Raw genomic sequence first — 112,081 nt, forward strand, 5'->3', positions numbered from 1 at the left:
GGTGCGCCTGATCGCGATCAACAATCCCAACAATCCCACGGGCGCGCTGATGGACCGCGCGATGCTGGAGGAGATTGCCGCCATTGCGCGTGCCCACGACGCCTGGGTGCTGTGCGACGAGGTCTATCGCGGCACCGACCAGGATGGCCCAGGCATGACGGTCTCGATGGCCGACGTCTACGAGAAGGGCATCAGCACGGCCGGCATGTCCAAGGCCTTCTCGCTGGCGGGCCTGCGCCTGGGTTGGGTTGTGGCCCCGCGTGAGGCGATCAACGCCGTGATGCACCATCGCGACTACAACACCATCTCGGTCGGTATGATCGACGACTATTTCGCCGCGATGGCGTTGGAGAGCCGCGACAAGGTCCTGGCCCGCAGCCAGGCCATCACGCACGGCAACCTCGCCATGCTGGCCGAGTGGGTCGAGCGTGAGCCGTTGATCTCGTGGGTGCGCCCGAGGTCCGGCACCACGGCGCTGCTGAAATATGGGCTCGACATGCCGTCCCGCGATTTCTGCGTCGCGCTGCTCAGGGAGACCGGCGTCCTGTTCACGCCCGGATCGGCAATGGAAATGGAGGGCCATGTTCGCATCGGCTACGCCAATGCTCCTGCCATCCTGAAGGCGGGACTAGGCCGCGTATCCGAGTTCCTGGCCCGGAGGGCTTGAGACTCGCCTGGCTTCGCTGACGCAAGCGCCCGCGCACGGACGGTCGTTTTGCCGTAGCAGGCCTAGTCTACCGTTCGTTTGGATGGCGGAGCGGTGCCAGCAAGCTCATGTCTCCATCTGGCGGAATATTAAACCAAACGGTTGACAGTCCCCGCAGGTTCGCGCATGTTCAACCACATGGTTGAACGAAATGCCCCGGCGCTCGACGCCGTCTTTCACGCACTGAGCGACACGACCCGGCGGGCGATGTTGCGACGGCTCACCGCCGGCGAGGCGACGGTCGGCGATCTGGCCGAGCCCTTTCCGATGTCGCTCGCGGCGGCTTCCAAGCACATTCGCGTGCTGGAAGACGCCGGCCTGATCCGTCGCACCGTGCAGGGGCGCAGCCATATCTGCCGTCTGGAGGCCGCCCCCATGCATGCGGGGCAGGAATGGATCAGCCATTTCCAGCGCTTCTGGACCGAACGCCTGGACGCCCTCGAGGCGATCCTCAACGCCGAAGACCAGCACAAGGGAGATCACGATGGGAAGGCATGAAACGCCGGCCGACGCCTATGCGCAGCCGATCGCCGCTGATGCGATCCGGATCGAGCGCGTCCTGCCGGGCCCTCGCGAGCGCGTCTGGCGTTACCTGACCGAGCCGGATCTGCGCCGCCGCTGGCTGGCGGGAGGGCAATTCGATCTCGCGCAAGGAGGCGCGGTGGAGCTTGAGTTCCACAACAACGCCCTGACCGAGAACGACGAGCCGCCTCCGGCCGAATACGCGGCCCATGGCGGACCCTCGACGTTAACCGGCAAGGTGCTGGCCTGCGAACCGCCCGCGATGCTCGCCTTCACGTGGGGCGAGGAACCTGCCTCCTCGCATGTCCGCTTCGATCTCGCCGAGGAAGGCGACAAGGTTCGCCTCACGGTCACGCATAGCCGCGTCCTGAAGCCCGGTATGGCGACCAGCGTTTCGGCCGGTTGGCACACCCACCTCGACCTGCTCGTCGCCGCGTTGGAAGACCGCAAGCACGAAGGCTTCTGGCGCAGTTTCGCCCGGATCCAGCCCTTCTACGCGGCGCGCGCGGCGCGAAACTGACTGGCTCGCGCCGGCTGCCGGCTAGAGCGCAGCCGGCGTTTTCTGCCTCAACCGCGCCTGGCGCTCCGCCCAGTCCTCCGCGCTCATGGTGGGCAGGTCGAATCCGTCGCGGGTTGTCGCGTAGCCGTGGCCGCCCATGCGCCCGATGGCGTCCAGCGCCAGCGGGTCGACGTGGAGCCGCTGGTTGACGATGTCGCTGCGCAGGTGCGCGTACAACACTTCCCCGAGGATGATTTCGCGCGAGTTGCCGATCGACAGGGTTATGTGGTGCCGGCACTCGAACGAGGCTGGCGACTCGGCGATGGACGGGCAGGCGACTTTGACCCCCGGCCGGGCCGTGAGCCCGGCGAGCGCCAGTTCGTCGTGGCCTGGCTCGAACGGCACGGCAGTGACGTTCATCGCGTCCAGCAGCGCGCCCGATACGATGTTGACCGTAAAGCACTGGGTGTCGCGGATGTTGCGCCCCGTGTCTTTCTGGCGCGCGTCGGGGCGATACTCGACGCCGAGGGCCAGGATGGCGGGGTCCGCCGACAGGCAGTTGAAGAAGCTGAACGGCGCGGCGTTGACGGCGCCGTCGCTATCAACCGTGGTCACCCAGGCGATGGGCCGGGGCACCACGGCGCCGATCAGCAGCTTGTAGCGATCCCGGCCCGAAAGCGCCGCGAAATCGAATTCGGTCGTCGCCATGGATCAGTGCTCGCGAACTTGGTCGGGGTCGCGCACGGAGCGCCAGAAATGCTTCGGCGTCGCCAGGAGATCGCGCAGGCCCAGCCGCTCCACCAGCCGCTCGGTTTCGGCTTGCGCGGCGTCCAGAACGGCGTCCTCGTCCACCAGCGTGGCCTTGCGGTCCCGCAGCACGACCCTGCCGTTCACCAGCACCGTGTGGACGTCGTTGCCGTTGGCGAAATAGGTCAGCCGGAACTCCGGCATGTTGGCCGGGTAGAGATGCGGCCGCCGCAGGTCCACCAGGATCACGTCGGCTTTCTTGCCGACTTCGAGCGAGCCGATCTCGTTCTCGAGGCCGAGAGCCCGCGCGGCGTCGATCGTGCACATCTCCAGCACCTTGCCGGGCGGCAGCCAGCTCGGATCGCCGAATTGCGTCCGGTGGTAGTGCATGCATTGCTGCATGTGCCGGAACATGTCGGCTGAGCGGTCCGGAGCAGTGGCGTCCGAACCGAGGCAGACCAGCACGCCGGCCTCCATCAGCTCCGGCGCCGGACAGCGCCCGAGAATGGACGCGATGGCGCTGGGATTGTGGGCGATGCGCGCGTCCGTTTCCACGCATGCGCGGAAATCGTCCTCCGTCAGGTCGGTCGAGTGGGACAGCAGCGACTCCGGCCCGAGTACGCCCATCTCCTGCGCCATCGCGATGCTGCCGCGGCCATGCCCGTCCTGCGTGAACACCAGCCCGTGCGCCTTGGCGAGCGCGTGGACCTCCTGCGTCTGGCGCACGGCGTCGCGATAATCGTCCGGCGCCATTCCATCACGATGCTCGGTCCGTAGCGTCGGCGTCAGCAGCGCGATGCGGGTGCGGCCTTCGTTTGCGCCGTGACAACGCTCGATCAGGTCCGTGCAGGTCGACATCTGGCGCTCGTACGAGACCGGGAAGTCCTTCCGCCGGTCGCCGTCCCACCGCGCATAGGTGCGCGGATGAGGAGGCCGTGTCGGCCCGATCGCCACGACCGAGCGCCCGCCCACCGCCGCCGCGCCTACGCAATGCGCCTCGCCATAGGAGGGATCGTCGGTGCGCATCACCGAATCGCCGCCGCCGAGCAGCGACACGCCCGCGGTAACGCCGAAGCGCACGCGCTCCAGCGCTGCGAGCTGGGCCTCCGCATGCCAGAAACCCTCGGTCGACCCGACCGTGTAGGCGCCCTCGCAGGCTTTGTACCAGAGGTCCGAGCGGCCTCCGCCCATGGTCTTGATGAGGCCGTGGCCCGCATGCGCGTGGCCGTCGATGAGGCCCGGTAGGATCGCCTTGCCGCGAGCGTCGATCACCGTGTCGGCTTTGTGCGCCGCCATCACCTCCGCGGTGGGACCGACCGCCACGATGCTATCGCCCGTGATCGCCACGGCTCCGTCGTGGATGATCCGGCGTTCGGGATCAACCGGGATCAGGACGCCGCCCGTGATGAGGATATCGGCCATGCGGTCAGGCTCCGTGCGCCGGCGCAGGCGCGCGGGCGATGCTGTCGAGGGAGGGCGCGAGCGACAGGAGCTCGCGCGTGTAGGCGTGTTGGGGTGCGCGGAACAACGTCTCGGCGTCCGCCAGCTCGACGATCTTGCCGGCCTGCATCACCGCGATGCGGTCGCACATCTGGCGCACCACCGCGAGGTCGTGGCTGATGAACAGCATCGACAACCCTGTGAGGTCGCGCAGGTCCTTCAGCAGGTTCAGGATCTGGGCCTGAACGGATACGTCGAGCGAGGAGGTGGGCTCGTCGCACACCATGAACCGGGGTCGCGGTCCCAGCGCACGCGCGATCGCGATGCGCTGGCGCTGTCCGCCCGAGAAGGCGTGGGGGAAGCGCTCGCCGGCGCTCCTGTCCAGCCCGACGGCTTCCAGCAGCACGGCGGCGTCCTCCGCCGCCTCTGCTCGGGTGGCTGCGAGCTTGTAGAACGCGATCGGCTCGGACAGCGCGGTGCTCACCCGCAAGCGCGGGTTCAGCGCGGAGTAAGGGTCCTGGAAAACCATCTGCAGCGCCCGGCCATGCTTGCCGCGCGCGCCGATCTCGCGGCCGGACAGCCGGATGGCGCCGTCCTTGGGCGTCGCCAACCCCGCGATGGCGTTGGCCACCGTGGTTTTGCCGCAGCCGGACTCGCCGACGAGCCCGAAGATCTCGCCCGGCTGCACGGTGAACGACACGCCGTCCACGGCGCGGAACGCCTTCGCGCTCCGGCCCGGAAGCCAGGAGCGGCCGCCATATTCCACCACGAGGTTCTCGACCTCCAGTGCGCCGCCGGCGGCCGCCGTGTCAGCCGTCATCTGCTTGCGCACGATTTCGCGGGCCGCATCGGCGGCCGGCGTCGCTTCCGAGGGCGCTTGCAGGCGGTTCATGCGGACATCGATGCGCGGCACCGCGCCGATCAGCGAGCGCGCATAAGGATGGCGCGGCGCGCCGAGCACCTGCGCGACGGGCCCGCTCTCCACCACGCGGCCCTTGAGCATGATCGTCACCGTGTCGGCGACCTGCGCGACCACGCCCATGTTGTGCGTCACCAGCAGCACGCCGACGCCGCGCTCGTCAGCGAGCGCGCGGATCAGCTTCAGGATCTGCGCCTGCACGGAAACGTCCAGCGCCGTGGTTGGCTCATCGGCGACGATCAGCTGCGGATCGCACGACAACGCCGCCGCGATCACGACGCGTTGGCGCTGTCCGCCGGAGAGCTGGTGCGGATAGCATTTCAGCCGCCGCTCCGGCTCTGGAATGCCCACCGCCCGCATCAGCTCCAGCGCCCGCGCCTGCGCGGCGGCGCGGCTGAGCTTGAGATGGTGCCGCATGGTCTCGCAGAGCTGGCTCTCGATCGTGAATAGCGGATTGAGGCTGGTCATAGGGTCTTGGAAGATCGCCCCGACGTCGAGCCCCGGCGTAATGCCCTCCGTTCGGCCGGTGCGGGTGTCTACCGCCTTGCCGCCGATCGTGATGCCGCCTGCCGTGATCCGGCCCGGCGCCTGCAGCAGCCCCATCAGGGCGTTGCCGACCGTGGTCTTGCCCGCGCCGGACTCGCCCACCAGCGCGTGGATCTCGCCCGGCATGATGGTGAGCGACGCATCCAGCACGGCCGCCATCGGGGGCTCGCCCGGCTGGCCGTACTCGACGGTCAGGTTGCGGATGTCGAGGGCCGGCACGCCGGCCGTGGGACGAGGGCGGGAGCTCATCAGCGGGCCTGCCGCTTCGGGTTGAACCAGTCGCGCAGCCAATCGCCCACGATGTTGACGCCCAGCACCAGCACCACCAGCAACGCCGCCGGGAAGGTCGCGATCCACCAGATGCCCGAGAACACGAACTCGTTTCCGATGCGGATCAGCGTGCCGAGCGACGGGTATGTCGGCGGCATGCCGACGCCCAGGAAAGAGAGGGTGGCCTCTGTCAGCACCGCCGCCGCCAGATTGATGGTCGCGATCACGATCACGGGGCTGAGCACGTTAGGCAGGATGTGGCGCGCCATGATGCGGATGGACGGGAGCCCCATCACGCGGGCGGCGCGGACGTAGTCCTTGGAGGACTCCACCATCGTGGCGGCCCGCACCGTGCGGGCGTACTGCACCCATTCGTGGATCGCGATGGCGCCGATCAAGATCACGGGCGCCCATTGGGCGGTGCCGGCTTCGGGAAACACCGCGCGCGCCACGCCGCTGACCAGCAGGGCGAGCAGGATGGTCGGCAGGCTCAGGATCACGTCGCCGACGCGCATGATTAGCGCATCCACCCAGCCGCCGAGATAGCCGGCCAGGAGGCCGAGGATCACCCCCACGGTGGCGGCGACCAGCACGGCCCCGCCGCCGATCGCGATGGAGACGCGCGCGCCGTACAGCATGGCCGAGAACAGGTCGCGGCCCTGGTTGTCGGTGCCGAGCCAGAAGCGGCTGTCGCCCTCGGCCATGAAGGCCGGCGGCATTTCAGCGTTCAGGAGGTCGAAGGAGCCGACGTCCAGCGGATTGTGCGGCGCGATCCAGGGCGCGAGCGCGGCCGCCAGCCCGATCACGAGAACCACCACAGCCCCGCCGATCACCGAAGCGGGGATGCGCATCCGGCGGCGCTTGCGCGGCGCGGGAGCCGGCGCCTCGGCCAGAACCGGGGCGGCTTCGATGCTGGGAGCGCTCATGCCCGCCTCGTACGCAGGCGAGGATCGATGATCGTGTAGATCAGGTCCACCGCCATGTTGATGACCACGAACAGGAAGCCGACGAACAGCAGGTAGGCGGCCATCACGGGCACGTCCGCGAAGCTCACGGCCTGGATGAACAGCAGCCCCATGCCGGGCCACTGGAACACCGTCTCGGTCACGATCGCGAAGGCGATCAGCGAGCCGATCTGCAGCCCCGTGACGGTGACGACCGGCATCAGGGCGTTGCGCAGCGCAAGGTGGAAATTGATGTAGCGCGCCGGCAGCCCACGCGCCCGGGCGAAGCGGATGTAGTCCGACGACAGCACGTCGATCATCTCGGCCCGCACCAGCCGCATGATCAGCGTGAGCTGGTAAAGCGCCAGGGTGATCGAGGGCAGCACCAGCGACGCCCAGCCGGACTTCGTGAGAAACCCTGTCGTCCAGCCGCCGACCAGCACGACGTCGCCGCGCCCAAAGGACGGCAGCCAGCGCAAGATCACGGCGAACACAAGGATCAGCGCGATCCCGGTCACGAAGGTCGGCATCGAGATGCCGATCAGCGACACCGTTTGGACAAGCCGTGCCGCCTTGCCCTCCGGGTTCAGGGCGCACAGCACGCCAATCGGTACGCCGATCGAAAGGGACAGGATCGTGGCCACGATCACGAGCTCCAGCGTCGCGGGCAGCCGCTCGCCGAGGAGATCTGCGACAGGCCGCTGGTTGCGGAAGCTGACGCCGAGATCGCCGGTCGCCACCCGGCCGACGAACTCGCCATATTGCACCAGAACCGGCCGGTCGAGGCCGAGCGTCTTGCGTAGCTCGGCCTTCTCGGCCGGCGAGGCGTCCTCCCGGCTCATCATCGCGACGGGGTCGCCGACATAGCGGAACATCACGAACGCGATGGCGGTGACGGCGAGCATCACCAGAAGCGCCTGGGCCAGTCTGGAAGCGAGGGCTGCGAGCATGGGGGAACTCCCTCCAAAACCTCCGGCCCCACGCGCGACGGGGCCGTATAGCGCTTTTTGCTCAGTTCACCTTGGCGAACCAGGGGCGGACGTATTCGTCGGCGAATTGCGGCATGTCGACATTGGTCTTCATCGCCCAGGCCAGCGGCTGCAGATGCAGCGGAATGAACAGCGCCTGGTCGCGGGCGATCTTGAAGCTCTCGGCCAGCATGGCGCGGCGCTTGGGCTCGTCGAGCTCCACGGCCGCCTTTTTGGCGAGTTCGTCCATGGCCGGGATCGACATGCCGTTGGCGTTGGCGCCGCCGAACCCGTCCTTGCGGGAGGCGAAAATGGCTGACAGCACGCTGAAACCGTCCATGGGAGGCAGGGTGGCCCAGCCCAGCATCCAGATGTCGGTCTCGCCACGATCCTGCCGCGGGAAGTAGGTGGCCTTGCTCTCGGTCTTCAAATCCACCTGGACGCCGACCCGGGTCCACATGGACGCGATGGCGAGGCACAGCTGCTCGTCCGCAATGTAGCGGTCGTTCGGGCAGGCGAGGCCTGTCTTGAAGCCGTTCGGGTAGCCGGCGTCGGCCAGCAGCTTCTTGGCCGCCGCGGGGTCATAGCCGATCGGCTTGTCGGCCTCGGCCGAATAGCCCGGCACCGGCGGGGCCACCATGGTGGCGATATTGCGCGACTTGCCGCGCATGATGCGCTTTTGCAGCGTATCCATGTCCAGCGACTGCCACAGGGCCTGCCGCACCTTCACGTCCAGCAGCGGGTTCTTGACGCCCGGCTGGCCTTGCAACTCAGGCTTCCAGTTGAAGCCGAGGAAGATCAGCCGCAGCGACGGATCCTCCACCACCTTCACGCCGGCCGTGGACGAGACGCGCGGGATGTCCTGCAGCGGCACGGCCGCGATCATGTCGATCTCGCCCGACAGCAGCGCGGCGACCCGGGTGGCGTCCGACTTGATGGGCCGGAACTCCAGCCGTTTGATGTTGTGCTCGGGCTTGTCCCACCAGCCCTCGTTCGCACTCATCACCGTGCGGGCGTCGGGCTCGTAGCTTTCCAGCTTGAACGGGCCGGTGCCGTTGGCGTGCGTGGACGCGAAGGTGGTGACGCCCGTGGACGTGTTGCCGGGCTTTATGGAGTCGTGCTGGATCATCCACGGCTTGCTCATCACGAAGATGCCGGTGAGATCATTGAGCAGAAGCGGGTAGGGACCGGTCAGCACGAAGTCGACCGTCTGGTCGTCCACCTTCTCGGCCGTCTTCACGGTGGCGAGATTGCCCTTGTTGCGTGAGCCCGGGTCGATCGTACGCATCACGGTGGCGACCACGTCGTCCGCCGTGAAGGGCTGGCCGTCATGGAATTTTACGCCCTGGCGGAGCTTGAACCGCCAGCGATCCGGCGCGACGATCTCCCACGAGGTGGCGAGGCTGGGCTCGATCTGCAACTGACGGTTGCGTCGGACCAGCGTGTCGTAGACCATTGACTGGATATTCTGCGTGAAGCTGTCGAGCTGCGCATTGGGATCAAACGACACGGCGTCGCCGGGCGCGGCCCATTTCAGGGTTTGGGCGTTGGCCGGAGCCGCCGCCAACAGGGACAAGGCCGCTACGGCCGCCAGCACACTCCGCTTCATCGCCATCCCTCGGTTTGCTTTGTTTGAATAGCATACAACCACAACTCGGGATCGCATACAATCTGGTTGCGCGAATTTGCGCCATACGCTGCTGAAAGCTGCAGCATGCCGCTCGCCGCATAGGCGGATGCCGCCGGATCACAGCAAAGACCTCGCTTGCGCTCAAGTGAGATCCGATACTCGTGCTTGATTTTGTATACGATAACAGTCGACACTGAGTGCTTCCGAGAAGCGCGAGGGATAGACGAATGGGGTGGGTCGCGATTGAGAACGGGATCGTGATCCCGATGACGCCCGACCGCCAGACGATCGATGGCGGGCACGTTCTGATCGAGCACGACCGCATCGTCGCCGTTGGTCCAGGGCCCGCTCCCAACCGCCCCGGCCTCCAGCGGCTGGACGCAGCCGGGGGCGTCGTCCTGCCCGGCTTCGTCGATACGCACGCCCATGCGGGCCACGCGCTCACCAAGAGCCTTGGAGCCTCCGCATCGGACTGGATGGGGAACGCGGGCCGCGTCTACGCGGGAGCGACCGACCTCGACTTCTGGCGCGCGGAGGCCCGCCTGTCCGCCCTGGAACGGCTGATGTGTGGAGTCACCACCGCCTGCCTGTTGATGGGCGGCGGGCCCGACGTGATGATGACGGCCTCGCCCGACGCCGCGAACGCCCATCTCGACGGCATCGCATCGGTGGGCGTGGCCGAAGTGCTCGCCGTGGGCCCGAACCGGCCGGACGGCCCCCGCCTGTATGGCGACTGGACCGGCGGAGCGCTGCGCGAAAGGCGGACCGATCCCGGCCGCCAGCTTGAAGTAACCAACGCGCTGCTGCGGTCCGTCCCCGGCGGCGGTTTGCGGCAGCTTGCGGTGTCGTTGCCGGTGTTCACCGCCGTCGACCTCTCCCCGGAGGGCGAGGACGGCGCCGCGGCCCTCTCCCGCGCGGCCCAGCGTGTTGCGCGGGAGCACGGCGTCCTCCTTGTCCAGGATGGCCACCGGGACGGCTCGCTTGCGGCCACGGACGCCCGCGTCGGCCTCGGCGGGCCGGATGCTCTGTTCGCGCACTGCATCGACCTAACGCCAGACGACATTGCAGCGCTGCAGCGCTCTGGCGCCGCAGTGGCGCATAATCCATCTGCGCTCATGTCCGTGTTCGGCCGCTGCCCCGCGCCCGAGCTGATGGCGGCGGGTGTCCGCGTCGGGCTCGGCAGCGACGCCCCGGCGCCGGATCGCTCCTTCGACATGTTCCGCCACATGTTCCAGGCGCATCGCTATCACGCCCGCCATTTCGCGGATGACAGCGTGCTGCCGCCGTGGACCCTGCTCGAAATGGCCACCATCGGGGGCGCCCGCGCGCTGCGGCTGGAGCGCGAGATCGGCTCGCTGGAGCCCGGCAAGCGCGCCGACCTCATGGTGGTGGACTGGCGCAAGCCGCATCTTTGGCCGCCCGCCGCCCCGGTGGAGCGCCTCGCGCGCTTCGCCACGGGCGCCGACGTCGACACCGTGCTGGTCGCCGGTCGCGTCCTGATGCGCGGTCGCCGGGTGCTCAGCGTCGACCCCGATGTCGTGCTGGACGACGCCGCCAGGGCGTACGCGGCCATGCTGCCGCGCGCCGGGCTCGGCCAACCCTACGAGGCGCTCGCCGCCGCAACCCCGCACGGAGGCGCACGCCTGTGACTTCCACCATTTTACGCAACGTCCGCCCGATGGGCGGCCCCGCCGCCGACATCCTGATCCGCGACGGCCGCTTTGCCGAAGGCCCCGCGCCGGCCAACGCCGCTTTGGTGGACGGCGGCGGGTTGCTGATGCTGCCCGGCCTCGTCGAGGCGCACACGCATCTCGACAAGAACCTCATCGGCATGCCGTGGTACCGCAACGAGATCGGCCCGCGACGCATCGACCGCATCGAGGCCGACCGGCGCGAAAAGAAGCGGCTCGGCATCGACCCTCGCCGCCAATCCGAGCGGCAGGCGCGCCAGACGCTGGCGCTCGGCGTCACGGCGATCCGCTCGCACGTGGATGTCGACACCGAGATCGGCGTCGCCAACATCGAGGGCGTGCTGGGAACCCGCGAGGCGCTGGCCGGGCTCGTTGACATCCAGATCGTCGCCTTCCCGCAAAGCGGCATGCTGATCCGCCCCGGCACGCTGGAGCTCATGGAGGAGTCCCTGCGCCTGGGCGCCGACGTGGTCGGCGGCATCGATCCGGCCTCTATCGACCGCGACCCGGTCGCGCATCTGGACGCCATATTCGGGCTGGCGGAAAAGCATGCCAAACCGCTCGACATTCATCTGCACGAACCTGGCGAGCTCGGCGCCTTCACGCTGGAGCTCATCATCGAGCGCACCCGGGCGCTCGGCCTGCAGAGCCGCGTGCTGGTGAGCCACGCCTATTGCCTCGGGATGGAGGCTACGGCCGCTGACGCGCTGATCGCCCAACTGGCGGAGCTGCGCATCGCCGTCATGACCGCCGGCCCGCCCGGCCGCCCCGCGCCCGCCGTGAAGAAGCTGCACGAGGCCGGCGTCGTGATCTGCGGCGGCTCGGACGGGCCGCGCGGAACCTGGGAGCCCTACGGCACGGGCGACATGCTGATGCGCGCCACCATGATCGGCCAGCGCAATGGCTTTGGGCGCGACGAGGATCTGGAATTGGCGCTCGAAACCTGCACGACCCTCGGCGCAAAGGCGATTGGCCTCGACGCCTACGGCCTGAGCGTCGGGTGCCGGGCCGATTGCGTGCTCGTGGACGTCGAGACCGTCGCCGAAGCCGTGGCGGCCCCGCCGGTGCGCAAGCTGGTGATGAGCCACGGCCGCGTCGTGGCGCGCGATGGCGCGCTGGTCGACGAACTGTCGGGCGGTGTCTGACCCGTTTTAGGCCACACTCCCGTCATTGCGAGCGCAGCGAAGCAATCCAGCCTAGAAGCCCGGCCATTAGGCTGGATTGCTTCGCCTTCGGCTCGCAATGACGGCAGGGCAGTTTGGCCGGTCCTTACGGCCAACGGGCCTAAAGCCCTTCCTCGCGCGCGTAGTTGGCCAGGATATCGCGTGGGTCGGCGTCGTTGCGGGCCAAGAGCGCGCGGTCCGTGATGGCGTGGAGGTGGCCGGCCATCAGCGAGGCGGCTTTGGCGGCGTCGCCGGCCAGCAGGGCGGCCAGCACGGCGCGATGCTCCGAGACGCCGCATTCGGAGGAGTGCGGCCGGCCGTAGAGCGCCAGGATCAGCGAGCAGCGCGACACCACCTCGTTGACATAGCGCGCCAGCAGCACGTTGCCGGTCATCTCGGCCAGCATGGTGTGGAATTCGCCCGCCAGTCGGATCGACATGGCGGCGTCACGCCCGCTGGCCTTTTCCTCGGCCGCCACATGCGCCTCGATGGTGTGGCGCTGCTCGGCCGTGAGCCGGCCCGCCAGCGCCTCCATGACGAGCTTTTCCAGCGCGCTCCGCACCGCGAAGATGTCGCGCCCGTCTTCCAGGCTCGGCTGCGCCACGCACGCCCCGCGATTGGGACGCAATTCCACCAGGCCTTCGCCGCTCAACCGCAGCAGAGCCTCCCGCACGAGCGTGCGGCTCACGCCGAGGCGCTCGCCGATGGAATCCTCCGGCAGCTTCGCGCCGGGCTGCAGCGCCTGCTCGATGATGGCGCGCTTCAACGCGCGATACACCGCCGCCGAGCGGGACACCGCCGTGTCCTGGCTCGGCCGGGCGGCCGGCGTTCGTGCTTTGGTGCTGGCGGCCATGCGTGCGGCGTCTCCTCGCCGCCGCTTATCCGACAGCTTCCCGGGCCCGTCTAGCCATGGCGGCGTATGCGGCGCGTCCCCCACCATGCGCCGAGGTTTCACATGGTCAAATACCCGCATGATCCATGCGCGACCCCCTCTCGTCTGTGGCGCAGCTCACAGATCTAGCGCTGAAGCTCGAGCTTTGTTGTTATGCTGAATCCTTGCGGCGGACCGCGCCCCATGGAATGACCGCCGAGACGCCGCTCAGTGCGGCAAAGCCGGTCGGGAGAACGAGCATGGACACGCAGGGCAACGGCAACGGCGGCAAGGTCGCGATCGTGACGGCGGGCGGCAGCGGCATGGGCGCGGCCGCGGCGCGCAAGCTCGCGGCCGATGGCTACAAGCTCGCGGTCCTGTCCTCCTCCGGCAAGGGCGAGGCGCTCGCGGCGGAGCTTGGCGGCGTCGGCGTCACCGGCTCAAACCAGTCCACGGACGATCTCAAGCGGCTGGTCGACCTCACGGTGGAGCGCTGGGGCCGCGTCGACGTGCTGGTCAACAGCGCCGGTCACGGCCCACGCGCGCCGCTGCTGGAGATCAGCGACGATGATTGGCATCGCGGCATGGAGGTCTACTTCCTGAATGTCGTCCGGGCCGCCCGCCTCGTCACGCCCGTGATGGAGCGGCAGGGCGGCGGCGCCATCATCAACATCTCGACCGCGTGGGTGTTCGAGCCGAGCCCCATGTTCCCGACCTCCGCGGTGTTTCGCGCCGGGTTGGCCTCGTTCACCAAGCTCTTCGCCGACCAGTACGCCCCCAAGAACATTCGCATGAACAACGTTCTGCCGGGCTGGATCGACAGCCTCCCGCAGGTCGAGGAGCGCCGGCAGGGCGTGCCGATGGGCCGCTACGGCACCAGCGAGGAGATCGCCGCCACGGTGGCGTTCCTGGCGTCGCCCGGGGCCGCCTACATCACCGGCCAGAGCCTTAAGGTGGACGGCGGCTTGATGCGTTCGGTTTAAAGTCTCAAAGCCGCTCGGCCGCGACCTCGCGCAGCAGCGCCTCCCAGCGCGGGATCAGCGCCGCCGTGGAGTAAGCGGTCTCGACCTTACGGCGCAGAGCTCTTCCGAGGTCCCGTCCCAGGGCGGGATCCTCAATCAGCCGGCGGATCGCCCAGGCGGCGGCCTCCGGATCTTCGTGGGGAACGAAGAGGCCGCTCACGCCGGGCTCGATCTGCTCCAGCACGCCGTTGTCCGGCGTCGCCACTACAGGCAGGCCGGCGACGCCCGCCTCCGCGATCACGTGCGGCATACCTTCGCCGCGCGCCAGCCAGACGAAGATGTCGAGCCCGGTGAGCAGCCGGGGCACGTCCGGCCGGTCGCCCAAGAAATGGAGCCGTTCCTGAAGGCCGAGCGACGCCGCCTCGGCTTTGAGCTCGGCCGCATACTCCGGCATGAACGCGTCCGGCCCGCCGATCACGACGAAACGGGTGCGCGCCTCCCGCCCGGCTACGATCGCGGCGGCGCGCACGAAATCCTCGACCCGTTTCTTGCGGTCGAGCCGCCCGACCCAGCCGATCAGAATGTCATCCTGACCAGCGCCCATCTCGGTCCGGGCGGCCTCGCGCGCGTCGGCCGGAACTTCGTTCAGGTCGACCATGCTGGGAATTTCGAGAGCGTGGCGCTCGCGGCCGGGCATGCGCTGCGCGGCTGCGTCCCGGATTGTGGCGCAGACTCCAACATAGCGGGCCGTGAGGTCCTTGGGGCCGGCAAGCGCTTCCGACACCAGTCCGCCATGCTCGATCAGCGGCGGCGGGCGCTCCATCAGCCGCAGGGCCGGATAGACGTCCTGCACGGCCTGGCAAGCTACCACCACGTCGTAGTCCGCCATCTTGCGCGCCAGATACGCGACGGTGTCGTCGAACGAGAGCGAATAGGGCGTCTCGTCCACGTCCACGCCGAGCGCGCGCAACTGCGCGACGCTCTGGTCCGGCATGCCCTGGCGCCGGAAGCACGCGACGACGTCGAGCCGGAAATGCCGGGGGTCGAGCCCGCGGGCGAGGTGTCTGACCTCCGTCTCCTCGCCGCCCACGACGATCCAGGCGAACACGAACAGGATGCGCAGCGGCGGATCGTCGGCAGGCCCGCTCACGCGCGGCTCGCCCCGTAGTCGAACACCACCTGCAGGAAGTCGGGCCGGTCGCGCAGGAGCGTGTCCAGGAACGCCGGCGCGTCGTCGATCGGCACGACGTGCGACACGAGATGCCGGCGGATGGCGTCGCCTTCCTCGGCGAGAAGCGCCAGCGTTTCGGCGGCCAGCCTTGAGCGGCCCCACGCAAATCCACACCCGCGCGGCACGCGCCCGATCTGCGCGCAGCGGATCGCGAGCCCGTTGTGGTGAAATTCCTCGCCGAGCCGCAGCGCGTCCGCGCCGCCTTGGTAGAAGGCGAGGTCGATCACGGTTCCCTGCGGGCGCAGCGCCTTCAGGGCGATGTGCAGCGCCTGCGCGGAGGCCCGGCACTGGAACACCACGTCCGCCCCGCGCTCGGCCGGTCCGCTGCGCCAGCGGTCCTTGGCCTCGATCCACGCGTCCGGCTCGTCCAGCGTCTCGAAGCCGAGGGCTTCCGCCCGCGCGCGCCGGGTCGGGGAGGGCTCGGCGATCAGCACCGCGGCCGCACCGCAGCGGCGCGCGAGAAGCGCCGTGAGCATGCCGACCACGCCGGCGCCCATCACGAGAACGCGGCGGCCCTCGACGCCGTCTCGCAGGCTGCGAACGTCCGGCCCGACCGCGTCGGCGGCCGCGTGCAGCAGGCCGTTGGCGCAGATCGGGCCCATCTGGGCCACGAACACGCCGAGCAGCGGGTCCAGACCCGCCGGCATCACGGCGTAGAACTCCTCGAAGGCGTCGGCCGAATGGCCTGATTTGTGGCCATACGCCATGGCGACGAGATCGCCCGCCCGCGGCGTGGCGGCCCGGCTTTCGACGACCCGGCCGACCTCCATGTAACCGAGGAATTGGACCGGGTAGGCGGCCGAGGGCTCGCCGTCTACGAAGACGCCGTAGTCCGGCTCCCAGCGCGCGCCGAGATATGGATTGCTGCCCTTCAGAAACGTGAGCTCGGTGCCTGCCGAAAAGCCGCTGAACAAAGTCTCGACGTGGAATCGCCCGTCCGGGACGCCGTGTTCCTCGTAGGTGGAAAAACCGGCCTGGCCGGGCTGCTCGACGCCCAGGGAGCGAATAGTTCTTGTCTCGGCCATTATACGATTCCCGTTGCAGGCGGTCCCTGGCGCGGCGCGACCGGGCGGCGTTCACGCGCGGAGCGGGCCGCCGCGGTGGCGAGCCGGTGCGTTTCCAGCGCCTCCGCGTAGGGAGTGCGGATGCGGTTGGGCCGTCCCGTGACCGCATCGACGAAATCGCGGTCTTCCCGCACAAACGGGTCGCCCTGCGCGCCGCGGACCGGCCGTCCGGCGCCAACGTCCACCATCAACTCGAATTCGGTGAGTTCGAGCGCGAGGCCGTCGCCAAAGAGGTGAAGGCCGATCCGGTGCGGCCAGCGCAGCAGGCAGGTCGACGCAACCGAGCCGACCGCCCCGGAGGCGAAGCGGAGCGCCGCCGTGGACGCTTCATCGACGTCGCAGTCCGGATGGTCCGCGCGCGGCGTTCGGCCGCCCATCGCCACGACCTCCTCGACCGGGCCGACCAGGAGGCGCGCGAGATCAAAGATATGCGTGGTCTGCTCCACCATCTGCCCGCCCGATTGATCTTGGCGGGACCACCAGGCCGGAGGCGGCGTGGAATCCAGCCAATAGCCGCTCACCAGCCGCGCGGGGGTCTTCGCGAGTCGTTCCTGCGCGGCTTCCACGATGTCGAGGTAGCGCCAGTGGTAGCCGACGCCGGTGACGAGGCCGGCCTCCGCAACCCGCGCGGCGATGTCCTCGGCGGTCGCCTCGTCGGCGGATAGAGGCTTTTCGACGAAGAACGGAATGCGCCGGTCGATCAGGTCCCGCTCCGGAGCGCCGTGCGCGAAGGGCGGCAGGCAGACATAGCAGGCGTCCAGCCGCTCGGAGTCCAGCATGGCGCGGTGGTCCGCATAGGCGCGTGCGCCGGTCCGGTTCGCCATCTCCGCGGCCCGCTCGGCGGCGGGATCCGCAAGGCCGACAATCTCGACGTTGTCGAAGCCCTGGAGGTTGGCGACGTGGCGGCCCGCGATGCCGCCGGCGCCGATGAATCCGATGCTTAGCTTCGCCATTCTTACTCCTGGGTGACGGCTTGAGTGGGTAGGGCGGAGGCGGGTGGCCGTTGGGCCGCGAGCGTGGCCCAGTAAAGGGCGAGATGGTCTTCCGCCATTCGGTCCGCGTCGAATCGCTCGGCCCAGTGATCGCGAGCCGCGCGGGCGCGCGTCTCGGCGCCGCGTCGGTCGCCCAGCGCCGCCAGAGCGGCCCGCGCCAGACCCGGCGGATCGTCCGGGGGCACGAGCAGCGCCGTCGCGCGGTCCACGGCGTCGCGGGTCCCCGGGACATCCGTGGCGACGATCGGAAGGCCGGCCGCCATCGCCTCCAGCACCACGAGCGGGTGCCCTTCGAACAGCGACGGGGATACGAGGAGGTCGGCCCCGGCCATCAGGTCCGGCACGTCGTCGCGGCGTCCGAGAAGCAGGATGGCGTCGGACAAGCCCCGTCGGTCGATCTCGCCCCGCAGGTCGTCCACGAGCGGCCCCGCGCCGACCCATAGGAAGCGGGCGTCAGGTCGCTCGGACAAGATCGCGGGCGCGGCGGCGAGCAGGGCCGCATGGCCCTTTTGCGGGGTGAACCGTCCCACGGTGAGCAGCACGGGGCTTTCAGGATCGAGGTCCAGCCGTTGGCGCGTGTCCTCACGCGATCGGCGCGGCCTGGGCGGGGCGACGCCGTTGGGGATGACGTGCAACAGCCGGACAGGGACGCCGGCGTGGCCGAAGCTCTCGCTCGAGCTTTGCGACACGCAGATGAGCCGGTCGATCTGCGGCAGCATCTCGGCATGGCGGGCCTGTTGAATTGGGTCGGTAAGCAGATAGGGCAGGTGCTCGGTCCGCAGCACCACCGGCACGCCGGCCTCGCGGGCCGCGAACGGCGCCGGCAAGCCTTCCCAGCCTATTCCCGCATGACAGTGGAACACCTCGATCCGTTCGGCCCGCAGAAAGCGGACGAGCTCCGGCATCGCCTGCGGCTCGTCCCTCCACCGGAGCGCCAGGACGCGGCAGCCCATGGCGGCGGCGCGGCTCAGGATGGCGTCGCCGCCCGGCGTCTCGCGAGACGCGACACTCACGCGGCAATGGCGCCCGAGCCGTTCCGCCAGCGCGAGCATATGCTCGCCGACGCCGGACGGGTCGGCGCTGTCCGTGAGCAGGCAGACGCGGAGCATCCGATCAGGCGGTTGTACGCCGGCCGGGGAACCACGACGGGCTCCCGTCCGGTCACGCTGCGCGCGCACGGCTTGGTACATGCAACCTCCCGTCCAGGGAGGTGAACGAGGATCCTGCGCCTAAGTTGCGCGGCCGGGCTACTCGGCCCGCAGCCGCTCCTCCAGCGCCGCGCGCAGCCGCCACATCGCGCCGCTTCGGTCGGTCTCGATGTCGCCATGCGTGATGGTGCGGCCGGCCGGAACGGCGTGGCGCAGCACCGCGCCGGGCAACAGGTAGTAGGGGACCGGCGTGGCGTCGGCCGAGGCCGCAGCGGGCTCGATCAGCGGATCGACGTCCGGTAGCACGTGCCGCCAGCCGAGCGCGAAGCCGTGCCCGGCCGGCAGGTCCGCGCGCGCGCGGGCCACAACGTCGAAGCGCTGGACAGGGTTTTCGCCGCCGGTGCCATGGCCGGTGCGCAGCGCCGACAGCAGCGAAAGGCCGACTTCCGCACCCAGGAGGTGCACGGGATTGTGCAGCATCAGGTGCCGTCCCGAGCGGCTCCCGGGAATGCCCTTGGAAGCCAGCAGGCGCCCGGTGGCCGGGTCCGGGGCTTCCACCACCACGAACACGCCGCCCGCGAAGCTGAGCTCGTCGGGCCGGCGCAGGCACGAGAACACGTCCACCACGCCGGGGCGGCCGAGGATGCCGCCGTCGTCCTGCGGGCAGAACACCTGCGGCAGCTCCACGGTGCGGACGACCGGGCCGTGCATCGCGGCGGTGTCGGGCCGCAGCCCGCAATGATTCGCCACGATGGTCATCTCGGTGTGGTCGGGCACGGTCGCAGTCGCGAGGCCGGGGATGATCCGCCTCGCCAGAGCGACGGCGGGATCGGCGGGCGCGAACAGCGCCTCGTACCCGGCCGGGGCGGCCTGCGCGCGGCCCCAGGCGCTCACCGTCCCGGCGCGGGGGTCGAACACGTAGTCGGACTCGGTGGATTTGCCGGCCGCCACGACTGGGAAGCCCAGCGACCGCGCGCGGGCGACGAGTTGGCAAAGGAGGCTCGGCTGGTCGCCCTCCACGAGCGTGTGCACCAGGCCAGCCGCCTTGGCCATGCGGGCGAGCTCGGGCCCGACCACGACCTCGGCCTCCTTGGTGGCCATCGCGACATGGTAGCCGAAGCCGATCGCCTGCTCGGCCACGGCGGCCGCCCCGAACGGGTCGCCGGTGGCCTCCACCACGGCTTCGAGCGGCAGGTCGGACAGGAGCGTGCTGTCATCGAGCAGGACGACTCGGCCCGCCTGCAGGGCGGCCAGCGCTTCCCGGCGCGATCCCGCGACCTGGAACGCGTCCGCCTCGTAGCCGCCGGCCTTCAGCGCCGCTGTGGCGCGCGGGATGTCGCGGTCGCACACCACCGTGAGGGCGAGGTCCGGGATGCGGCGGGACTGCGCGATGAGGGTCGCGCCGAACTCGCCGGCGCCCACCAGCGCAAAGGGGCTGCGCGCGCCGGCGGCGGCCTTTGTATCAGGCATGTGAGGCTCCATCGGGGGGATCAGAGCGCGTCTTTCACGCGCTCCCAGGTGCGTTTCATGTGGCGCGACAGCGCGTTGGCCAGCGCGTCGCCGTCTCGGGATTCCAGGGCGGTCATCATCGCCTCATGGTCTTCCACCGCGCCGGCCCATTTGTCCGGCCCTTCGTTGCCGATATAGCGGATGCGCTTGAGGCGGGCCTGCAGCACGCCATGCACGTCCGCCAGGGCGTCGTTGCGCGAGATCCGCAGCATGGCGGAATGAATGGCCTGGTTGAGCTTGAAATAGGACAGCCGGTCGCGCCTTGCGTAGAGCTCCAGCATCCGGTCGTGCATCGCCCGAATTTCGCGAATGTCGGCCTCGGTGGCGGCTTCGCACGCGAGCCGGCCCGCCAGGGCCTCGAGGGCTCCGAGCACCGTCAGGGCGTCGCGGACGTCCTTGGGCGAGAACTTCCGCACGATGGCTCCACGCCCCGGCGAAAGCTCGATCAGCCCCTCGCTGGCGAGGTACTTCAGCGCTTCCCGGAGCGGCGTGCGCGACACGCCGAGGTCGCGCCCGAGATTGCCCTCGTGCACCCGCGAGCCTGCGGGCAGGACGCCTTCGGTGATCATGTCCCGGATACGGCCCACGATCGCGTCGTGCAGGTTGTGCCGCACGATGGGCCGATGATCGTCCAGCGGCAGTCCCGCCTCGATCTCCAGCGCGTCCTCCATGGCGGCTCCCCCACGATGTGTTCGCGACAGCTTAGCCCCGACAGCCGCGATCTACAACTCGCTGTATGCTGCATACAGCATTCTTGATGTAAGCTCGAACGGGTGCTAGCGTGGTTGCAAGAACGGAGGAACGTCACCCTTGAGCGCATCCGCCACCCAGCGACCCGTCATCGCGTTCGCGATGGGCGACCCCGCCGGCGTCAGCCCCGAGCTGGCCGCCAAGCTCCTCGCGCTCGACGAGATCCGCGCCGAGGCCGACCTCATCGTCTTCGGGGACCGCCGCATCCTCGACGAAGGCGCGCGCGTGGCGGGCGTCAATCCCGCCATCGAGACGATCGCGGAAGCGGATCTCGACGGCGTCAAGCCGGGCCGTTCCGTGTTCGTGGACCTCAAGACCCTCGCGCTCGAGGACGTGACGCCCCAGACCGCCACGCTGGCAGGTGGGCAGTTCGCGACCAACAATTTCCGCAAGGCCCTTCAGCTCGCCGCTTTCGGACGTGCCGACGCGGTGTTCTTCACGCCCTTCAACAAGAAGGCGATGCGCCTCGCCTATGCGGGCTATGACGACGAGATCCGCTTCATCAACGACGTGCTGGGCCGCTCCGGCCCGGCGAGCGAATTCAACGTTCTGGGCGATCTCTGGAACGCCCGCGTCACCTCGCATATCCCGCTCTCGGGCGTCGCCGCCGCCATCACGGCCGAGGCCATCCAGCGCAGCCTGACGCTGACCGACCGCTCGATGCGGGATGCCGGCTTCGCGCGCCCGCGCATCGCGGTCGCCGGTCTCAATCCGCATGCGGGTGACGGCGGCAATTTCGGTCGCGAGGAAATCGACGTGATCGAGCCGGCCGTGCAGGCGGCCGCAGCGCGGGGCATCGCCTGCGAGGGGCCGTTCCCGTCCGACACCGTGTTCCTGCGCGCCAAGGCCGGCGCTTTCGACGCGGTGCTGACCATGTACCATGACCAGGGCCAGATCGCGATGAAGCTCATGGGCTTCGACCGCGGCGTCACCACGCTGGGCGGCTTGCCGTTCCCGGTCTGCACGCCCGCGCACGGCACTGCCTACGACATCGCCGGCCAGGGCGTCGCCAATATCGGCGCCTCCCGCGAGGCGATCCTGCTCGCCGCCCGCATGGGCCGCGAGGCGCGCGTTCGCGCCGCCGCCTGATCCGCGCGCCGGGCGCGAGCCCGGCCGCCACGACGCTGACCGCCGGAACCAACCGTCGGCCGTCCAGACCTCGAAACGCACCCTCAAGGAGGAACATCGCCCATGAAACGCATCACCGCGCTGGCCCTGGCCTTCGCCGCATCCGTGGCGTCCGCGCCGATCGCCCAGGCCGCCTGGCAGCCCAGCAAGCCCGTTGAATTCGTGGTCACGTCCGGCCCGGGCGGCGGCACCGACACCTTCGCGCGCGTCGTCCAGTCGATCATCGCCAAGCACAAGCTGGTTGAGCAGCCGATCGTGGTCACCAACAAGGGCGGCGGCAGCGGCGCCGAGGGCTTCGTCTACGGCAAGGGCGCGGCCGGCGACCCCCACAAGGTGATCTTCGGCACCAACAACGAATACCTGCTGCCGCTCGTCGCCAAGCTGGCCTTCAAGCCCGACGACCTCACGCCCGTGGCCGCCATGGCGATGGACGAGTTCCTGATATGGGTGAACGGGAACGCCGAGTTCAAGGACGCCAAGACCTATCTGGCCGCCGCCAAGAGCAAGCCCGAGGGCTTCAAGATGGGCGGCAGCCAGTCCAAGGACACCGACGAGACGCTCACCAAGCTGATCGAGGGCGCGACCGGGACCAAGTTCATCTACATCCCGTTCAAGGGCGGCGGCGAGGCGGCCGTGCAGCTCGCCGGCGCGCATATCGACTCCAACGTCAACAATCCCAACGAGAACATCGGCCAGTGGAAGGCCGGGCTCGTGAAGCCGCTCTGCGTGTTCAGCCCGCAGCGGCTGCCGGCCGGCCCCAAGGTGGCGGGCGACATGAGCTGGGGCGACATCCCGACCTGCAAGGAGCAGGGCGTCGGCATCGACCAGTTCCAGATGCCCCGCACGGTCTGGCTCGCCCCCAAGGCGCCGGATGACGCCGTGAGCTTCTACGCCGACGTCCTCGCCAAGGTGAAGGACACGCCGGAGTGGAAGGAATACATCGAGCGGACCTCGCAGACGAACCGCTTCCTGAGCGGCGCCGAGCTGAAGACGTTCATCGCATCCGACGAAGAGAAGAACCGCAAGGTCTTCGAGAAGGAAGGCTGGGTGGTGAAGTAACCGCCCGATCCGGCTCCCGGCGACCGCGCCGGGAGCAGCACGTCCCAGCTGAGGGTCCGGCATGAGCTCCACTGACGAAACCGTCCAGCCGCGCGCGCTGCTGAGCCGCCGCGCCGCCGAGACTGTGGCGGCGCTGTTCACCGGCGCGATCGGCGCGACCGTGGTGATCGGCTCGCGCGAATACGGCACGGGCTGGGATAGCTCCGGCCCGCAGCCGGGCGCCTTCCCGTTCTATGTCGGCCTCATCATCGTGGCCGCCAGCCTGGTGAACCTGGTGCGCGGCGCGCTGGCGGGGGCCGGCCCGGTCTTCGTGGACCGCCTCCAGGCCCGGCAGGCCGCGTCGTTCTTCCTGCCCATCGTGGCGTTCGTGGTCCTCACCGTGACGCTCGGCATCTATGTCGGCGCCGCGCTGTATCTCTTCGGCGTCATGGTGTTTCAGGGCGGCTACCGCTGGTGGACGGCGCTCGCCGTCAGCCTCGGCGTGGCGCTCTTCTTCTTCGTGGTGCTGGAGCGCTGGTTTCAGGTGCCGCTGCTCAAGGGTCCGCTGGAAGCGGCCCTCGGCATCTACTGAACGCGGTTCGCGGCCGGGAGGGCGCCTTGGACAACCTCATCTCGCTCATGCACGGCTTCGGCGTGGCCGCGACGGGCTTCCACCTCACCCTGATGGTGGTGGGAGTTCTGCTCGGCATCCTGGTCGGCGTGCTGCCCGGCCTCGGCGCGCCCAACGGCGTGTCGCTGCTGCTGCCGCTCACCTTCTCGATGGACCCCGTCTCGGCCATCATCCTGCTCACCAGCATGTACTGGGGCGCGCTGTTCGGCGGCTCCACCACGTCGATCCTGTTCAACATTCCGGGCGAACCCTCGTCGGTCGCCACCACGTTCGACGGCTACCCGATGGCCAAGCAGGGCAGGGCGACCGAGGCGCTCAGCCTCGCGTTCCTGTCGGCCGGCTTCGGCGCGCTCGCCGGCGTGGTGCTGATCACCATCCTGAGCACCTGGGTGGCGAAGTTTGCGCTGCGGTTCAGCTCGCCCGAATATTTCGCCGTGTACTTCCTCGCCTTCGCGAGCTTCGTCGGCCTGGGCGGGACGTCGCCGTTCAAGACCATCGTGTCGATGATGCTTGGCTTCGCGTTCGCGACCGTCGGCATGGACACCATCTCGGGCAGCCTGCGCCTCACCTTCGGCTTCAACGAGCTGCTGAGCGGCATCAGCTTCCTGGTCGCCGTGATTGGCCTGTTTGGCATCGGCGAGCTCATCCTCACCATGGAGGAAGGCCTGCGCTTCGATGGCATCCACGCCAAGGTGAGCCCGCGCGACGTGCTCGCCACCATCCAGCGCATGCCGCGCTATTGGATGACCCTGCTGCGCTCCAGCCTGATCGGCTGCTGGATGGGCATCACGCCGGGCGGGCCGACGGCCGCCTCCTTCATGAGCTATGGCCTCGCCAAGCGCTTCGCCCGCAACAAGGAAGGCTTCGGCAAGGGCCGCCCCGAGGGCGTGATCGCGCCCGAAACGGCTGACCACGCCGCCGGCACCAGCGCGATCCTGCCGATGCTGGCGCTCGGCGTGCCGGGCTCGGCCACCGCGGCCGTGATGATGGGCGGGTTGATGATCTGGGGACTCAATCCCGGGCCCATGCTGTTCATCGAGAAGCCAGACTTCGTCTGGGGCCTCGTAGCCAGCATGTATCTGGGCAACGTCGTGGCGGTCGTGCTGGTGCTCGCCACCGTGCCATTCTTCGCCGCCATCCTGCGCATCCCTTTCGCGATCATCGGCCCGGTGATCGTCGTGGTCTGCTTCATCGGCGCCTACACGGTGTCGAGCTCGATGTTCGATCTTTGGCTGGCGCTGGGCTTCGGGGTGGTCGGCTACGTGTTCAAGAAGCTCGATTACCCGGTCGCCCCGCTGGTGCTCGCCATGGTGCTGGGCGACAAGGCCGAGGACGCCTTCCGCCAATCCATGATCATGTCGCGCGGCTCGCTGGCGATCTTTTGGTCCAACCCGCTCGTCGCATGCATGACAGCGCTCGCGGTGGCGCTGCTGCTCTGGCCCCTGATCGGCATGGCGCAGGATCGCCTGCGCGCGTCCCGCGCCGTGGCGCCCGTGGGCTAACGGAACGAATCCAGGCGCCGGCGCTAGGGTGCGCCGCCCTGGAGCCCGAGCTGCGCGGCGTGCCCGGCCGCCAGCGCCGTATCGCCGAACTGGACAAAAGACGCGACCTCGCCGTTTCGGAACGTCCACAGGTCGTAGAACTGCGTCGAGAACGTTTCGCCCGTGGGCGTGAACCGGATGGTGAGGTCTGTCAGCACCGCGGCGCGCTCCCCCTCGACGATGAAGTCGCGATGCTCGTAGGACAACACCTCGTAGGCGTCCGACATGCCTTTGAAGGCAGCCTTGACGGCCGAGGCCCCATTCGCCTCGTGAGCAACCGGACAATGCTGCGGCGACCCAGCCCACACGAAACAGGCGTCCGACGAGAATTTTTCCATGCAGGCGTCAACGTCGCCCCGCGCCCGGGCGGCATAAAGGTCCCGAATACTCTCGACGATCTGTTCCCGCGACGTCATGGCCACGCTCCGGATCTGCACGAGCCGGCCGACATGCCGGCTTTAGTGCTGAAGCGTAGCATCTGGCGCACAACCGCCAAGCATTCTGTTCGGCGAAGTGTTGCGGAACGCAGCAGCCTCGCTTGAACAGCCTTCGGCTTCGGTCCTAATGTCGACCCAACGATCGAACCGGCCTGTGAAAGCCGCGGGCTCAACCCCTGCGCACTTCGAGAGCCGAACAACGAGGTGCACCAGTGACCGCAGACATCCTGTCCAGCATCGCGGCGGAACTCCGCGTCGAGGTTTCCCGGCTTGAGGCCCAGGCGCTTGGCAGCCTGCGCGACCCCATGAACCTCGGCGGCGTTGTGGCGGTCCGCACCGTCGAAGCGCTCGCCAACGCGATCGAACGCGTCGCCGAGAACGCCCGCCCGGCCAAGCCGCTCCGCTCGGTGTAAACCTCAGGCCGGCGCAAGAGCACCCGGCCTGGGCCCCGCGAAGGGACGGAACGTCATCAGCACCAGCATGGCGGCCAGGCCCAGGCCCCACGAGGCGAAGTACATCGGCGCATAGCTGCCGACCCGGTCGTAGATGAGCCCGCCGATCAGCGGCCCCGTCGACATGCCGAGGCTGCCCGCCATCGCCATTCCGCCGATGATCGTGCCGATCATCCGCAGCGGGAAGTTCTCGCGAATAATCACAGCATAGAGCGGCATCGTGCCCGCATAGATGAACCCGACGATGATCGCGACCGCGTAGAACCCGGTGAGCTCGTTCACGAACGCATAGGCGAGCACCCCGAAGGCCTGCGCCAGCAGCCCGAGGATCAGCACCCGTTGGGCGCCGTAGCGGTCCCCCGCGACGCCGAAACCGATCCGGCCGAAGAGGCCGGCTAGCCCCTCGAGGCTGTAGATCGACACGGCCGCGATCATCGGCACGCCGCAGGTCACCGCATAGCTGACGGTGTGGAAGATCGGCCCCGAATGTGTCGCGCAGCAAAAAAAGTTGGCCAGCAGCAGCGTGATGAACTGCGGCGACCCGAGCGCCTGGCGCACTGTCATGCCGGATGATGAGCCATCCTGCGGCGCCCCGGCCGAACCGGCCGCCAAGGTCGGCGGCGTACGGACGAGCAGCGCGGCCGGGATCATCAGCGCGGCCGCGAGCCCGGCCACGATCAGCATGGCGGTGCGCCAGTCGTGGCGCGTGACCAGCCAGGCGGCGAGCGGGGCCATGGTCATCGGCGCCAGGCCCATGCCGGCGGAGACGAGCGACACGGCCAGGCCGCGCCTTGTCTCGAACCACCCGGCGACGCAGGCCATCATGGGCGCGAAGATCGCCGCCGTCGCGGCGCCGACCAGCACCCCAAACAGCGTTTGAAAGGCGACCAGCGTCTCGGCCTGACTGGCCAACGCCAGGCTGCCTGAAAGCACGATCGAGCCGGTCAGCACCACGGGGCGCGGGCCGAAGCGGTCCGACAGGCCGCCCCACAGCATGCTGGCGACCGCCATCGCGAGAAAGCCGAATGTCATCGCGGTGGAGATGCCGGTGACCGACCAGCCGGTCGCCTCCGACATCGGCCGCAGAAACACCGGCAGCGAGAACATGGAGCCAGCTGCGACACAGCCCAACAGGCCGCCCGCCGCGACAATGACCCAACGATAGGAACGGTCCATGACGCCTCCGGCGCGTTCGGGGGAGGGATTGGAGGGGCCGCTCAGGCCTGGGCGGGTTTCCAGTCCGCGGACGGGACCGTGTTGATCATCCACGGGATGCCGAACTTGTCGATCAGCGAACCGAAGCCTGGCGACCAGAAGGTTTCGCCGAACGGCATCACGGCTGTGCCGCCTTGGGCCAGCTGCTCGTACCAGCGCTGGCATTGCGCCTTGTCCGGGCTATGCAGGGTGACGTCGAAGCCGTTCTTCGGCTTGTCGATGTTGCGCGCCCAGGCGGGATCCATGTCGGCCCCCATCAGGGCCTGATCGCCCACCTCCAGCCAACAATGCATGAGCCAGTCCTTGTGCTGCTCGTTCATCGGCATGCCGGGCGGGGCCGCGCTATACGGCATGGCGGCGATGATCTTGCCGCCCAGCACCTGGGCGTAGAACTCGAACGCCGGGCGGCACTGGCCCTGGAAGCTGAGGCTGGTGACGATTTTCATAGGGGTTCCTCCGACAACCGGCGACCTTGACGTTCGCCTTGTTACGTTGATATCAACGTAACAGTCCAGAGCTTGTCAACCCCTCAAATGCAACGTCTTACCGACGTCCCGTTCAAGACCACGCTGCTGGTGCGCGACACCTGCCTGTGCCTCCATGCGCAGCGGGCCGCGCGCGCCCTGGCGCGGCGCTTCGACGTCGCGCTGAAGCCCGTTGGACTCACCAGCGGCCAATTTTCGCTTCTGATGTCGCTGAACCGTCCCGAGCCGCCGCATCTCGGCAGCGTCGCGGCCCTGCTCGCGATGGACCGAACGACTCTAACGGCGAACCTCAAGCCGCTGGAGCGCCGCAACCTCGTCGCGGTCGCGCCCGATCCCAAGGACCGCCGCACCAAGCGCCTGAGCCTCACGGCGGATGGGCGCGCCGTTCTGGCCCAGGCGGCCCCGATCTGGAAACAGCTCCACGCCGCCATCGAGTCCGAACTCGCGAGCCCCCACCAGCTCCGCGCCGAGCTGGGCGTGCTGTCCAGGGCGGAGGGGCTGAACCGTGGCTGACGCTGATTGCAGCTACCGGCAAGCATGGGAAGGACAGCCACTCGGAACTCATACTCCGAACCGCAGCCCTGGATGGCGCCTACCGGTACGCCGCTCATAGACAGGCGGGGGATGCTGATTGTGATCAAAATCAAGGACGCCAAGCGGAGGGACGCTTAACCTCCGCCGTTCATGCCCACCGCAGCGTGGGAGGCGGGTCCCGTTCGGGCAAAAGTTGGGGCTCGCGAGGCGCTGCGCAATCAACCGACGGTCGGAATGGCGGCGGCGATGCTCTGGACGCGTAACGGAAGAGTTCTGGCCTATGCCGCCCTCTGCGCCCTTGCGCTGGCCCTGACGGGATGCGCCTCACGCCCCGAAACAGGGTTTCTGACGCCGGTCGCCGCCGGGGCGGGAGCCACTCCTCACACCTTGCTGGTCGCCACGACGCGCGAGCGTGACGCCCGGCCGGGCACATGGTTCAACGGCGAGCGTGCTTACCCGCTCGACTTCGCCCGGCTGGAAGTGTCGGTGCCGCCGACCCACAAGCCCGGGGAGGTCGAATGGCCCTCGGCCGCTCCCGGCAATGCGGAGACGGATTTCGTCGTCCGCGACGCCGCTTATGTGGACGGCGAGAAGGCTTTCGTCGACACATTGAACAGCCAGCTCGCGTCCCGGCCGCCGGGAAGCCGCAAGGTCTTCCTGTTCATTCACGGCTACAACACCCTCTTCGCGGAGGGCGTCTATCGGTTTGCGCAGGTGATCCACGACGCCAAGGCTCCGGCGGTGCCCGTTCTGTTCACCTGGGCCTCGCGGGGCCAGCTTTCGCAATACGTGTACGACATGAACAGCGCGACAGCCGCCCGGGACAGTCTGGACCGGACGATCCGGCTGCTTTTTGCGAGCAACGCCGAAGAGGTCAACATCGTCGCGCATTCCATGGGCAACTGGGTCACCGTGGAAGCGCTTCGCCAGATCAAGATCTCTGGAAGGGCCCCGCAGATTTCCAAGCTCGGCGTCTTGATCCTCGCGGCTCCGGACATCGACATCGACGTGTTCAAGAGCCAGATGCGCCAGTTCGGCAAGCCCAAGAAGCCGTTCGTCATCGTCCTCTCGAAGGACGACAAGGCGTTGCGAGCGTCGAGCTTCATCGCCGGCGGCGCGGCGAGACTTGGCGCCGACTCCGACCGGGACGAGCTTGCGGCGCTCGGCGCGATCGTGCTCGACATGACGGACGTGAAGGCGCTCGATTCCAGCAATCACGGGAAGTTCGCCCAGCTGGCGGCGGTTGCGCCCCAACTCAAGGCCGTTCTCGAAGCCGGTGTCGGGACGAGGGTCCATCCCGTTGACGAGGGCAGGGAAGTCGTCGGAGGCTCGCTGCAGAGCATCCTGGCCCTGCCCATCACGATCGTGCGCGCGCCCGTCAGGGTGTTGACAGGGCGTTGAACCGGCAGGCGCGACCTAGCGGCGCGCCGTATTGCGCGGCCTCGACTTCAAATGCGGCGCAAGAAGGCGCTCGAACGCGAATTTCACTTGCCGGTACTCGTCCTCGCAAAGCTCGGCCCGCTCAACCGGCAGGTAGCCCTTTTCGACGAAGTCACCGAAGGTCTTCTTGTCCGAACCGTAGCTGATGCACATCAGATTGAAAAAGCGCTGGGCGGGCAAGCCGTGCTCGTTGGCGAAGTCCTTCAGCTTCGGCGGGCTTTCCTTCGCATCCGACGCGTACATCGTCCCGATGCTGGCGATGACGCGACGCACTTCGTCCTTGCCGAGGCGCAGCAGGATGAAGGCGGCGACCTGATCGGCGGCGTCTTCCTCGCGCCCGAGAATCGGGATCTTCTTCAGGTCGAACACCGCGTGCGCCAGCTCGTGCAACAGCACTTCCAGAAACGGACCCACGATGTAATTGGCGGGCGTGAGGCCTTCCTTTACACCCGCGGGCGGGATCTTCTGGCCGAGTTCCTGGATGTAGGCGATGTATTCGTAGCAGATCCCCAGCGCGCCCTCGTCCGGATCATAGGCGGCGTTGATGTCGCCATCGCAACCCTCGACCTTGATCAACAGCGGCCTTGGAAAGCGGAGATGGCTCAGGCGGTCGCGCACCCGCTCGAGCACCTTCTTGTCGCGCAGCGTCCGATAAATCGATTCGTGGGCCGGATCCTTCGGGGCCACGTAGGCGATCCGCACGTCGCCCTGGCGGGCGTGCGCCGCCGGCGCCGAAAAAAACGCTGCGAACGCGATCGCCGCGCATGACAGGAGTTTGGGCCTGGAGATCATGAAACCCGAACCTTTCGAGGTCGTCGTCGTCCAGCGCTTCAGATCGCCAAGCCCCGTTTTTGCCAGCCGCGGTCAGTAGACCTGCGGCACCCAGTTCCGGGCGAACTGCGGCTCCACGTAGCCATGATCTTTGTCGCGCTTCGGCAGCTTAACTTTCTGCCTGGGGACCTCTTCATAGGGAATGTGATCGAGGATGTGCCGGATCACGTTGAGGCGCATGCGCTTCTTGTCGTCTGAGCGCACGGCGAACCAGGGCGCGTGCGCGGTGTCGGTCTTCAGGAACATCGCGTCGCGCGCCCGGGAGTAGTCATACCAGCGGCTGTAGGACTCCAGGTCCATGGGCGACAGCTTCCAGACCTTGCGCGGGTCGTCGATCCGCTCCTTCATTCGTTCGGTTTGCTCGCTTTGGCCCACCTCCAGCCAGTACTTCAGGAGGATTACGCCGGAATTCACGATCGCACGCTCGACGAGCGGCACGGCGTCCAGGAACGTCTCCGCTTCGGCTTCGGTGCAAAAGCCCATCACGCGTTCAACGCCGGCGCGGTTGTACCAGGAACGGTCGAAGATGACGATTTCGCCACCTGCAGGCAGGTGCGGCAAGTACCGCTGAACGTACATCTGCGACTTCTCGCGCTCGGTCGGGGCCGGCAGAGCGATGACGCGGAACGTCCGCGGGCTGACGCGCTCCATGATGGTCTTGATTACGCCGCCCTTGCCGGCGCCGTCCCGCCCTTCGAAAATGATGCAGACCTTTGCTCCTGTCGCCTGGGCCCAGAGCTGGACGTTCACCAACTCGGCATGGAGGGCGGCAAGCTGTTTCCTGTAAGCCTTACCCGAAAGAGCGGCGTCGGCCTTCATGGCGACCTCCTGGCGAGCGCAGCGGGGCTGCGTGTTAACGTTTCAGGGAGATCTGCATCCCGCTCAGGTCCAGCGAGAACATCAGGCCGACTTGGCGGCCCTTCACCTCCAGCACGACCCCATGCGAGTTCTTCAGCTTCGCGATCTTGCCGCCTCCGGCGACCGCGGCGCCGACTTCTGCGGCCGTGTAGACGCCTTCGAGGTCACTCGGTCTCGTGAGGTTGTACGCTCGTCCAATCAGTTCCGTCTTGGAGGCGCCCACCGTTGCGCCGAGGCTCACGCCGCCGATGTTGAGCGGGTAACGCCTGCCCGCGTAGGTGAGCGTACCGGAGCCTCCGGAAACGCCGACCACGAACCCGGCCTTGTAGATCTTGATCTCCACCGAGCCGCTGCCTGCATGCGCGGGAGCGCCGGCCAGGAGGCCGACCAGAACGAGTGCGAAGCCGAAGGCTGTGTTTCTGCCAATCACGCCGGATCTCCCCAGACTCGGCCCTGGGCGGGAGGCGCCTGCTGCGCCCAAACGGTTGCAGACGGATGTGCCCTGAAGGCCTGGCCGTGAGTTGGCGGACGGCGGCCGTTTAACGCCAGTATCTTACTGTAACTAACCTCCGCCGCACCGGCCGCGGTGGTAGCAGGGGCTTTGCGCAGCAAACGAGAGGCAGCCCCGTGTCTATCGCGGTTCATCCCACGGCCCCGCATGCCCTTCCGCCCTTTATCACCGAGCCCGGTCAGTCAGACGTGCTGATGGTCGTGACGGGGATCTTTCTCCTGTTCGCGGTTCTTGGGGTCGGCTTGCTGTTCCTGCGCCTGCATACGTTGCCGGAGCGCATGGCCCACAAGTCGCAAAAGCTGCAATTCGAGATCGTGGCCGTGCTGGGCCTCATCGCCCTGTTCACGCACGAGCACATCTTCTGGGTCGCGGGTCTCTTGCTGGCGCTGGTCGATCTTCCCGATTGGGGCGCGCCGCTGCGCCGTATGGCAGGAGCGCTCGAGAAGATGGCTGGAATCCTGCCCGGCGAGGGCGCGGACGCCGCCGACATCGTCGAGCGCGAAGGCTCCGGCGCCTTCCATGATCCGGCCGACCGTCACGACGCAAGCCAAGGCGTCTCCGCCGGACAAGACCTTGCCTCTGTTCAAGACCCTGCGCCTGTCCAGGTTCTCCCCGCGGGCCAGGAGGTCGCCGCGCGCGAAGGCCGCGATCAGGTGCGCTCCTTCAAGCATGCGGAAGGCTGAGCGATGCTCGAACTCATTCTGTGCTCAATGCTCACCATCCTGCCGGACTACGCCTACCGGCGCCTCGTGCAGGGCAAGCGGCTCGGCAAGGAGATCAACCTGTTCTCCGTGTGGTTCGAGCTGCGTTGGGGACTGGTCGGTTGCCTGATGCTGACCGTCGCGCTGATCACGACGGTCTTCTACAACCACCCGGCGACCACCAACGTCACCGCTTATTTCCGCACGGTCCCGATCGTGCCGGAGGCCAACGGGCGAGTGGCGGAAATTTTCGTCACGGGCAGCAACCGGATCGGGCAGGGTGAGCCGATCTTCCGGCTCGACAACTCTCGCCAGCAGGCCGAGGCCGAGACGGCGCGCCGCAAGGTGGCCGAAATCGACGCCCAGTTTGCGATGGCCCAGGCGGACTTGGCCGCGGCTGACGGCCAGATCGTCCAGGCGCAGGGCGCCTATGACCAGGCGCTGGACGAACTGCGCACCAAGCAGGAGCTCAACCGTCGCAACGCCGACATCGTCGCGCGGCGCGAGATCGAGAAGCTGCAGACCTTGGTCGACACACGCCAGGGCGGGGTGGATGCCGCGCAGGCGGCCAAAAAGGCGGTCGAAACCCGCCTCTCCACTCTCCTGCCGGCTCAGAAGGCCAGCGCCGAAGCGGCGCTGGCGCAGGCCGACGTGGAATTGTCCAAGACCGTGATCCGCGCCGGCGTCAGCGGCCGCGTCGAGCAGTTCGCCCTGCAGGTGGGCGACATCGTCAACCCTTTCATGCGAGCGGCGGGCGTGCTCATCCCAGAAGGCAGGGGCCGGCGGTCGCTCTATGCCGGCTTCGGACAGGTTGAGGCGCAGGTGGTCCGCCCCGGTATGGTCGCCGAAGCGGCCTGCATCTCCATGCCTTGGACCATCATCCCGATGGTGGTCACCGATGTGCAGGATTACATCGCGGCGGGCCAGTTTCGGGGCGGGGAGCAACTCATCGACGCCCAGCAGGTCGCCAAGCCCGGTACGGTGCTGGCGCGACTCGAGCCGCTCTACGAGGACGGCCTGCGGGACGTCACACCCGGCAGCAGCTGCGTGGCCAACGCCTATACGAACCACCACGAAGAACTGAAGGACCCGAAACTGAGTTCGATGCAGCGCTTCGCGCTGCATGGCGTCGACGCTGTCGGCCTCGTTCATGCGCTCCTGCTGCGCATCCAGGCCCTGATCCTCCCCATCAAGAGCCTCATCTTCAGCGGCGGACATTGAGCGTAGCCAGAGGCGCCCATTAGTGGCGCTTCTTACAGTACCGCCGCCAATTTCAGAGTGGTGGAAACAACCGCGAGGCAGGTCTCGCGGCTGAGGCTGCCGCACAATACCGTAAAATACATCCCCGCCCTTCGACGAAGTGCTTTGCTGTGGTGGTCGAGGTGGAGATCCCGTTTTCCTGAATTCGATCGGCTGGTCATAGTCCCAGCCTTGGCGATCCAAGGTCGATCATCGGCGCTGGATGATTTCTTCTTCAGCGCCGCCAGGCCGGGATCGAATCTCGACTGTTCCGAAGTAGCTCACATCTACGCCGCGCCTTGGCCGGATGGAAGGCTACTCAGGTGTCGCCGTCTATCTTGGAAGGAGACCAGATATGCTGAAATCAGTGTTGATTGGCGCGGCTTGCATTGGCCTGAGTTGGAGTGCGGCCCAGGCGCAGTCGGGCGCTCCCATGGCGCAAGGTCCCATGCAACTGAGCATAGCCGACCGGGGGGCCATCCTCGAGGCCAGAATAGCGGCGACGAAGTTCGCGCTGCAGATGACGCCCGATCAGGCGAAGAAATGGCCGCCCATCGAGGAGGCGATCCGCGCCAGGTCCGCCGCACGGCAAGCCCGCATCGCCAAGTTGCAGACGGACCTGCTTGGGGACGCGACGTTTTCCGATCTCATTCGGCAACGCGCTGACAATCTCATGGAACGCGGCGCCAGCCTGAAGAAGCTTGCCGACGCTTGGCAGCCGCTCGTCGTGACGCTGTCCGATGAACAGAAGCACCGGCTCGCGGTTCTGACCCTGTTCGTCCTGCGCGAAGCCCGGGAATTGCTCCCCCGCAATCAGGGATCCGAGCAGTTCTGGGAAGAGTACGACGAAGAATGACGCACGGCTTGCCATCTTGGGGCGCTCGGGCCTCTGTTGACGCCCGGGCGTCCTGAATGGTCGGGAACGATTGCAAGAACGATCTCCGCCGACGCCCCTTGGGGGCCTCGGCGTGAGACGAGCAATCTCTCCGAGTGGCTCGTTCGCCGCTTGGCCAACCCAGCGCGTCGGCCCACGGAGGCGGACGCTTGTTTGGTCGGGCTAAGGCGGCTTGCGCTGGATCCGTCCGGTTGCTCACCAGCGGCGCGCTCCGGCCATTCGTGACTTGCGGTTGTTCGTGGGGCGGCCGCAATCCGACCGGCCTTCGTCATGGCCCGGTCCGTCGCGGGCCACGATCTCTCGAATGCCGCTGCGCCGCGCCTCAGAGCCATTCGCCCCGCGAATCCCCAAGGTCGGCGACGTCCTTCACGAGACGCGGATTGGGGAAACGGATCTTGTGCGGCCCTCTCATCACGATCAGTCCATTGCGGCGCAGCTTCGTCATCGTGCGGCAGACCGTCTCCATGGTGAGGCCAAGGTAGTCGGCGATATCGGTTCGGAGCATCGGCAGCGCGAATTCAGCTCCCGTCTCGACCGCGCCGGGGTTCTTGTGCGCGATCCAGAGAAGGAACCTCACGATTCGCATTTCGGCGGTTTGGCACAGCAACAGCAATGTCTGATGATGGACGGCGCAAAGCTCTTCGCGCATGCGGTCGAATACGATCGTCGCCACTTTGGGCTGCTCGGCGATCTGGATCGCCAGCCGCTCGCGCGAGATCCGCCGGACACGGGTGGGGGTGACGGCCTCCGCGGTGAACAAGTAGTGATCCTTCACGGCGATGCTGAGGACGTCCCCGGGAAAAGCAAATCCCACCATCACGCGACGACCTTCCGAGGACATCCGGAACAATCGCAGGACGCCGCCGACGATCTGGAAGATGTGCTCGGCGGGCGCCCCTTCCCAGAACAGCGCCTTTCCACGCGCCACGGCTTCGGGAATGCGGTAGCCGAACAACGCACCCAGCTCGTCCGTCTCGCACGGCAAATCGGCTGCCGTCTGTCTTCCGTCCAGCTGGAGAAGCGCGCCCGGGAGCGCACGCGGCAGATCCAGAACATGAACGGAGTCATGCAGGCTGAGAGGCTTCATGATGCTGCTTCCGTTGAGTCGTCATCGCTGTGTACGAGGCGATGCGGGAGCCTTGTGAAACACGGCTCTGCGATCGGCTGTTGTTCTCGGGCGGCGACGTCGGCGGTAGTTTTCGTCCAGTGAAGGTTCCGCCAGGCGCCCATGCGTTTCGCGACGCCATCACGCCTGTCCGGCCGAGGAGGCGACGCGCACGGGTCCAGAGGGCGGCAAGCGGAGAGGTCGCTCGAGTTCCCGGGCGTCGGGACCCCGAGGGCCAAGACCCCGAGGGCCAAGACCCCGAGGGCCAAGACCCCGAGGGCCAAGGCCAGGAGCGCCTTGGCGAGTCGCGGGACCCTGAGTGGGTGGGCAGTACGAACCTTCGTTGGCGACCTCGGCCAATCCGGAATCGACGCTCGACGCAGCTTCGGGGGCTTTCGTGACCTCCAAGCCGGAGGGATTTTTCAGCATCGCGCCGACCGACGCCGCGCCGGCGATAGCCGCCATCGCGGTCGTAAAAAACAGAAGCCGGGATAGATGGGTCATGATCTCCTCCCGCGCTGCAGGGGGAACGAGTTGGCGATGGAGCGAGGTTCCGGGCGCGCGCGTGCCCCCATTGGGATGGGCTGAACGCGTCCGGAACGAGCCTGCAGCGACGATCGGCTTGCCGATCAGCGCCGCCCGACCCGATTCACAGGACCGCCACGGTTGCCGGGCGTTCCGCGCCGGACCCCGACGCCCGGGGCGCCGACCCCCGGGGTGACGACCGCGGCCCGGGCCACCGGCCTGGGCCGCAGCACGACGCCGGGTCTGGCGACGCAACCCGCCGGGTAGCTGATGTACTGGCAATAGACGACGGCTCCCGCCTCATTGGTTCCGCCGGCCAGGAAACCGCCCAGCATCAGGGCGGCGAGCGCAATTGTGCTTTTCATCGTGACCTCCATTGGAGCCCGCTTCCGGGGCTGCCGTTCGTCGAGAGGGCGTCTCGTTCAAACCGGACCGAAGACGCCTTCACGTCACTTGAAGCGGCCGATGTTGACCACCTGAACGCGCCGGTTCGTGCTGGAGCCGCCCAGGGTGCGCACCTGCAACTGCTCTTCGCCAAGTCCGACGGACTGGATGCGACCCGGCTCGATGCCGAACGTCGTCACGAGCGCCTGTCGCACCGCGGCCGCGCGCTTTTCGCTGAGCGCGAGATTGGATTTTCTGTCTCCCACCGCGTCCGTATGGCCGACGATCAGGAACGTGTACTGCAGCAGCGTGGGGTGACGCAGCGAGTCGGCGATGACGCCTATAGCCCGGAAGGACTCCGGCCGGATCACGGCCGAGCCCGTCTTGAATTGCACCTCCACGGTGACCTGGCTGAGGTTGTCGAGTTCCATCGACAGCGGCTCGCGCAGCGAGCGGTCCGGCCCCCGGTTGGCCGCGACGCTGTCCACGGCCTTCTTGCGCAAGGCTGCGACATCGATCCTTGTCGACTCGTCGAGAACGTTGAGGGTGTTGATCAGGGTGACGTCGTTCAGGCGCTCCTGGGCATGCCCGAGGGCGCCCGATGCGGCGAGAATGGCGGCCGAGAGTGCGAGTGCAGTGCGGTTCATGACGTGTCTCCTCACTCGTCCCAGCCGGCGTCGACGATGACCTGCTTGCAGGAAGGCCCGACGACCTTGCTTGCCTTCAGCAGGCAGGAGAGCAGATACCCGTCATGTGGCTGCACGCCGCGGCAGTATTGCTGCATGTCGCGGTCGCAGACCTTTATGGCGACGGCCTGCGCATTCATGCGCTTGGCCAGCAGGCCGAAGGTCTCGGCCTGGGTTTGCCTGCAACCTGCCGACACCCTCGCCTGGTTCTTTTCCAGGCAGGCTTTCACCGCCCCGCCGCCGAGGGAGGTGTTTCCGCAGAATTTCTCGATGTCCCGGCCGCAGCTGTGCGCCAAGCGATCATAGGCCTCGCCGAAGCTGATGGTCTGCGCGCTGGCCGGCAGGCCACCCGTCAAGCAGGCCAGCGCCACCAGCGCCGGCAGGATAACGCTCCTCATTAGGCTCCCCCAGTTTTCGACGCCGGCGCCGCCGATCGGCAGTGCTCAAGGCCGGCATGGGGAACCCTGGCCCGGGGAAGGCGGGGAGGGCAGTATGTTACAGTAGCCTGGCGGAACTCGGCCCGGTTGCCCGCGCCGCCGGCGCGGCCCGGGCGCTCGCATCATTTCGCCTCGGCAAGGAGCTCGCCCGCCGCCCGATGCAGCGCCTCTTGGGCGGCTGCGCCCGCCAGGGCGTGATCGGCCGACGCCCCATAGGTTTGCACCGAGACGAGCGAACTCGCGAACTCGATCCCGACCTCGCGGCAGACGCGGACGATGCGCTTCACGGCTTCGCGCTGGATGTAAGAGGGCTTGCCAGGCCTCACGGTGAATTTGAACCGAACAATCAGCGCGTTCTCGGCCACGTCGGCGATGCCCTGCATCTTCAACGGCGCCAGGAATTCGGCCTTCATCTCGGGATCGTCGAGCATCTCCTGGCCGATCCTCTTGACGGCCTTGCGCAGCTTCTCGACGTCCGTGTCTCGGGCGAAGCGCAGGTTGAACTTCACGGTCGTCCAGTCGCGGCTGAAGTTCGTGATCTGCCCGAGCTGCCCGAACGGGATCGTGTGCACCTGACCGTTCTGGTGGCGGAGCCGGATCGAGCGCAGGGTGAAGCCTTCCACGGTGCCCTTCGCCTTGCCGCAATCGATGTACTCGCCGACCCGAAACGCGTCGTCGGCCAGGTAGAAGACGCCGGACACGATGTCCCGCACCAGCGTCTGGCTGCCGAACGAAAGGGCGAGACCGAAGATCGATGCGCCGGCGATCAGCGGCGCGATGTTGACGCCCCATTCCGAAAGAACCACCAGCGTGGCGATCGCCCCGATGAAGATCAGCAGCGCGGTGCGCAGCAAGGGCATCATGGTGGCGAGGCGCGACGCCGGAGCGCCGTGCTCATCCTCCTCGGCGGGCCCCCCGGCCAGAGGCGTCGCCGCATGCCGCTCGGTGAAGAAGCGCACCAGTTCGAAGCCCACATAGGCCAGGAAAAGCGTGACTCCGGCGGTCGCCGAAGAGCGCGCCAGCGCGCGCCAGCCGCCGGCGTCCACCATCTCGAGCACGTCCACGATCCACACCTGCGCGATCAGCAGGCTCACGACGATCAGCGTGCCGGTGCTGGCGCAGCGGGTCGCCAGCCCAATCAGCGGCGCCGCCTTTGGTCCCGTGCGGTCCTCGATCGCCCGCAGCAGGGTCTGAAAGAAGATCGCAGCCAGCACGGCGTTCAAGGTGAACAGCATCGCGGCCGGAACGGCGGCGCGTCCCGACACCGCGCCGAACACCCTGGCGCCGATCAGGGCGCAGAAGAACGGGATCGCGAGCACGAGCCAGTTTTGCCCAAGCACCCGCCCGATCGGCCCCTTGCCAAACAGCGTCGTGAACCAGGCCGCCACGGCGGCGCGTGAGGCGACGCACGCCCACAGGAAGGCCCCGAGCAGCGCAATGCTGCCGACGACCTGCCCGGCCGCCACGGCCTCCGGCGACGCATTCAGCACCGCCGCGATCCGGATCACCAGGCGCGCGAGCAGGACCAGCGCGATGATCGCGGATACCCGCGCAAAGGCCAGCCGCGCGTTGCGATCGGACATCACCGCGAGGCGTGCGTTCGCCTCGTCCGGGCGAAGCACGATGCGAAACGCGATCATATAGAGCCGCCAGAAGAGTACGGCGCTCAGCACGGCGGCGCCAAGCCGCGCCTGGCCGCTGGAGCCGCTGAACCACAGGCCGGACAACAAGGTGATCGTCAGCCAAGTCGCCACTACGCCCAGTCCGTCCAGAACGGCGAGGCCGAGCAAACGGCCGAGTGGACCAGGGCCGCCCTCCGGCGTGGCGGGTCGCCCTAAACGCCGCCTGACCGGAGCCATCAACGCGCCGACAATGCGCTCGGCGGCAAGCGACAGCGCGATCGCAGCCGCCACCACGCCCAGGAAGCCGACGAAGCCTCTGCCGTCCTCGGCCGACCGGTCCAGCACCGCAGGAAGCTTCCGCAAGGCGATCCCGAGGTCGGGCAGCGCCCGCAAGGTCAACAACGTGCGGTCCAGGAACTCCTTCAAGGCGGTCGCCCCCGCGACGTCCTCGTCGCGCTCGGCCGGCGGCGCGGCGCCCGAAGTCTTCGGCGCCGGGCGAGCCAGGTCTGGCTCCTCCTTGATCTTCTTGACGACAGCGCGGCCGATCGCGTCGACGAGGCCGTCGAATTGTTCCTGAGTGAAACCTTGCGGCAAGCCGGGGGGCTGCTGGGCCCAAGCGTCGGCGCCGACAAGAAGGCCGAGTCCGATCAGCAACGAGCGGATGAGCCGCAACACGCTTTCCAACCCGCTCGTTGCTGGGCCAAGTCCGTCCGGATCGCGCGCAAGCACTTTTCGGCGCTGCACTGGCCCGGAAGCGCTTTCGCGGGGCGGCGCGGTCACGGTGATCGCCGCTTGCGGGAGCCTGCCTTGGTCCGCAGTTTGAGCATGGCCTCGACCTCCTCGGCCAGCTCCTGGACCAGGATCCGGTATTCGGCGCTGCGGGCTCTGCCGACGTCGGTGTGCTGGCTTTCCCAGTAGTGCGCGGCCGCCTCGGCGGCGGTCAGGTCTTCGCAGAGCAGGCGAAAGTCGTCATCGCTGCGGGCGACCTCGATGGCGCGCCGTCGGGCGGTAAAACAGTCGAAGACAGACCAGGACATGAAATGACCGTGCGAGCGTTACTCAATTCGGGAACGCCACTGAAGTGCCTTAAAGGTCCCGTGTTACCGGGCCGGGCGGGAGTAAAATACAGTAGCGTTTGGCAGCGCGAATTCGCGGATATCCCGTGAGATGACAGCCTCGCTATCCGCCTGCGACGGCTCGCGCACGATCAGGGTTCGTGGGATTGCGCGACGCGCCAGGAAAGGTCGGCATGGCGCTTCGCGCTTTAATCCCGACTGCGCCGGGTCGTAGGCCACACTTGCGATACCGCAAGGTCAGGCCTCGAAAAACGGGTGTACAATTCGCACGTGAATAGTTCGTCAGGGTGCTTGCCCGGGCCGCTGTGACAGCATCATCGATGCCCGGACTTCGGCAATGCTCCCGGGACGCGCCCGTCGCACGAACATGGCCGCCGCGGTCTAATCTGCGAGCGCGGAGCGATCCGGCTTAACCGGAACTAAGCGACAAATAGGCCGATTTATTTAAGACGTTTAATATCTAGTTGGATGCGGGGAAACGGACTAAATACGGACAAGCTGTAGCTGCGTACACTCAGCGGATGAGGACTATGTCGAGCCAAAAACTCCACATTCTTGCAATCGACGATGATCAATCAATATTGCTGATGATCAGCCGATACTTTGAAGATGAGGGGTTCAGGGTTTCTACGGCTGAGAGCGCAAAAGGCCTTCTGGACCGTATCCAGCTCGATAAGCCAGACGTCCTCCTGATCGACATCGTTCTCCCGGGAGAGGACGGCCTCCAAGTCGCTCGCGAGGTTCGGGCCCAATCGGACTTGGGCATCATCATGCTCACCAGCCGGCCCGACGTGGTCGACCACATCGTCGCGCTCGAGCTTGGCGCTGATGACTACGTGGTCAAGCCCTTCAATCTGCGCGAATTGCATGCCCGCATTAAAACGGTGCTCCGGCGGACGAGGCCGGATCGAGACAAGCTCGAGGCTCGTCACTGCGATGACGTGATTTGCTTCGATGGTTGGAGCCTGAGCGCAGAACGACGCCAGTTGCGCAATCCGTTGAACCGGGAAGTCCCCTTGACGACCGGGGAATTCGATCTGCTCCTCGCGTTCGCCAGTCGACCCGGACGCGTGTTCGATCGCGACACGCTCATGCAGGTGACGCACCGACGGGGGCGCGAGGTTTTTGACCGGACGGTCGATGCTCAGGTCGCCCGCTTGCGCAAGAAGATCGAGGCTGCGCCCCATCGCCCCGCCCTGATCAAGTCGGTCCGGGGAATTGGCTACGTGTTCACCGGACAGGTGAGCCGGAGCCAAGCCTCCATTCGCGAGCACGGATGAGTCTGGATCGCCCGCACGGTCGCCTCCACGGCGCTTCGCAAATAGGCGGCGCGCGCGTGCCGGCCCCGGCTTGTGCAGCCTGCCATCCCTCGTAAGTTGATCGCGATCATTGTGCGTCCGTGGCTTTCGTTCAAAATCAATGACCGCAAGGCTGCCGCGGGAGGTGATCGATGGCGAACGACATCGCGAAGGCCATGCTCCGCAATCTGCTTCTTGGAAAATGGGCCGCCGAAAAGCTGGGCCTGAGCGGCGAGGCCGCCGATGTCTTTGGGGAGGCGTTCGCCAGAGGAGATGGCGATCCGCTCGGGCAAGATGTCTACGGCCGCCTCCGGAAGCAATTCGATGAGGCAGGCGTGTCGATTTCGGATGGCGCGATCCTTGGCGCTATCGAGGAACTCACCACGAAGAGCGGAAACGCGATGCCGAGCCGAACCGGCGGCTCGGGCGCCGGGGCCGAGATGATGCTGAAGCGCAAGCTGGTTTCTCGCTGAAGAGGTGTGGAATGCGCAGCCTTCTGTTGGCTCTCGACGGAACGCCTGGAAGCACAGGGCTGATCGAGGCCGCTCTCGGTCTGGCAGGCCGGCATGGAGCTCACATCCAGGCCACCGGCATCGTCAACAGCGATTGGATCAAGCGCCCGCAGGCCGTGCCGGCTGGCGGAATGATCTTCAAGCAGAAGCTCGAACTCCGGGAGTTGACCGCCGCCGAGAACGCGGTCGCGGCTTCCGTGCAGGCTTTCGAACTGGCTGCGCAGCAAACCGACCTTTCCTGGGGAGTGTGCACCCTCAATGGAGACCCGACCGAGATCCTACGGGATGCCGCAACCGAGCATGACGCGATCATCCTGTCGCATGACGCTTGCTTCGCGATGGAGCGAAACGCGGAAGATCTGGCTCCATGCGTCGAGAACCTGATCAAGCTCGAGCCGCGCCCGGTGATCGTGTTGCCGTCCGGGGGCGAAACTTTCGTTTCCTGGGAGGGGCCGGCGCTGCTGGCCTTCGACGGCAGCGCGTCATCGTCCCGCGCGCTGCACTTCTTCGCGGCGCTGGGCTTTTGCGCCGGCCGGACGGTGCACGTGGTGACAGCGGCGCCAACCCTCGGCCAGGCTGAAACCATCGCATCTGCCGCCTGCCGGCTGCTGAGCCGGTACGACTGTCCGGATGCGCGGGCAATCGGAACGCTGGCGGAGGGAGCGGCGTCTACGTCCGCACGCATACTCGACATCGCGAAGGCTGTCGGGGCCACGACGCTGGCGATGGGAGCCTATGGGCATCAGGGCTTCAAGACCCTGTTCGGTTCGTGCACGCGCCGGCTGATCCAGGACTCCCGCATCCCCATCTTCCTGGTTCATTAGGCCCAGCCTTGGCGATCCTCGACCGGACGCACTGGGTGAGGCACGCGACGCTCGCTGGCCAGGTCTGCTCTACAACTCCGGGGGAAGGGTGGACCGCCTCCTGGGGCCGAACCGCTTCAACGGGCGCGCCACCCCGAGGCCATGAAGATCAATCTGGCGCGCGGTGCTGCGATCCTGGTTGTCCAGGCCGGAGTTTTGAATGTTTTTGTCGAGATGGCTCAAGTAACGACGGACGGCGTCGCGCCGCTCCGGAGTGCTCGCGATCTGCTGCAGCATCAGCATCGAAACCCTGAGCCGGCGCAGAACCTGGACGGAGCCCGACCCAAACTGGCGGATTTCGTCAAACGAAAGCGCCAGAAGGTCTTCCCAGCTCGGCAGAGGCACGAACAGCCGCGGCGCGCCGCTCGCCCCGGTGACCCAGATGTCGTCCAGCTCCATCTTCGCCATGCGGCGCAAGAGATCGTCGATCTGGTCGAGAGCCTGAACCGCCGTGGTCGGATCATTGATCGCCGGCGACAAGGCCTTGATGGCGATATCGACGAGCAAACGGATCGGCCACTCGGGATCCTGGTCGAAAGTGCGCTCCCGACCGAGATGAACGGCGGCCTTGATGAGGGCTTCGTTCACGTCCTGGATCACGGCGCCGGACGCGTGGATGTGCAGAATCGGGCTACCTTCGACGAGCGTGTTCCCAACCCCGCACGCCATCACGAATACTGCGCCGGCGCGATCGGCCTCGTCGACCAGGGCCTTGATGTCGAGCCGCAGGATGCTGCTCGGGCTTCCCGCATAGGTCAGCGTGCGAAGTGGAGGTCCCATATCGGCGACGAGGGGCGCAGCCTGCTGGTTTCTGATGGCCTGCGGTCCGGAATAAACGGAGCTGGATCTGGCCAATACGGCCCGTCCCTGGTCGCCGATCAGACAAAGAACCTCCGTGATCTGCAGACCCGAAAGGCTGTGCACGAGCAGTACGAAAGCCAGCATGCTGGCCACCAGGAGGCCGACCACCATCAAGGTGGATATCAACGGCGCCGAGCCGCTGCCCGCTCTGTCCGTCCACATCATCACCGCCATCGCGTACGCGAAGGTGGCCATGAACACCCCGAGAGCGTGGTAGAGCCCGGGCCGGGAAGCGAACCAGAGCACCAGTCGCGGCGAATAGGCGATTGCGCTGAACTGCACCATCACGAAGGCGATCGAGAATACGATTGCCGTCATGGCCAGCATGCCGGAAGCCGTCGCCGACAGGAAAGCGGTCGCCGACGCAGCTGACATCCCGTGCACCAGCTCTGGCGCCCAGGCCCTTTCGAGCCTCGGAATGACGGCGGCGGCCGAGACGCTCGCGGCCGTGTACGCAGTCGGGATAAGCCACAGGCGCATGCGTCAGGTTTCCGGGACGAAGGGCGGAGGGCTCGTGTCGTCGCACGCGACGGTCCCGGGGTCGGTCAGCCGCCATTGCCGCACCAGAATGGTGACGCTGACGGTCAGGACCCAAATGGGAAACAGGAACAAGGTCCATGAGACGGATTGGCTGGCCAGCAGCACGGTCAACCCCAGGGCATATCCCAGGATGGCGGTCCAACGGGCCGTGAACCCGGTCCGGATGATCATGGACGAGGCCGTGAACATGAACACCGCGGCCATCTTCATGGCGTAGACGCTCGTCAGGTCGTAGGTCAGCGAGCGCGCCAGCTTGAAGGTGGGGCTGTCCACGAAAGCGGGGTCTTCAGCCGCGAACAGGATCGAGCTCGTCGCCGCCGCGGCGACGAAGATCAGGCCGACAAAGAGGACGCCGCTGCCAAGGAAAACGGTCGCGAACAGCTTGTCCTCGTTCGGCCCAAGCCGGTCGCGGAGGACGCCGATGAACCACAGGAAGGACACGCCGGCGACGGGGATCAGCTGCAGCGCGAAATGAACCGCGTGAGCCTTTGCCTGCGCCCATCCCCCCTTGTCGCTGAGGCGGGGCTCGATGGCTTGAAGGAGGATTGCGAACGCGGCCAGCATGAGTAGCGCGAATACGATGCCCGCCAGAGCGGCCGCCTTCGGGGTCTTGTGCGTTGCAGGCGTCGGCCCGACCATCGAGAGCTCCCAACCAGACGCCACACCGCGAGTAGGCCGCCGATCGGTGCGGCTTGGAATCCGGCCAGCCCGCAATCATCCCCAAGTCGCCGACCCATCAGTCGCCAGGCGGAGCTCGACGGCAGACGAGCTCGGCCTTGGCCGTTGGCCGCGACCCGGCGCGGATGAGCGCGCGGAGCTCGACGCGCACCCTGGTTCAAATACCGCGTCCACGGCCTGACCGACTGAGCGTGATCAGTTTCAGTCCAGGCTCCGTCCATCGCCGCGACCTGCGGGTCGATTGGCCTTACCGCCCGCCGGAAAACGCCAGAGACGTACGCGACATCGTGTCGGAAATCTTCTGCGCCAGGTTCGCTTGCGTCTTGGGGGGCAGCTCCGCGCCGTTGTCGATCGTCTGGTGCTCGATCCAGAGGATCTGGCCGCTTCGCGCGTCCACCAATCGCGCCGTCAGGACGCCACCCTTGGACGACATGACCACGTTCCCCTCGATCACGTACCGGACGTTGAAGCGGGTCCAGGCTGAACCCCGGGGTTCGTCGGGCGCTTGGCTTATCGCCTCGCGGCCGAGGATCCGCAGGTCGCTGAAGGACGCCAGCTGATCGATCAGCTGTTCCGAGAAGCCCTTGGCAATCTGCTCCGCCGACGCGTCGCCCCTCTGGGCGACAAAAGGCGTGACCGCCACCAGAGGCTTCAACGAAGACGAGTTGGGCCCGTACTGACCATCGTCCCACACCCAGAACGGGACGAGCGTCGCCAGCAGAGCCACCACGGCGGCCGCTACGGCGACGCTCCATCGCATCCCGTTGGATCTCGGCCGCGCTCGCATCGCGAGTTGATGGTGAGACGGTTCGTAACCTTTCTCCTCCGGGCAGGTTTCATGCTCGTCGCACCCGACGTAACCCTCCTCGGTCCGCTTCTGGAAAGCAGGAACGTAGCCGCCACGCGGCACCGAGATCACGATGGGATCGTCCTTGCCAGCCGAATGGTAATAGCGTTCCAGCGCGCGCCTGAGGCGTCCGGCCTCGATACGGACCACGGGGTCGATCTGCCCGTCGAAAGATGCCGGCCGGTCAAACACCGCCAGTGCGATCGAGTAGGCTTTCAGGCGCGCGTCCGAGCCCTCCAGCTTTTCGCAAACGATGTAGCGAAGGAACCGCGTGAGACGCTTGGATCTGCGGAAATCACTGCTGCCGCAGATCTTTTCCACGTAGGTTTCGACGAGTGGGCGCTCCAATTCGTGAGCTTCGCTTCGAGAACGGTCATAACGCCTCCTCCATTTCTCAATAGATTAGGAGGCGACCATTCTGGCATTCAATCCGACGAAATACTAACAGTTACATCTAAATCGTTCGGATGGCGGCTGTAACGATCCTGCAATGCTTTGTAATATCGTAGTAACAATCTGTCACATTTGGTCGTAATCATCCCAATTTTCGCCGGAGACTGAAACAGCGGCCGGACCCACGCCGAGGCAAAGCGCGAGGGTCGGGCCCGACCGCTCTAACTCGCAGTCATCCTAGCGGCGCCGCACATGCCGGGCCGCGTGCGTCACATGTGCTGCCCGGTAGTGGGCGACCCGGTAGCGGGAGCCCCGGTGATAGACCGGCCGGTGATAGCCGGCCCGGTAATAGGACCTGCCCACATAGCGGGGTCCCACATAGGCGCGCCGGTAATAGACGCTGCGCGGATAATAATGCCGGTAAACCACGACGCGCGGCGCATACCCGTAGTCGTAATAAGGCGTGCCGTAGTAGACGTCGCCCGCATACGGATATGCATAGCCTGCGTCGTAATACGGGACGCCGTAGCCGTAGCCGTATCCATAGCCCGTGCCGGCCAGGGCCGACCCGACCAGGAGGCCTGCGACGCCGGCTGCGCCGACGCCCCAACCCCAGCCGGGACCCCAGCCCGCGTGTCCCCAGCCACCGCCGTAATAGCGGCCATAATAGCGGCCACCGCCGTAATAGCGGCCGCCACCCCAATGGCCGCCACCCCAATGGCCGCCGCCGCCCCAGTGGCCGGCTCCCCAATGACCGTGGCCGCCGCCCCACCTCGCGGAGGCGGGCGACAAGGAGAGGGGGCTGAAAAGCAAAGTCGACGCGAGGATAAGGAAAGCGATCTTTCTCATCGTAACCTCCGTTAGCCAAGCAACCGAGCCCGGATCGCGCGGCTTGGCCTCATCAGGCCGAGTCGCGCTGTTCAGTTCTCGCGCAGCAGCGCTTAAATCGGCGGCGTTTCGCCCTGGCTACACATGGTTCGCTCCAAAACTGAAGGCGGGGCTCGACTCTACTGCACGAGACGCCAGCCTTTGCCGGGATCGTAGGCGCTCATCGCGGACGCGCGCGCGGCCGTTTCCAAGCCGAGATCCTGCTCGAAGATCTTGCCCTGCTGGTTGCAGATGAACGTCATTACGCCCGTCCTGCCCCAGTCGGCCGGATAGGCCACGAGACCGAAACCCGCGATCATATGGCCGTTGATGACATAACTATGAGCGCCCCCCGGTGCGGCCGGCCCCTGGGCTTTGAGCACGCGGAAATAATAGCCGCGATACGGTTCGCGGCCAGCCTTCACGGCCGTGGACGCCTGGAACAGGCGGTCGTCCAGGGGACTGACGTCACCCTGGGCGGTGGACTCCCAATACAAGCCGTCTCGCTTGCCCGGCGTACTCACGATGCGCTGGGCGTACTCGGCCACCTCGTCTTCGTCCCGGTCGAGGCGGAAGTACTCTTTCTGAGCCGCGACATAGGCCCGGCAGGCCTCCACCGCGCTGAGTTCGTTGAAGCCCACGGCGCGGTTGACGAGTTCCTCGCGTCCAGCCTTGAGGTCGAAGGCCCAGCCCGAAGCCTGTTTGACGATCGGGATGGGAAACGGCCATGCCCGTCGGCCGAGCGCCATCACGCGCGTTGCGTCCCCCGCGGGCTGCAGGTCGACGGACTCGGCCGCCGCCGTCCGAAACGCCGCGATCCGGCGCTGATCCTCCGCCGCATCCCCGGTGCTGATCAGGTCGCGCGCCCCGGGACCGAACAGCTGGTCGAGGTCGCCGGGCCGAGGCTGCTCCGTCGCCTTCACCAGAGCGCGCGCCGCCTCTTCGGGGGATGCGAAAATCTGCTGGGCGGAGACTGCGGTCGCCGCCATGCTGAACGCCAGGGCTGCAGCGCCAACGCGGCGAAGCCTGGACGGCGTCATCGAAACCCTCATCGTCATTCTCCTGGTGTCCGGACGCTAGCGACGGCGACCGCCTCCGCCGCGCCCCCCGCCTCCGCCTCCGCGCATGCCGCCGCCCCCGCCGCGCATGGCGGAGCCGCCTCCGCGCATGCCCGAGCCGCCTCCGAAGCCGGCTTGGGCGCGGCTGGACGCGCCACGGGCGCCGAAGGACGCTGCTCCTCGGCCCATGTCCATTCCGCCAAAGGCGGTCGGTGGGCGCACCGGCTGCGCTGGCCGCGCCGAAGGGGCTTTGGCGACGGGCTTTGGCCGCGCCGCCGGCTTTTGTGATGTCGCCGGCCGCTGCGCGGCCTGGCCGCCCCGCTCCGCAGGGCGGGTCTCGGCGCGCGGGCGCGCAGACGCGGCCGCGCCCGCAAGAGCGCCGCCCGCGGCGGCTGCGCCGATCCCGCCGGCGCCCGGCCGCCCATCCCGGGCGGGGAGTGCCGCGGGGCGCGGACCGCCGGGCCCGTCGCCGGGCCGTACGCCGGCTCCGGGCGCAATGGGCCGGCTCAGCCCCGGCTTGCTGCCTTGGCCGGGGCGGTAGCGGTCCGGATCCGGCCGCCACGGCTTGGCGTTGCCGACCAGATTGCCGCCCCCGATGTTGATGTCGTTTCCGATGTTGATGGCGCCGCCTCCACCGGGCCGCAACCCCGATCCGGGCGCGCCGGGCAGCCCGCCGGGCGGCCTCACGCCGGGTGGACGCGGAGGGGGCGGCCGATATCCGGGGTAGCCTGGCCAGACCGGGGGATAGACGACGCCCGTTCCCCAGTTCCAGGATGCGTTGTTGACCAGGGACCCGACCACCACGCCGGCGCCGAACCCGATCAGGCCGGCTCCGACCGCCGAATAGCCCGGGTCGTAGACGGTGGTCTCATAGGCAGGCACGTAGACGACCTCGGGGTCGGCCGGCTCGATGACGATCTCGGCTTTTCCGCTCTCCTGCCGGCGCGTGACCGTCTGCTCTTTGGACGACTTCAGGGCCCCGGTCTTTTCGGCGGCGGCTCTCAGGGACTGGATGACCTGGGCGACGTCATTCGGCTGATGCACGAAAGCGTCGCCAAGGTCGCTCGTCCAATCCAGGTCGTCGTTCATGCGCCGGATCAAATCCGGAAACCGCAGCATCGCCTTGACGCTCGGATCCCAGTTCTGTGCGTCGGCGGCGGAGTAATCGCTTTTCTGGACGGCCGCCTTGTTGCGATCGAGCCATCGGGCGGCCTGCACGATCTCGAGCGGGTAGGCGGATGCGGGCAGCAACTGCGCAAGAAGCACATCGGGATACAGCGCAATCGGCTTCAGCAGCGTCTCCAGCTCGCTTCTGCTGAAAGCCTGCAGATTTGCTTGCCCGGACGCTTCGATGGGCGACGGTGGGCTGTTGACCGGCGCTGACGGACCGGAGGCGGGCGGCGTCGTGGCCGGCGCCGTTTGCGCTCTGATCTCCTGGCTTCCAGCTGCGAGCAGCAGCGTCAGGATGGAAACCGTGAACGGACGCGGAGTCATGCGGTAGCGCCTCCACCATGGAGCGCGGATCGAAGCATTCGGTGGCAGGCCCGAGAAGTTTCATACGGTAAGGAGCGCGCGGACACTCGTCGGCGCCGAGGCAAACTCCCCCATCCTCACGTCAGAGGAAGGGCCGCTACTGTAAGAAACTCATATCGGCTGTGGGGCGGGCGCATGGTGGGATCGGAGCGGCCCATGCAGCGGGCGCATCACCGGAGAAGCCGCCGTGCTCGACTGGATCCATGACTTTCTTGTCCGTTATCCCGAGCTGACCCTCTTCCTGGTGATCAGCGCTGGATACTGGATTGGCGGCTTCAAGGTCGCGGGTTTTGGGCTCGGCCCAGTGACGGGCTCATTGTTCGCGGGCATCGCCGTGGGGCAGTTCGCAGAAACGCCAGTGTCGGGAACGCTGAAATCTTTTCTCTTCCTCCTTTTCCTCTTCGGTATCGGCTACTCGGTGGGGCCACAGTTCCTGCAATCGTTGAAGCGCGACGGCTTCAAGCCGGTGCTGTTAGCCCTGGTCTGCTCGGTGACGGGGTTGCTGGTCGCTGTCGCGGTTGCCCGATATCTCAAATTGGATCCTGGCTTCTCGGCAGGCCTCCTGTCCGGATCACTGACCGAGAGCCCTGCCATGGGAACCGCCACCGAGGCGATCAACCAGCTCCAGCTGTCGGACGCCGACAAGGCCCGCTATGTCGCCCACATGGCCGTGGCCGACGCGGTCTGCTACGTCTTCGGCGCGGCGGGGCTCATCCTGTTCTGCAGCGTCGCGGCTCCGACGCTGCTCAGGATCGACTTGCGCGAGGAAGCGATCGCGCTGGAGAAGAAGCTGGGCATTTCCCGGTTAACCCCCGGCGTCGTCTCGGCCTGGCGTAAATTCGAACTGCGCGCGTTTCCGCTGCCCGCGGGGTCGCCCCTGGTTGGCCGCCCCATCAGGGATGCGGAGGCCGGGGCGCGCGATCGCCGGCTGTTTGTCCAGCGCCTTCGCCGCGGAGAGCGCATCCTCGAAGCAGAACCGAGCCTCGTCCTCGAGGCCGGCGACATCCTGGCCCTTTCCGGACGCCGGGACATCGTCGTCGAGACGGTCGGGCCGCTGGCGGACGAAGTGGAGGACCAGGAACTCCTGGACTTGCCGATCTCCGCCGTCGACGTGCTCGTCCAGAGCCGGGACTTTGCCGGACGCAGCATCGAATCGGTCGCCCAGGAGGATTGGACGCGCAGCGTCTACCTGCGGTCCATGACGCGAGGCGAAGCCGAGATGCCGATCGCCCCCGGCGTGGTGGTCGAAAAAGGCGACATCCTGCGTCTGGTGGGGCCCGAAGAGGCCGTCCGACAGGCCGCAAAGCGCATCGGCGCCGTCGTGGCGCCCACGACGGCCACCGATTTCGTGGTGTTGGGCCTCGCCATATTTCTCGGCGGACTGGCCGGCGTGCTGATCGCATTCCCGATCGGCGGGGTGAAGATCGCACTCAGCACCAGCGTGGGCACGTTGTTGGCGGGCCTTGCCGTGGGGCACCTGCGGACGCGCTATCCGCTGTTCGGTCGCATCCCGGACGGGGCGGTCAGCCTGATGACCGCGCTTGGCCTCGCCGCCTTTGTGGGAATGACCGGGCTACACGCAGGACCGGTCTTCTTCAAAGCCATAGCGGAAGCCGGCGTCGGACTGCTGTTCGGCGGCATGATCGTGACTTTGGTTCCACCGCTCGTCGGGCTCTTCTTTGGCCGCTACGTGCTGGGCATGAACCCGATCCTGGTGCTCGGGGCGATCGCGGGCGCGCAGACCATGACGGCCGCGATGGCGGCCGTGCAGGAACGGTCGGGCAGCCCGGTCGCCGTGCTGGGCTACACGCCCGCGGTCCCGGTCGGCCACATCCTGCTCACCACCTGGGGGTCCGTGATCGTCAGTCTCACGGCCACATAGGCAGGCCGGGAGCGAGAACGTGCTCAAGAGCTTTCTGTTCGAACTTGCGACGCTTTTCGCGATCATCAACCCCTATGGCCTCGCCTTCGTATTCCTCCACCGGACCATGGGCCTATCCGATCGGGAACGCTCCGGCGTGGCCAAGCAGGTGGCGATCTATGCATTTTGCGTACTCATCGTCTCGAGCCTGGCTGGAACCCTGATCCTGGGCTTTTTCGGGATATCGATCCCCGCGCTGCGCATCGCCGGCGGTCTCGTGGTGGGAGCAGCGGGCTGGAACCTGCTCAACGAGGCTCCGCTGAATGACGAGGCCCATGCATCCTCGAGCCAGTCGGCCGATGCAATCCGCGCGCAGGCCTTTTTTCCGCTAACCGTGCCTCTCACCACGGGGCCGGGCACGATCGCGACCGCCATTACGCTCGCGGCCAGCCGCGACCTAAGTCACGGTTGGAACCAGGGCTGGATCATCCCGCTGCTTTCGACGCTGACGGCGTCCTTCATCGTGGCGGTAGCCATCTTCCATGCCTACGCGCATGTGTCCCGCATGGCCCGCATTCTCGGGCCGGAAGGCACCAGCGTGATCATGCGTCTCTCGGCCTTCCTGCTGCTGTGCGTCGGCGTCCAGATCATCATCAACGGGGTGACCGGGATCACGATCCCGGGTCTGCAACCTCCGGCACGATAACTGTCCGCCGGTTGGGGAGGGCTCCGCTGCCATGACGGCGGGCGAACTCCCGGCATGAGGCCGGCAAAAGCCGATCGGCCCCCGGTGCTGTCGCGCCGGGAGCCGACCGAGGAACGGAGAAACGGAGACACCGGAGAGGTCAGGGCGCGCAGCGCTCGTAGCGATCGCCGCTGGTGTCCTCAGGGCTGGTCAGGCGAACCAGCGCGCCGTCCTCGCCGTGGCGAAGATAGGCTTTCACCGGCGTCGACGACATCATGTTGGTGCATTGCAGATCGAGCGTGGTGACGCCGTTCTGGCCCGACGTCCGCCGTGCGATCTTGCACGTCGCCAAGGGCGTCTGCACTGAAGCGCCCTTGATCAAAAGGGCGGAGCTGAAGGCGTTGCGGGGCGTCTTGAAGCTGGCCTGGCCCTTGCGGGTCACGAACATATCCGTGCAGCTCTGGCCCGGGCCGACATAGGCGCCGGTCAGGTTCGGGTCCTGCTGGGCGCGGGCCGGGCCGCACAGGGTCAACCCGAGAGTGGCTAATGCGGCGATACCCAGCGCTTTCATGTGTTCGTCCTCTGATTACTTCGAAAAATGCTTCGGTCGCGCGGGAGGCGCGAAGCTGCCGGCTGCGCGTCTTCGCGGGCGCCCCCGGGATGCCGATCAAGATCTGGCGGCGCTCCGGCAAAACAAAAACTGCTTCATGAAACGCCGCGCTGCGCGAGGCGCCCCCGATAGCGACGAGCTGTTGTCGAAGCGAGGCTTGCCAGGCGCAGTCGACTTGATGCCTGGAGCATGCGGCCCGGGCCGGGCTCTTTCGAGTATCTTACTGTAGGAGGCTGCCTGGGTTGCAGACTTCGGCGTTCCTGCGGGGTCGCCGCTTCCCGCCGCAACCGTAAGATACTTAGCCGACAACCCGGGCGCGAGCATGCTTTCAGCCCGCGTCCGGCCTTCCAGGTCTTGGTAGCCGCCCACGCACCCAAGGGAGGCAACCATGGCCAAAACGGCGCCCCGTATCGACCAATTCTTCGTGCTGCACGCCACGCGCAACGACCGCTGGCAGGCGCTGGCGGATCAGGCGCGCGACTGGGCCCAAGACGGAAAGCTCCCCGAGGGGCTCGCGGACGCCGTCGACGAACTCGTCGTGATCGAGCAGTTCCACGCCATTCCGGGCGCCGCCGCGGTCGAGCGTCTTCGCGGTCTCGTGGAATCGGGAGAAGCCGAAGAAGCTGCGCGGCTTGCCCGGCATGTATCGGAAATCTTGATGCTGGGGCGAGGCTCGGACCTAGCCGACGAGTGGGAAGCAGACGAGTCGGCCGGCGCCGTCGACATCATGCCCAGCATCGTCGATCCGGGCGAGACCAGGCGCCCTTACTTCGAGGTGCTATACGTGACTGCCCAGGAGGAGCCGCGGTGGAAGGCTCTGCGGGGCCAGGTGCGGCGCCTGCGCCGGCGCGAGGACCAGTTCGTCTATGAGCCGGTGTTTGCAGGCTCGATCGAGGACGCGATCTGCGCGGCGGTGCTCAACCCCCGTCTGGCCGCCGTCGTCGTCGGAGAAAATATTCCGGTCCACTCCCGCCACGAGGCGCCGGTGATCCGCGAGCTGCTGGAGCACGTCGCCCAGACGAAGCTTCATGGGACCTCAGGGCTTGAGCTGGCCCGCGCTTTCAAACGCATCCGCCCCGAGCTCGATCTCTACATGCTCGCCGGCCGCAACGTGGAGGCCATCGCGGGCGACCCGAACGCCGACGTGCTCCGCCGGGTGTTCCATGCCGTGGAGGAGCCGATCGAGTTGCACCTCTCCATTCTGGAGGGCGTCGCGGCGCGATACGAGACGCCGTTCTTCGACAACCTGAAGAAATACGCCCAGCGGCCGATCGCGACCTTTCACGCCTTGCCGATCGCGCGCGGCAAGTCGGTGTTCCAGTCCGACTGGATCCGCGACATGGGCGAGTTCTACGGCATGAACCTGTTTCTGGCCGAGAGCAGCGCCACCACGGGCGGCCTGGACAGCCTCCTCGAGCCGACCGGCACCATCAAGAAGGCGCAGGACATGGCCGCCCGCGCTTTCGGAGCCGACCACGTCTTCTTCGTCACCAACGGAACCTCGACCAGCAACAAGATGGTGGTCCAGGCGCTGGTGCGGCCCGGCGACGTCGTGCTCGTCGACCGCAACTGCCACAAGTCGCACCATTATGGCCTGGTGCTGACCGGCGGCCAGCCGGCCTATGTGGAGGCTTTCCCGCTCACACAGTACTCCATGTACGGGGCGGTCCCGCTGGAGACGATCAAGAAGACCCTGCTGGACTTCCGCGACGAGGGCCGCCTCGATCGTGTGCGCATGCTCGACCTGACGAATTGCACGTTCGACGGCCACATGTACAACACCCGGCGGGTGATGGAGGAATGCCTCGCCATCAAGCCCGACCTCATCTTCCTGTGGGACGAGGCCTGGTCGGGCTTCGCCCACTGGTCGCCCTTCCTGCGTCCACGCACCGCCATGGGGGCCGCGGCCGAGCTGAAGCAGTCGCTGGCGAGCCCCGAGGCCGCCGACGCCTATGAGCGCCAGCAGGCGGAGCTCGGCGCCGCCCCGTCACGCGAGACGCTGCTGAAAACGCGCCTGGTTCCGGATCCGCGCAAGGTGCGCCTGCGCGTGTACCAGACCAACTCGACCCACAAATCGATGTCGGCCATCCGCCAGGGCTCGATGGTGCTGGTCCACGACGTCGACTTCGCCCATGTGGAGAGCCAGTTCCACGAAGCGATCTTCACCCACGCCTCCACGAGCCCGAACCAGCAGCTGATCGCCAGCCTCGACGTGGCGCGCCGGCAGATGGAGCTGGAGGGCTACGGGTTGGTGATGAACGCCATCACGATCGCGCTCAAGATCCGCATCGCGGTGAACCGCCATCCGCTCGTGTCCAAGTATTTCCGCGTGCTCGGCGCGGACGCGATGATCCCGGAGCAGTTCCGCAACTCCGGCTTCGTCGACTACCTGTCGCCCGGCGTGAACTGGAGCACCGTGCTCAAGGCCGTTCGCGAAGACGAGTTCTACCTCGACCCGACCCGCATGACTTTGGTGTGCGGCACGGCCGGGTTCGACGGCACCAGCTTCAAGGGCCTGCTCGCCAACCGCTTCAACATCCAGGTCAACAAGACCTCCCGCAACTCGGTGCTGATCCAGTCCAACATCAACAACAGCCGCAGCGACGTGGCGTTGCTGCTGCGCGTGCTGGTGCAGGTCTGCCGCGAGCTGGAGGAGGGCGGCGGAACGACGACGGACGGCTTCAAGAAGAAGGTCCACGCCCTCATGACCGAGGTCCCGGACCTCCCGAACTTCAGCCGCTTCCACGACGCCTATCGCAAGGACGCCGGGGCCTCCACGGGCGAGGGGGACATGCGGACCGCCTTCTTCGCGGCCTATCGGGAAGAAAACTGCGAGTACGTCCCGCTCCGCAGCGCCGAAATCGACAAGCGGCTTGAGAACGGGCCGGACCTCATCTCGGCGAACTTCGTGATCCCGTACCCCCCGGGCTTCCCGATCATGGTGCCCGGCCAGGTCCTGACCAAGGACGCGATAACCTTCATGCGCAAGCTCGATGTGAAGGAGATCCACGGCTACGAGGCCGCGCGTGGCCTCAAGCTGCTCCGGCCCGACCGGCTCTAGGCGACGCCGACAACCCGCCGCTGCAGGCAACGTCGTCCGACGTTGAGCCGCAATGGCGAAACAGCTCACGACTGATCGGGTGTCATCATGTTCGACTGGTTCGTTCAAACGCTACGGAGCTATCCCGAAATCGCGATCTTCCTCTCGCTCGCTTTCGGATATTACTTCGGATCCTTCACCTACAAGGGCCTGGGCCTCGGCGCCGTCACCGCGACCCTCATCGCGGCCGTGATCATCGGCCAACTCGACATCAAGATCACCGGCCCTCTCAAGCCGACATTCTTCCTGATGTTCCTGTTCGCCATCGGGTACGGCGTGGGCCCGCAATTCGTCCGCGGCATCGCCAAGGACGGCCTGCCGCAGGCCCTCTTCGCGGCGGTCGTCTGCGTGTTCTGCCTGTTCTCCGCCTATTTGGGCGCCAGAGTCGCCGGCTACGACGTTGGCTCAGCCGCCGGGCTCTACGCCGGGTCGCAGACGATCTCGGCCTCGATGGGGCTCGCGACCGATGCGATCAACCGGCTCGGACTGCCGCCGGAGGAAAGCAAGAAGCTCTTCGACGCGATGCCGGTCGCCTACGCGGTGACCTACCTCTTCGGCACCATCGGGTCGGCGATCGTCCTGGCCCTGCTGGGGCCGACGCTTCTCGGCATCGATCTCGAGGCCGCCTGCAAGCGCTACGAAGAGGAGCACGGCGCCAAGAAGCAGCTGGGAGGCCCCGGCACGGCTTGGCATCAATTCGAACTGCGCGCGTTCCGGGTCCGCGAGGATGGTCCGGTCGTGGGTAAAAGCGCGCAGGACGCCGAGATGCTCCTGCCCGGCAATCGGGTCTTCGTGCAGCGCATCCGGCGCGACAACAAGATCATCGACGCCACCGGCGAAACCGTGATCCAGGCTGGCGACATCGTGGCCCTGGCAGGGCGCCGCGACATCTTGGTTGGTCTGGTCGGCGCCGGCGCCCAGGAAGTGGATGATCGCGAGCTCCTCGCGGTGCCGGCCGAAGGCGTCGACGTCTACGTCACGAGCGCTTTCGCCAACGGCAAGACTCTCGAAGTCATCGCCAAGTCGCCGGAAACGCGCGGCGTCTTTCTTCGCAAGATCACCCGCGGCGCCGTCGCGGTCGATATCCCGATCCTGCCGGACACGCAGCTCCAGCGCGGAGATATCGTCACGATCGTCGGGCGCAGCCAGGACGTCGCTGCGGCGACAAAGCTGCTGGGCGTTCCGGACAAGGTCACCGACGTGGCGGACGTCGCGTTCCTCGGCGCCGCCATCGCGATCGGAGCCTTGGTCGGGGCGATCGTCTACAAGGTCGGCAGCGTGCCTCTCACGCTGTCCACCTCGGGCGGAGCGCTGATCTCGGGCTTGTTCTTTGGATGGCTGCGCTCCGTGCGCCCGACATTCGGCCGGATCCCGTCCTCGACGGTCTGGTTCATGAACTCGGTAGGCCTGAACATCTTCATCGCCGTTGTGGGGATCTCGTCTGGGCCGGGCTTCGTGGCGGGCCTGAAGCAGCTCGGCTTCAGCCTCTTCTTCTGGGGCATGATCGTCACCACCGTGCCGCTGATTCTCGCGATGTATGTCGGCAAATACGTGTTCCGCTTTCACGACGCCATCGTGCTCGGGTGCTGCTCGGGCGCGCGGACCACGACGGCCTCGCTCGGCATGATCAACGACCGTGCGAAGAGCCAGATTCCGGGCCTCGGCTACACGGTCACCTACGCGGTCGGCAATACGCTTCTGACGATCTGGGGAATGGTCCTGGTCATGCTGATGACCTGATTGGCCCAGGCCGAGTTTTCTTGATTGACGGCACAAGAACTGACGCACCAGCATCAGGAGCAAGTCATGGCTGACATCCTCACACTGAAGAAGTTCGAAGCCCTGAGCCCGTTCGAGATCAAGGACGAACTGATCGATCTCGCGAAGAAGACATCGCGGAGCTCGCAATCGGCGTTTCTGAACGCGGGCCGTGGAAATCCCAACTGGGTGGCCACCAAGCCGCGCGAAGGCTTCTTCCTTCTCGGCCAGTTCGCCCTGACGGAGAGCACACGGGTGATGTCGCATCCCGCCGGCCTCGGTGGGATGCCGCAGGCCAGCGGCATCGCGGCGCGTTTCAAGACCTGGCTGGCCGAACACGCGAACCTGCCGGGCGCGGAGTTCCTCGCCGCCATGGTCGAGTTCGCCGCCACGACGTTCGACTTCGACCGTGACGCGTTCGTGCACGAACTCGTCGACTCCATCATAGGCGATAACTATCCGGTTCCGGATCGAATGCTCGTCCACAACGAGCGGATCGTGCACGAATACCTGCAATGGGCGATGTGCGGCAAGCCGCAGGCGCCGGGCAAGTACAACCTCTATGCGGTTGAGGGCGGCACCGCCGCGATGTGCTACATCTTCAAGTCGCTCAAGGCCAATCGGCTGCTGCTGCCCGGCGACACCATCGCGCTCGGCACGCCGATCTTCACGCCCTATATCGAGATGACGCATCTTGAGGACTATGATCTCAAGGTCGTGCAGATCAAGGCGCCTCAGGAGAATCGCTTCCAGTATACCGACGAAGAAATCGCCAAGCTCGAAGACAAGACCATCAAAGCGTTCTTCGTCGTGAATCCCGGAAATCCCACCGGGATGGGCATGAGCAAGGAGACGATCGCGAAGATCGCCCATCTGGTTCGGACCAAGCGCCCCGATCTGATGGTGCTCACAGACGATGTCTACGGGACGTTCGTCGACGATTTCCGGTCCTTGCTCGGTGAAATTCCGCAAAACACAATCGGGGTGTATTCCTATTCCAAATATTTCGGCTGTACCGGGTGGAGGCTCGGAGTCATCGCGATCCATGAAGACAACATCTTCGACCAGATGATCGCCCGGCTGCCCGACGCAGACCTGAAGGCCCTCGACAAGCGCTATGGCGCTCTCTGCCTGGAGCCACGGAAGCTGAAATTCATCGACCGCATTGTGGCCGACAGCCGTGACGTCGCGCTCAACCACACCGCAGGCCTGTCGCTTCCCCAGCAGGTCATGATGAGCCTGTTCTCGCTGGCCGAGCTCATGGATCAGTCAAAGGCGTACCAGAAGGCGTGCATGGAGATTGTGCATCGGCGCGCGAACGCGCTGATCGGGGGACTGGACCTGCAACTCGAACCAAATCCGAATTTCGACGCCTATTATGGCTTGATCGACTTCGAGTTCTGGGCGCGCAAGAACATCGGCGACAAAGCCGTCGATTACTTGAAAACCCATGTTCATCCGCTCGATCTCGCGTTCCGCCTGGCGGAGGCGCACGGGATCGTCCTTCTGAACGGTGGCGGCTTCTCGGCGCCGAATTGGTCGCTCCGCGTGTCGCTCGCGAACTTGCCCGACGAGGCTTACGAGGACATCGGGCGCGGAGTCCGCTCCATCGCGCGAGGCTATCGTGATGCTTACGAGGCTTCCGAGGCAGCCCTCAGCAAAACATGAACCGAAGCCGTGAAGTCCCCACTGGCGAATATCCTTTGTGAGCCGTCTTCGCTCGGGATGGACAATGAAAACGTCGGCGTGGCCGACGTTTTCAGCAAGGTGTGGCAGCCAGGACCTAGCTTAAACAGCCTTTCAGCCGGTAATCTGATCGACGAGTTAGTTCTTCTTCGGCGTCATCGAGATATTGGCGTTTCGTAGGAGACTGCTGGAGGGGGCTGTGATGAAGCGAGTTCTTGGCGTGATAGCTGGCGCGCTGGCTAGTTCACCATTAATGGCGGCAGATTTACCTACCCTCAAGGCTGCGCCGGTCGAGTATGTGCGGGTTTGCTCCACATACGGTGCGGGATTCTTCTACATTCCCGGAACAGACACCTGCATTCGGATCGGCGGTCGTGTTCGCTACGAATTTCAGATGCAGACCACTTACACGCGCAACGATGACCCAACGGGCACGCGCGCGCTTGGCCGCATCTATGCCGACACGCGCACCGCGACCGACTATGGCCTGCTCCGCGCGTTCGTCCGCGTCGACGTCGCGCGCCGCAACGGCGCGATCTACAGCGGCACGGCGACCCGTATCGGCAACGCCTTCACGGGCACGAGCGTGGACTACAATGGAAACGCGCAGACGCAGGTCGTTTTGGATCGGGCCTTCATCCAGTTCGGCGGTCTGACGGCAGGGCGCACGCAATCCTTCTTCGGGTTCTACCAGGGCGACCTGGAATGGGTTGGAATCACGGCCGGACAGTCGTCGCTCAACGATCTCACGAACTTGCTGGCCTACACGGCCGATCTCGGGTCGGGCTTCTCGGCGACCCTGGCCATCGAGGACCCGGTCGAGGCCCGCAACGCGACCGCAACGGCGGTCACGGCCGTGCCTGGCCTGGCTCCAACTTACGCCTACGCCGGTTCCGGCGTGCCGGACGTCGTCGGCCTGTTGCGCTACGACGCCTCATGGGGCGCGGCGCAGCTTTCGGGCGCGCTTCATCAGGTCAGGGTGGGCGAACAGACAGCGCTGGCCAGCGGCGTGACGCCTCAGGGCTTCGCGCCCTCCACCGAGTACGGTTATGCGGTGAACGCCGGCGTAAAATTCAACCTCCCGATGATCGGCTCGGGCGACGCGCTCTACCTGCAGGGCACGTACACGCACGGCGCGAGCTCCTACATCATGGGCAACTATTTCGGGCTCGGAAAAGCTGCCGGATGGGGCATCGGCGGGGTCGGCAACCTTGGCATGCCGGACGCCGTCATCGCCGGAAGCGCGCCGGGCGATCTGAAGCTCACCAGCATCTGGGGACTGACCGCGGCGGCGCTGCACTACTGGACGCCGACCATTCGGCAGTCGCTGTTCGGCACGTACATGTCGATCGATTTCAGCAACAGCGCTTTCTACGCGGGCAACGGATTCAGCTCTTCGTTCAACGGCGCGAACCCCTACCGCGACTGGCGCTACTGGGGCGTCGGAACCAACCTGATCTGGTCGCCAGTCGCCAATCTCGACATCGGCGCCGAGATCAACTACGTGCGCGCCGACGCCGGCCAGGGCGGCGTGTTCAGCACGATCAGCACGGACCCGGCGAACCTCGTCCGTAAATCAGCGGATCAGGTCATCGCCCGCGTCCGTCTGCAGCGCGACTTCTGACCCGGCCGCCGCAGCGTCGGCCCGGCGGCGTCCCGGGCCGAATTTGCGGTTTTTATTCCAGTTCCCCCGCCATAGCCTGCGGCTCCAATTGGGGCCGCAGGTCCATGCCCGAGGTCCGGATGGTGTGCCGCGCGATCGCGGCCTCCTCGTCGGTCTTCACCACGAGCGCCTTGACGCGGCTGTCGGGGCCCGAGATCACCGGACTGCCGGCCCTGTTGGCCTCCGGATCGAACGCGATACCGAGCCATTCGGACCGTTCCAACGCCTTCTCGCGGATGCGCCAGGCGTTCTCGCCGATGCCGCCCGTGAACACGATCGCGTCGAGGCCGCCCATGGTGGCGGCGAGCGCCCCGATCTCGCGGCGGACCCGGGCCACGAAATACGCGATGGCGTCCCGGGCCTCGGGCTTGTCCGACGCCTCGAGCCCCCGCATGTCGCTGGAGATCCCGGAGAGTCCCTTCAGGCCGCTCTGGTTGTAGAGCAGGTCTGTCAGCGCGGCGGCGTCCATGCCGCGATGCGCCATCAGGAAGAGCAGCACGCCTGGATCGAGCTGGCCGCACCGGGTGCCCATCGGCAATCCGTCCAGCGCGGTGAAGCCCATCGTGGATGCGACCGAGGCTCCGCCCTGGATGGCGCACATCGAGGCTCCGTTGCCCAGGTGCGATACGACCAGGCGCTTGTCCCACAAGGACGGCGCCGTTGCGCGCAGCAGGTGCACAACCGACTCGTAGGACAGGCCGTGGAAGCCGTAGCGGCGAATGCCGGCCGCATACAGCTCGCGGGGGAGACCATAGGCCTCCTCCACGAAGCCGTGGCCGCGGTGGAAGGCGGTGTCGAAGCAGGCGACATGCACGGCGCCCGGGAAGGCCTGCCTGCCGACCCCGATGCCGGCCAGGTTATGGGGCTGGTGAAGCGGCGCCAGCGGCTCCAGAAGGCGGAGCCGCTCCAGAACCTCGTCCGTGACCACCACCGGGCCCGAAAAGAACCGCCCGCCATGCACCACGCGGTGCCCGACGGCCGCAATCTGGTGATCGGGCAGATGCTCCGAGAGCCAGGCCAGCACCGCGTCCAGCGCCTGCCGGTGGCTGACGGGGCCGCCATCCCCCAGCGCCTTCTTCTGCCTGGGCCCGTCGCCCAGCCGCGCCTCGAACCGCGGCTCGCTTTTCAGGCCTTCCGCCTGGCCGCTCGCGAGGCGCAGGGGCTCGCCCGCGCGCGCCGCGAACGCCGCGAACTTGAGCGAGGACGAGCCCGCGTTGAGCGTGAGCAGGCACGCGCTCATCATGCGAGCCTGCGCGCCGGCGCACCCTCGCGGCGGAAGCGCTCGTACAGCAGCGCCAGCGCGCACGAGGCCTTGCGCGCGCGCGCGTCATCCGCGCGCGAGGTGAGCATCACGGGCGCGCTCGCGCCCAGCACGAGCCCGGCCGCCTCCGCGCGCGCCACAAACGTCAACTCCTTCGCCAGCATGTTGCCGGCTTCGAGGTTGGGGACGATGAGGATGTCGGCGCGGCCGGCGACCAGGGACGCGATGCCCTTGGTTTGCGCCGCCTCGAGGTCGATGGCGTTGTCCATCGCGAGGGGACCGTCCACGATCGCGCCCTTGATCTGCCCACGGTCGGCCATCTTGGACAGGATGGCGGCGTCCAGCGTCGATGGGATGTTGACGTTCACGGTCTCCACCGCCGACAGCACGCCGACGCGGGGCTTTGCGATGCCGCAGGCCTGCGCAAGGTTGATCGCGTTCTGGACGATATCGACCTTGGTGGTCAGATCCGGCGCGATGTTGATGGCCGCGTCCGACACGAAAAGCAGTTGCTCGAGGGTTGGAACGTCCAGCACGAAACAGTGGCTGATGCGCCGCTGCGTGCGCAGGCCGCCCTCCTTTTTCACCACCTGGGCGAGCAGTTCGTCGGAGTGGATGTTGCCCTTCATGATCGCGGCCGCCTCGCCGGCGCGCACCATGGAGACAGCCTTGGCGGCGGCGGCGCGGGAGTCCTTCTCGGCCACGATCTGGAAGGCCGAAATGTCTTCGCCGATCTCGGCCGCCATGCGCCGGATCGCGGCCTCGTCGCCGATCAAGATCGGCCGGATCAGGCCGCTCCTGGCCGAAAGCGCCGCCCCTTCGAGCGAATTGCGATCATCCGGGCAAACCACCGCGGTGTTGAGCGGAGGAAGGCCCGCGGCGGCCGCGAAAAGCTTGGCGAAGTGGTCCTCCTGGTCGACGATGATCTGCGGCAGCGCCCGGCGCGGCGTCGCGATCGAGGCGAGGGGCGTTTCCACCTCGGCGGTTCCCTCGCACACAAGCCGGCCATCAGCGGTCGCCACAGTCGTCTCGAACACCGCAACGGGGCGCTCTCGCTTGGCCACGCACTTCACCGTGGCGAGCAGCCGGTCGCCCACATGCACCCGTGACGGAAAGCGGAAGCTCTGGCTCCGGTACACCGTCCCGGCCCCCGGCAGGATGTTTCCCAGAACTGCGGAAATGAGGGAGCCCACCCAGAGCGACGGCGCCATGGCGAGGTCTCCCGGCTGGGCGGCCTTTTCCGTCGAAGGCAGCATCAGCGGGTTCGTGTTCCCGGAGGCGTGAGCGAACAGGATCAGGTCCTGAACGGCGCAGACTCGCTCAACCCTCGCGGTGTCGCCGACCTCGAGCTCGTCCCAGGTCCGGTTGCTGATCGTGTCACGGGCGCTCATGAGCAGCCTTTCTGAAATCTGTGAAGCGGCCGGTGGATGGGCGTCAGCCCATGATGTGGTAGCCGGCGTCCACGTGGATTGTTTCGCCCGTGATGCTGCGGGCGCCGTCGCTGGCCAGGAACGCCGCTGTGGCGCCCACGTCTTCGATGCTGGCCAGCCTGCCCATGGGCGATCGCTCGATCGTTGCCTCCAGCATCGCGTCGAACTCCGCGATGCCGCCGGCCGCCCGGGTCGCCATGGCGCCGGGCGACAGCACGTTCACGCGTACCCCGCTGGGTCCGAGCTCGGAGGCCAGTTCGCGCGCGGTCGCCTCCAGTGCGGCCTTGACGGGACCCATCATGTTGTAGGTCGAGATCACCTTTTCCGCGCCGTAGTAGCTGACCGTCAGGCAGGATCCGCCGGCGCGCATCAAGGGTTCAGCCCTGCGGCAGAGCCGCGCGAAGGAATGGACAGAGACGTCCATTGCCAGGCCAAACCCCTCCGCCGTGGAGTCGATCACGCGGCCATGGAGATCGTCCCGCGGCGCGTAAGCGATCGAGTGGACCACGACGTCGAGCCGGTCCCACTCCGTCGCGATCTTGTTGAACAACGCGTCTTCGTCGTCCGGCCTGGCCACGTCGAGCGGCGCGACGATCCGGGCGTCGAGCTTTTCGGCGAGAGGCCGCACATGGGGCTCGGCCTTGGGGTTGAGGTAGGTGATCGCGAGCTCGGCGCCGGCGGCGCGAAGCGCCGACGCGATGCCCCACGCGATCGACTTGTCGTTCGCGACCCCGATGACCAGGGCCTTGCGGCCGGCGAGCGCATTCGTCATGGCGGTGTCCTCGCTCACGAGGCGGCGGGTTGGCGGTGGACCACCCGGGCCCGGCTCGGTTCGAAGATCGCGGAGATTTCGCCGAGACGGCGCGTCTCCTCCGCCGTCCTGTCGCGGCTCTCGAAAAGGGCCTTGATGAGCGAGAGGGCGTTGTGGCGTTGCTGCGGGTCGTCGGGCACCAGGTTTGGCAGGGCCTTCACAGCCCTGCTTTCGTCCAGCGACAGCGTGAGGGCCTGACGCCGAACCGCGTCCTTCAGCCTCTCCCGGCCAATCTTGAGCGCTTTCGGGAGGCTGGCCGCAATGGCCTTCAGCGTGCTGAACGACCGCTCGTCCGCGCCGCGGTTGGCTCCGCGTGCGACGTAAAGCATGGCCCGCAAGACGGCGTCGACGATGTCGCCCTCGTCCAAGGTCCTTTCGACCTCGGTCCGCAACGCCTCCGCGTCGCCCCGACGCGAGATGTCGCGCACGATCTGGTGCTTTTCGTCGGCTGGAGCTCCCTTCAGGCCGACCATGGCCTGCAGGAGGGGATTGCCGTAGGTCGCCAGGAAAACCTGCTCCGTCCAGTTATCCCGGAGCTCGCCCCAGGTTTTTAGCCCGTTGCTGATCTGCTGGGACATCATGGTCTCGACGTGCCGTAGCGGGTTGTCGTCCCGGACCGGACGGCGGTTGGCGCGCACGGTCTCGGCGGCCTTCTCGATCGCGCCGGACATGATGCTGTTGTCCGATATGGCCGAGAACCGAAGGCGATGCGGATGCAAGTCGCGCAGCATCTCGGCGGTCTTCTCCGTCGAGGCCTTCTGCACGAGAGGGGACAGGAACGTCTGGTAGAGACCCTTGTTGATCTCCGACACGCGCGCGGCCGTGGCGAAACGGGCCTCGTCCTCCGGGCTGTTGACCCCGAAGGCGCGGATGTCGTCGAGCGATCTCGGCTCCACGGTGAAAAGGTACTTGCCATCAATCAGGTCGGCGCGGGGGGTGTCCGGGCCGGCTTCCGTGATCACGGCTTCGTAGAGACCCGGCGGAAGCAGGTCGATCAGCTCGATGCAGGACGTGAACTCGCTGTGTTCCTTTGTCGCCACCTTCCCGGACACGAAGATGCCGAGGTGCCCAATGGTCTGGTGCACGCAGTAGACGATGGTTTGGCCGGCGAGGACCACGTCCTCGTCCTTGTCGTAGAGATCGAGCACCCAGCCCAGCGCTTGTGGCGGCGGGGTGATGTCGTCGCCCCACGAGCAGAACACCACGATGGGGGATCGCACGTTGCGAAGGTCGACCCGCTCGCCGTTCGACGTCACGATCCCGCCTTCGCGGAGCTTGTTGCCGACAAAGAGGTTGTCGGCGATCCACTGCATTTCCTGGGCGTTGAGCAGGACGGGCGAGCCCCACCACGTCTCAAAATCGAGAAAGCGCTGCGGCTCCGTGTCGATCTTCGCGTAGACGTTGTAGGCCTTCTCCCACAGCGTGTTTTCGGGATGGAGCTGCTCGAAGTTGGCGACGAGGCTTGCGCCGTCGAACACGCCATGGCCGAGATCGCCGGCCAACGCCGTCATCCACGTGCCGCCGAGCATTCCGCCCAGGTAGCGCAGCGGGTTCTTGCCGCGAACGCCGGCCCAGTACGACAGCGGAGATCCGGCGAGGATGATCGGACCCGCAAGGTCCGGCTTGATGGCCGCCGTCAGCATGATCTGCCAACCCGCCTGACAGTTCCCGATCAGGCAGGGCTTGCCGACAGCCTCGGGCTCCAGTTCGCGCACTTTTTCGATGAACCTCGCCTCGGCGACGCAGACGTCCTCGATGGTTTGGCCTTCGATGGGCTTGGCCGAAAATCCCACGAAGTAGCAGGGGTGCCCGGCCTCCAGCGCGACGCCGATCTCGCTGTCCTGCTTCATGCCGCCAATGCCGGGGCCATGCCCGGCCCGGGGATCGAACACGATGAAGGGGCGCTTGCGGTGGTCGACCGAAACGCCCGCCCGTGGCTTGATGCGGATGAGCGCATAATTGACGGGCCGCTCGAGCGTGCGGCCGTCCAGAACGATGTCCCCGTCGAAGTTGAGAACGTGAGGGGCGACTTTCTCGGACTGGGCCACAAAGGTGTTGCCGCGCCTGCGCAGCGTGTCGAGCATCAGCACCGAGCGCTGCAGGGCGTCCGTCCAATAGTCTTCCCAGACAGCGACCGGATTGAAGGGCAAAGCCGGGGTGGGAGACTTGGGCTCTGTTGCTGAGCTCATGTACTCGTTCCTTTCGGTGGTTGCAGTCGCCGAGCCCCGTCCCGGGATTGCGGGACATCGCCGAAGCCCTCTTCCGATGGGGGACGAGTCGGGCGCGCCTGGCGCGGCGGCGAAGTAGCGTTGGCGGGCATCCTAACGCCGGGCTTCGAATCAAAACTGATTCCGCTCAGTCCGTTGTTCGGACGATGCGGTAGCTCCGGAGAAGACGGGCCGGGATCGCGCCGCGCCTGTGACCGGCGCCAGAGCGCCGGCAAGCGTGGGACAGGAGATCACCATGGCGGCAGCCACATCGCAGGCCAAGAAACATTCAACGCTTGGCGACGAAGTCTTCATGAGCGCGGATGAGCTGCGCAAATACATGGAGAACATGTCGATGGCGGAAGCAATGGCGGAAGTGAGCGCCATGGCGAAAGCCGATCAGGCCAAGAACGAACTGATCAAGACCTTGGCCAGTCCGCTGTCGCTGACGCCCGACGTGATGGAGGGCATCAAGCGGCGGCTCGGGTCCCGGCTGCGCGAGGCAGCAAAGAATGGCGTTTCCGAAATCATGGTGATGCGCTTTCCCAACGCCCTCTGCTCGGACGGCGGCCGCGCCATCAACAACGCCGAGGAAGGCTGGCCCGAAACGCTGACGGGACGGCCGCGCCAGGCATACGAGATCTGGCGCGACAGGCTGCGGCCTGCCGGCTACAAGCTGAAGGCCATGATCATTGAGTGGCCCCAAGGCCTGCCTGGCGATGTCGGCATGTTTCTGAGCTGGTCGGATTCAAAGGCGCACTGAGCGCCTGCGCCGGCCAGGCCCTGCGCCGTCAAGGTCTGCTGGGCCAAGCGACCGGAAGGTGAGGGGCCGGGGCCAGCCCTCGTTGGCGGAAACCACGCTCCCGATCGCCGCCAGGCCTCCGGACACAGATCAAGCCGGGCCGCTGGCCCGGATCCGCCCGCACGGGCGCGATTGACGCGCCACAAGGCGGCAGGCCGATCAAGCAACTTCACTCCTCACCGGAGGGCGTGGTTGCGTTCGCCGCTAAGAATATGCCAGCCGCATGAGCGGGGCAGCCGCCGACCGCGGAGCTCGCCCTCGTGTCGTGCGCGTCTCACGGCAGTCCGGGATAACCCTGGTCGGAAAAGGGCGACGCCGAGGGGGTTTGCACCCGGATGAATTCCACTCCGCCGGACTTGTGGCAGCTGTTGCAGGCGGATGTCAGGTCCGCGTAGGCGGCCTGAAACTTGGAGATGTTCCTGTCCTCCGCGGCCTGGATGATGGCCGCTATCGGGTCGTTGATCTTCGCCACCTCTTCGATCGGTATCCCGTGGTAGAGCATGGCCGCGCGGATCAGCGTGTCCTGCAGGCGGACAGCCTCGTGCTTCAGCAGCGCCCAACTGCCAGTGCGACCCGCGAACCAGACCTTGATATGACGAAGCTGAGCCGACAGCATCACGTCTCCGAGCGACGGCACGGACGGGTCCGCGTAGCCGCCCGACCGCGGCGCGGCCGGCTCCGAATAGGGGCTGTTCTGCGCCGACGCCGGCGCCATGAAGGCGAGAGCCGCAAGCGAAACAAGGGTAAGACCTCTCATCGCCCACCTCCATCGGATACAATCAGGTTCTGTCCGCCCGGATCGGGCCGGAGCCGCGTGGATGCCGCCCTGGTCAGCCGTAACGATCTGTCGGGGATACCCCGGGGCTCGCACGGACTTCAGCCTATACGGCCGCGCCGCGGCTTCATTGTCCTGGATCAATCGACGTGGGCGTGTGGACACTCGCGGCCGCTGCGCATTGGCGCTGGCGCACAGTCGCGGCTCGTTCAGCGTTTCCGCAACGCAGGTCGCGAGGCGCGGCTGAGGTGAAACCGTTCATGATCTCGGGAAATGCTGGTGCTGCCGGACAGGATTGAACTGTCGACCTCTCCCTTACCAAGGGAGTGCTCTACCACTGAGCTACGGCAGCCAGGGAAGGCGGCTTGCAGCGCGCGTCCCGGAGCGGCGCTCTCTTGCCACATGGGGGACGGGGGCGCAAGCCGGGGCGGGTCGTTTTTCCCCGCCCCAACCGCATGGCCCCCGGCCGGGCTACTCGGCCGCGAGCGCCGTGGGGGCGAGACCGGCGCGCGGCAGGCCGAAATGGTCCCAGACTTCCACAAGCGCGGCCGTGAGTTCGGCGATCAGCGCGTCGTCGTGCAACGGCGTCGGCGTGATTCGCAGCCGCTCCGCGCCGCGCGGCACGGTGGGATAGTTGATCGGCTGGATATAGAGGCCGTGCTGCTCCAGCAGCCGGTCGGACGCCGCCTTGCACAGCTCCGCGTCGCACACCATCAAGGGCACGATGTGGGTGGGCGTCTCCATCAGGGGCAGGCCCGCCGCCGCAAGCGCCGCCTTGGTGCGGGCGGCCTGCTGTTGGTGGCGTGCGCGCTCCGCGCCGGACGCCTTGAGGTGACGCACGGAGGCGAGCGCCGCGGCCGCCACGGCCGGCGGCAGCGTGGTGGTGAAGATGAAGCCCGGCGCGTGCGAGCGCACGGCGTCCACCACGGAGGCCTTGCCGGCGATGTAGCCGCCGAGGCAGCCATAGGCCTTGGCGAGCGTGCCCTCGATCACGTCGATGCGCGCCATCTCGCCGTCGCGCTCAGCGACGCCCGCGCCGCGCGGCCCGTAGAGGCCCACCGCGTGCACTTCGTCGATATATGTCATCGCCCCATAGCGCTCGGCGAGGTCGCAGATCTGGCCGATGGGGGCAATGTCGCCGTCCATCGAATAGACGCTCTCGAACACGATCAGCTTGGGCCGCTCGGGCCCGGCGGCGCGCAGCAGCTCCTCCAGGTGGCCCATGTCGTTGTGGCGGAACACCGCCTTGTCGCAGCCTGCGTTGCGCACGCCCTCGATCATCGAGTTGTGGTTCAGCGCGTCGGACAGGATCAGGCAGTTCGGGATCAGCCTCGCGATGGTGGCGATGCCGGTGAGGTTGGAGACATAGCCGGACGTGAAGACCAGCGCGCCCTGCTTGCCGTGCAGGTCCGCGAGCTCGGCCTCTAGTTGCACCACCGGATGGTGGTTGCCCGAAATGTTGCGCGTGCCGCCCGCGCCCGCGCCCATGCGCCGGGCGGTGGACGCCATGGCGTCGATCACGTCGGGATGCTGGCCCATTCCCAAGTAGTCGTTAGAACACCAGACCACGACGGGCTGCGGGCCCGCGGGCGTGTGCCGGATGGCGTGCGGGAAGCGTCCCGCGACGCGCTCGAGATCGGCGAAGACCCGATACCGGTTCTCGCCCTTGAGGGCGGCGACCGCCCTTTCGAAGAACGCTTCGTAGTTCATGCAGCTTCCATCGCACGGGCGCGGGGCCCATTCAATTCGCAGATCGCCGGACCTGCGGGCGCTGGATTGATCCCCGGATGCGGCCAAAACGGGGCGGCCGGGCGGTTGTCTGGCCCGCGTCGACCGCATAAGGATTTCGGGCGGAAATGGGAGATAGCGCAGTGGCGACAGGCGGATCCGCCGGGGACGAGGCTCGCAAGCAGCGGCTTGCGGCGGCGCTGCGCGACAATCTGAAACGCCGGAAGGCGCAGGCGCGCGCGAGGCGCGAGCCGACGTCCGACGCCGCTAAGCTGCCCCCCGAGCCGCTTCCGGGCGACGACAAGCCGTGACCTTTGGGGAACGCTGCGGCTTTTTGGCTCGCGGTTCGGGCCGGAGCCCTTTATAGGCCGCAATCGACTTGGCAGCTGTCTGCCGCACGTGACCGCTTTCTGCGGCCGGATGGGCGTCGGCCCGCCGCCGCCAACCGTTGGTGTCTCCATGGATCGTATCCGCATCGTCGGCGGGGCTCAGCTCAACGGCTCCATCCCGATCTCCGGCGCCAAGAACGCCGCCCTGCCGCTGATGATCGCCAGCCTGCTCACGCCCGAGACCGTGGTGCTCGAGAACGTGCCGCGGCTCTCCGACGTGCGGCTCCTGATGCGCATCCTCGGCAACCACGGCGTCGATGCCTCCATCGACGGCAAGCGCGTCGGCCAGGACGAGGATCACGGCGAGACGATCCGCTTCACCGCCAAGACCATCGTGGACACCACCGCGCCCTACGAGCTCGTGTCGCGCATGCGCGCCAGTTTCTGGGTGATCGCGCCGCTGCTGGCCCGCATGGGCGAAGCCAAGGTGTCGCTGCCGGGCGGCTGTGCGATCGGCACGCGGCCCGTGGACCTCCTGCTGATGGCGCTCGAGGCGTTGGGAGCGGACGTGCAGATCGACGCCGGCTACGCGGTGGTGCGCGCCCCCACGGGCGGGCTGCGCGGCGGCCGCATCGACTTCCCCAAGGTCACGGTGGGCGGCACCCACACGGCCCTGATGGCGGCCGTGCTCGCCAACGGAACCACCGTGATCGACAACGCCGCGCGCGAGCCCGAGGTGGTGGACCTGGCGAACTGCCTGATCGCCATGGGGGCTAAAATCGACGGCGCGGGAACGTCCCGCATCGTCGTCGAGGGCGTGACGTCGCTGGGCGGCTGCCGCCACCCGGTGCTGCCGGACCGCATCGAGACCGGCACCTACGCGATGGCGGTCGCGATGACGGGCGGCGACGTGCTGCTGCAGAACACCCGCGCCGACCTGCTGCAGGCGGGCCTCGACGTGCTCGCCCGCACGGGCGCCGAGGTCACCTCCGAGAGCGGCGGGATCCGCATTCGCCGCAATGGCGGCGGCATCGCGCCCGTGGACGTCACGACGGAGCCCTTCCCGGGTTTCCCGACCGACCTCCAGGCCCAGTTCATGGCGCTGATGACGCGCGCGGACGGCGTCTCGCATATCCGTGAGACCATCTTCGAAAACCGCTTCATGCACGTGTCGGAGCTCGCCCGCCTCGGCGCCCACATCCGCCTGGACGGCGACCTTGCCATCGTGGAAGGCGCCCCGGTGCTGAAGGGCGCACCCGTGATGGCGACGGACCTGCGCGCCTCCGTGTCTCTCGTGATCGCCGCGCTCGCGGCCGAGGGCGAGACCATGGTCCACCGCGTCTACCACCTCGATCGCGGGTTCGAAGCGCTCGAGAAGAAGCTCGTCCGCTGCGGCGCCCAGGTGGAACGCATCAGCGGCTGACCTCGTGTTTCCTTCTCCCCGGGCGCGCTTTGCGCGCCAGAACGGGGAGAAGGTGGCGCGCAGCGCCGGAGGAGGGGAGCGGTCCAGCCACCCCCAAGCCGGCCCTCTCCGCGCTTCGGCGAGAGAGGCGCCAATACGCCTAGCGCCCGCCACTTGCGGCGCGCCCTTTTCGGACCATCTCTGGATCACACATGGATCGTGGCCCGCGCCGAGCGCGCCGGGGCCGGTGCGGATGCGTTGCGCCCGCGCGGCAGCCCGGCTACAGGGTCTTGCGAAGCGAGGAACGTGAATGACAGGCGTCAACGCCCTGAAGCTGGTCGCGCTCGACGACGAGGACCTGGCTGTCGTGTCCGCCCACCTGCAGGACGCCGTCCTGAAGGTCGGCGACATCACGTGGCTGCCGCGCGAGAAGCGGTTCGCGCTGGTGGCGAACCGCTTCGCCTGGGAGGCGCAGCGCACCGAAACCGGCGAGCGCCGGCGCACCGGCCTGTCGTTTGCGCGGGTGCTGAAGGTGCAGCGTAGTCGTGTGCGCGGCGACGCCCCGGACGCCGTTCTCAACCTGCTCGCAGTCACGTTCCAGCCCACCGACGCGCCGTCCGGCTTAGTCACGCTCGTGTTTTCGGGCGGCGGCGCGATCCGGCTCGAGGTCGAGTGCCTGGAAGCCGAGATGCGGGACCTGGGCCCCGCCTGGGAAACGCCCAACCGCCCCGTCCACCAGCTCCAGGACTGAGGAACCACGATGCCGATGCGCCTCGACGCCGGGTCGCCGACCTTCGCGCGCGACTTCGCCGGCCTGCTCGCCGCCAAGCGCGAGGTGTCGGAGGATGTCGACCTCGCCGTGAAGGCGATCATCGAGGACGTGATCGCGCGCGGCGACGCCGCCCTGGTCGATTACACGCGTCGGTTCGACCGGCTCGAACTGGACGCCGCCGGCCTCAAGGTCACGGAGGCCGAGATCGAGGCGGCGTGGGCGCGCTGCGACCCGGACGCCATTGTGGCGCTGCGCACGGCGCGCGACCGCATCGAGGCTTACCACGCCCGCCAGAAGCCTTCGGACGAGCGCTTCACGGACACGCTTGGCGTTGAGCTCGGCCACCGCTGGACGGCCGTCGAGGCCGCAGGTCTCTATGTTCCGGGCGGCACTGCGAGCTATCCGTCGTCCGTGCTGATGAACGCCGTGCCCGCGCGCGTGGCCGGCGTGCCTCGCATCGTAATGGTGGTGCCGTCGCCCGACGGCGTCCTGAACCCGCTCGTGCTGGCCGCGGCGCGGGTCGCGGGCGTGTCCGAGATCTACCGCGTTGGCGGCGCGCAGGCGATCGCGGCGCTGGCCTACGGCACCGATACGATTGCGCCCGTCGCCAAGATCGTCGGCCCAGGCAACGCCTATGTGGCGGCCGCCAAGCGGCGCGTGTTCGGGCAGGTCGGAATCGACATGATCGCCGGACCCTCCGAGGTGGTGGTGGTGGCCGATTGCCACGCCAACCCGGACTGGATTGCGGCCGACCTGTTGGCGCAGGCCGAGCACGACGCCGCGGCCCAATCCATCCTGATCACCGACTCGGCCGAATTGGCCGACTCCGTGGCGGAAGCCGTGGAGCGCCGGCTCTCCACCCTGCCGCGCGCCGCCATCGCGGGCGCGAGCTGGCGCGACTTCGGCGCCATCCTGCTCACACCCTCACTGGCCCAGGCCGTGCCGCTGATCGATCGCCTCGCGCCCGAGCATCTCGAGCTCGAATGCGAGGACGCGGAGGCCTTGGCCGGACAGATCCGCAATGCCGGCTCCATCTTTCTGGGCAGCCACACCCCGGAGGCGATCGGCGACTATGTGGGAGGGCCCAACCATGTGCTGCCCACCGCGCGGTCGGCGCGGTTTTCGTCCGGACTCGGCGTGCTGGACTTCATGAAGCGGACGTCCATCCTGAAGTGCGATCCCGAGTCGCTGCGCCAGCTTGGCCCGGCCGCCATCACGTTGGCGCGGTCCGAGGGGCTGGAGGCGCATGCGCGCTCGATCGCCGTGAGGCTGAACCTGGGCTGAGGGGCGTCGTATGGGGCAGGGGCCGGACCAAAGCAGGACGCCGCAGAAGCGCCTCGCCGCCGTGACGCTGGACGACGTGTCGATCGGGCGCGCCGCGCCCGAGCAGGAGCACGAGCGCGCCATCGCGATCTACGACCTCATCGAGTCAAACAGCTTTGGGCTGCCGGGCCACGAGGGTGGCCCGTATGTGCTACATATCGGCCTGCTGGAAGGCAAGCTGGCGCTGGACGTGCGCGACCAAGCCGGAGCCAGCCTCATCACCCACATCCTGTCGCTCGCCCCATTCCGCCGGGTCGTGAAGGACTACTTCATGGTCTGCGAGAGCTACTATGCGGCTATCCGCACCCAGAGCGCCGCCCAGATCGAGGCGATCGACATGGGGCGGCGAGGATTGCACAACGAGGCCGCCGAGCTCCTCGTGCAGCGCCTGGAAGGCAAGGTCGAGGTCGATTTCGATACGGCGCGAAGGTTGATCACGCTCATCATGGCCCTGCACTGGAAGGGCTGATGGCGGCGGATGGCCCCACCGGCCGGAAGGTCGGCGCAGTGCTGTTCGCCTGCGCGTACAACGCCGTGCGCTCGCCCATGGCGGAGGCCATGGCGCGCCATTACTTCGGCAAATCCGTCTATGTGCAGTCGGCCGGCGCCCGCAAGGGCGATGTCGACCCGTTCATGATCGCGGCCCTGGACGAGATCGGCATCGACGCCAGCAAGCACAAGCCGCGGACGCTTGAGGAACTGGAGGATTGGGAGGGCCTGAACTTCGACCTGATCGTCTCGCTGAGCCCCGAAGCGCACCACAAGGCCATGGAGATGACCCGCACGCACGCGGTGGAGGTCGAGTATTGGCCGACCCCGGACCCGACCTTGGTGCAAGGTTCGCGCGAGCAGAAGCTCGACGCTTACCGGGACGTGCGCGATCTGTTGGCCAAGCGCATCACCGAGCGTTTGAAATAGCCAAATTCGCCAAAGCCGGTGATATTTTCTTGTTTAAATAAGTCAATTAAATCGTTATCGAGTTTTCGCCGCTCGGCCGCGCGCGATCTGCTAATCCAGCCCTGGACTGCTTTGCGCACTGCGACGGAAGGCGTTTGCGCAGCTTTATTCAGGACGGAGCAGAACATGAACAGACTGGTGGTCATCGCCGCGGCCGCCGCTCTGGCGACACTTCCGGGTCTCCCGGCGTCGGCCAAGAGCCTGACCTTCACGGTCAAGAATACGTCGAAATACATTATCTCGTCGTTCCAGAGCAACGAGGGCAATGGCTGGAGCAAGAATTGGATTCGCTCGGATATCGGCTCCGGCCAAAGCCGGGCGCTCGAGTTCCTGCAGGACGGCCCGTGCGAGATCGAGGTCCGCGTCGGCTGGCGCACCACAGACGGCGGCCAGCAGGTCGGCGACGCCTGGGAAATCGATATCTGCGAAGCCCACACGGTGTATTTCGACGGCCGCAAGGTCACTTTCGACTGAGCAGGCCCTTCGGCCGCCGGCGCGCGTCGTCGGCGGCCGTCAAACCCCGAGGGCGCGAAGGATCGTCACCACGGTCAGGCCCACCGCGAGCGCCAGCAACTCGTTGCGGCGGATCAGCATGGACACCAGGGCGGCTCCGAGCGCCGCCAGGGCGGCCGGGCCGCCGCGCACCACCAGCGGCGCGATGATGGCCACTATGATGGAGCCCGGCAGCGCCGCCAGGCCGCGCCGCACCGGCGTGGTCAGCGGCACATGGGCCATCAGGATGACGCCGAGCACGCGGCACAGGTAGCTCGCCAAAGCCATCGCGAGGATTGCCGCGAGTGAGCCGGCCGAGAAGCCGAGATACGCGCCCTCACCCATGCGGCCGCCGCCTCCGGTCGTCCAGCACGCCCAGCAGCGCGCCCGTGAGGGAGCCCGCCAGGCCCCCCGCCACCACGAACATGTAGCCGGGGGCGATCGACGCCGTCGCGAGAGCCGCCAGCGCGGCGACGCTCCAGCAGATCGTATCCTGCCGGCCCTTCCACAGCGGAACCACCATGGCGGTGAAGACGATCGGCATCACGAGGTCGATGCCGAAGCGCTCGGGGTGGTCCACCAGCCCGCCCACAAGCCGGCCCGGCAGCGTGCCTGCGAACCACACAACCCAAAGCGCCGCCCCGGCGCCGATCAGCACGCCGGCGTCGCGGCCGCCATCGGCGTGGTAGCGCGTGCCGATCAGCCAGTTGGCGTCGGTCAGCAGCGCCAGGCTCGGCCAGAGCACGCGATTGGGCAGCGGATAGATCCACGGTTGCAGCGAGGCGCCCTGAAGGATCATGCGGGCGTTTACGGTGAACACCACGGTGGCGATCGCCAGGATAGCCGCGCCCGTCCACACGTCCGTGCGCCAAAGCTCCAGCGCGACGAGCTGGGCCGAGCCGGCATACATGAAGGCGCTCATCAGCATGGTTTCGAGCACGCTGAGCCCCTTCTGGGCGGCCGTGGTGCCGAAGGCCGCCGCGAACACGAGGCTGCCCGGGATCAGCGGCGTGATCAGCCTGGCTCCGTGCAGCATGCCCTTCAGGGTGACGGGCGGCGGGGGGGCGGCCTCCGTCATTGGCGGCTCAGGTCGCGGCCGAATGGGCGCGCCGTTTCAGCGCGTAGCCCAGGCCGAGAACGAGGGCCGTTCCGGCGATCGCGAAGGGGATCTCGAGGTGCTTGAGCTGCGCTTCGCCGAACCTCTCCACCAGATAGGGATCCGAATCCAGCATCTCGCCCGCCACCCAGCCAAGAAGGCCCGCGCCGGCCCAGACCAGAAGCGGGAAGCGCGCCAGCAGCGCCATGATCAGGGTCGCGCCCGCGACAATCAGCGGGATCGAGATCAGCAGCCCCAGCGCCATTAGCGCCATGCTGTCCTTGGCGATGGCCGCAATGGCGAGCACGTTGTCGAGGCTCATCACCATGTCGGCCACCGCGATGGTCCAGATGGCGCTGAGCAGGCGGTCGCTGGCCTTGATGTCGCCTTCGCCCTCGTCCTCGTCCGAGATCAGCTTCACGGCGACCCAGAGCAGCAGCAGCGAGCCGATGATGCGCAGAAACGGCGTCGCCAGCAGCTTGGCGACCACGATCGTGAAGATGATGCGCAGCAGCACCGCGACGCCGGCGCCCAGCACCAGGCCGACGCGGCGCTGGCGGGCGGGCAATCCCCGGCATGCGAGCGCGATGACGACGGCGTTATCGCCCGACAGGAGGATGTTGACCCACACGACCTCGAGGATCGCGAGCCCGGTCTGCAGATTGAAATCCATGGGAGGCGATCACTCGTCGTGTGGCGGTTTGCTTCACGAAGGGTGATGCACCGCGGACCGCCTCGCGCGCAAGGCCCACGCGAGGAGGAGCACCAATGCGGCGCCCGCAGCCGCGGCCGGATATTTCCACGACGCCGCGCTCGGGCCGATCTGCGCCACGACCCACGGATCGGTGACGATCATCTCGCCGCCGATCCAGCCCAGCAGGGCGGCGCCGCCCCAGACGAAGACCGGAAACCGCGCGATCAGGGCCATGATCAGCGTCGAGCCGACCACGATCAGCGGGATCGAAACCAGGAGGCCGAACACAAACAGCGCCGCGTTGCCGTCCGCCGCCGCCGCGATCGCGACCACGTTGTCGAGGCTCATCACCGCGTCCGCGATCGCGATGGTGCGCACGGCCTGCCAGAGCGTCTCGCTCTCCGAGACGGCGTGCTCCTCTTCCTCGCCCAGCACCAGCTTCACGGCGATCCAGAACAGCAACGCGCCGCCGGCCACGCCCAGGAACGGCACCTCCAGCAGCCAGCTGATGATAAACGCGAAGATGATGCGCAGCACCACGGCGGTGCCCGCGCCGAGCACGATGCCGATCCGCCGCTTGGCGGGCGGCAACGAGCGGCACGCCAGCGCGATCACGACCGCGTTGTCGCCCGACAGCAGCAGGTCGATCCAGATGATCTGGAGGATCGACAGCAGGGTCTGGGGATTGATGTCCATTGCGCAACGCTCGTCCGGCCCGCCGGTGTGGTAGCGGCCGAAACAAACATTGGCAATCCGCAATGTTCTGCAAGGGCCGGCCGCACACGCGCGGGCCGGCCCGTCGGTCGTTAGGCCAGCGCGTCCGCAACCGCCTTGGCGCACGTAACCGTGTTGGCCGGCCCCTTGAGGTCGCCGGTGCGCAGCTTGGGCTCGGACAGCACCGTCTCGATCGCCTGCAGGATGGCGCGGCCGGCTTCCACCTCGCCCAGATGCTCCAGCATCATGGCGGCGGACCAGATCTGGCCGATCGGATTGGCGATGCCCTTGCCGGCGATGTCCGGCGCGGAGCCATGCACGGGCTCGAACAGCGACGGGAATTTACGCTCCGGGTTGATGTTGCCGGACGGCGCGATCGCGATGGTGCCCGTGCAGGCCGGGCCGAGGTCGGACAGGATGTCGCCGAACAGGTTTGACGCCACCACCACGTCGAAGCGGTCCGGGTTCTGGACGAAATGGGCCGTCAGGATGTCGATGTGGTACTTGTCCCACCGCACGTCCGGGTAGCTCTTGGCCATGGCCTCCACGCGCTCGTCCCAATACGGCATCGTGATCGCGATGCCGTTGGACTTGGTCGCCGAGGTGAGATGCTTCTTCTCGCGCTTTTGCGCCAGGTCGAACGCGAATTTCAGGATCCGGTCGGTGCCGTGGCGCGTGAACACGCTCTCCTGCACGACGAATTCGCGGTCCGTACCCGGGAACATGCGCCCGCCGAGGGCCGAGTACTCGCCTTCGGTGTTTTCGCGCACGACGTAGAAGTCGATGTCGCCCGGCTGCCGGCCGGCGAGCGGGGAGGGGACGCCCGGCATCAGCTTGCAGGGGCGCAGGTTGACGTACTGGTCGAACTCGCGCCGGAACAGGATCAGCGAGCCCCACAGCGAGACGTGGTCCGGCACCGTGTCGGGCCAGCCCACCGCGCCGAAGAAGATGGCGTCGTGCTGGCCGATGCGCTCCTTCCAGTCCTCCGGCATCATGCGGCCGTGGCGCGCGTAATAGTCGCAGCTGGCGAAATCGAAATCGTCGAGCTGCAGCTTGAAGCCGAACTTCTTGGCGGCCGCTTCCAGCACGCGCACGCCTTCCGGCACCGTTTCCTTGCCGATGCCGTCGCCGGGGATCACCGCGATGCGGTGGACGCGATTGCTGGCTTGCTGGGTCATCGATGCCGTTTCCTCGTGCTTCGCCGCTTATCTCGCTGATGCGGCTTGATCTTCCGCGAGCCTATTGCAACAAAAGGAGCGAAGAAATCACGAAAAGCCGACGACCTCCCCTGCGTGGAGCGTGACGCGGCTCCCGGGGAGTTGGAATGGCCGGCACGCAAGAGGGCGCCTCACACGGAGGCGGAGGGCTGAGGGTGCGCAATCCGCAGGACGGGGCGGCGGGCCTGTTCCTCCTCGCGGTGGCGGCGTTCGCGCTCTGGCAGGGCGCCGACCTGCCCCTCGGCACGCTACGCTCCATGGGCGCCGGCATGCTGCCGACCTCGCTGGCCGTGCTGGTCGGGCTGTTCGGCTTCATCCTGGTGGTGCTCGCCTTTCTGGAGGACGGTCCGGCGCTGGAGCGTTGGAACCTGCGCGGTCCCATCTTCATCCTCGGCTCCGTGATCGTGTTCGCGCTTCTGATTCGCACGGCCGGCCTGGCGATCGCGGGCCCGGTCGCGATGCTTGTCAGCTGCTTCGCCAGCGACGAGGTGCGCTGGAAGGAGGCCGTGATCTTCTCCGTGTGCATGACGGCGTTCTGCATCCTCCTGTTCAAGGTGATGCTGTCGTTGCCGATCCCCGTTTTCACCCTGTTCTGAGCGCATCATGGATCTTTTCGCCAATCTCGCGCTCGGCTTCTCGACCGTCCTGAAGCTCGTCGACGTCAACGTCCCGCTGCTCGGCGTCATGCCGCTGCCGGTCAACATCCTGCTGTGCTTCATAGGCTGCCTGATCGGCACGCTGATCGGCGTGCTGCCCGGCGTGGGCCCGATCGCCACCATCGCCATTCTGCTGCCGATCACCTTCGGGCTGGACCCGACGGGCGCGCTGATCATGCTCGCCGGCATCTACTACGGCGCGCAATATGGCGGCTCCACCACGGCCATCCTGGTGAACATCCCCGGTGAGGCCACCTCGGTGGTCACCACGCTGGACGGCCACCAGATGGCGAAGCAAGGCCGCGCCGGCGTGGCGCTCGGCATCGCGGCGCTGGGCTCGTTCTTCGCCGGTTGCGTCGCCACGCTGGTGATCGCCGCGCTCGGTTTGCCGCTCACCAAGCTCGCGCTGCTGTTCGGCCCCGCCGAGTATTTCTCGCTCATGGTGATGGGCCTCGTTTTCGCGGTCGTGCTGGCGCGCGGCTCGGTCGTCAAGGCGCTAGCGATGATCGTGCTCGGCCTGCTTCTGTCCACGGTCGGCACCGATCTCGAGTCCGGCCAGGAACGTCTCACCATGGGGCTGCAGGACCTGTCGGACGGCGTCGACTTTGCGGTTCTGGCCATGGGCCTGTTCGGCTTCGCCGAGATCCTGCGCAACATCGAGAGCCCCGAAACCCGCGACGTCGTGAGGGGCTCGATCGGCCGGCTGCTGCCCAGCATGGCGGATCTGAAGCAGTCCTTCTGGCCCGTGGTGCGCGGCACAGGGCTCGGCGCGATCTTGGGAATCCTGCCCGGCAACGGAGCGGTGTTGGGGCCCTTCGCGTCGTACACGTTGGAAAAAAAGATCGCCAAAGACCCGCGCCGCTTCGGCCGCGGGGCCATCGAGGGTGTGGCGGGGCCGGAATCGGCCAACAACGCCGGCGCGCAGACCGCCTTCATCCCGCTGCTGACGCTCGGCATCCCGCCCAACGCCGTGATGGCCCTCATGGTCGGCGCCATGACGATCCACGGCATCATCCCCGGCCCGCAGGTGATGACCAAGAACCCCAACCTGTTCTGGGGCATGGTCGTCTCGATGTGGATCGGCAACCTGATGCTGCTGATCATCAACCTGCCGCTGGTCGGGCTGTGGGTGAAGCTCCTGAAGGTGCCTTACCGGCTGATGTTCCCGGCCATCCTGATCTTCTGCTGCATTGGCATCTACTCCATCAACAACAACCCGTCGGACGTGCTGTTCACGGCCTTCTTCGGCCTGATCGGCTACGTGCTGATCAAGTTCAGCTTCGAGCCCGCGCCGCTGCTGCTCGGCTTCGTGCTCGGCAAGTTGATGGAGGAGAAGCTGCGGCAGGCGCTGATCCTGTCGCGCGGCAGCTTCTCGACATTCATTGAGCGCCCGGTTTCGGCGGGGTTGCTGGTCGTCGCCGCCATCATGCTCGTGCTGGCGCTGCTGCCGTCCATCCAGAAGAGCCGCGACGAGGTGTTTACCGAGTGATCCGGGCTCCCGCGCCCGGCGCATCATCTGCAAACTGAATCGAGAGAGCGTCCGCAAGGGGCGCCGCAAGGAAGGGATCGTCATGAAGAGACTGCTGATCGCCACCGCCGCCCTGCTCGCCGCAACAGCGGCGGGCCACGCCCAGGCCTATCCGACCAAGCCGATCACCATGGTCGTGCCGTTCGCGGCCGGCGGACCCACCGACATCGTCGCCCGCATCGTCAGCGAGCACATGTCGCGTACGCTCGGCCAGCAGATCGTGGTCGAGAACGTCGCCGGCGCCGGCGGCACAACGGGCACGACGCGCACCGCCCAGGCGGCGCCGGATGGCTACAACATCATGATGGGGCACATGGGCACGCACGGCGCCGCTCCGGCCCTGTACCCGAACCTGAAATACGACCCCACCAAGGACTTCGAGACCGTCGGCATGGCGGCCGGAACGCCGATCCTGATCGTCGCCCGCAGGGACCTGCCGCCGAAGGACTTGAAGGAGTTCATGGCCTACGCCAAGCAGCAGAACGACAAGCTCAACGAGGCCCATGCGGGCGTCGGCTCCGTGTCGCACACCACCTGCGTGATGCTGAACGTGCAGCTCGGCATCAAGCCGACCGCCGTTCCCTACAAGGGCACCGGCCCGGCCCTCAACGATCTCGTCTCCGGCCAGGTCGACTTCATGTGCGACCAGATCGTCAACCTCGTGGAGCAGATCAAGGCGGGCTCCATCAAGGCCTACGCGGTCGCGACGCCCGAGCGTTCGCCGGCCTTGCCGGACGTGCCCACCACCAAGGAAGCCGGCATGCCCGAGTACCAGGTGAGCGCCTGGAACGCGATCTTCGCCCCCAAGGGCACGCCGGACGCCATCACGGCCAAGCTGAACGATGCGCTCGTGAAGGCCCTCACGGACGAGACCACCAAGAAGCGCCTCCTCGACCTCGGCGGCGTGCTGCCGGATGAAAAGGGCCGCACCCGCGAAGCGCTCAAGACCTTCGTGGCCGCCGAAGTTGCCCGCTGGACGCCCGTGCTGAAGCAGGCCGGCGTCACGGCGAACTGACGCCGCAGAATGGCGAGCTGCCGCAAGGCCGCCCCTGCCTTGAAGCAGGGAGTGGGCGGGCCTGAAGCGCCGCGACAGCATCACAACTGAAAGCAAAAAACCCGGCTGGGGCATCCAGCCGGGTTTGGTGTTTCCGGGGGGCTTCCGGAAAATGTCAGACGCGGCCTGCGGCCAATTCCACACTCGGCGCCGCCGTGCGGCCGAAAGCGCTGCGGGCAAACAGCGCGAGGAAACACAGCACGCCCGCGAAGATCATCAATGAACCCAGGATCGCGCCGAGCGGCTGGTCGCGAAACTGCGCGAAGGGCAGGCCGATCAGGAACACGGGCGTCCCCAGGGTGGCGAGCCAGAACTGCACGGTCGCGAGCTTGCTCCGGCGCAGCTCCGGCCAGCAGCGGTGCACAATGCCGTAGAGCGCCATCGTGGCCCAGCCGAGCAGGTTGATGTGAGCGTGCAGGTGCGCATAGGCGAAGTTCTGGGCGACGCCCATGCCGATGCCGAGGCCCACGCCCAGCGTGGCGTAGATGAGCGCGCAACTGATGAAAATGAGGTCGATCTTGTTCGTCATGGGGGGCTCCTGTGGCGCGACGAGCCACGGAGATCTTCAAGCACGACCTGCGTCCCCGTCATGTGCGAGATCGCACAGGCAGGAGCCTAGCCCGCTTTGTGTGCACGCAGAAAGAGGTCCACCCCGGCAGTCACAACCGTTTCGACACGCTCGTCGAATTCGGCGTCCGACGGCTCGAGACCGAACAGGGCAGGGCGCACCAGCGAGGTCTGGTAAAGATCCAGCAACTGCGTCGCCGCCAGGCGAGTGTCCGCGATCACGAGTTCGCCCTGCGCGACCTTGCGATCGAGATAGGTCGCCATGGTCGAGATGGTGGTGGCGGGCCCGCGGGCGTAAAACGCGCGCCCGACCTCCGGCATCCGCTCCGCGATCGCGATCGCGGCCCGCATGGCGGCGACCGTCTTGGTCTTCAGGATGAATGTCACGAGTGCGCGACCAAAGGCGATCAGCGTCTCGCGCGTATCGCGGTCCGGATCCAGCGTCCCGAGGCGATCGAGATGGGTCCGACGCTCCTCGTCCATGATGGCGCAGAAGAGCTGCTCCTTGTTCTCGAAATAAACATAGAGCGTCCCCTTGGAAACGCCGGCCCGGCGCGCGATTTCGCCCATGCTGGCGCTGTCGAAGCCGCGCTCCAGAAACAGGGCGCGCGCGCCGTCGATGATCTGCCGCCGCTTGGCCGTATCGCCGGCCTCGGGCCGCGCAGGCGCGTCGCCGGCCTCGGACGGAAGGGCGGAGCGATCGATCAGGACGTCGGAACCAGGGCCTCGGCTCATCGTGGGCGGCATCTCCAAAAAATGACCGAACGGTTCGGTCAGCCCTTGATATCGGCGACGAAGACCCATATTGCAAGGGAGAAATGACCGAACCGTTCGGTTCGATGAAGACGGTCTTAAGGAAGCGGGTTGTAAGACGACCCGAGGAGAACTCGTGATGGCAGAAGCGACTGGCGTGCCCCCCGTCCAGACCCGCACCCCCGAAACGCCGGTCGGCGTTGGGGATGAGCCGCGCGTGGGCGGTTCGCTCGTGAGCCAGCAGGGTGGCCCTGCCGCCTCGCGCGGGCTTGAAGGGCAGATCATTCCGCCGAAGCGGTCCAAAAAGAAGTTCATTCTCACGGCCGTGCTGCTGGCCGCTCTCGGGGGCGGCGGCTGGTTCGGCTATGGCTGGTGGACGCATGGCCGGTTCGTGGTGTCGACCGACGACGCCTATGTGCGCGCGGACGTCACCACGGTGGCGGCCAAGGTGGCCGGCTATGTGACGGCCGTGCCTTTCGCCAACAACGCCGCCGTGAAGGCCGGCGACGTCGTGGCGCGCATCGACGACGGCGACTACAAGCTTGCGGTGGCGGCGGCCCGAAACAAGGTCGAGACCCAGCAGAGCACGATCGAGCGCATCCAGAGGCAGGTCGAGGCCCAGACGGCCGCCCTCGGCCAGGCGCGCGCCCAGCAGACTTCGGCCGAGGCCGAGCAGGTCCGGGCCTCGGCCGACTTCTCCCGCGCGCAGACGCTGGCGGCCACCGATTTCGGCTCCAAGCAGCGCCTCGACCAGACCCGCTCCGACCGCGACCGCGCCGTCGCCAACGTGGAATCCGCCAAGGCGGCGCTCGCCAGCGCGGAGGCCAACATCGCGGTCACTCAGGCGCAGGCCCAGGAAGCCGTGCATGTGCTGGAGGAGTTGAAGACCGCGCTGGCCAAGTCCGAGCGCGACCTCTCCTTCACGGTCGTCACCGCGCCGGTGGACGGCGTCATCGGCAACCGCGCCGTCGAGGTCGGCAACTACGTGCAGCCCGGCGCGCGCCTCGCCGCCCTGGTGCCGCTCGGCTCCGTCTATGTGGAAGCCAACTTCAAGGAGACGCAGCTCGCCCGCATCCAGCCCGGCCAGAAGGTCGAGATCGAGGTCGATGCGCTGCCGGGCCGCAAGCTGGAGGGCCATGTGCTGAGCTTCGCGCCGGCGTCGGGCTCCATCTTCAGCCTGCTGCCGCCCGAGAACGCCACCGGCAACTTCACCAAGATCGTCCAGCGCGTGCCGGTGCGCATCGGCGTGCCGGAGGACGTCGCCCGCCAGGGCCTGCTCCGCCCCGGCCTGTCGGTGGTCGCCAACGTGTGGACCAAGCGCGATGGCGAAGGCCCGGTCTCGGCCGCCGCCGCCGAGCCGACCCGCAGCGCCAAGGCCGACTAACGCCCTCGCGAGGAGCAGCTTCCATGACGGATGCAACCGCGACCGGCAGTTCGGTTCCCGCGCCCGCGCGCCCTGCGGCCGCCGCGAACCCGGACCGCATCGATCCCAAGCGCCTCGTCGCATTCTTCGCGATGGTGTTCGGGATGTTCATGGCCATCCTGGACATCCAGATCGTCTCGGCCTCGCTGGCCGAGATCCAGGCCGGCCTGTCGGCCTCCGCCGACGAGATCTCGTGGGTGCAGACCGCCTACCTGATCGCCGAAGTGATCATGATCCCGCTGTCGGGCTTCCTCGGCCGGGCGTTCTCGACGCGCTACCTCTTCGCCGCCTCGGCGGCCGGGTTCACGCTGGCGAGCGCGCTGTGCGCCACCGCCACCAGCCTGGAGCAGATGATCGTCTACCGGGCGATCCAGGGCTTCATCGGCGGCGGCATGATCCCGAGCGTGTTCGCGGCCGCGTTCACGATCTTCCCGCCCTCCAAGCGCAACGTCATCTCGCCGCTGATCGGCCTCGTCGCCACGCTCGCGCCGACGATCGGCCCGACGGTGGGCGGCTACCTCACCGAGCTGTTCTCCTGGCACTGGCTGTTTCTGGTGAACGTGATCCCGGGGATCATCGTGTCGGTCGCGACATACTCGCTGATCGACTTCGACAAGCCCGAGATGAGCCTGCTGGACCGGTTCGACTGGTGGGGCCTCGGCTTCATGGCGGCCTTTCTGGGCAGCCTCGAATACGTGCTGGAGGAAGGCCCCACCAAGGACTGGTTTCAGGAGCCGCTGATTCTCGCCTTCACGGTCGTGATGGTGTCGGCCGGCGTCGCATTCTTCTGGCGCGTGCTCACCGCCGAAGAACCCATCGTGGATCTCTATGCCTTCAAGGACCGCAACTTCGCGGGCGGGTCCGCCTTTTCGTTCGTGCTGGGCATCGGCCTTTACGGCCTCACCTATCTGTATCCGGTCTATCTCGGGCGCGTGCGCGGCTACTCGGCGCTGCAGATCGGCGAGACGATGTTCGTCACCGGCCTCTGCATGTTCTTCACGGCCCCGATCGCTGGCCGGCTTTCCGGCAAGCTCGATCCCCGGCTGATGCTGTTCATGGGCCTGTGCGGCTTTGCGGGCGGCACCTGGATCGCGTCCGGCATCACCAAGGATTGGGATTTTTCAGAGCTGCTCTGGCCGCAGATCCTGCGCGGCTGCTCGCTGATGTTCTGCATGGTCCCCATCAACAACCTCGCGCTCGGCACCCTGCCGCCGGCGCGCCTGAAGAATGCGTCGGGCCTCTACAATCTCACCCGCAACCTCGGCGGCGCGGTGGGGCTGGCGATCATCAACACGGTGTTGAACGACCGCATGGACCTCCACCTCGCGCGTCTGCACGAGCAGGTGACGTGGAGCAGCAACAAGGCGCTCGAAACCCTGGCGGGCCTGCAGGGCGCGCTCTCCAGCCTTGGCTCTGACGCCGAGATGGCGGCGCTGAAGAAGCTGGCTCTGATCGTTCGCCGGGAGGCGCAGGTCATGGCCTTCGGCGACGCCTTCCTGCTGCTGACGGGGCTCTTCCTCGCCACCGCGATGCTCGTGATGGTGCTGCGCAAGCCGGCCCCGCCCAAGCCCGGCGCGGCGCCCGGCGGCGGTCACTAGGCGCCGATCCGCTCCGGGCGCCTCGCCGCACACGCCGCCGGAACTTGAATTCCAGCCATTCGCTGTTGCGGACGCGATTATGATCGCCCCGGTTCGCCGGCCGCGTTGCGCGACTGCAGAATGGTTTCGATGTTGGTTTCCGCCCATGCCGTCAGCGTGCGCACGACGGCGGCGAGCGTCATTCCGAATGGCGTAATGGAATAATGCACCATCACAGGTGATGTGATGCTGACGGTTCGCGCGATCACGCCGTCCCGTTCAAGTTCCCGAAGCACCTGTGTCAGGACTTTCTGGGAAACGCCGTCGAGGTTCTTGCGTATCTCGTTGAAGCGATACGGGCGCTCGCTCAGGAGGCCGAGGAGCAGCACGGTCCACTTGTCGGCAATGCGGTCAAGAACGATGCGAGTTGGGCAGTTTTTGTCGTAGGCGTTCCAGGCCATGATGTCGTCCTGAACAGGTAACCTTCAGGTTACCTAGTGCTGTGGAAAATAGTCATTTGCTTATTTTTCGCGCCGGTGCAAGTAGGCATCGGCTTCTGAATTTGCATCATCTGGGCTGAATGAGCGTGTGTCTCGAATTGGTTTGGAAGATTACACCGGAAGCCTGCACTTAAGGTTGTATCTGGAGGGAATTCGTGACGGAGAATGCAAAAGAGCTCGTCGTAACCGCGACAAGCCAGTTGTTTAGCCAGTTGAAACCTGATCTCGTCGACTTGTACTTCGGTCCGAGCTACATCCAGCACAACCCGGGGGTCGCGGATGGCGTGGAAGGCCTGAAAGGCCTTGTGCGCATTCTCGCAGGCGCCCAGGGCTTCTCGGTCACGACGCATCGTGTGATCGCCGAGAACGATCTCGTCGCCATGCACGTGACCTATCACGGGTTCGGGCCCGACCCGCTGGTCGCCTTCGACATCTTCCGGGTCGAGAACGGTCGCATCGTGGAGCATTGGGACGGCCTTGGACCCGAAACGCCACCCAACCCGTCCGGACGCCTCCAGACCGACGGCCCCACCGAGATCAAAGATCTCGACAAGACCGGGGCCAATCGCGCCCTCGTGACAGAGTTCGTGACCGAGGTGCTGCTCGGCGGGCGCTTCGACCGCCTGACCTCTTTCATCAGCACCAAAACCTATCACCAGCACAACTCCGCGATCGCGGACGGATTGGATGGTCTCGGCGCCGCCATCGAGGCGCTCGGCAAACAGGGCGTCAAGATGGAGTACCACAAGCTCCACCGGGTCATTGCCGAGGGCAACTTCGTGCTCACCCAGTCGGAAGGCGCCTTCGGCGGAGAACCGACTGCTTACTACGACTTGTTCCGGGTCGAGGACGGCCTGATCGTCGAGCACTGGGACGTTATGCAGCCCATCGCGCCCGCCGCGCAGGCTCGGAACGGCAACGGTCTTTTCTGATCCCACAAGAAGCCAGGGCAGATTTCGCGTCTGCTCTGGCCGTTGCGCCGTCTCGCTATCTTCGGCGGGCCCTGGCACCGGGGCTGCAAGCGTCCGTCAGGCCGCGTCGCGCAGGTCGAAAGCCGTGGGATTGAGCCCCAGCGCATCGCAGATCCGCCCGGCCGCTCTCCGCTCCTCCGCGTCGAAGGCGCCGTCCGCCACCGCCACCGCGCAGCAGATCCGCATCAGCATGTCGGCGTGCTCGCGCCGGCCCTTCAGGCGGGCGATGGCGGCCAGCGCCTTCGTCTCGGCCCCGTCGTGGTCCGCCTCGAAGCGCGCCGTGGCCTCCTCGAAGGCGTGCGCGAGATCGGCGGGCCCAAAGCCGCGCAGCGCGTCGGCGCCCAGGATGAGCCCCAGCATTCGGCGCTCCTCGTCTGGCGTCACCCAGCCGTCCGCATAGGCGATGATCGCGCATCCGGCGACCACGTTCTCGAACACCATCTCGGCGTCCGCGCCATTGAGGTCGTGCACATAGTCGCGCATCGCGGCCTGCAGGCTCTTGTGTCGTGTCGGCATGGAAGTCTCCCCCGATTTCGGATCAGCGCGTCGCCGGGCGGCGACGCTCGGCCAGATGGCCGCGCAGCAGCGCCATGTTCTTGAGGTTCGCGCGGTAGAAGACGTCGCCGACCCAGCCCACGACCGGGATCGCGCTCAAGACCGCGTCGACACAGACGTGCCCGGCCATGCGGACCAGCATCGCCTTGGGCGCGCCGAGCCGGTGCGCCTCCCAGATCAGGTAGGCCGAGACGCCCTTGGCGGCGATGAGGCCCGCGCCGGGGATCAGGTTCAGCACCGCGTCCGCGCCGAACGTGATGCGGGTGCCGGGAATCCGCACGGCGCTGTCCAGCAGGCGTGCGATGGCGTCCAGCCGGCGCTCCGCATCAGCCACCGAGCTTCGCTCGTAGGACGGCTGATATACACTGAGGGGAGATGTATATTGCATGAGAGACTCCCAAGAGCGCGACGTTCTTACACGTACGGCAGGTGGAAGAGTCCGACATCGTAGTCCCTTGCGAGACTACCAGAGGGGCCCGGACCCCGATGTTACATCACGTGGGATGCCGTTGCACGGCTCACAAGGGATGCCGGCCGGAGGTGCTCGATTTATTTCGATACGCGCCGCCACATTGCGGTCAAATATACTACGTGTGATGCGGCAGTGGTTGTCGCGGCGCGCGATTGTCGCGGGCGTGCGTCAACCCGGGAGGGCATTACGATGGCTGCGCCGACCACGCTCGACTCTGCCCGCTCGCGTCCTGGCCGCCCGCCGAGCGTTGTCGAGGAGCGCCGCGACATGCTCGCCGGGCTCTGGGCCGCCCGCCTGATGCTTGTTCCGCCCGACATGATCTCGATCTATCTCGCCGAGTGCGCCCAGGCCAAGGACAAGGCCGCGCTTGTCGCAAAGCTTCACCGCGATCTCACCGCCCGCGGGCTGAACGCCTCCCCTGGCCTCATTCGCGAGAAGCTCGCCGCCTATGAGGCGCAGGCCGCCCGCGACATCGTTCGGGCGGCCTGAAGCGCCGCCGGCTCTGGCCTTCCCCGGCGGTCGCGCGATAGTCTCCGGTTGCACAACCGGAGATAGTTCATGAAGACCCGCGCCGCCGTCGCCTTCGCCGCCAACAAGCCGCTGGAGATCGTCGAGCTCGATCTCGACGGGCCGCGCGAGGGGGAGGTCCTCATCGAGGTCAAGGCGACCGGCATTTGCCACACCGACGCGTACACGCTGTCGGGCGCCGATCCGGAAGGGCTGTTTCCCGCCGTGCTCGGGCACGAGGGCGCGGGTGTGGTGGTGGACTGTGGCCCCGGCGTCAGCTCGCTGCGCAAGGGCGACCACGTCATCCCGCTCTACACGCCCGAGTGCCGCGAGTGCGAGTACTGCCTCTCGCGCAAGACCAACCTTTGCCAGAAGATCCGCACCACCCAGGGTCGCGGCCTGATGCCGGACGGCTCCAGCCGATTCAGGTTCGAGGGCAAGCCCGTGCTGCACTACATGGGCACGTCCACCTTCTCCAACTACATCGTCGTCCCAGAGATTGCGGTGGCGAAGATTCGCCCCGACGCGCCCTTTGACAAGGTCTGCTACATCGGCTGCGGCGTCACCACCGGCATCGGCGCGGTGATCTGGACCGCCAAGGTGGAGGCCGGCGCGCGCGCGGTGGTGTTCGGCCTCGGCGGCATCGGCCTCAACGTCATCCAGGGCCTGCGGCTCGTCGGCGCCGAGCAGATCGTCGGCGTCGACGTGAACCCGTCCAAAAAGGATCTCGCCACGAAGTTCGGCATGACCCACTTCGTAAACCCCAAGGAGGTCGAGGGCGATCTCGTCGCCCACCTGGTCGAGCTCACCAAGGGCGGCGCGGACTACTCGTTCGACTGCACCGGCAACGTGAACGTCATGCGCCAAGCGCTGGAGTGCTGCCACAAGGGCTGGGGCCAGTCGATCATCATCGGCGTCGCGCCGGCGGGGGCCGAGATCGCCACGCGACCGTTCCAGCTTGTCACCGGCCGTGTCTGGAAAGGCTCGGCCTTCGGCGGCGCCCGCGGTCGCACCGACGTGCCGCGCATCGTCGACTGGTACATGGACGGCAAGATCAACATCGACGACCTGATCACCCACACGATGCCGCTGGAGCGCATCAACGAGGGCTTCGACCTCATGCACGAAGGCAAGTCGATCCGTTCGGTGGTGATCTACTGAAACGAGAAAGGCCCTCGCTTCCGCAAAGGCCTTTGCGATTTCATCTCGTCGAACGTCTCAAAGCCCCTCATCCTGAGGAGCAGACCCACTTGGGTCTGCGTCTCGAAGGACGAGGGATCGTTCAGCCTGCGAGCTTGCAAGCCCGGCAGGAAAAGCTCGCCAACTCTCCACCGTCATCCCCGGGCTTGACCCGGGGATCCACGCACTGGGCCCCGGCGTGGATGGCCGGGACAAGCCCGGCCATGACGGCGAGAGGCAGCCAGGTTCCGCCGGGACGCCTCAAAGGCTCTTCGCGTTGCCGGCCGCGATCGTGTAGCGGCGACCGTTGCCGTCTTCGTCAGCGAAGGTGGCGACGTTGCCCGAGACTTCCACCGTGTAGCAGGTCTCCTCGTCGTCCTCCGGGTACTCCTCGCAGATCTTCTCGCCCTTGATGGCCCACTTGCCGACCGTGATCTCGTCGTCGACGAGCTGCTTCACCGCGCCCTTCTTGTCGTAGAACCACACGCCGGCGTCACCGTCGGAGTTCTTGCCCGACACGGTGTTGCCGATCACGGCGTTCAGCGCCGCCAGGCCGGTGAGCTTGCCGGCGGCCGGGGCCGCCTGGGCGACCTTGGGGGCGGGAGCTGCCGCCGCGCCTGCCTTCGGAGCCGGAGCCGGGGCCGCCGCAGCCGCGCCTTCAGACACGGCCGTGATGGCGAGCCGCGCCACCACCGCCATGGGGTCGCCCAGCGCAGCGGCTTCCACCAGCGAGAGCGGGCCCGCCTTTGGCTTCGCCGTCACGGTGAGGCTCTTGGGGTTTGATATGAACGCGGCCACGGCTGCGCCTGTCGAGGCCGCGGATGCTGTCCCACCGAGCAGCGCCGGGATGATCTGGCCCGCCATGCCGGCCGTCTCGGCCTGGAAAGCGTCCATGGTCTTGTTCTGCGACGCCGCCGCGAAGGCCAGCGCCTTCTCGACGCCGCCGCCGTTCACGACGCGGACCGTCAGGCCCGAGAAAGCAAGGCCCATCGCGGCCGCGGTCCGCTGCGCCTGGTCGCCGGTGAACAGCACCGGCTCGACGCCGGCGAGTTCCGCCTTCAGGCCCACCGAGCCGAGCTGCGCCAGCGAGAGCGTGATGTCGTCGGCCGCGTAGGTCTTCGCGGCCGTGTCATAGGTTCCGCTGAACGTCATTCCCATCTCGAGCTGCGAGAGGCCGGCCCCCTTCAGGCTCGTGGCGAGTTCCGAAGCCGGGGCCGGCTGGATCACGAGGCTGCGCAGGGCAAAAGCCGTCTTGGTCGGGATGTCGCCCGCATAGGAGGCGTCCAGGCTCATGGAGCCAAGCTTCACGCGGGTGAGGTTGCCGCCGGCGGCGTCCTTGGGGGTCTTGGAATCCGGCACGCTGCCTTCGAACCCGTCGAAAGCAATCCGGTCGATTTTCAGCGCGCCGTCCGCGAACCGGCCGGTCTCGGCCGCCGCCATGAGGTGCGAGAGATCGAGGCCATCCACCGTCAGGCCGTTGATGGCCAGCTTGCCGTCGCCCTGCTCGTTTTTGAACGTGCTTTCCGCGCCCGTGAAGCTGAGCCGCGCGATGCGGCCGCTGTCTACGCCGCGGGCCTCCAGGCCCTTCACGACAAAGCGCTGGTCCTTGGCTTCGCTCACCACGTCGCCCAGCGTCAGGCGGGCGGCCTTGGCCTTTTCGGCGATGGCGCGCTTCTCGGCGGCGGGCGCATCCTTGCTGAAGAGCTTGGCGAGCTCGTCGCGCGTCAGGTTGGTGTCCGTCGCCTCGATCCTGGACAGAGTCAGCGTGCCGCCTTCGGGCGTGGTCATCATCAAGGGCTCGAGCGACACCGTCTGGGCGAGGGCCGGTGCGGACACGCAGGTCGTCAAAGCCAGCGCGAGAGCGCGCAGGCCGCGGCTCTGCGGAACGGAAAGGGATGTCATGAAGGCCTCTTGGTTTCCAGCGCAGATCGTTCGCCGAATTCGTTCAACGCAATATCCCGGGCAGATTAAAAACAAGTTCGCTCCCGGCCGCGTCGGCCGGGAGCGTTAACGATTTTAGTTGGCTCGCTCGCCGCGGTTCCACCAGTGGCCATGGCCACCGCCTTCGCGACGCCCGGGGCCCATCCAGCGCAGCCGGTCACGTTGCTTGTCGTCCAGCTTGGCGTAGAGCGCGTCCGCGGCGGGGCGCACTGTCCGGATGGCGTCCAGCCCGGCGGCCATGCCCTTTTCGGCCAGCGCCAGCCGGCCCGGGGGCGTGCGGTCGGCCCGCTCGGCATCCGTCGGGCAGCCGGCCTTCAGCTTTGCTTCGCCATCAGCCAGCGCCTTGCGCAGGTTCTCGAACTCACCCTTTTGTGCGTCCGTGATCCTCACCGTGCTTTCGATCCGGTCCGCAATGCGCGGCGCAACCGGCTCTTTCGCGGTGCAGAGGCGCTCGCCCATCATTCGCCCCATGCCGGGGCCCATGCCCATCATGCCGCCATGAGGGCCACGCTCCTGCGCGTAAGCGGCCGTTAGCGCGCCCGCAGCCGCAATCGCCGCGACGCCGCCCAGGATCCATTTCGCTCGCTTGGTCGCCATTGTTCCGTCTCCGCCAATATCCGGGCTCGGCGAGCTCCGGCTGGTGGAGAGAATGGCGGCGCGCGTCTATCCCGCTCCTGTCCGGCGGATGAACTTTCCGCAATCTCGAGCGCTGCTTCAGCAGCCCAGCTGCTTCAGCAGCCGAGCGGTGGGCAAATGCGGCCGGGAATCGTGTTGGCGTTCGGATTGGGCGGCATGATCGGGTTGGGGATGGCGTCGCGTCGCATGTTTTCCCGGCTGATCGCGTCAAGACGCTTCTCCTGGCTCGGCGCCCGGCTCGGACCGCGGGGCGGCGACGACAGCTCGAACGGCGCAGGATCAACCGGCGTCAGCGTCCCCGGCCGGTTTCGCGCCGGAGCAGTTCTGTAGATCTGGCGCTCGCCCCGTTTCGCGCCTTCGCGACGCGAACCCAGCTTGCCTTCCACGCAGGCGCGGTAGCCCGGCTTGCCCCAGACGCATTCGGATGCGCTGGCCGGGGCGGCAAACAACAGCGGCGCCAGCGCTAAGGCGCCAATCACCGCGACGGCGCGAAGCGAAACAGAGGGGCGATGAGGCACGGAGGATCCTTTCGAACTCGCCGCCGACAACGCGGCCGGCGCGGCCCGGATCCGTCGCGCCCTCAGCCGAATTCGATACCAGACCCAATAAGGAACGCATAGACCAGCATCAGCAAAGCCGCGAGCGCGATCAGCGCCACGCCTCCCATCATCATGCGTTCGTCACGGGACATCGGGCTACTGGCTCTGCCGGATCAACGGCCCAAGCCTTAGCCCAGCGGAGGGCTGCCCACATCTAAACGATGCCCAACCCTCGTTGCGCCGGCTGCCGCGCAAATTCTCCAAAGGATACGCATTGCAGCCGAGCTGCAGCTCTGTAGTATCGCCTGTGGACGGCCATGCAGATTCCAAGTGAATCGCTCGCCCGGCCGCAGGGTTCGAGGCAGGATCTGCTGATGGACGCACTCGCTGGCGCAACCCTCCACATCCACGGCCGTCTTGACGGCCTGACGGTCCGGCAGGCTTCGCGCCTGATCGAGCTGGCCGGGGGAAAAGTCGCCAAGCGCGTCGGCGCCTCCACCACCCACATCGTCCTGGCGCACAGCGCCGCCGCGATCGAGCCGGAGGACATCGCCGATCTCGGCCAGGTGTTCACCCTCGTGAGCGAGTTCTCGTTTCGCCGCGCGCTGGGGCTCGGCCCTGGCCCTGAGACCGACAGCCGCACCTGGAACGCCAAGGACCTCGCCCGTCACGCACGGTTGAGCGAGGAGGAGGTGGAGCGCCTGGCGCTGTTCGACCTGCTGGATCCGGCCGAGGCGCTGTTCGGCTTCCGCGATCTCGCCTCGGCGCGCGAGGCGGCCCGGCTGCTTGGCGCCGGCGTCGAGATGGCGGCTTTGCTGAGCGCCGGCGCGGCTTTGCGGCGGCGCGGCCTGCGGCTGAGCGAGGCGCGGCTGTCGGCGGCCCCGTGGGGCGACCTCGCGCTGGGCCGCGCGCCGCATCTCGCCACCTTCGACGGCCAGCTGACGCTGGACCTGGGTGAAACGCCCGTGCGGGTGGCGGACCTCGCCGAAGCCGCCGAGGACTACGAGGAAGCCGGCGATCCCGGCCGGGCGGAGGGCCTCTACCGCATCGCGGCCCGCATCGACCGGTGGGACCCGGTGCTGCCCTTCAACCTCGCCAACGTGCTCTACGCGCAGGGCCGGGAGGCGGAGGCCATCATCGCCTACCAGACCGCGCTGGCGCGCGACCCCGGCTATGTGGATGCGCTCTACAATCTCGGCGTCCTGTCCAGCCTGCGCGACTGCAACGAGGACGCGGAGCGCTACTACCGCACGGCGCTCGGGCTTGAGCCCACGCATTCGGAGGCGCGCTTCAACCTGGCGCTGCTGCTCACCCAGATGCGCCGCTTCCCTGACGCGCTGGCGCTGTGGGAGGAGTTCATCCGCTGCGGCCCCTCGCGCGAGGACCTCTCGCAGGCGCGCCGCTACGCGCTGATGTGCCGGATGGAAATGGCCGCCGCCCGCCAGCACTGAATGGCCGGAGAAGCGCTGCGCGGTAACGCCGTTCCAAGAAGAACCATGTATCCGGCAAGCTTTCGTTCAGCTTGCCGAGAGCAGAGCGACCCTGATGCGTAGTTGAGCGTATTCCGTCCAGCCCCGGACAGGAGGATGCTTGAGTGGTCGATCGGTCGAGGGATCAGGGCTCCATCACACAGTCCTCCCGACGACAGCCCGGTCGTGTAGCCCCACCGGGCAAGTTGCCTCTCGAACGCGAAACGCCGGCGGCGGTTTTTAACCGCGCCGGCGCGAGCGCGCCAGTCGCGATCCCGCTCGAAGCGGGCGCGACCGGCGAAAGGCAGGATGGATCAGGCCGCAGCGGCAGGGTTCACGGCGTCCTCGGCGAGTTCCGACAGAAGTTCGTCGGTGTTCTCTTCTTCCACCAGCGTGGCCTTGATCAGCTCCTCGACCTCCGAGAGGCCGAGCTGCTTGGCCCAGGCCAGCATCGTTCCGTATCGCGTGATCTCGTAGTGCTCCACCGCCTGCGCGGCGGCGATCAGGCCGGCGTCCAGCGCGGAGCCGCCTTCGAATTCCTCGACCACCTCGTCGCCCTCGGCAATGATCCCGAGGATGGCCTTGCATTCCACGCCCTGCGGCTTCTCGCCCAGGATCTTGAACACCTGCTCGAGCCGCTCGACCTGCTTGCGGGTTTCCTCGAGGTGAACCCCGAAGGCGCCGCGCAGATCGTCGGACTTGGCCGCCTGCGCCATCTTGGGCAGGGCTTTCAGGATCTGCTGCTCGGCAAAATAGGTGTCCTTGAGCTGATGCAGGAACAGCGCGTGAAGGTCTTTGTCGGCCATGATGGTGATCCTCGGTGCGGGTGTGAGCCGAGCAAACCGCCGGCTCCGCCGATTGTTCCGATGCCGTTCGCCGCGTGCGGTGGCCATCGGGAATGGCGGGAGGCTTGCGCAAGCCGGTAACGCTTTGCTCACCATGGCGGCCCGGCTCTTGCGCCCTGTGCGACGGGGAACCCGCGCTGGAGCCGAAAATGTCTGAAATCAGCACAGAATCGTCCACGGATCGTTCGCTGGCGCCCGAGCCCAAGCCCGCGCGCTTGTCCGAAAACAACACGCGGCCGCTGATGTTCGCGCTCATCGGGGCCAGTCTCGTGCTGTTGCTGGGCTGGATGGCGTTCTTGGGCTGGGCCGTGGTCTGGCTGATCCACGCTTAAAGACGGCCCACTTGGCGCGATCATTTAATGCCCACGTACGGCGCCGCGCTTAACGAAATGCGGCCGCAGCACGCCGCACCCGCTGCGCGAGCCCCGCACAAACCCTGATCGTAAAGGCGCGAATGTCCGCCTTCGCGTCGTGTCGCTATAAGAGCCGCGGCAAGTCTGGGGGCAGACGCCGCCGGCGAGGCAATCAGCTGAGCGGTTCCGAGCGGCCGTCGACGTCGGGGGGCGTCGGCGGCCGTTTCGTTGCGCAGTGTTGCACCGGCCGCGCAGCTTTGCGTCGCCGTTTAAGATAAACGTTTCGTTGACGAAGCAGGCCGATCAATAGGCCAACGCCTCTTGCTCGCCGCAGGGCGGGCCATGGGCCATTGGGCCCGGCCCTGTCTCGAACGCCTCATCGACGGACACGACCATGCCCGCAGTCTCCACATTTTCGCCCACCGGCGTTTCCACGATCGACGGTTTGCTGGGCGGGACCAAATGGGCCGTCTCTGCCTTTACGTATAGCTTCCCGTCAAGCGCGTCGTTTTACGGGGCCATTTACGGCGACGGCGAGCCGTCCACCGGCTTCGGCGCGCTCAACCTCGTGCAGCAGGCCGCCACGCGCGATGCGCTCGGGATGTATGCGGCGGTCGCGAACCTGGCCTTTACCGAAAAACCCGAGACCCTGACCCAGCACGCGGACCTGCGCTACGCCATGTCCGACGCGCCCCCGACCGCCTGGGCCTATTATCCGACCCCCGCGGCCGAGGGGGGCGACGCCTGGTTCAACAACGCCAGCGGCGAATACGCCAACCCGGTAAAGGGAACCTACGCCTATCAGGGCTTCATTCACGAGACCGGCCACGCGCTCGGCCTCAAGCACCCGCACGAGGTCGACGGCGCGTTCGGGGCCATGCCGCTGGCCCACGACTCGCTCGAATACACCGTGATGAGCTACCGCTCCTTTGTCGGCGCATCCACGACGACCGGCTACACCAACGGCGACTACGACTACCCGCAGACCCTGATGATGGACGACATCCGCGCCATCCAGCAGCTTTATGGGGCCAACTTCAACACCCAGGCGGGCGACACTGTTTACCGCTGGAGCCCGACCACCGGGGAGCTGTCGATCAACGGCGTCGGCCAGGGCGCCCCCGGCGCCAATCACGTGTTCATGACGCTGTGGGACGGGAACGGCGTCGACACCTACGACTTCTCGGCCTACGCGACCAACCTGAGCGTCGATCTGCGGCCGGGCGCATGGACCAAGACCTCCTCCGCCCAGCTCGCGCATCTCGATTACTACGGCGCCGACACGCATCGGGCGGCCGGCAACATCGCCAACGCGCTGCAGTTCAACGGCGACGTCCGCTCGCTGATCGAGAACGCCAACGGCGGCGCCGGCAATGACAGCATGATCGGAAATCAGGCCGCAAACGTCCTCAAGGGCGGCGCGGGCGCCGACACGCTCCAGGGCCTGGACGGCGCCGACAGCCTCTACGGGCAGGATGGAGCCGACGTCCTGATCGGCGGACAGAAGGGCGACCTGCTCGACGGCGGAGCCGGGATCGACACCGCGAGCTACGCGACCTCAACCGCCGGGGTGCTCGTGGACCTCGTCAGCGTCGCGGCCAACACGGGCGACGCGCTCGGCGACAGGTTCGTGAGCATCGAAAACATCACCGGCTCCGGCCTTGCCGACACCCTGCGGGGCGACAACTTCGCCAACACGCTCACGGGTGGCGTGGGCAATGACGTCCTTTACGGCCGCGGCGGCGCCGACACGCTGGTCGGCGGCGGTGGCAACGACACCATTAATGGCGGCGGGGGCGCAGACGTCCTGAACGGCGGCGCCGGCGCGGACATGTTCGTGTTCCAGACCCTCGCGGAGGCCAATCCGGCCAGCCGCGTCACCATCCAGGACTTCGTGTCCGGCACGGACAAGGTGTACCTGCGCTCGATCGACGCCGACGCAAACGTCGCGGGCGACCAGGCCTTCGTGTTCATCGGCGCTAGCGCCTTCTCGCACCATGACGGCGAACTGTGCTTCGCGGCCGGCATCCTGTCGGGCGACGTCAACGGCGACGGCGTCGCCGACTTCCAGGTCAAGGTCCTGGGCTCAGCCGCCTTGGCGTCGACCGATTTCTATCTGTGAAGGGGGAGGGGGCCGTCGGGGCCTGCCCGGATGGCTGATCGCCCGGGCGATCTTCTTGCAAACGATGGTACAGCTGCCCCGGCTTGAACGGGGGACCTCTAGATCCACAATCTAGCGCTCTAACCAACTGAGCTACAGCTGCATGCCTCGTGTGCGGCGCGATACCTAGGCCGATTGCGCCGGGATTTCAACCCGCAATTTGCCCCGGCGGGAGCGAGCGGAAACGGATGCATCCGCGTCCATCCGTCATGGCCGGGCTTGTCCCGGCCATCCACGCCGACGCCCAGCGCGTGGATCCCCGGGGCAAGCCCGGGGATGACGTGGAGAGAGCGGAGCAATTCCGGCCAGCCTCCAACGAGCCGGCCCGCTTGGGCCTGCTCATCAGTCTTTCAGACGAAATCGTTCGCTCAGGACACGCGCGAGAACGTGTCGTCGATCGCCTTGCGAACCGGCTGCGTCGTCGCGCTGGCGGTGCGGTTGGCGATCTCGGCGAGGGCCTTCGCCTGCGCCGACAGCGTCTCGAACGACTGGCGGGCGTGGGTCGCCTGCAGCTCCACGGCTTCCGAAAGGGACTTCACGCCCGAGAGCGCCTTGAAAAAGCCGAGCGCCGAATCGGCGTTGGTCTGCAAGGCGCCGAGCAGCGTGTCGGAGAAGTCCTTCATGCCCTTGGCGACCGCTTCGCCGCTGCTCTCCATGCCGGTCTTCAGCGCATCCGTGGAGGACTGCAGCTTCGAATAGGCGGCGCGCGCCTGGTCGATCTGCTTGGCGGCGAGCTCCTTCAAGGCGTCGGGGGCGACCGGCAGAACCGGCGTCTTCAGAGCCGCAGCCTTGGGCGCCTCGGAACCGGCGCGCGTCACGGCGGCGACCGCTGCCTTGGGGGCGCTGACCGCCTGCGCGATGGCCGCTTTGGTGACAGCCTTGGCGGCGGGCTTCAACACGGCCGCGGGGGCCACGCTGGACTCGAGCGTGGCCGGGGCCGCCTTCGCGATGATCGGGTCGGGCTTCTTGGCGACCGTCGGCTTCAGGGCCGTGCGCTTGGAAGGCGCGCTGACCGCCTTGGCGGCGGCCGCAACCTTCGCGGCGGGCTTGGCGACCGGGGCGGCCGGCTTCACGGCGGCCGGCGCTGGCTTGGGCGCAGCGGCGATCACCGGCTTCTTCGCCAGGGGTCCGGCTGCAACCGCCTTGCCGATCACGGGCGCGGGCTTGGCCGGCGCGGGCTTCGCGACCTCGGGGGCTTTGACCGGGGCGGCGGCCTTGGCGGGAGCAGGGGCGGCCGGCTTGGCGGCCGTGACCGGAGCGGCGGCGCTCGCCGGAGCGGCGGCAGGCTTCACAACGGCGGCGGGCGCCTGGGGCGCGGAGGCCTTCACGGCCGGGGCCGGAGCAGGCTTGGCGGTCGGAGCCGGGGCAGGCTTGGCGGCCGCAACCGGAGCAGGCGCAGCGGCCTTCACGACCGGAGTCGGGGAAACATTCGCAACCGGAGCCGGCGCGGCCTTGGCGGCCGGCGGGGCGGCGGTTGTCGTAGGGGCGGTCGTCGTAGGTGCGGTCGTCGTGGGGGCGGCGGTCGCCGCAGGCGCAGCGGCAGTCGGAGCTGCGGCGGCCGTGCTGGTCGGCGGTGTCTTGGTCGGGGTGGACTGGTCAGCCATGATGGAGCTCTCTTCCCTGAACGCCTCGGTCGAAAGCCAAGGCCGGAAGGGGCCGCCCACTGATGCGGACCAAACGGTCCGGAGCCGCCCCAGGCAGCGCGAACCGGGGCGCTAGGTCGCCCCGGTCTTTGCGTGACGCGAACGCTTTACGGTCGCCCGCGCGAAGGGTGCGCGAGCGACGTCACACGCTGCAGATTACTGGCGCTTGAAGGTCTCGGCAGCCTTCTGCACGGTCGCCTGGGCGTCGGAGGTCGCCTTCTGCATGTTGGCCTGCGCCTCTGTGGCGGCCTTCTGCACGGTCGACTGCACGGAAGCGCCGAGCTCCTGCATCTGCGTCTGCAGAGCGGCGATCTGCGCCTTCACGAACTCGGCCTGATGCTCCATCACTTCCTTGACGTCCTTGGAGCGCACAAGCTTCTGGGCGAGATCAAACGCGGCGCCGACATTCTGCTCGGCGTAGCCCATCGCCTTGGTGGCGAAGTCCTTGCCGGTGACCTGCACGGTAGACGCCTGCGTTTCGGCGGCCGTCACGGCCTTGGTAGCGGCGCCCAGGAAGCCGTCGAAGGCCTTCTTGGCCTGCTCGACGCTCTTCTCGGCGAAGTCGCGCATCTCGTTCGGGATCTCGTAGTTCAGCGGGCCCTGAGCCATGGTCAACTTCCTCTACGGAGCCGCCATGACGAAACCCACCACGCCGCGGCTCCGGTCGTGTGGTGGTCTGATTGTGCAGTGCAACATAATGGTGCGACGCACAATCGTCAAGTCTCTTTCACGCGTTAACGCTAGAACCAATCGCCTTGTTCGAGGGTCTCGTTGCCGTTGGACGCAAGGGGGCCCGGCCCTCTATATTAAGGGATTGTTAGGCATATGAGCGCCGATTGAGTCCGGCGCAAGGGAGAGAGCAGCTTGTCGGACCGCGCCGATCCGAACGCGTCTGCGGCCTCGGCCGGAATCGATGGGGAACTGGCCGCTCTGGAAGCGCGTGGCCAGGCTGCTGTCGTGATCTCCGGATCGGGCGATCGCGTGCTCTGGGCCACCGGAGCCGGCGCCGCGTTGTTCGGCGTGTCCGATCCCGCTGCGCTCGCTCGCCAGACTCTCGATCCGGCGCTGACGCCCGTCCGGCGCTTCGCCGAGCTTGCCGCCGCGCAGGCCCCGGCCGGCGGCGTCCGCCTCGAGCGGCTACGCATCACGGCCAATCGGCGTGTGGAGCTCGTCACCTTCGCGTGTCGCCCCGCGACGCTGGCCAATGGCGAGGCGGTGCTCGTCGCCATTGCGATGAATGGCCCCGCGCGCCTCACGCCCTTCCGTCCCATGCGGGCCGCCTCGCCGCCGCCGGCTTTTGCAGCAACGCCTGCCGCCGAGCCTGAACCTGCCCTCGTGGACGCCGCCGCCCTGCGCGCCCGTTTCGATGGCCGCGCGCTGGCGCGGTTCACGTGGCGGACGGACGCGCAAGGGCTCCTCGAAGACATTTCTTCGGATTTTGCCCGCGTTGTCGGCGCCCATGCGCCCGCCATCGGGGCCGATCTCGCCGACCTCCGCGGCTTCGGCGCGCAGGACCGCGACGGGGCGCTCCCGGCTGCGCTGGCGCGCCGGCAGACATTCACCGGTGTGGACGTCGTGTGGCCGGTGGAGCGGGCCGAAGGCGGCGTGCTCGTCACGCTTTCGGGCGTGCCCAGCTTCAACCGTGCGCGGGAGTTCCAGGGCTATCGCGGCTTCGGCGTCGTGCATCTCGACGAACTTGTCCCATTGGCCGATGAGGACGCGGCGCCCGACGCTGGCGCAAGTCAGCCGTTGGCCAGCATCGCCGAAGCAGCGCCCCAAGGCGCGGCGTCCCCGCCCGCCGATGCGCCTGCCGCCCCGGTTTCGAGTCCGGCAGAGGCGACCGCCCTTGTGGCTCCCGCCCAGCCCATCGCGCCGGTGCAGCGTGACATCCTCTCGCTGAGCGACCCGGCGCCGCAATCCACGGCTCTCACGGTCGAAACCGTTAGGGAACACGCCGCGTCTGCGGCCGACGCGCCGCCGGATGAGTCCCATTTGCAGCCGGCGACCGAAGACGCATCCGCGCCGGTGATCGCCGATACGGCCGCGGACGAAGCTCCCGCCTTTGTCGTCGCGCCGCCAATCGCCGTCGAGCCGCCGCCGGCGGCCGTGACGCCCATCGCCCCGACGTCTCCGGCCGTCCCTACTGCGCCCACTGCCCCCGCGCAGCCGCCGCGTCCGGTGCTGCCGTTTGCGGTGCGCGGCTCAGCGCACGCCACGCTGGCTGCCGGCAAGGTTGTGCCGCTGCGCAGCGGCCCCGTCGGCGCGCCGGCCGGCGTGCTGGGCGGCCCCGGTCTCAGCCGCAGCGAGCGCAATGCATTCCGCGAGATCGCCCGTGCGCTGGGGGCCCGCGTCGAGGGTGAGGAGAGCGCCGGCGAACCGCCGCAGCCCTTGCCGCCGTTCGCGCCCGCCGACGCCGATTTGGAAGCGTCGACGGCCGACGAGGCGTTTCCGGCCGACGCGCCCGAGGCCGAGACCGAGCAACTCGAACTGAACGTCGAGGCTGAGCCGCCCGTCGACGCTGACGCGCCCGCTCCCGAGACCTCCGTTGTCGAGCACGACGGTGCGGCCGCGCAGGCGCCGACGGTCGACGAGCCGAACCACGCTGCCCCCGCAGAGCTGGTCTCAGACCTGGCCCGGCACGCGGAATCGATCTTCGATCGACTGCCGATCGGCGTCATCGTCAGTCGCGGCGAAGTCCCGATCGTGATGAACCGGACCCTGCTCGATTTGCTCGGCTACGAGACGGTGGACGACTTTCACCGCGAAAGCGGGCTCGACGGCCTGTTCCGGGGCCGCCCCGCCGAAAGCCTCTCCGCCAACGCGGAAGGCTCCACCGTGATGCTGACGGCGCGCGACGGCGACACCATCGCGGTGGATGCGCGGCTTCAAACCATTATGTGGGACGACCTGCCGGCGACGTTGATGTCGTTCCGCCGCGCGGTCGAGACCGAGACGCTGCCCAAGCTGAAGGCGATGGAGCTTGACCTGAAGCGTCGCTCCAACGACGTGCGCGAGCTTCGCGCAATTCTCGACACCGCCACCGACGGCGTGATCGTCCTCGACGAGGCCGGGCGCATTCTGTCCGTCAACAAGGCCGGCGAGGCGTTGTTCGGCTACGACCAGAACGAGGTTGCGGGCGAGACCTTCATCACGCTGTTCGCGCCCGACAGCCACGCGCTGGCGCTGGACTACCTGGAAGGCCTCAAGGCCAACGGCGTCGCCAGCGTGCTCAACGACGGCCGCGAGGTCGTCGGCCGGGTGCGGCAGGGCGGCCGCATCCCGCTGTTCATGACGCTGGGCGCCATCAGCGATGCGCCGGAGCGCAAGTTCTGCGCGGTGCTGCGCGACATCACGCCGTGGAAAAAGGCCGAGACGGACCTCATGGAGGCTAAGCGCGCCGCCGAGCACGCCAGCGCCCAGAAGTCCGACTTCCTGGCCAAGATCAGCCACGAGGTCCGCACGCCCTTGTCGGCCATCATCGGCTTCGCCGAGGTGATGATCGAGGAGCGCTTCGGCCCGATCGGCAACGAGCGCTACCTCGAATACCTGCGCGACATCCACGCCTCGGGCGGCCACGTGATCAGCCTGGTCAACGACCTGCTCGACCTGTCCAAGATCGAGGCCGGCAAGTTCGACCTCAACTTCATTAGCGTCGACGCCAACGAGATCGTCAGTCGCTCGGTCGCGATGATGCAGCCGCAGGCCGGCGCGGGCCGCGTCGTGCTGCGCACCAGCCTCAGCCAGCGCCTGCCGCGCGTGGTCGCGGACGAGCGCGCCCTGCGCCAGATCGTGCTCAACATCCTGTCCAACGCCGTGAAGTTCACCGATCCGGGCGGGCAGGTGATCGTCTCCACGGCCTTCACGGACCGGGGCGAAGTGGCGCTGCGGGTGCGCGACACCGGCATCGGCATGAGCGAAAAGGAAATCGAGACCGCGCTGGAGCCCTTCCGCCAGGTCTCGGCCACCCGCCGCGGCGGCACCGGCCTCGGCCTGCCGCTGACCAAGGCGCTGGTGGAGGCCAACCGCGCCTCCCTCACCATTCGCTCCGCCAAGGACGCCGGCACGCTGGTGGAAGTCACCTTCCCGACCACCCGGGTCTTGTCGGAGTAGCCGCTACTCCGCCGCCTGCGCCTGGATGCGACCCAGCTCCAGCACGACGTTCTTGATGTCGCGGTCGTCCGGGTCGGCATGCGCGACGAAGCCGAGCGCCTCGCACATCGCCAACATGGTGGTGTTCTCGCGCAGCACCTGGCCGTGGACGGTCTTGATGCCGTCCTCCTTGGCGTAGTCGATCATCAGCCGCATCAGCGCCCAGCCGAGGCCGCGGCCCTTCAGGTCCGAGCGCAGCAGGATGGCGTATTCGCCGGTGTCGTGGTTGGCGTCCGCATGGAGGCGCACCACGCCCAGCAACGCGCCGGTCTCCACTTCCAGCGCCGCGAACGCGATGGCGCGCGAGTAGTCGAGCTGCGTCAGCCGGGCGATGAAGGCGTGGCTGAAGTCCTTCACCTTGGCGAAGAACCGCAGCCGCAAATCCTCGGGCGTCACCTTCTTGAAGAACTCCACGTAAAGCGGCTCGTCCTCGGGCCGCACCGGGCGGACGAAGACCTTCCAGTCGTCCTTCAGGGTCAGCGACCGCTCCCACTGCTTGGGATAGGGCTTGATGGCGAAGCGCGGGTTCAGGGCCGAGCGCCGCACCGAAGCCGGAACCGCCTCGATGCCGATGCGCGCATCCAGCGCGATGCAGCCCTTCTCGTCGGCGATCAGCGGGTTGAGGTCGAGCTCGCGGATCTCCGGCACGTCGGCCGAGAGCTGCGCGATCTTCACCAGCGTCAGCGCCACCGCGTCCGTGTCGGCCGGCGGCACGTCGCGGTAGCCCTGCAGCAGCCGGTGGACGCGGGTGCGCGCCATCAGGGTGTGCGCCAGCGTCATGTCGAGCGGCGGCAGCGCGAGCGACTTGTCGTTGATCACCTCCACGGCCGTGCCGCCGCGCCCGAACGCCACGATGGGCCCGAAGGTCGGGTCGTCCGCCAGGCCGGCGATCAGCTCGCGCCCGCGCGGGCGGTGGATGGTGGGCTGCACGGTGACGCCGTCCAGCACGGCGTCCGGCCGCAGCTCGGCCACATGCGCCAGCATGGTGCGCGCCGCCTCCTCGATGGCAGCCGGGGTCGCGAGGTTCAGCACCACGCCGCCGACGTCCGACTTGTGCGTGATCTGCTGCGACAGGATCTTGATCGCCACCGCGTGGCCCTGCGCCAGGAACGTCGCCCCGATCGCCGCCGCCTCGGCGGGCGTCGCCGCCCGGCGCACGGGCGCGACCGGGATCTGGTAGGCCTCCAGCACGCCCGTCACGGCGACCGGGTCGAGCCAGCGCTCGCCTCGCGCCAGCCCGGCGCGCACCAGCGTCCGCGCGGTCTCGACGTCGGGCGAGAACTCCTCCGGCAGGCTCGGCGGCATCTCCATGATGAGGTCCTGCGCCTTGCGGTAGGCGATCAGGTGCGTGATGCCCCGCACGGCGTCCGCCTCGCTCGCATAAGCGGGAATCCGCGCCTTCTCGAAGATCTCGCCGGCCTCCGCGGCGTCGCCCAGCCACACCGCGAACACGGGCTTGGGCTTGTAGCTCGACGCCCGGTGAGCCCGCACGACGTCCGCCACCGCCTGCGCGGCGGCCTTGCTGGACACCAGCGCGGTGGGGCAGTTCATCACCAGCACGGCGTCCGTGCCGTCGTCCTTCAGCATCAGCTCCAGCGCGGCCGCGTAGCGCTTCTCGCCGGCGTCGCCGATGATGTCGACGGGGTTGCCGCCGGACCATCCCGCCGGCATGGCGGCGTTCAGCGCCTGCAGGGTGTCCCGCGTCAGCACTGCCAGCTGGTCGCCAAGATCCGTGATCCTGTCCACCGCCAGCACGCCGAGCCCGCCCCCGTTGGTGAGCACGCCGATGCGGTCGCCTTTGAACGGCCCGACGCGCGACAGCGTCTCCACGGCGGCGAACAACTCGTCCAGGTCGTACACCCGCAGCAGCCCCGCCCGTCGGAACGCCGCCTCATACACGGCGTCCGAGCCCGCCAATGCGCCCGTATGGGTGCGGGCGGCCTGCGCGGCGGCCTTGTGGCGGCCGGATTTCACCACCACGACCGGCTTGGTGCGTGCGGCCGCCCGGGCGGCAGACATGAACTTCCTCGCGTCGTTGATGGACTCCACGTAAAGCAGGATCGCCCGTGTCCCGCGGTCCTGCGCGAAATGATCGAGGCAGTCGCCAAAATCCACGTCGATCTTGTCGCCCAGCGACACGATGCCCGAGAAGCCGACGCCCCGGTTGCCCGCCCACTCGATCAGCGCGGCCGCGATTGCGCCCGATTGCGAGATCAGCGCCAGGTCTCCCACCAGCGCCGGCCGCGCCGCGAAGCTGGCGTCGAATTGCGCGCCCGGCGCGATCACGCCGATGCAGTTTGGTCCGACGATGCGCAGGCCCGTGCGCCGCGCCGAAGCCGCGATGCGCTCTTCGGCTGAGCCCGGCCCCCGGTCGAACCCGGCCGTGATGATGATGGCCGCGCACACGCCGAGGCGGCCTGCCTCGTCGACGATGTCCGGAACGGCCTCCTTGGGGGCCGCGATTACGACCACGTCCGGCGCTTGTGGGATGGCCGAGAGCGAAGGCACGCACGCAACGCCGTCAATGCTGGCGTGGCGCGGATTCACGAGATGCAACGGGCCCTTGAAGCCCGCCCGCAGCAGATTCTGCAGCACGGCCCGGCCCAGAGACCCTTCCCGCGGACTGGCGCCCACCAGCGCGACGGAGCGGGGCGCGAACAGGTTTTCAAGGCGATAGGTGCTCATGAGCCCTCGCTGCGGCCTAGGGGAAAGGCGGCTTTGCTATCCCATCACTACGACGAAACTCCGACCGCCGCGCTGCGATATCGCAATGCAGCATGATGTCTCCCAAGCTCCCCGTCATTGCGAGCCGAAGGCGAAGCAATCCAGGCGCCGAGCGGAGGGTGCAAAGCCCTGGCTTGTGGCCCCAAGCCCGGCGCCTGGATTGCTTCGCTGCGCTCGCAATGACGAGAGGAGAAGCGCCAGTGCTTTTCCGATCTCTCCTCCGTCATCCCCGGCGACCTGCGGAGCAGGTCGGGAAGGGGATCCAGGGGCAAAGGCGCTCACTACTGGATCCCCTTCCCGGCGCTGCGAGCCGCCGGGGATGAAGGAGAGAGTTGCGCCTCGACCCAACTGAGTTGGTGACCGGGTTACGGCCTCGCGGCTCACAAGTTCCGCAGCGTCTCCCGTGCGATGATCACGCGCTGAATCTCGGATGTCCCCTCATAGATGCGTGTGATCCGGGCGTCCCGCGCCAGCCGCTCCACCGGGTAGTCGCGAATGTAGCCGGCGCCGCCCAGAAGCTGGATCGCCGTGTCCGTGCACCGGTGCGCCGCCTCGCTGGCGAACAGCTTGGCCATGGAGGCTTCCTTGGCGAAGGGCTCGCCGCGGTCCTTTTTGGCCGCCGCGCTCAGGATCAGCAGCCGGGCGGCCTCGAGATCGGTCTCCCGGTCGGCGATCATCCATTGCACGCCCTGGAACTCGGCGATCGGCTGGCCGAACTGCTGCCGGTCGCGCGCATGCGCCTTGGCCACGTCCATGGCGGCGCGCGCGATGCCGAGCGACAGGGCCGCCACGCCGATGCGCCCGCCGGCCAGTTCGCCCACCGCGATCCGGAACCCGTCGTTCTCGCGCCCCATCAGCGCCGAGGCGGGCACGCGGCAATCGTCGAAAATCACCGTGTTGGTGGAGGAGCCGTGTTGGCCCATCTTCTCCTCGGCCTTGCCGATCACCAGCCCGGGCGTTCCGGCCTCGACCAGAAAGCACGAGATGCCCTTGCCCTTGGGCCGGTCCGGGTCGGTCACGGCCCACACCACGAACACGCCCGCATACTCGGCCGACGAAATGTAGATCTTGGAGCCGTCCAGCACGTAGCCGTCGCCGTCCCGCCGCGCCCGGGTGCGCATCCCGGCCGGGTCTGAGCCTGCGCCGCTCTCGGTCAGGCAAAACGCCCCGGCCGGGTAGGTCCCGTCCGCGAGCTTCGGCAGGTGCCGCCGCTTCTGCTCCTCCGATCCCACGGACTGGATCACCTCGCCGACCATGTTGGTGACCGAGACCCCCACGGTGGTGGCCGCGCAGGCATACCCGAGCGCCTCGATCGCGAGCGCGAACGCCACCGTGCCCGCGCCCGCGCCGCCATGGTCGGGGCTGACGTTCAGCGCCATGAAGCCGTTGTCGGCCAAGAGCTTCAGGTTCGCGAGCAGCTCGTCCCGGCCCTCGCCCCGGTCCAGCCGGGCCGCCAGCGGGGCGAGCCGTTCGGCCGCGATCCGCTCGGCCGCGGCGCGGATCATTTCTTCCTCGTCCGTGAAGGCGAAATGCATCGAGCGTCTCCGTTTGCGAGAGGCTAGCAGAGGCGCGCGCCGCCCTCCATCCCGGGCTGCAACCTGCGGCTACAAGGCCGCCGCGCTCGGATGCCAGCGCGGTTGAAAACCGGCCGAAAGCGCCGCCAATGACGTGGGCGGCGTCAGCACAAGCGCGATCCCGGCGGGTCGCGGCTCCGCACGCTCGTAGCCGCCCGGCGACCAGATCAGCGCCCGTTCGCCCTGAACCGCCAGGAACCGGCCCGCATCGTCCCGCACCATCGCGCCGTCGGGCAAGGTTTCCGCCGGGAGTTCGTGAACGCGCTGGAGTCGGCCATCCAGCCGCTCCTCATGGAGCCGCCGGTCGATCGCGGGAAAGAGCGGCGCCTCGGCCAGCCCCAGTCCGCGCACCATCGCGTCCCGATAAGCATGCGCGTCGGCCCGCCGACATTCCACGCAGGGCCGGTGCCCCGCCGCCAACGCGGTCGGTTCGTCGCAGAAGAAGAGCTCGGTGTAGCCCTGGCTGAACACCGCGCGGCGGCGCTCCTTGAATTGCAGCACGCAACAGATCCACGCCGGCGACGCCCACCGTCGCGCCCCAAGTCTGCGCGTCGCCGGATGGTGGATGCGGCCGCCCCGGTTTCCCAGCAGCGTCCCGCGAGAAGGCTCCGCCACGATGGACGCGTCAGGCCAGACGCGATTCTGCAAAGGCATGAGGCTGCCTCCCGAAAGTCCGACGCAAGCTTACGGACCCCCTTCCCGTCATTGCGAGCCGGATGCGAAGCAATCCAGCCTAGCAGCCGGCCTTCAGACTGGATTGCTTCGCTCGCGCTCGCAATGACGGGAGGGTGGCCTCGCCATTCCGAGCGCTCCGCCGTCATTGCGAGGAGCAAAGCGACGAAGCAATCCAGGCGCCGGGCGAAGGGCTACGCGTTCCGGCCCAGCCCCCTGGATTGCTTCGCTCCGCTCGCAGTGGGGGGAAGAAAAACGCGGCACTCTCCACCGTCATCCCCGGGCTCGACCCGGGGATCCACGCGCTGGGCTCCCGCGTGGATGGCCGGGGCGAGCCCGGCCATGACGGAGGAAACCGCGTGAACGAAACTCAGCCGGCGCGGTTCAGGGGCGCCTTTACCGTTGAGCCTGGCCGCGCGAGGCCTCGCGGCGGGGCGTCACCGTCGCGGTGGCGACCGGGTCGGTCGGCTCGGCCTTGTCCAGCCCGTACACGTCGTCGCGGAAGTTCACCGCGCCGTCGGCGGCCACGAAGCCCGTCATGTAGACCCAGGCCACCGGCACGGACTGCGGCAGGCGCACGTCCTTGCGTTCGGCCGAGGCCACCATGGCGTCCACCTGCTCGCGGCCCCAGCCCTGCGGCGCGAGCAGCCAGGTCACGAGGTCGAGCACGCCCGACACACGCACGCAGCCATGCGACAGGAAGCGGAAATCCTGCCCGAAATAGCGCTTGGACGGCGTGTCATGCATGTACACCGCATGCTGGTTCGGCATCTGGATGCGCACGATCCCGAGCGAGTTCGAAGCGCCGCTGTCCTGCCGCAGCGTGTAGTTCACGGCGCTCTCGTTGGTCCAGTTCACGCGGGCGGGGTCCACCACCTGTCCCTGGCCGTCGAGAATGCGGATGTTCTGCTTGCTCAGATAGGTCGGGTCCTTGCGCATCTTCGGGATGATTTCCCGGCGGATGATGCTGACCGGGACCGTCCAGGTCGGGTGGAAGTTGATGGCTCCGACCTTCGCCTCCACGGTGGGGGAGGCGTGCTCGGGATCGCCCACCACGGCGACGTAGCGCCGCACCACCTGGCCGTTCTCGATCGCCTCCACGGCGGCGGACGGGATGTTGACAACGATGTGTTTGGGGCCGAACGCGAAATTTGCGCTCTGCAGGCGCTGCGCCGAGAACAGGAGCTGCTTTTGCCGCTGCTCCGCCGGCACGTTCATGGCCTTGATGGTTGCGGGGCCGATCACGCCGGTTTCGGGCAGGCCGTGCCGCGCCTGGAAGCGCCGCATCGCGGCCGCCATCTCGCGGTCGTACTGGTCGGAGCCGTTGTCGGCCGCGAGATCGCTGGTGGCGGCGAGCCTCGTGCGGACCAGCGCGATGGCCGGGTCCTTGGCGCCCGGTTTCAGCAAGGGCCCGCCTTCCGGCAGGCTCGCCCAGCCGCCGCGCTCGGCCGCCTCCCCATAGGCGCGCGCCGCTTCGAGGATCGCCGCCACGCTGCCCGGATGGTAGCTGGGGCTCGGATCCTGCGTGATCTTCACCTCGGGCGGGGGACCCTTGGGCTTGGGCAGAGCGGCCGCCGGGCTCGCGGCGACGACCGGCAGAGGCGCGGCGGCCGGCCCGACCGCGGGAGCCGCCGCCGTCGAGGGCGCGGCCGGAGGGGCGGCCGGCGCCGCCGGCAACGTCGTCTGGACGGGCGCCGCTGGCGACGCGGCAGAGGCGGGCTGAGCCGGAGCCTGGGCGAGCGGCGCGGCGGGAGCGGACGGGCGAGCCGGGGCGGTTGCCTCGGCGGCGAGCGGCGGCAGCGCGGTCGGAGCAGTGAAACGCGTGGCGGGCGGCGCGGACGGCCGAACCGCAGGCGCGGCGGCGGGGGCGATGACCTGCGACGGCGTCGCGGCGGGACCCATGGCTTGCGCGAACGCCCGGTCCGCCGCAAGCGCCGTGGCGCAGATCAGCACGATCCGCAGGGAGGCCGAAACGGGGGAGGGGCGGCTGCACAACATGACACGCACTCACGACACACGTCGCGAAGGGTGAACCGGATTGGTTAACAGGAACCAACGCAACGGTGGCGAAGACGCGGCCATTCTGGGGCGGTCGCGGCCTCCGCATGGTGTGCGAGCGCCTGCAGAGCAGCGGCGGCATGGGGCCGGAATGGCGCGGCCACCCTCCCGTCATTGCGAGCGTGAGCGAAGCAATCCAGTCTAAAGGCCGGGCCGTTAGGCTGGATTGCTTCGCCTCTGGCTCGCAATGACGGCGAGGCGCTGGAATGGCGAGGCGCTGGAATGGCGTGGCGCTTAAACGGCGAGGCGCCGCAAACCAGCGCTGACGCTCAGCCCTTCACGAGCACGATGTGCAAGCTGCGGGGGCCATGGGCGCCGAGGAGCAGCGTCTGCTCGATGTCGGCCGAGCGAGACGGACCCGTTATCCAGTTCACCGTGCGGGGCATCTGACCCTTGCCATAGGCCTCGC

Annotated in this window: 102 protein-coding genes, 2 tRNA genes and 2 pseudogenes (2 of these 106 running past the window's edge); 45 read left to right on the forward strand and 61 right to left on the reverse strand. The window is 67.5% G+C overall.

The genetic code is table 11. The features are described from left to right. The 3 genes from IEV99_RS03810 to IEV99_RS03820 form a co-directional block, all read left to right on the forward strand. Positions 1-667, forward strand: partial view of an aminotransferase gene (locus tag IEV99_RS03810; protein ID WP_188516377.1) — the 3' portion only. Its footprint begins 455 nt before the window's first position; the window shows 667 of its 1,122 coding nt (coding positions 456-1,122); the start codon falls outside the window, past its left edge; the stop codon is at positions 665-667. Positions 668-832: 165 nt separating this feature from the next. After that, positions 833-1,204, forward strand: coding sequence for an ArsR/SmtB family transcription factor (locus IEV99_RS03815; protein ID WP_244643535.1), 372 nt, complete (start codon positions 833-835; stop codon positions 1,202-1,204). Then, the gene (locus IEV99_RS03820) at positions 1,191-1,748 is read left to right on the forward strand and encodes an SRPBCC family protein (protein ID WP_188516378.1); all 558 of its coding nucleotides are present in this window, start codon (positions 1,191-1,193) and stop codon (positions 1,746-1,748) included. The genes IEV99_RS03815 and IEV99_RS03820 overlap by 14 nt, the downstream gene beginning before the upstream one ends. A gap of 21 nt (positions 1,749-1,769) precedes the next feature. Here the strand turns inward: IEV99_RS03820 and IEV99_RS03825 are convergent, their stop codons facing one another. The 6 genes from IEV99_RS03825 to IEV99_RS03850 all read right to left on the reverse strand — a co-directional run bounded on the left by IEV99_RS03825 (position 1,770) and on the right by IEV99_RS03850 (position 9,170). After that, entirely contained in the window at positions 1,770-2,435 is a 666-nt protein-coding gene (locus IEV99_RS03825; protein ID WP_188516379.1) for a flavin reductase family protein, read from the reverse strand. 3 nt (positions 2,436-2,438) lie between these two features. Beyond that, positions 2,439-3,896: an amidohydrolase family protein gene (locus IEV99_RS03830; RefSeq protein ID WP_188516380.1), complete on the reverse strand. Its 1,458-nt coding sequence runs from the start codon at positions 3,894-3,896 to the stop codon at positions 2,439-2,441. A gap of 4 nt (positions 3,897-3,900) precedes the next feature. After that, positions 3,901-5,628: a dipeptide ABC transporter ATP-binding protein gene (locus IEV99_RS03835; RefSeq protein WP_188516381.1), complete on the reverse strand. Its 1,728-nt coding sequence runs from the start codon at positions 5,626-5,628 to the stop codon at positions 3,901-3,903. Next, positions 5,628-6,500, reverse strand: coding sequence for an ABC transporter permease (locus IEV99_RS03840; RefSeq protein ID WP_210318645.1), 873 nt, complete (start codon positions 6,498-6,500; stop codon positions 5,628-5,630). Before IEV99_RS03840 ends, IEV99_RS03835 begins: the two co-directional genes overlap by 1 nt. 71 nt (positions 6,501-6,571) lie before the next feature. Next, positions 6,572-7,543, reverse strand: a complete 972-nt coding sequence (locus IEV99_RS03845; RefSeq protein ID WP_188516383.1) for an ABC transporter permease — start codon at positions 7,541-7,543, stop codon at positions 6,572-6,574. Between the two features lie 61 nt (positions 7,544-7,604). Next, positions 7,605-9,170, reverse strand: a complete 1,566-nt coding sequence (locus IEV99_RS03850; protein WP_188516384.1) for an ABC transporter substrate-binding protein — start codon at positions 9,168-9,170, stop codon at positions 7,605-7,607. 248 nt (positions 9,171-9,418) lie between these two features. Between IEV99_RS03850 and IEV99_RS03855 the strand changes: the two genes are divergently transcribed. Beyond that, positions 9,419-10,840 carry an amidohydrolase family protein gene (locus tag IEV99_RS03855; protein WP_188516385.1) on the forward strand — a complete coding sequence of 474 codons (1,422 nt, stop codon included), beginning with the start codon at positions 9,419-9,421 and terminating at the stop codon, positions 10,838-10,840. Next, positions 10,837-12,027 carry an amidohydrolase family protein gene (locus tag IEV99_RS03860; protein WP_188516386.1) on the forward strand — a complete coding sequence of 397 codons (1,191 nt, stop codon included), beginning with the start codon at positions 10,837-10,839 and terminating at the stop codon, positions 12,025-12,027. The genes IEV99_RS03855 and IEV99_RS03860 overlap by 4 nt, the downstream gene beginning before the upstream one ends. A 139-nt stretch (positions 12,028-12,166) precedes the next feature. Here IEV99_RS03860 and IEV99_RS03865 read toward each other — a convergent pair whose 3' ends face one another. Beyond that, positions 12,167-12,898, reverse strand: coding sequence for a GntR family transcriptional regulator (locus tag IEV99_RS03865; protein ID WP_188516387.1), 732 nt, complete (start codon positions 12,896-12,898; stop codon positions 12,167-12,169). 278 nt (positions 12,899-13,176) lie between these two features. On the opposite strand from IEV99_RS03865, the gene IEV99_RS03870 reads away from it, so the two are divergent. Continuing rightward, positions 13,177-13,899, forward strand: a complete 723-nt coding sequence (locus IEV99_RS03870; RefSeq protein WP_188516388.1) for an SDR family oxidoreductase — start codon at positions 13,177-13,179, stop codon at positions 13,897-13,899. A gap of 10 nt (positions 13,900-13,909) precedes the next feature. On the opposite strand, the pseudogene IEV99_RS03875 reads toward IEV99_RS03870, so the two are convergent. The 6 genes and pseudogenes from IEV99_RS03875 to IEV99_RS03890 all read right to left on the reverse strand — a co-directional run. After that, positions 13,910-15,028 (reverse strand): annotated as a pseudogene (locus IEV99_RS03875) (glycosyltransferase family 4 protein); the annotation flags it as partial. Next, complete coding sequence (locus IEV99_RS23700; RefSeq protein WP_244643538.1) at positions 15,025-16,134, reverse strand: zinc-dependent alcohol dehydrogenase; 1,110 nt, start codon at positions 16,132-16,134, stop codon at positions 15,025-15,027. The gene IEV99_RS23700 and the pseudogene IEV99_RS03875, both read right to left, overlap by 4 nt. Beyond that, positions 16,134-17,126, reverse strand: coding sequence for a Gfo/Idh/MocA family protein (locus IEV99_RS23705; RefSeq protein ID WP_244643539.1), 993 nt, complete (start codon positions 17,124-17,126; stop codon positions 16,134-16,136). Before IEV99_RS23705 ends, IEV99_RS23700 begins: the two co-directional genes overlap by 1 nt. Before the next feature lie 2 nt (positions 17,127-17,128). Beyond that, positions 17,129-18,274, reverse strand: coding sequence for a glycosyltransferase family 4 protein (locus IEV99_RS23710; RefSeq protein ID WP_244643541.1), 1,146 nt, complete (start codon positions 18,272-18,274; stop codon positions 17,129-17,131). A gap of 138 nt (positions 18,275-18,412) precedes the next feature. Further along, the gene (locus tag IEV99_RS03885) at positions 18,413-19,783 is read right to left on the reverse strand and encodes a hypothetical protein (protein ID WP_188516390.1); all 1,371 of its coding nucleotides are present in this window, start codon (positions 19,781-19,783) and stop codon (positions 18,413-18,415) included. A 20-nt stretch (positions 19,784-19,803) separates the two neighbouring features. Beyond that, the gene (locus tag IEV99_RS03890; RefSeq protein ID WP_188516391.1) at positions 19,804-20,493 is read right to left on the reverse strand and encodes a GntR family transcriptional regulator; all 690 of its coding nucleotides are present in this window, start codon (positions 20,491-20,493) and stop codon (positions 19,804-19,806) included. A 181-nt stretch (positions 20,494-20,674) separates the two neighbouring features. On the opposite strand from IEV99_RS03890, the gene IEV99_RS03895 reads away from it, so the two are divergent. From IEV99_RS03895 to IEV99_RS03910, 4 genes are all read left to right on the forward strand, one after another. After that, positions 20,675-21,661: a 4-hydroxythreonine-4-phosphate dehydrogenase PdxA gene (locus tag IEV99_RS03895; protein WP_188517641.1), complete on the forward strand. Its 987-nt coding sequence runs from the start codon at positions 20,675-20,677 to the stop codon at positions 21,659-21,661. A 102-nt stretch (positions 21,662-21,763) separates the two neighbouring features. After that, a complete protein-coding gene (locus tag IEV99_RS03900; RefSeq protein ID WP_188516392.1) occupies positions 21,764-22,759 on the forward strand; it encodes a Bug family tripartite tricarboxylate transporter substrate binding protein in 996 nt (331 codons plus the stop codon). Positions 22,760-22,820: 61 nt separating this feature from the next. Next, positions 22,821-23,330, forward strand: a complete 510-nt coding sequence (locus IEV99_RS03905; RefSeq protein ID WP_188516393.1) for a tripartite tricarboxylate transporter TctB family protein — start codon at positions 22,821-22,823, stop codon at positions 23,328-23,330. A 26-nt stretch (positions 23,331-23,356) separates the two neighbouring features. Next, a complete protein-coding gene (locus tag IEV99_RS03910; protein ID WP_188516394.1) occupies positions 23,357-24,871 on the forward strand; it encodes a tripartite tricarboxylate transporter permease in 1,515 nt (504 codons plus the stop codon). A 23-nt stretch (positions 24,872-24,894) separates the two neighbouring features. On the opposite strand, the gene IEV99_RS03915 is transcribed toward IEV99_RS03910, so the two are convergent. Then, positions 24,895-25,326, reverse strand: coding sequence for a nuclear transport factor 2 family protein (locus IEV99_RS03915; RefSeq protein ID WP_188516395.1), 432 nt, complete (start codon positions 25,324-25,326; stop codon positions 24,895-24,897). 233 nt (positions 25,327-25,559) lie between these two features. On the opposite strand from IEV99_RS03915, the gene IEV99_RS03920 reads away from it, so the two are divergent. Continuing rightward, positions 25,560-25,760: a hypothetical protein gene (locus IEV99_RS03920; RefSeq protein WP_188516396.1), complete on the forward strand. Its 201-nt coding sequence runs from the start codon at positions 25,560-25,562 to the stop codon at positions 25,758-25,760. A gap of 3 nt (positions 25,761-25,763) precedes the next feature. On the opposite strand, the gene IEV99_RS03925 is transcribed toward IEV99_RS03920, so the two are convergent. Continuing rightward, positions 25,764-26,975 (reverse strand): MFS transporter, encoded by a 1,212-nt coding sequence (locus tag IEV99_RS03925; protein WP_188516397.1) that lies wholly within the window; start codon positions 26,973-26,975, stop codon positions 25,764-25,766. Between the two features lie 41 nt (positions 26,976-27,016). Then, positions 27,017-27,460, reverse strand: coding sequence for a VOC family protein (locus tag IEV99_RS03930; RefSeq protein WP_188516398.1), 444 nt, complete (start codon positions 27,458-27,460; stop codon positions 27,017-27,019). Between the two features lie 87 nt (positions 27,461-27,547). Here IEV99_RS03930 and IEV99_RS03935 point away from each other — a divergent pair, with 87 nt between their 5' ends. After that, positions 27,548-28,012 carry a MarR family winged helix-turn-helix transcriptional regulator gene (locus IEV99_RS03935; protein ID WP_188516399.1) on the forward strand — a complete coding sequence of 155 codons (465 nt, stop codon included), beginning with the start codon at positions 27,548-27,550 and terminating at the stop codon, positions 28,010-28,012. 255 nt (positions 28,013-28,267) lie between these two features. Then, positions 28,268-29,434 carry an alpha/beta hydrolase gene (locus IEV99_RS03940; RefSeq protein WP_210318616.1) on the forward strand — a complete coding sequence of 389 codons (1,167 nt, stop codon included), beginning with the start codon at positions 28,268-28,270 and terminating at the stop codon, positions 29,432-29,434. 15 nt (positions 29,435-29,449) lie between these two features. Here IEV99_RS03940 and IEV99_RS03945 read toward each other — a convergent pair whose 3' ends face one another. The 3 genes from IEV99_RS03945 to IEV99_RS03955 all read right to left on the reverse strand — a co-directional run bounded on the left by IEV99_RS03945 (position 29,450) and on the right by IEV99_RS03955 (position 31,592). Beyond that, entirely contained in the window at positions 29,450-30,265 is an 816-nt protein-coding gene (locus tag IEV99_RS03945) for a DUF4344 domain-containing metallopeptidase (protein ID WP_188516401.1), read from the reverse strand. 72 nt (positions 30,266-30,337) lie between these two features. Next, complete coding sequence (ppk2, locus tag IEV99_RS03950; protein ID WP_188516402.1) at positions 30,338-31,123, reverse strand: polyphosphate kinase 2; 786 nt, start codon at positions 31,121-31,123, stop codon at positions 30,338-30,340. Positions 31,124-31,157: 34 nt separating this feature from the next. Continuing rightward, the gene (locus IEV99_RS03955) at positions 31,158-31,592 is read right to left on the reverse strand and encodes a lipid-binding SYLF domain-containing protein (RefSeq protein ID WP_188516403.1); all 435 of its coding nucleotides are present in this window, start codon (positions 31,590-31,592) and stop codon (positions 31,158-31,160) included. A 197-nt stretch (positions 31,593-31,789) separates the two neighbouring features. Between IEV99_RS03955 and IEV99_RS03960 the strand changes: the two are divergent. From IEV99_RS03960 to IEV99_RS03970, 3 genes and pseudogenes are all read left to right on the forward strand, one after another. Further along, positions 31,790-32,209 (forward strand): annotated as a pseudogene (locus tag IEV99_RS03960) (hypothetical protein); the annotation flags it as partial. A 150-nt stretch (positions 32,210-32,359) separates the two neighbouring features. Further along, positions 32,360-33,595: an HlyD family secretion protein gene (locus IEV99_RS03965; RefSeq protein WP_188516404.1), complete on the forward strand. Its 1,236-nt coding sequence runs from the start codon at positions 32,360-32,362 to the stop codon at positions 33,593-33,595. A gap of 373 nt (positions 33,596-33,968) precedes the next feature. After that, positions 33,969-34,469 carry a Spy/CpxP family protein refolding chaperone gene (locus tag IEV99_RS03970; protein ID WP_244643543.1) on the forward strand — a complete coding sequence of 167 codons (501 nt, stop codon included), beginning with the start codon at positions 33,969-33,971 and terminating at the stop codon, positions 34,467-34,469. A gap of 361 nt (positions 34,470-34,830) precedes the next feature. On the opposite strand, the gene IEV99_RS03975 is transcribed toward IEV99_RS03970, so the two are convergent. The 6 genes from IEV99_RS03975 to IEV99_RS04000 form a co-directional block, all read right to left on the reverse strand. Further along, positions 34,831-35,595 carry a Crp/Fnr family transcriptional regulator gene (locus tag IEV99_RS03975; protein WP_188516405.1) on the reverse strand — a complete coding sequence of 255 codons (765 nt, stop codon included), beginning with the start codon at positions 35,593-35,595 and terminating at the stop codon, positions 34,831-34,833. Between the two features lie 647 nt (positions 35,596-36,242). Continuing rightward, entirely contained in the window at positions 36,243-36,503 is a 261-nt protein-coding gene (locus IEV99_RS03980; protein ID WP_188516406.1) for a hypothetical protein, read from the reverse strand. 84 nt (positions 36,504-36,587) lie between these two features. Then, positions 36,588-37,169 (reverse strand): OmpA family protein, encoded by a 582-nt coding sequence (locus IEV99_RS03985; RefSeq protein ID WP_188516407.1) that lies wholly within the window; start codon positions 37,167-37,169, stop codon positions 36,588-36,590. Positions 37,170-37,180: 11 nt separating this feature from the next. Next, a complete protein-coding gene (locus tag IEV99_RS03990; protein WP_188516408.1) occupies positions 37,181-37,606 on the reverse strand; it encodes a cysteine rich repeat-containing protein in 426 nt (141 codons plus the stop codon). A 161-nt stretch (positions 37,607-37,767) separates the two neighbouring features. Next, complete coding sequence (locus IEV99_RS03995; RefSeq protein ID WP_188516409.1) at positions 37,768-39,939, reverse strand: mechanosensitive ion channel family protein; 2,172 nt, start codon at positions 39,937-39,939, stop codon at positions 37,768-37,770. Positions 39,940-40,043: 104 nt separating this feature from the next. Next, entirely contained in the window at positions 40,044-40,304 is a 261-nt protein-coding gene (locus tag IEV99_RS04000) for a hypothetical protein (RefSeq protein ID WP_188516410.1), read from the reverse strand. A 569-nt stretch (positions 40,305-40,873) separates the two neighbouring features. Between IEV99_RS04000 and IEV99_RS04005 the strand changes: the two genes are divergently transcribed. From IEV99_RS04005 to IEV99_RS04015, 3 genes are all read left to right on the forward strand, one after another. After that, positions 40,874-41,623, forward strand: coding sequence for a response regulator (locus IEV99_RS04005; RefSeq protein WP_188516411.1), 750 nt, complete (start codon positions 40,874-40,876; stop codon positions 41,621-41,623). Between the two features lie 170 nt (positions 41,624-41,793). Further along, positions 41,794-42,114 (forward strand): ATPase inhibitor subunit zeta, encoded by a 321-nt coding sequence (locus tag IEV99_RS04010; RefSeq protein WP_188516412.1) that lies wholly within the window; start codon positions 41,794-41,796, stop codon positions 42,112-42,114. A 170-nt stretch (positions 42,115-42,284) separates the two neighbouring features. Further along, entirely contained in the window at positions 42,285-42,977 is a 693-nt protein-coding gene (locus tag IEV99_RS04015; RefSeq protein ID WP_188516413.1) for a universal stress protein, read from the forward strand. 69 nt (positions 42,978-43,046) lie between these two features. Here the strand turns inward: IEV99_RS04015 and IEV99_RS04020 are convergent, their stop codons facing one another. The 6 genes from IEV99_RS04020 to IEV99_RS04045 all read right to left on the reverse strand — a co-directional run bounded on the left by IEV99_RS04020 (position 43,047) and on the right by IEV99_RS04045 (position 49,754). Next, positions 43,047-44,357, reverse strand: a complete 1,311-nt coding sequence (locus IEV99_RS04020; protein WP_188516414.1) for a DUF2254 domain-containing protein — start codon at positions 44,355-44,357, stop codon at positions 43,047-43,049. A 3-nt stretch (positions 44,358-44,360) separates the two neighbouring features. Continuing rightward, positions 44,361-45,056 (reverse strand): hypothetical protein, encoded by a 696-nt coding sequence (locus IEV99_RS04025; RefSeq protein WP_188516415.1) that lies wholly within the window; start codon positions 45,054-45,056, stop codon positions 44,361-44,363. Positions 45,057-45,342: 286 nt separating this feature from the next. Then, positions 45,343-46,263: a hypothetical protein gene (locus IEV99_RS04030; protein ID WP_188516416.1), complete on the reverse strand. Its 921-nt coding sequence runs from the start codon at positions 46,261-46,263 to the stop codon at positions 45,343-45,345. Between the two features lie 309 nt (positions 46,264-46,572). Then, the gene (locus tag IEV99_RS04035; protein ID WP_188516417.1) at positions 46,573-47,184 is read right to left on the reverse strand and encodes a hypothetical protein; all 612 of its coding nucleotides are present in this window, start codon (positions 47,182-47,184) and stop codon (positions 46,573-46,575) included. A 158-nt stretch (positions 47,185-47,342) separates the two neighbouring features. Next, the gene (locus IEV99_RS04040; RefSeq protein ID WP_188516418.1) at positions 47,343-48,254 is read right to left on the reverse strand and encodes a DUF2950 domain-containing protein; all 912 of its coding nucleotides are present in this window, start codon (positions 48,252-48,254) and stop codon (positions 47,343-47,345) included. A 24-nt stretch (positions 48,255-48,278) separates the two neighbouring features. Then, positions 48,279-49,754 carry a DUF3300 domain-containing protein gene (locus tag IEV99_RS04045; protein ID WP_188516419.1) on the reverse strand — a complete coding sequence of 492 codons (1,476 nt, stop codon included), beginning with the start codon at positions 49,752-49,754 and terminating at the stop codon, positions 48,279-48,281. A 226-nt stretch (positions 49,755-49,980) separates the two neighbouring features. Between IEV99_RS04045 and aspT (IEV99_RS04050) the strand changes: the two genes are divergently transcribed. Together aspT (IEV99_RS04050) and IEV99_RS04055 are read left to right on the forward strand one after the other, a co-directional pair. Then, positions 49,981-51,675 carry an aspartate-alanine antiporter gene (aspT, locus tag IEV99_RS04050; protein WP_188516420.1) on the forward strand — a complete coding sequence of 565 codons (1,695 nt, stop codon included), beginning with the start codon at positions 49,981-49,983 and terminating at the stop codon, positions 51,673-51,675. A gap of 19 nt (positions 51,676-51,694) precedes the next feature. Continuing rightward, positions 51,695-52,360, forward strand: a complete 666-nt coding sequence (locus IEV99_RS04055; RefSeq protein WP_188516421.1) for a MarC family protein — start codon at positions 51,695-51,697, stop codon at positions 52,358-52,360. Positions 52,361-52,499: 139 nt separating this feature from the next. Here the strand turns inward: IEV99_RS04055 and IEV99_RS04060 are convergent, their stop codons facing one another. Continuing rightward, on the reverse strand, positions 52,500-52,910 hold the full coding sequence (locus tag IEV99_RS04060; RefSeq protein ID WP_188516422.1) for a hypothetical protein: 411 nt from the start codon (positions 52,908-52,910) through the stop codon (positions 52,500-52,502). A 427-nt stretch (positions 52,911-53,337) separates the two neighbouring features. Here IEV99_RS04060 and IEV99_RS04065 point away from each other — a divergent pair, with 427 nt between their 5' ends. The 4 genes from IEV99_RS04065 (at position 53,338) to IEV99_RS04080 (ending at position 61,117) form a co-directional block, all read left to right on the forward strand. Then, the gene (locus tag IEV99_RS04065) at positions 53,338-56,010 is read left to right on the forward strand and encodes a beta-eliminating lyase-related protein (RefSeq protein ID WP_188516423.1); all 2,673 of its coding nucleotides are present in this window, start codon (positions 53,338-53,340) and stop codon (positions 56,008-56,010) included. 87 nt (positions 56,011-56,097) lie between these two features. Beyond that, complete coding sequence (gene aspT / locus IEV99_RS04070) at positions 56,098-57,789, forward strand: aspartate-alanine antiporter (RefSeq protein ID WP_188516424.1); 1,692 nt, start codon at positions 56,098-56,100, stop codon at positions 57,787-57,789. 66 nt (positions 57,790-57,855) lie between these two features. Then, the gene (locus tag IEV99_RS04075) at positions 57,856-59,475 is read left to right on the forward strand and encodes a bifunctional aspartate transaminase/aspartate 4-decarboxylase (protein WP_188516425.1); all 1,620 of its coding nucleotides are present in this window, start codon (positions 57,856-57,858) and stop codon (positions 59,473-59,475) included. Positions 59,476-59,746: 271 nt separating this feature from the next. Beyond that, positions 59,747-61,117, forward strand: coding sequence for a porin (locus IEV99_RS04080; protein ID WP_188516426.1), 1,371 nt, complete (start codon positions 59,747-59,749; stop codon positions 61,115-61,117). A gap of 52 nt (positions 61,118-61,169) precedes the next feature. On the opposite strand, the gene IEV99_RS04085 is transcribed toward IEV99_RS04080, so the two are convergent. From IEV99_RS04085 to IEV99_RS04100, 4 genes are read right to left on the reverse strand one after another with little or no spacing between them, the layout of a single operon-like run. Beyond that, entirely contained in the window at positions 61,170-62,399 is a 1,230-nt protein-coding gene (locus IEV99_RS04085) for an acetate/propionate family kinase (protein ID WP_308469341.1), read from the reverse strand. After that, entirely contained in the window at positions 62,396-63,808 is a 1,413-nt protein-coding gene (locus tag IEV99_RS04090; RefSeq protein WP_188516428.1) for a bifunctional enoyl-CoA hydratase/phosphate acetyltransferase, read from the reverse strand. Before IEV99_RS04090 ends, IEV99_RS04085 begins: the two co-directional genes overlap by 4 nt. 43 nt (positions 63,809-63,851) lie before the next feature. After that, positions 63,852-64,619, reverse strand: coding sequence for an enoyl-ACP reductase FabI (gene fabI / locus IEV99_RS04095; protein ID WP_188516429.1), 768 nt, complete (start codon positions 64,617-64,619; stop codon positions 63,852-63,854). Between the two features lie 14 nt (positions 64,620-64,633). Beyond that, on the reverse strand, positions 64,634-66,847 hold the full coding sequence (locus IEV99_RS04100) for a DUF3141 domain-containing protein (protein ID WP_188516430.1): 2,214 nt from the start codon (positions 66,845-66,847) through the stop codon (positions 64,634-64,636). Between the two features lie 274 nt (positions 66,848-67,121). Between IEV99_RS04100 and IEV99_RS04105 the strand changes: the two genes are divergently transcribed. After that, complete coding sequence (locus IEV99_RS04105) at positions 67,122-67,628, forward strand: hypothetical protein (protein WP_188516431.1); 507 nt, start codon at positions 67,122-67,124, stop codon at positions 67,626-67,628. A gap of 313 nt (positions 67,629-67,941) precedes the next feature. Here the strand turns inward: IEV99_RS04105 and IEV99_RS04110 are convergent, their stop codons facing one another. The 3 genes from IEV99_RS04110 to hemA all read right to left on the reverse strand — a co-directional run bounded on the left by IEV99_RS04110 (position 67,942) and on the right by hemA (position 70,152). Beyond that, positions 67,942-68,424 (reverse strand): hypothetical protein, encoded by a 483-nt coding sequence (locus IEV99_RS04110; RefSeq protein WP_188516432.1) that lies wholly within the window; start codon positions 68,422-68,424, stop codon positions 67,942-67,944. A 295-nt stretch (positions 68,425-68,719) separates the two neighbouring features. Next, a tRNA-Thr gene (locus tag IEV99_RS04115) sits at positions 68,720-68,794 on the reverse strand. A 119-nt stretch (positions 68,795-68,913) separates the two neighbouring features. Then, the gene (gene hemA, locus IEV99_RS04120) at positions 68,914-70,152 is read right to left on the reverse strand and encodes a 5-aminolevulinate synthase (RefSeq protein ID WP_188516433.1); all 1,239 of its coding nucleotides are present in this window, start codon (positions 70,150-70,152) and stop codon (positions 68,914-68,916) included. A gap of 161 nt (positions 70,153-70,313) precedes the next feature. Between hemA and IEV99_RS04125 the strand changes: the two genes are divergently transcribed. From IEV99_RS04125 to IEV99_RS04155, 7 genes are all read left to right on the forward strand, one after another. Continuing rightward, positions 70,314-70,481, forward strand: coding sequence for a hypothetical protein (locus tag IEV99_RS04125; protein WP_244643544.1), 168 nt, complete (start codon positions 70,314-70,316; stop codon positions 70,479-70,481). Between the two features lie 148 nt (positions 70,482-70,629). Beyond that, positions 70,630-71,922, forward strand: coding sequence for a UDP-N-acetylglucosamine 1-carboxyvinyltransferase (gene murA, locus IEV99_RS04130; RefSeq protein WP_188516435.1), 1,293 nt, complete (start codon positions 70,630-70,632; stop codon positions 71,920-71,922). Positions 71,923-72,211: 289 nt separating this feature from the next. Continuing rightward, on the forward strand, positions 72,212-72,652 hold the full coding sequence (locus IEV99_RS04135; RefSeq protein WP_188516436.1) for a DUF2948 family protein: 441 nt from the start codon (positions 72,212-72,214) through the stop codon (positions 72,650-72,652). Positions 72,653-72,661: 9 nt separating this feature from the next. After that, the gene (gene hisD, locus IEV99_RS04140; protein ID WP_188516437.1) at positions 72,662-73,957 is read left to right on the forward strand and encodes a histidinol dehydrogenase; all 1,296 of its coding nucleotides are present in this window, start codon (positions 72,662-72,664) and stop codon (positions 73,955-73,957) included. 10 nt (positions 73,958-73,967) lie between these two features. After that, on the forward strand, positions 73,968-74,465 hold the full coding sequence (locus IEV99_RS04145) for a UPF0262 family protein (RefSeq protein ID WP_188516438.1): 498 nt from the start codon (positions 73,968-73,970) through the stop codon (positions 74,463-74,465). Further along, positions 74,465-74,914, forward strand: coding sequence for an arsenate-mycothiol transferase ArsC (locus tag IEV99_RS04150; RefSeq protein WP_188516439.1), 450 nt, complete (start codon positions 74,465-74,467; stop codon positions 74,912-74,914). The genes IEV99_RS04145 and IEV99_RS04150 overlap by 1 nt, the downstream gene beginning before the upstream one ends. Positions 74,915-75,079: 165 nt before the next feature. Beyond that, positions 75,080-75,427: a hypothetical protein gene (locus tag IEV99_RS04155; protein ID WP_188516440.1), complete on the forward strand. Its 348-nt coding sequence runs from the start codon at positions 75,080-75,082 to the stop codon at positions 75,425-75,427. Positions 75,428-75,466: 39 nt separating this feature from the next. On the opposite strand, the gene IEV99_RS04160 is transcribed toward IEV99_RS04155, so the two are convergent. The 5 genes from IEV99_RS04160 to IEV99_RS04180 all read right to left on the reverse strand — a co-directional run bounded on the left by IEV99_RS04160 (position 75,467) and on the right by IEV99_RS04180 (position 79,127). Then, a complete protein-coding gene (locus IEV99_RS04160) occupies positions 75,467-75,790 on the reverse strand; it encodes an AzlD family protein (protein WP_188516441.1) in 324 nt (107 codons plus the stop codon). After that, positions 75,783-76,523: an AzlC family ABC transporter permease gene (locus IEV99_RS04165; protein ID WP_188516442.1), complete on the reverse strand. Its 741-nt coding sequence runs from the start codon at positions 76,521-76,523 to the stop codon at positions 75,783-75,785. The genes IEV99_RS04160 and IEV99_RS04165 overlap by 8 nt, the downstream gene beginning before the upstream one ends. A gap of 7 nt (positions 76,524-76,530) precedes the next feature. Further along, positions 76,531-77,214: a TerC family protein gene (locus IEV99_RS04170; RefSeq protein WP_188516443.1), complete on the reverse strand. Its 684-nt coding sequence runs from the start codon at positions 77,212-77,214 to the stop codon at positions 76,531-76,533. Between the two features lie 33 nt (positions 77,215-77,247). Beyond that, entirely contained in the window at positions 77,248-77,931 is a 684-nt protein-coding gene (locus IEV99_RS04175; RefSeq protein ID WP_188516444.1) for a TerC family protein, read from the reverse strand. Between the two features lie 110 nt (positions 77,932-78,041). Continuing rightward, complete coding sequence (locus IEV99_RS04180) at positions 78,042-79,127, reverse strand: tartrate dehydrogenase (RefSeq protein WP_188516445.1); 1,086 nt, start codon at positions 79,125-79,127, stop codon at positions 78,042-78,044. Between the two features lie 194 nt (positions 79,128-79,321). On the opposite strand from IEV99_RS04180, the gene IEV99_RS04185 reads away from it, so the two are divergent. The 3 genes from IEV99_RS04185 (at position 79,322) to IEV99_RS04195 (ending at position 82,365) form a co-directional block, all read left to right on the forward strand. Next, positions 79,322-79,762 (forward strand): tripartite tricarboxylate transporter TctB family protein, encoded by a 441-nt coding sequence (locus IEV99_RS04185; RefSeq protein ID WP_210318618.1) that lies wholly within the window; start codon positions 79,322-79,324, stop codon positions 79,760-79,762. 4 nt (positions 79,763-79,766) lie between these two features. Continuing rightward, positions 79,767-81,311, forward strand: coding sequence for a tripartite tricarboxylate transporter permease (locus IEV99_RS04190; RefSeq protein ID WP_371875777.1), 1,545 nt, complete (start codon positions 79,767-79,769; stop codon positions 81,309-81,311). An 82-nt stretch (positions 81,312-81,393) separates the two neighbouring features. Further along, positions 81,394-82,365, forward strand: coding sequence for a tripartite tricarboxylate transporter substrate-binding protein (locus tag IEV99_RS04195; protein WP_188516448.1), 972 nt, complete (start codon positions 81,394-81,396; stop codon positions 82,363-82,365). A 154-nt stretch (positions 82,366-82,519) separates the two neighbouring features. On the opposite strand, the gene IEV99_RS04200 is transcribed toward IEV99_RS04195, so the two are convergent. Next, entirely contained in the window at positions 82,520-82,933 is a 414-nt protein-coding gene (locus IEV99_RS04200) for a cytochrome-c oxidase (RefSeq protein WP_188516449.1), read from the reverse strand. An 86-nt stretch (positions 82,934-83,019) separates the two neighbouring features. After that, positions 83,020-83,706: a TetR/AcrR family transcriptional regulator gene (locus tag IEV99_RS04205; RefSeq protein WP_188516450.1), complete on the reverse strand. Its 687-nt coding sequence runs from the start codon at positions 83,704-83,706 to the stop codon at positions 83,020-83,022. Between the two features lie 157 nt (positions 83,707-83,863). On the opposite strand from IEV99_RS04205, the gene IEV99_RS04210 reads away from it, so the two are divergent. Beyond that, entirely contained in the window at positions 83,864-85,108 is a 1,245-nt protein-coding gene (locus tag IEV99_RS04210) for an HlyD family secretion protein (RefSeq protein ID WP_188516451.1), read from the forward strand. A 23-nt stretch (positions 85,109-85,131) separates the two neighbouring features. After that, positions 85,132-86,745 carry a DHA2 family efflux MFS transporter permease subunit gene (locus tag IEV99_RS04215; RefSeq protein WP_188516452.1) on the forward strand — a complete coding sequence of 538 codons (1,614 nt, stop codon included), beginning with the start codon at positions 85,132-85,134 and terminating at the stop codon, positions 86,743-86,745. 77 nt (positions 86,746-86,822) lie between these two features. Here IEV99_RS04215 and IEV99_RS04220 read toward each other — a convergent pair whose 3' ends face one another. Then, on the reverse strand, positions 86,823-87,185 hold the full coding sequence (locus IEV99_RS04220; protein ID WP_188516453.1) for a winged helix-turn-helix transcriptional regulator: 363 nt from the start codon (positions 87,183-87,185) through the stop codon (positions 86,823-86,825). Between the two features lie 194 nt (positions 87,186-87,379). On the opposite strand from IEV99_RS04220, the gene IEV99_RS04225 reads away from it, so the two are divergent. Continuing rightward, positions 87,380-88,156, forward strand: a complete 777-nt coding sequence (locus IEV99_RS04225) for a nuclear transport factor 2 family protein (RefSeq protein ID WP_188516454.1) — start codon at positions 87,380-87,382, stop codon at positions 88,154-88,156. A gap of 96 nt (positions 88,157-88,252) precedes the next feature. On the opposite strand, the gene IEV99_RS04230 is transcribed toward IEV99_RS04225, so the two are convergent. Continuing rightward, positions 88,253-88,711, reverse strand: coding sequence for a tellurite resistance TerB family protein (locus IEV99_RS04230; RefSeq protein WP_188516455.1), 459 nt, complete (start codon positions 88,709-88,711; stop codon positions 88,253-88,255). Positions 88,712-88,733: 22 nt separating this feature from the next. Beyond that, entirely contained in the window at positions 88,734-89,084 is a 351-nt protein-coding gene (locus tag IEV99_RS04235; RefSeq protein WP_210318619.1) for a DUF4112 domain-containing protein, read from the reverse strand. 327 nt (positions 89,085-89,411) lie between these two features. Here IEV99_RS04235 and IEV99_RS04240 point away from each other — a divergent pair, with 327 nt between their 5' ends. Both IEV99_RS04240 and IEV99_RS04245 read left to right on the forward strand, forming a co-directional pair. Next, positions 89,412-89,711 (forward strand): ATPase inhibitor subunit zeta, encoded by a 300-nt coding sequence (locus tag IEV99_RS04240; protein WP_188516457.1) that lies wholly within the window; start codon positions 89,412-89,414, stop codon positions 89,709-89,711. Positions 89,712-89,780: 69 nt separating this feature from the next. Beyond that, positions 89,781-90,890 (forward strand): S-(hydroxymethyl)glutathione dehydrogenase/class III alcohol dehydrogenase, encoded by a 1,110-nt coding sequence (locus tag IEV99_RS04245; protein ID WP_188516458.1) that lies wholly within the window; start codon positions 89,781-89,783, stop codon positions 90,888-90,890. A gap of 279 nt (positions 90,891-91,169) precedes the next feature. Here the strand turns inward: IEV99_RS04245 and IEV99_RS04250 are convergent, their stop codons facing one another. The 3 genes from IEV99_RS04250 to IEV99_RS04260 all read right to left on the reverse strand — a co-directional run bounded on the left by IEV99_RS04250 (position 91,170) and on the right by IEV99_RS04260 (position 94,003). Then, a complete protein-coding gene (locus IEV99_RS04250; protein ID WP_188516459.1) occupies positions 91,170-92,810 on the reverse strand; it encodes an aq_1923 C-terminal domain in 1,641 nt (546 codons plus the stop codon). Between the two features lie 114 nt (positions 92,811-92,924). After that, positions 92,925-93,446, reverse strand: a complete 522-nt coding sequence (locus tag IEV99_RS04255) for a Spy/CpxP family protein refolding chaperone (RefSeq protein WP_188516460.1) — start codon at positions 93,444-93,446, stop codon at positions 92,925-92,927. A gap of 134 nt (positions 93,447-93,580) precedes the next feature. Next, a complete protein-coding gene (locus IEV99_RS04260; RefSeq protein WP_188516461.1) occupies positions 93,581-94,003 on the reverse strand; it encodes a hypothetical protein in 423 nt (140 codons plus the stop codon). A 395-nt stretch (positions 94,004-94,398) separates the two neighbouring features. On the opposite strand from IEV99_RS04260, the gene IEV99_RS04265 reads away from it, so the two are divergent. Further along, entirely contained in the window at positions 94,399-95,475 is a 1,077-nt protein-coding gene (locus tag IEV99_RS04265) for a tetratricopeptide repeat protein (protein ID WP_188516462.1), read from the forward strand. Positions 95,476-95,807: 332 nt separating this feature from the next. Here the strand turns inward: IEV99_RS04265 and IEV99_RS04270 are convergent, their stop codons facing one another. Next, complete coding sequence (locus tag IEV99_RS04270; protein ID WP_188516463.1) at positions 95,808-96,299, reverse strand: YciE/YciF ferroxidase family protein; 492 nt, start codon at positions 96,297-96,299, stop codon at positions 95,808-95,810. A 188-nt stretch (positions 96,300-96,487) separates the two neighbouring features. On the opposite strand from IEV99_RS04270, the gene IEV99_RS04275 reads away from it, so the two are divergent. Both IEV99_RS04275 and IEV99_RS04280 read left to right on the forward strand, forming a co-directional pair. After that, entirely contained in the window at positions 96,488-96,670 is a 183-nt protein-coding gene (locus IEV99_RS04275) for a hypothetical protein (protein WP_188516464.1), read from the forward strand. A gap of 415 nt (positions 96,671-97,085) precedes the next feature. Continuing rightward, positions 97,086-98,813, forward strand: a complete 1,728-nt coding sequence (locus IEV99_RS04280) for a M10 family metallopeptidase C-terminal domain-containing protein (RefSeq protein ID WP_188516465.1) — start codon at positions 97,086-97,088, stop codon at positions 98,811-98,813. Positions 98,814-98,878: 65 nt separating this feature from the next. Here IEV99_RS04280 and IEV99_RS04285 read toward each other — a convergent pair. The 3 genes from IEV99_RS04285 to IEV99_RS04295 all read right to left on the reverse strand — a co-directional run bounded on the left by IEV99_RS04285 (position 98,879) and on the right by IEV99_RS04295 (position 101,104). Next, positions 98,879-98,955, reverse strand: a tRNA-His gene (locus IEV99_RS04285). A gap of 265 nt (positions 98,956-99,220) precedes the next feature. Next, positions 99,221-100,456 (reverse strand): phasin family protein, encoded by a 1,236-nt coding sequence (locus IEV99_RS04290; protein ID WP_188516466.1) that lies wholly within the window; start codon positions 100,454-100,456, stop codon positions 99,221-99,223. Between the two features lie 195 nt (positions 100,457-100,651). Next, entirely contained in the window at positions 100,652-101,104 is a 453-nt protein-coding gene (locus IEV99_RS04295) for a phasin (RefSeq protein ID WP_188516467.1), read from the reverse strand. Positions 101,105-101,359: 255 nt separating this feature from the next. On the opposite strand from IEV99_RS04295, the gene IEV99_RS04300 reads away from it, so the two are divergent. Next, positions 101,360-104,605, forward strand: a complete 3,246-nt coding sequence (locus tag IEV99_RS04300) for an ATP-binding protein (RefSeq protein WP_188516468.1) — start codon at positions 101,360-101,362, stop codon at positions 104,603-104,605. Between the two features lie 3 nt (positions 104,606-104,608). Here IEV99_RS04300 and IEV99_RS04305 read toward each other — a convergent pair whose 3' ends face one another. From IEV99_RS04305 to IEV99_RS04325, 5 genes are all read right to left on the reverse strand, one after another. Next, complete coding sequence (locus tag IEV99_RS04305) at positions 104,609-107,329, reverse strand: bifunctional acetate--CoA ligase family protein/GNAT family N-acetyltransferase (protein ID WP_188516469.1); 2,721 nt, start codon at positions 107,327-107,329, stop codon at positions 104,609-104,611. A gap of 419 nt (positions 107,330-107,748) precedes the next feature. Beyond that, positions 107,749-108,903 carry an acyl-CoA dehydrogenase family protein gene (locus IEV99_RS04310; RefSeq protein WP_188516470.1) on the reverse strand — a complete coding sequence of 385 codons (1,155 nt, stop codon included), beginning with the start codon at positions 108,901-108,903 and terminating at the stop codon, positions 107,749-107,751. Positions 108,904-108,972: 69 nt separating this feature from the next. Beyond that, positions 108,973-109,443 (reverse strand): hypothetical protein, encoded by a 471-nt coding sequence (locus IEV99_RS04315; protein ID WP_308469342.1) that lies wholly within the window; start codon positions 109,441-109,443, stop codon positions 108,973-108,975. A gap of 567 nt (positions 109,444-110,010) precedes the next feature. Further along, on the reverse strand, positions 110,011-111,612 hold the full coding sequence (locus tag IEV99_RS04320) for a L,D-transpeptidase family protein (protein WP_188516472.1): 1,602 nt from the start codon (positions 111,610-111,612) through the stop codon (positions 110,011-110,013). Between the two features lie 329 nt (positions 111,613-111,941). After that, positions 111,942-112,081 carry the final stretch of a LutC/YkgG family protein gene (locus IEV99_RS04325; protein WP_188516473.1) on the reverse strand. 532 nt of this gene lie beyond the right edge of the window, so 140 of the gene's 672 nt are visible here — the last part of the coding sequence; its start codon lies beyond the right edge, outside the window; its stop codon occupies positions 111,942-111,944.

It is taken from the genome of Alsobacter metallidurans (assembly GCF_014636935.1).
Taxonomy (GTDB): domain Bacteria; phylum Pseudomonadota; class Alphaproteobacteria; order Rhizobiales; family Beijerinckiaceae; genus Alsobacter; species Alsobacter metallidurans.

What these genes read in the sequence shown, in the direction of transcription:
- IEV99_RS03815 (WP_244643535.1), top strand. Translation starts at nt 833, where the DNA reads ATGTTCAACCACATGGTTGAACGAAATGCCCCGGCGCTCGACGCCGTC.
- IEV99_RS03820 (WP_188516378.1), top strand. Translation starts at nt 1,191, where the DNA reads ATGGGAAGGCATGAAACGCCGGCCGACGCCTATGCGCAGCCGATCGCC.
- IEV99_RS03825 (WP_188516379.1), bottom strand. Translation starts at nt 2,435, where the DNA reads ATGGCGACGACCGAATTCGATTTCGCGGCGCTTTCGGGCCGGGATCGC.
- IEV99_RS03830 (WP_188516380.1), bottom strand. Translation starts at nt 3,896, where the DNA reads ATGGCCGATATCCTCATCACGGGCGGCGTCCTGATCCCGGTTGATCCC.
- IEV99_RS03835 (WP_188516381.1), bottom strand. Translation starts at nt 5,628, where the DNA reads ATGAGCTCCCGCCCTCGTCCCACGGCCGGCGTGCCGGCCCTCGACATC.
- IEV99_RS03840 (WP_210318645.1), bottom strand. Translation starts at nt 6,500, where the DNA reads ATGCGCATCCCCGCTTCGGTGATCGGCGGGGCTGTGGTGGTTCTCGTG.
- IEV99_RS03845 (WP_188516383.1), bottom strand. Translation starts at nt 7,543, where the DNA reads ATGCTCGCAGCCCTCGCTTCCAGACTGGCCCAGGCGCTTCTGGTGATG.
- IEV99_RS03850 (WP_188516384.1), bottom strand. Translation starts at nt 9,170, where the DNA reads ATGAAGCGGAGTGTGCTGGCGGCCGTAGCGGCCTTGTCCCTGTTGGCG.
- IEV99_RS03855 (WP_188516385.1), top strand. Translation starts at nt 9,419, where the DNA reads ATGGGGTGGGTCGCGATTGAGAACGGGATCGTGATCCCGATGACGCCC.
- IEV99_RS03865 (WP_188516387.1), bottom strand. Translation starts at nt 12,898, where the DNA reads ATGGCCGCCAGCACCAAAGCACGAACGCCGGCCGCCCGGCCGAGCCAG.
- IEV99_RS03870 (WP_188516388.1), top strand. Translation starts at nt 13,177, where the DNA reads ATGGACACGCAGGGCAACGGCAACGGCGGCAAGGTCGCGATCGTGACG.
- IEV99_RS23700 (WP_244643538.1), bottom strand. Translation starts at nt 16,134, where the DNA reads ATGGCCGAGACAAGAACTATTCGCTCCCTGGGCGTCGAGCAGCCCGGC.
- IEV99_RS23705 (WP_244643539.1), bottom strand. Translation starts at nt 17,126, where the DNA reads ATGGCGAAGCTAAGCATCGGATTCATCGGCGCCGGCGGCATCGCGGGC.
- IEV99_RS23710 (WP_244643541.1), bottom strand. Translation starts at nt 18,274, where the DNA reads ATGCTCCGCGTCTGCCTGCTCACGGACAGCGCCGACCCGTCCGGCGTC.
- IEV99_RS03885 (WP_188516390.1), bottom strand. Translation starts at nt 19,783, where the DNA reads ATGCCTGATACAAAGGCCGCCGCCGGCGCGCGCAGCCCCTTTGCGCTG.
- IEV99_RS03890 (WP_188516391.1), bottom strand. Translation starts at nt 20,493, where the DNA reads ATGGAGGACGCGCTGGAGATCGAGGCGGGACTGCCGCTGGACGATCAT.
- IEV99_RS03895 (WP_188517641.1), top strand. Translation starts at nt 20,675, where the DNA reads ATGGGCGACCCCGCCGGCGTCAGCCCCGAGCTGGCCGCCAAGCTCCTC.
- IEV99_RS03900 (WP_188516392.1), top strand. Translation starts at nt 21,764, where the DNA reads ATGAAACGCATCACCGCGCTGGCCCTGGCCTTCGCCGCATCCGTGGCG.
- IEV99_RS03905 (WP_188516393.1), top strand. Translation starts at nt 22,821, where the DNA reads ATGAGCTCCACTGACGAAACCGTCCAGCCGCGCGCGCTGCTGAGCCGC.
- IEV99_RS03915 (WP_188516395.1), bottom strand. Translation starts at nt 25,326, where the DNA reads ATGACGTCGCGGGAACAGATCGTCGAGAGTATTCGGGACCTTTATGCC.
- IEV99_RS03925 (WP_188516397.1), bottom strand. Translation starts at nt 26,975, where the DNA reads ATGGACCGTTCCTATCGTTGGGTCATTGTCGCGGCGGGCGGCCTGTTG.
- IEV99_RS03930 (WP_188516398.1), bottom strand. Translation starts at nt 27,460, where the DNA reads ATGAAAATCGTCACCAGCCTCAGCTTCCAGGGCCAGTGCCGCCCGGCG.
- IEV99_RS03935 (WP_188516399.1), top strand. Translation starts at nt 27,548, where the DNA reads ATGCAACGTCTTACCGACGTCCCGTTCAAGACCACGCTGCTGGTGCGC.
- IEV99_RS03940 (WP_210318616.1), top strand. Translation starts at nt 28,268, where the DNA reads ATGGCGGCGGCGATGCTCTGGACGCGTAACGGAAGAGTTCTGGCCTAT.
- IEV99_RS03945 (WP_188516401.1), bottom strand. Translation starts at nt 30,265, where the DNA reads ATGATCTCCAGGCCCAAACTCCTGTCATGCGCGGCGATCGCGTTCGCA.
- ppk2 (WP_188516402.1), bottom strand. Translation starts at nt 31,123, where the DNA reads ATGAAGGCCGACGCCGCTCTTTCGGGTAAGGCTTACAGGAAACAGCTT.
- IEV99_RS03965 (WP_188516404.1), top strand. Translation starts at nt 32,360, where the DNA reads ATGCTCGAACTCATTCTGTGCTCAATGCTCACCATCCTGCCGGACTAC.
- IEV99_RS03970 (WP_244643543.1), top strand. Translation starts at nt 33,969, where the DNA reads ATGCTGAAATCAGTGTTGATTGGCGCGGCTTGCATTGGCCTGAGTTGG.
- IEV99_RS03975 (WP_188516405.1), bottom strand. Translation starts at nt 35,595, where the DNA reads ATGAAGCCTCTCAGCCTGCATGACTCCGTTCATGTTCTGGATCTGCCG.
- IEV99_RS03980 (WP_188516406.1), bottom strand. Translation starts at nt 36,503, where the DNA reads ATGAAAAGCACAATTGCGCTCGCCGCCCTGATGCTGGGCGGTTTCCTG.
- IEV99_RS03985 (WP_188516407.1), bottom strand. Translation starts at nt 37,169, where the DNA reads ATGAACCGCACTGCACTCGCACTCTCGGCCGCCATTCTCGCCGCATCG.
- IEV99_RS03990 (WP_188516408.1), bottom strand. Translation starts at nt 37,606, where the DNA reads ATGAGGAGCGTTATCCTGCCGGCGCTGGTGGCGCTGGCCTGCTTGACG.
- IEV99_RS04000 (WP_188516410.1), bottom strand. Translation starts at nt 40,304, where the DNA reads ATGTCCTGGTCTGTCTTCGACTGTTTTACCGCCCGACGGCGCGCCATC.
- IEV99_RS04005 (WP_188516411.1), top strand. Translation starts at nt 40,874, where the DNA reads ATGTCGAGCCAAAAACTCCACATTCTTGCAATCGACGATGATCAATCA.
- IEV99_RS04010 (WP_188516412.1), top strand. Translation starts at nt 41,794, where the DNA reads ATGGCGAACGACATCGCGAAGGCCATGCTCCGCAATCTGCTTCTTGGA.
- IEV99_RS04015 (WP_188516413.1), top strand. Translation starts at nt 42,285, where the DNA reads ATGATCTTCAAGCAGAAGCTCGAACTCCGGGAGTTGACCGCCGCCGAG.
- IEV99_RS04020 (WP_188516414.1), bottom strand. Translation starts at nt 44,357, where the DNA reads ATGCGCCTGTGGCTTATCCCGACTGCGTACACGGCCGCGAGCGTCTCG.
- IEV99_RS04025 (WP_188516415.1), bottom strand. Translation starts at nt 45,056, where the DNA reads ATGGTCGGGCCGACGCCTGCAACGCACAAGACCCCGAAGGCGGCCGCT.
- IEV99_RS04035 (WP_188516417.1), bottom strand. Translation starts at nt 47,184, where the DNA reads ATGAGAAAGATCGCTTTCCTTATCCTCGCGTCGACTTTGCTTTTCAGC.
- IEV99_RS04040 (WP_188516418.1), bottom strand. Translation starts at nt 48,254, where the DNA reads ATGAGGGTTTCGATGACGCCGTCCAGGCTTCGCCGCGTTGGCGCTGCA.
- IEV99_RS04045 (WP_188516419.1), bottom strand. Translation starts at nt 49,754, where the DNA reads ATGACTCCGCGTCCGTTCACGGTTTCCATCCTGACGCTGCTGCTCGCA.
- IEV99_RS04060 (WP_188516422.1), bottom strand. Translation starts at nt 52,910, where the DNA reads ATGAAAGCGCTGGGTATCGCCGCATTAGCCACTCTCGGGTTGACCCTG.
- IEV99_RS04065 (WP_188516423.1), top strand. Translation starts at nt 53,338, where the DNA reads ATGGCCAAAACGGCGCCCCGTATCGACCAATTCTTCGTGCTGCACGCC.
- aspT (WP_188516424.1), top strand. Translation starts at nt 56,098, where the DNA reads ATGTTCGACTGGTTCGTTCAAACGCTACGGAGCTATCCCGAAATCGCG.
- IEV99_RS04075 (WP_188516425.1), top strand. Translation starts at nt 57,856, where the DNA reads ATGGCTGACATCCTCACACTGAAGAAGTTCGAAGCCCTGAGCCCGTTC.
- IEV99_RS04080 (WP_188516426.1), top strand. Translation starts at nt 59,747, where the DNA reads ATGGCGGCAGATTTACCTACCCTCAAGGCTGCGCCGGTCGAGTATGTG.
- IEV99_RS04085 (WP_308469341.1), bottom strand. Translation starts at nt 62,399, where the DNA reads ATGATGAGCGCGTGCCTGCTCACGCTCAACGCGGGCTCGTCCTCGCTC.
- IEV99_RS04090 (WP_188516428.1), bottom strand. Translation starts at nt 63,808, where the DNA reads ATGAGCGCCCGTGACACGATCAGCAACCGGACCTGGGACGAGCTCGAG.
- fabI (WP_188516429.1), bottom strand. Translation starts at nt 64,619, where the DNA reads ATGACGAATGCGCTCGCCGGCCGCAAGGCCCTGGTCATCGGGGTCGCG.
- IEV99_RS04100 (WP_188516430.1), bottom strand. Translation starts at nt 66,847, where the DNA reads ATGAGCTCAGCAACAGAGCCCAAGTCTCCCACCCCGGCTTTGCCCTTC.
- IEV99_RS04105 (WP_188516431.1), top strand. Translation starts at nt 67,122, where the DNA reads ATGGCGGCAGCCACATCGCAGGCCAAGAAACATTCAACGCTTGGCGAC.
- IEV99_RS04110 (WP_188516432.1), bottom strand. Translation starts at nt 68,424, where the DNA reads ATGAGAGGTCTTACCCTTGTTTCGCTTGCGGCTCTCGCCTTCATGGCG.
- hemA (WP_188516433.1), bottom strand. Translation starts at nt 70,152, where the DNA reads ATGAACTACGAAGCGTTCTTCGAAAGGGCGGTCGCCGCCCTCAAGGGC.
- murA (WP_188516435.1), top strand. Translation starts at nt 70,630, where the DNA reads ATGGATCGTATCCGCATCGTCGGCGGGGCTCAGCTCAACGGCTCCATC.
- IEV99_RS04135 (WP_188516436.1), top strand. Translation starts at nt 72,212, where the DNA reads ATGACAGGCGTCAACGCCCTGAAGCTGGTCGCGCTCGACGACGAGGAC.
- hisD (WP_188516437.1), top strand. Translation starts at nt 72,662, where the DNA reads ATGCCGATGCGCCTCGACGCCGGGTCGCCGACCTTCGCGCGCGACTTC.
- IEV99_RS04145 (WP_188516438.1), top strand. Translation starts at nt 73,968, where the DNA reads ATGGGGCAGGGGCCGGACCAAAGCAGGACGCCGCAGAAGCGCCTCGCC.
- IEV99_RS04150 (WP_188516439.1), top strand. Translation starts at nt 74,465, where the DNA reads ATGGCGGCGGATGGCCCCACCGGCCGGAAGGTCGGCGCAGTGCTGTTC.
- IEV99_RS04155 (WP_188516440.1), top strand. Translation starts at nt 75,080, where the DNA reads ATGAACAGACTGGTGGTCATCGCCGCGGCCGCCGCTCTGGCGACACTT.
- IEV99_RS04160 (WP_188516441.1), bottom strand. Translation starts at nt 75,790, where the DNA reads ATGGGTGAGGGCGCGTATCTCGGCTTCTCGGCCGGCTCACTCGCGGCA.
- IEV99_RS04165 (WP_188516442.1), bottom strand. Translation starts at nt 76,523, where the DNA reads ATGACGGAGGCCGCCCCCCCGCCGCCCGTCACCCTGAAGGGCATGCTG.
- IEV99_RS04170 (WP_188516443.1), bottom strand. Translation starts at nt 77,214, where the DNA reads ATGGATTTCAATCTGCAGACCGGGCTCGCGATCCTCGAGGTCGTGTGG.
- IEV99_RS04175 (WP_188516444.1), bottom strand. Translation starts at nt 77,931, where the DNA reads ATGGACATCAATCCCCAGACCCTGCTGTCGATCCTCCAGATCATCTGG.
- IEV99_RS04180 (WP_188516445.1), bottom strand. Translation starts at nt 79,127, where the DNA reads ATGACCCAGCAAGCCAGCAATCGCGTCCACCGCATCGCGGTGATCCCC.
- IEV99_RS04195 (WP_188516448.1), top strand. Translation starts at nt 81,394, where the DNA reads ATGAAGAGACTGCTGATCGCCACCGCCGCCCTGCTCGCCGCAACAGCG.
- IEV99_RS04200 (WP_188516449.1), bottom strand. Translation starts at nt 82,933, where the DNA reads ATGACGAACAAGATCGACCTCATTTTCATCAGTTGCGCGCTCATCTAC.
- IEV99_RS04205 (WP_188516450.1), bottom strand. Translation starts at nt 83,706, where the DNA reads ATGAGCCGAGGCCCTGGTTCCGACGTCCTGATCGATCGCTCCGCCCTT.
- IEV99_RS04210 (WP_188516451.1), top strand. Translation starts at nt 83,864, where the DNA reads ATGGCAGAAGCGACTGGCGTGCCCCCCGTCCAGACCCGCACCCCCGAA.
- IEV99_RS04215 (WP_188516452.1), top strand. Translation starts at nt 85,132, where the DNA reads ATGACGGATGCAACCGCGACCGGCAGTTCGGTTCCCGCGCCCGCGCGC.
- IEV99_RS04220 (WP_188516453.1), bottom strand. Translation starts at nt 87,185, where the DNA reads ATGGCCTGGAACGCCTACGACAAAAACTGCCCAACTCGCATCGTTCTT.
- IEV99_RS04230 (WP_188516455.1), bottom strand. Translation starts at nt 88,711, where the DNA reads ATGCCGACACGACACAAGAGCCTGCAGGCCGCGATGCGCGACTATGTG.
- IEV99_RS04240 (WP_188516457.1), top strand. Translation starts at nt 89,412, where the DNA reads ATGGCTGCGCCGACCACGCTCGACTCTGCCCGCTCGCGTCCTGGCCGC.
- IEV99_RS04245 (WP_188516458.1), top strand. Translation starts at nt 89,781, where the DNA reads ATGAAGACCCGCGCCGCCGTCGCCTTCGCCGCCAACAAGCCGCTGGAG.
- IEV99_RS04250 (WP_188516459.1), bottom strand. Translation starts at nt 92,810, where the DNA reads ATGACATCCCTTTCCGTTCCGCAGAGCCGCGGCCTGCGCGCTCTCGCG.
- IEV99_RS04255 (WP_188516460.1), bottom strand. Translation starts at nt 93,446, where the DNA reads ATGGCGACCAAGCGAGCGAAATGGATCCTGGGCGGCGTCGCGGCGATT.
- IEV99_RS04265 (WP_188516462.1), top strand. Translation starts at nt 94,399, where the DNA reads ATGGACGCACTCGCTGGCGCAACCCTCCACATCCACGGCCGTCTTGAC.
- IEV99_RS04270 (WP_188516463.1), bottom strand. Translation starts at nt 96,299, where the DNA reads ATGGCCGACAAAGACCTTCACGCGCTGTTCCTGCATCAGCTCAAGGAC.
- IEV99_RS04275 (WP_188516464.1), top strand. Translation starts at nt 96,488, where the DNA reads ATGTCTGAAATCAGCACAGAATCGTCCACGGATCGTTCGCTGGCGCCC.
- IEV99_RS04280 (WP_188516465.1), top strand. Translation starts at nt 97,086, where the DNA reads ATGCCCGCAGTCTCCACATTTTCGCCCACCGGCGTTTCCACGATCGAC.
- IEV99_RS04290 (WP_188516466.1), bottom strand. Translation starts at nt 100,456, where the DNA reads ATGGCTGACCAGTCCACCCCGACCAAGACACCGCCGACCAGCACGGCC.
- IEV99_RS04295 (WP_188516467.1), bottom strand. Translation starts at nt 101,104, where the DNA reads ATGGCTCAGGGCCCGCTGAACTACGAGATCCCGAACGAGATGCGCGAC.
- IEV99_RS04305 (WP_188516469.1), bottom strand. Translation starts at nt 107,329, where the DNA reads ATGAGCACCTATCGCCTTGAAAACCTGTTCGCGCCCCGCTCCGTCGCG.
- IEV99_RS04310 (WP_188516470.1), bottom strand. Translation starts at nt 108,903, where the DNA reads ATGCATTTCGCCTTCACGGACGAGGAAGAAATGATCCGCGCCGCGGCC.
- IEV99_RS04320 (WP_188516472.1), bottom strand. Translation starts at nt 111,612, where the DNA reads ATGTTGTGCAGCCGCCCCTCCCCCGTTTCGGCCTCCCTGCGGATCGTG.